This window comes from Achromobacter sp. F4_2707, assembly GCF_047501535.1.
Lineage (GTDB): Bacteria > Pseudomonadota > Gammaproteobacteria > Burkholderiales > Burkholderiaceae_B > Yanghanlia.
Genome location: NZ_JAZDRJ010000003.1, coordinates 146739 through 261685 on the forward strand (window position 1 = coordinate 146739; position 114947 = coordinate 261685).

A 114947-nucleotide genomic window follows, 5' to 3' on the forward strand; every position below is an offset into this window, starting at 1 on the left:
GCCGAAAACCTGGCGCGCGATTACGAAATCACCCGCGAGGAATCCGACCGCTTTGCCGCTCGCAGCCACCAGCGCGCAGCAGCAGCACAGGCAGCCGGCCTGTTCGACAATGAAATCGTGCCCGTCAGCGTACCGCAGCGCAGGGGCGACCCCGTCATCGTTACGCGCGATGAAGGCGTGCGTCCCGACACCACGGTTGAGCGTCTGGCGACCATGCGCACCATTATGAAAGACGGTGTGGTGACAGCAGGCAACGCATGCCAGCAGAACGATGCGGCAGCTGCGTGCCTGATTGTTGCTGAAGACAAGCTCGATGAACTGGGCCTTGAGCCCATCGGCTGGCTGACCGGTTGGGCTGCGGCAGGCTGCGACCCCGCACGCATGGGGATCGGCCCTGTGCCTGCCGTGCAGAAGCTGCTGGCTCGTACCGGCTTAACCTTCGATCAGATGGATCTCATCGAACTGAACGAAGCGTTCGCTTGCCAGGCGCTGGCCTGCGTCAAGGGTTGGGGCAGCTCCATGGAAGCGCTGGAAGACAAGCTCAACGTCAATGGTTCCGGCATTTCGCTGGGCCACCCCGTGGGCGCAACCGGCGTGCGTATCATGACCTCATTGCTGTACGAAATGCAGCGCCGTCAGGTCCGCTATGGTCTGGAGACCATGTGCGTTGGCGGTGGTCAGGGTATGGCCATGATTGTCGAGCGCGCATAAGCAGTCAGACTGTTGTTCTGATGTAAAAAAAAGGCGGCCAACTTGAACTGGCCGCCTTTTTTGCAATGCCAAGCAGGGCTTAACCCATAGAAGGGCTTAACCCATTTTTGGCGGGAACCAGCGGTACCACAAACCGTAGACCGAGCATGCCGCGCAAAACGACACGGCCCACTCAAGCGTGGTGAAAACCATCAGCACAATGCAGGGGACTTTCCAGAAGTCGCTCCCCATAGCGTAGGCGACCACGGATACCAGGCTGGCCAGGAACAAAATTTTGTTGGCGAACATCTTGGCGCCCGCATTCTCTTTTTTGCCACCCCAATTGCGTGATTCGAAAATAGCGGCCCACAGCCGGTGCGCCGGGCACTTGTAATGCCCCAGAAAACCCCGCACCAACCCCTGGACAACCAAAATGGCCATCAACCAGGGCGTAAACAACAGGCTGGCGCCACAGACGAGAAAATTCACAAATGCTTCCCAACGGGTCACATTTGACCAGACTGGTGGCAAATCAAAGCGCAGCATGGCGACTCCTTTTCGAAGATGCGTTATGAATGAGCCTGATTATATATTAGATAAGACTAAAGTAGAAATATCTTAATAATACTGTGATCGAGCGGCGATGCCAGGGGCTGATGAGCGGTGCTTGGTGAGCAGGTGCTTGGTGAGCAGGTGAGCAGGTGAGCAGGTGAGCAGGTGAGCAGGTGAGCAGGTGAGCAGGATGAGCAGGGAGAGCAGGGAGAGCAGGGAGAGCAGGAAGCTGGAGAAAGCAGCGCAGGTCGATCAACGGTTGACGGCTATAGGCGCTGCAGCATGATGCGAGAGAGCGTTCGGAGCCCTTATCTGGGTTTAGCGGGCGTCATCGGCGGGGGGCAGCCCTTGCACTTTAACACCCGGCTCCACACCATTTTGTTTAAACCAACCTTGCTCCATTTCCAGAGCATATTGGGTGGGCGCGGCTGCGCAATGCGGGTCGAGTGATAGCGGCTGCATGTCCGCCAAGTTGATAATCCGGCCCTTGGCATCGATAAAAGCAATGCTCAGTGGCAAAAGAGTGTTCTTCATCCAGAAGCAGACATTGCCCGCTTCTGGAAAGACGAACAGCATGCCCTGGTTGGGTGAGAGCGCCTGCCGGAACATCAGCCCTTGCGAGCGGCTGGCGTTATCAGCAGCTACCTCGGCGATCACGGGGAGGTCGCCCACTTGCAAGGGTACGCGCGGCAGCTCGGAGGCCTGGGGCGCGCCCATGCACAAGCCTATCGCCAACCCGATTGCGGCGGGTAGAAAGAAAAAATCAGGGCGTGAAAGCCCTGAAAATTTGCGGGTTCCGAACATAGGATAAGTGTATAAGCGCAGCTCGGCGCCCGGTAGGTTGAGCGTGAGAAGTCAGCCCGCGGTAATATTGAGTGCTTGCTTGCCTTTCGGTCCTTGGGCAATCTCGAATTCGACTTTCTGACCTTCTTTGAGCGTCTTGAAGCCGTTCATCTGGATGGAAGAAAAATGTGCAAAAAGGTCTTCGCCCCCGTTATCGGGAGTGATGAAGCCAAACCCTTTAGCGTCGTTGAACCATTTAACGGTTCCTGTCAGCTTTTGAACATCCCCGGGCGTGGAGGTGGCGATTGAATCAGACATGCGAACTGCCCTCAACTTTTGTGTATTGGATTGATACTTACTACATCGGGTAAGCTTCACCCGAGAATTCTGGCATGCAACATTTACAAAAGCACTCAGAATCAGCCAATGATGCGCACACGCGCAAATGACGTCAACTATCGGAAACACTAGTATTGTCATGGGGACTCAGGTCGCACCCAAACAGAATACGGCGGTGAAGCGCAAGCCGGCACGGTTGTCGCCGCCGCCCATGTATCAGGTCGTGCTGTTGAACGACGATTACACGCCGATGGATTTCGTGGTCGTGGTGGTTCAGCACGTATTTGGCAAGTCGCTTGAAGAAGCATCGCGCATTATGCTGCGCGTCCACCATGAAGGTAGAGGGGTCGTAGGGGTTTATACCCGGGACATTGCTGCCACGCGTGTTGACTCAGTCATGCAACTGGCGCGTATCAACCAACACCCCCTGCAATGCATCATGGAACCGGTGCCGCCGGCCGACTAATGGAAAGCAGTGGCCGCACAAGGCGGCAAAGTGCGGGTATAGTAAAGTCGTTATGTGGCGCAGGGAGTTGGCGCCACAGCGTTCAGACATTGGCGATACGCAAGCTCGATTTAGTCATAGAATAAGAACAGGGATTTGTCGAATTTGTTTGTCCCGCTCCGATATGATGGAGGTAGCGTGATCTCCGAAGAACTTGAAGTCAGCCTGCACATGGCTTTTGTCGAGGCCCGTACGGCCCGGCACGAATTTATTACCGTCGAGCACTTGCTCCTTTCCCTTCTGGACAATGCTGCGGCCAGCGAAGTGTTGCGCGCTTGTTCCGCCAACCTCGATGTTCTGCGTCAGGATCTTCGCAAGTTCATCGCTGAGAACACCCCGGTATTCCCTGGCGATGAAGATGTCGATACCCAGCCGACCCTGGGCTTTCAGCGTGTGATCCAGCGTGCCATCATGCATGTGTCCTCTGGGAATTCCCATAAAAACATGGTGACCGGCGCTAACGTTCTGGTAGCCATGTATGGCGAAAAGGATTCCCATGCGGTTTACTTTTTGCAGCAGCAAGGGGTCACTCGTCTTGATGTGGTGAACTATCTCTCGCATGGCATCACCAAAACGCCTGAAGAGCCCCCCGTCGAACAGCCGAAGGCACAACCCGTGGAAGAAGCCAAATCTGATCAGCAGAAGTCTCCCCTGGAGCTTTACGCCACAGATCTCAACGCTGAAGCCCGCCAGGGGCGGATCGATCCGCTGATTGGCCGCGAACACGAGGTCGAGCGTGTCATTCAGGTGCTATGCCGCCGCCGCAAGAACAACCCCTTGCTGGTGGGCGAGGCCGGTGTGGGTAAAACCGCCATCGCTGAAGGCTTGGCATGGCGCATTACGCGCAACGATGTGCCGGAAATTCTGGCCGACGCTCAGGTCTATGCGCTCGATATGGGCGCTTTGCTGGCAGGCACCAAATACCGGGGCGATTTCGAACAGCGCCTTAAAGCGGTGCTCAAATGCCTGAAAGACAACACCAATGCGGTGTTGTTCATCGACGAAATCCACACGTTGATTGGTGCGGGTTCGGCTTCGGGCGGCACGCTCGATGCCTCCAACCTGCTCAAGCCCGCCTTGTCCTCCGGGCAACTCAAATGCATGGGGGCCACCACCTATAACGAATATCGCGGCATCTTCGAAAAAGATCACGCGCTATCGCGCCGCTTCCAGAAAATCGATGTTCCCGAGCCCTCTGTGGAGCAGACCATCCAAATTCTGCGTGGCCTGAAAAGCCACTTCGAAGCGCACCATGGTGTGCGTTATTCGGCAGCGGCTATTACGGCGGCGGCAGAACTGGCTGCGCGCCACATTAACGATCGTTTCCTGCCCGATAAAGCCATTGATGTCATTGACGAGGCCGGCGCAGCACAGCGCCTGATGCCTGCCTCTCGCCGTAAAAAGTTAATTGGCAAGGCAGACATCCAGGCCACCGTGGCGAAAATCGCCCGTATCCCGCCGCAAAGCGTGTCTACCGACGACCGCAACAAGCTGGCTACGCTGGAACGCGACCTCAAAACCGTGGTGTTTGGCCAGGATTCCGCCATCGAAGCACTGGCGGCTTCCATCAAAATGGCGCGCTCCGGCCTGGGCCGCCCAGACAAACCCATTGGCTCATTCCTGTTTTCCGGGCCAACAGGGGTGGGTAAAACCGAAGTCGCCAAGCAGTTGGCGTTTGTGCTGGGTGTCGAGCTGCTGCGTTTCGATATGTCCGAATACATGGAACGCCATACGGTGTCGCGTCTTATCGGTGCGCCGCCCGGTTACGTGGGCTTCGATCAAGGCGGCTTGCTGACGGAAGCCGTCACCAAGCAGCCTCACAGTGTGTTGCTGCTCGATGAAATCGAAAAAGCCCACCCGGATGTCTTCAACATCCTGCTGCAGGTTATGGATCACGGCACGCTTACCGACAACAACGGGCGCAAGGCCGATTTCCGCAACGTCATTCTCGTGATGACAACCAACGCAGGGGCGCAAGAGCTCAACCGCAACACCATCGGTTTTGCGGCGCCCGCCACGGCAGGCGACGAAATGGCTGAAATCAAGCGCATGTTCACGCCTGAATTCCGCAACCGGCTCGACGCTATCATCGGCTTTACGCCGCTGTCGCGCGATGTCATCTTGCGGGTGGTCGATAAATTCCTGCTGCAGCTGGAAAACCAACTGCATGAAAAACGGGTTGAAGTCACGTTTACCGACGCCTTGCGCGACCACCTTGCCAAAGAAGGGTTCGATCCCACCATGGGCGCGCGTCCCATGCAGCGCCTTATCCAGGACACAATCCGCCGAGCGCTGGCCGACGAACTCCTGTTTGGCAGGTTGGTGGATGGCGGCCACGTCGAAGTCGGGCTGGACGACGCCGGTCAGGTGAAGCTGACCTTCCCAGACGACAAGGGCCAGGGCAACGACCACGACCCGGCTCCGTCTCGCCCGGAACCCGAACTGGTTGACTAATGTCCGCCATTCCGGGTGAAGCGCAGGCGACACGGCCCGGCCTGGTCGCCTGCCGACATTGCGATACCCTCCATGCCGCCGTGGCCGTCGAGCCCGGCGGCATGGCTGTTTGTAGCCGTTGTGGTTATATCTTGCTGCGGCAAAGCCGTTTCTCCCTGAGCTTTTGGTCCGGGCTGACCGCTGCCGCGCTGGTGATATTCATCATCGCCAACGGGTTTCCCATTGCCCATGTTTCCATGTTGGGTAAAACCGTGCATGCCAGTTTTGTGGGGGCATTGTGGCTGAGTTGGGAGAACGGCCACCATATTCTTGCCGTCATGACCGGGTTAGTGGGCTTCTGGCTGCCCCTCACACAATTGTGTTTTCTGTTCTGGGCGCTGGGTTGCCTGCGCAAGGGCGATTTACCGCCGGACTTCCGCGTGGCCATGCGCATTTACCACGCCGTGGGGCCGTGGAGCATGGTGCCGGTGCTGATGCTGGGCATCATCGTTGCTATTGTGAAATTCGCTGGCCTTGCCAGCTTGCAACCGGGGCCGGGCATTTGGGCCTTCGGGATTCTCACTTTTATGCTGACGGCGCTCAGCAGGCTGGATAGCGAACGCTTGTGGCGCTATGCCGAAGAGGCCGGGCTGGCGCCGCTCAGTCGCGATAACGGCTTGTCACCAGAAGCTATGGTGGCGTGTCCGGTTTGCGGCTATGTGCAAGAAAGGAAGGCGGTGGCGGAAACAGGATGCTGTGGGCGCTGCGGTAGCCGTGTTCACAAGCGTCGGCCCAATATGGAAGCGCGCGTATGGGCGTTTGTTGTTGCTGCAGCGGTGGTTTACATTCCGGCCAATGTACTGCCTATGATGGAGATCCGCAGTTTGATGGGAAGCAGTACGCATACGATTCTGGGCGGCGTGGTAGAGCTTTGGCGATTAGGCTCCTGGGATCTCGCCCTCATCGTCTTTGCCGCCAGCGTCGTTGTACCGATCACCAAACTGGTGGCACTGGTAACGCTGATGCTGGCCCGCCGCTGGAAGGGCGAACGCCAGCAACGCCAGCGTACGCGCTTGTATGAGCTGGTCGAATTTATCGGCCAGTGGTCCATGTTGGATGTCTTTGTCGTCATACTGATGGCTGCACTGGCCAATTTTCCAGGCATGTCGCAGGTGATTGCAGGCCCGGCAGCGGCCAGCTTCGGCATGGTGGTCGTTCTGACCATGTTGGCGGCCATGAGTTATGATCCGCGCAAAGGCTGGGATCAAGAATCGGCACCCGGCGGAAGCGACTGATGACAGACAGCAAAGAAAAAGATGCAAAAGCAGTAGAAGCAGCGCAACCCCCAGCAGCCATTGCGCGCCCGCGGCCTGAAGTGCGCTCGCGCAAAACGCAGCGGATTTCATGGATATGGCTGGTTCCGCTGTTGGCGGTTATTGTCGGTGCAGGCTTGCTGGCAAAAGACTGGATGGCCACCGGGCCCACCATCACGATATCGTTTGAGTCTGCTGAAGGTATAGAGGTAGGCCAGACCCGCGTACGTTACAAAGATGTGGCCATTGGCGTTGTGACGGATGTCAGGGTTGATCACGAAAATGGCCGCGTACTGGTAAAAGCCCAACTTAACCGCGATGGCGCCGACTACATCACTCAGCCCGAATCCCGTTTCTGGGTGGTCAGGCCGCGTCTTGCCATCAGTGGAGTATCCGGCTTGGGGACTTTGCTGTCTGGGGTATATATCGCGGTCGATACGCCTTCCTCGTCCGGAGCGCAGGATAAGGCGGTGTATAGCTTTAAAGGCTTAGAGTCCCCCCCGGAAATCAGCAGTGAGCGGCCTGGGTCACGCTATACGCTTAGGTCTGAAGACCTTGGTTGGCTGGATATCGGCTCGCCGGTTTACTATCGCCGCATTCAGGTGGGGCAGGTGATTGGCTACGACCTCGATGCGAACGGCGATGCCGTCAATGTGCATATTTTTGTCGATGCACCGCACGATAACTTTGTGACGACCGACGCCCGTTTCTGGAACGCCAGCGGTGTAAACGTCTCGCTTGATGCAGAAGGTTTCTCCGTGCAAACAGGTTCCATGGCCTCCATTCTGGCCGGCGGGGTGGCGTTTTCACCGGCAGACGAGTTCGATATCCAGGCGGCTGAGCCGAATTCCACTTTCTATCTGCATGCCTCACAAGATCAGGCCATGGCGGACCCAGACGGGGAGCCCATGTTGATCGATTTCCGTTTCTACCATACGGTGCGCGGCCTCAAGGTGGGAGCGCCTGTCGACTTCCGAGGCTTGGAACTGGGTAGTGTGGTGGATATCGACATGGAGTTCGACCGGGAACAGCGCCAGTTCTATGCTTTGGTGCGCGCCCGCATTTACCCCATGCGTTTCGGGCCCTTGTACGTGCACATGACAGAGGTCGAAAAAGACCCGCACATCGCGCGGGCTCGTCTACTGGAAAATATGGTGATGCGTGGCCTACGAGGGCAGATGCGCTCGGCTAATTTGCTGACCGGGCAGCAATATGTGGCGCTGGAATTCTTCCGTGATGCGGAAGCGGTGGCGTTCAATGGCACGGAATACCCGGTCGTGCTGCCCACGGTGACGGGTGATATGGACCGCTTACAACAGCAATTGGGCAGCATTGTCAGCAAGATTGATGCATTGCCGCTTGAAGAACTGGTGCAGGACGTGCGCGACACCTTGCAAAGTGCCACAGCGGTGTTGTCGGGCGTGGATGGCAAGGTGGCCCCGGAATTGGCGTCCACCTTGCAGGCCTTGCGTAAGACGCTGGCGGCAGTGGATGGGTTTGTAGAAGAGGGCACGGCCACTACCGGCGGGCTGGACGCAACCATGCGCGAATTGGCTGCTACGGCGCGGGCGCTACGCTTATTGGCTGATCAATTGCAGACACAGCCGAGTTCGTTGATAAGAGGGGCGCCTCGCGATCGGCTGGAGGTTTCACCATGAGATTCTTACTGTTGAGTGTGGCTGTTTTCTTGGCAGGCTGTGCGACACAAGCGCCGCACTATTATGCGTTGCAAGCGCCAGCGCTGGCGTTTTCAGGGCAAGTGTCGTCTGGCCAGGCGCCGGCAGGTCAGGAGTCGCCACGGCAGGCGCAACCCCTGAGGACGGATTACGTCATCAAAGTGCAGCCTGTGTTGATTCCAGAACAGCTGGCACGCCCGCAGATTGTGATTTCCACGGCGGAAAGCCCGGAAGTCATGCCCTTGAACGCCGCACTATGGGCGGGCCCATTGGAAGCGCAGATTCGCGAAACCTTGGGTGCGGCGCTGGCAAGCAGGCTGAATGTGCTGGATGTCAGCGCATCGGAGTTTTCTACTGAAGCGCCTGTTTGGCAGATCTATTTTGATTTCCAGCGGTTTGATTCCATTTATGGGCAAGCCATACGCCAGGATGCGGTGTGGCGCACGGCGCCGCTGGGCATGGCGTCGGGGGTGAAAGGGCAAGTGTGTTCCGCGCAGCTGACTCTGCCGGTGGGCGAGGGCATGGGGGCATTGGTGGCCGGTCATCGCCAAGCCTTAGAGCATCTGGCGGGCTTGGTCGCGCAGACTTTGCCTTGGCCGCAGCCGGCATCAGCGCCTGCTGCCAGCAACCTGCCACAAGGGCTGATATTCCGCGGCTGCGTAAGCTGAAACACCGTTTTCCTAGGGTTACAACTGATATAGGTCGGCCTGCAACATCTGTTGTAATGCTTACCTATGCTCGTGGGATCATCCACGGCACACAATATCCAGAAAACGGAGAAGACACACATGCGAATCAGCAACGGATTCAAGCTGTTGGCCGCAACGGCCGCTACCCTGGCCGTTTTCACCGCCGCACCGGTCGCTACCGCGGCTGAGCAGGTCGTGAAACTGGGTTTTGCAGCGCCGCTCACCGGCCCGCAATCTCACTATGGCGACGATATGCGCAACGGCTTGTTGCTTGCGCTCGAAGAAGCCAACGAACAAAAAATCGAGCTCAATGGGAAAACTGCCAAATTCGAGCTGGTCACCCGCGACGACCAGGCTGACCCCCGTACTGCCGTGCAGGTAGCGCAACAGATTGTGGACGAAGGCGTGCAAGGGGTGTTGGGCCACTTTAACTCCGGCACCACCATTCCGGCTTCCAGCGTTTATCACGACGAAGGCCTGCCGCAGATCGCCATGGCCACTTCGCCTGAATACACGGCCCAAGGCTTTAACACCACTTTCCGTATGATGACCAGCGACACGCAGCAGGGCGCGGCGGCAGGTGAATTCATTGTGAAAGATCTCGGCGGGAAAACCGTTGCGCTGATCGACGATCGCACTGCCTACGGTCAGGGCTTGGCCGACCAAGTCGCCAAAGCCGTGGAAGCCCATGGCGGCCAAATTGTGGCGCGTGAATACACAACCGACAAAGCCAACGATTTCACGGCCATCCTTACCAATATCAAGTCTAAAAACCCTGACGTCGTCTTCTTCGGCGGCCTGGATGCACAATCCGGCCCCATGCGGCGGCAAATGGTCACGCTTGGTATTGAGGCCCCTCTGATGTCCGGCGAAATGACGCGTAGCGAAACCTTCCTCAAGCTGGCCGGTGAAGCCGCTGAAGGCACTTACGCGTCTTTGGCCGGCGTGCCTTTGCAGCAAATGGCGGCCGGCACTAAGTTCGAAGAGGCCTATAAAGCCCGTTTTAACCAGAACCCGGGTGTGTATGCGCCTTACGCCTACGATGGCGCCTGGAACATGGTTACGGCCATGAAGGAAGCCGGCTCTTCCAAGCCTGCGGATTATCTGCCCAAGTTGGCTGCCTTGCAGCGTTCCGGGGCCACCAGTGACAGCATCGCCTACGACGAAAACGGCGATCTCAAGGAGATTTCCGTCACCATCTACCAAGTCAAGAACGGCGCTTGGGAAATGGTTAAAACCATGGTCAGCAAGGCCAATTAATGCGTTTATCACCATGGGGCGCGCTTGGCCGTGCCCCGTGGTGACAGCATGCATACGAACTGGCTTTACGCCAGCCTCGCCTCATTACCTGGTTCCAGGGCATGGAAATTCTGCTTCAGCAATTAATTAACGGCGTGACGGTCGGCAGCGTCTACGCTTTAGTCGCGTTGGGTTATACGATGGTGTACGGCATCATCGGCCTTATCAATTTCGCCCATGGCGACGTTGTCATGATTGGCGCCATGGTTGCCACCACGCTGGTGGTAGCGTTTGTGGGCGGCGACCCGGGCGGCGTTTCTGCCTGGGTGGCCGTTATGGGCGCACTATTTCTGGCCATGCCGGTTTGCATGGCCATTGGTTGGACTGCCGAACGCTTCGCCTATCGGCCGCTGCGCCGCGCACCACGCTTGGCCGCGCTGATTACGGCTATTGGTATTTCCATCATTATCCAGAACGTCGCGATGATGATTTGGGGGCGCAATTACCTGAGCTTTCCGCACATTATCGAACCCATGGTGTTCCATATCGGCGACGCTCGCATCAGCCTGCTGCAAATCATCATTATTGGAGCGGCGGCCGGCATGATGGCCGCCTTGCTGCTGCTGGTGCATCGTACTCGCCTAGGAACCGCCATGCGGGCCACGGCGCAGAACCGCGAAGTGGCAGGGCTGATGGGGGTCAACATCAATACGGTGATTTCCGCCGCGTTCGTCATTGGTTCGCTGTTGGCGGCGGTAGCGGGCGTGATGGTGGCTTCCTACTATGGCGTGGCGCAGTACACCATGGGCTTTATTCTCGGGCTGAAGGCGTTTACCGCCGCTGTACTGGGTGGCATTGGCAACCTGGCAGGCGCCATGTTGGGCGGGCTGCTGCTGGGCATTATTGAATCGCTGGGGGCGGGCTATATCGGCGACCTCACCGGCGGCTTCTTCGGCAGCAACTATCAGGATGTTTTCTCATTCATTGTGCTGATTCTGGTGTTGGTCTTCCGTCCATCCGGCTTGCTGGGTGAACGGGTGGGAGATCGCGCATGAGTTCACTGGTTTCCTCCAGCCGCCAGCCCATCTCGCCCAAAGTATGGCTCGGCATTGTGCTGTGCGGCGCCGTGCTGGCCGTACTACCGTTCTTGCTGGGTATGGCGGGGCAAAGCTGGATCCGCACACTGAACTTTGCCCTCATCTATGTCATGCTGGCTCTGGGCCTGAATATCGTGGTGGGCTTCGCCGGCTTGCTTGATTTGGGCTATATCGCCTTCTATGCCGTAGGGGCATATGTGTGGGCCATGCTGGCTTCTCCCCATTTTGGCTTGCACTTGCCATTTTGGGTGATACTGCCTGTTGGTTTTGTTATGGCCTCCATCGCCGGGGCGCTGCTGGGCGCGCCGACGCTTAAGTTGCGGGGCGATTACCTGGCCATTGTCACGCTGGGCTTTGGCGAGATTGTGCGCATCTTCCTCAATAATATGGATGCGCCGGTCAATATCACCAACGGGCCGCAAGGTATCAACCGCATCGACACTTTCAAAGTGGGCGATTTTCTCTTCGGGCGCAGCCAGGAGATCTTCGGGTTTCGCATTACCGGCCCGGAAAAATACTATTACTTGCTATTGGCGATCACGATTGTGATTGTCGTCATCTGTGTGCGTTTGCAGCATTCCCGCATTGGGCGTGCCTGGGAAGCCGTGCGCGAAGACGAAGTCGCGGCCAAGGCCATGGGCATTAATACCCGCAATATCAAACTGCTGGCCTTCGCCATGGGCGCGTCGTTTGGCGGTATTGCCGGCTGCCTGTTTGCCTCAATGCAAGGGTTTGTCAGCCCAGAAAGCTTCAGCCTGACTGAATCCATTATGGTGCTTTGCATGGTGGTTCTGGGGGGTATGGGGAATATCCCTGGGGTCATACTGGGGGCGTTACTGCTCTCGGTTTTCCCTGAACTATTGCGCGCCGTGGTCGTGCCCTTGCAGCAAACGCTGTTTGGCGAAGTCATTCTCGACCCTGAAGGCATACGCATGTTGTTGTTCGGCTTTGCGCTGGTTCTGGTCATGATTTTCCGGCCCGAAGGCTTATGGCCCTCGGCCTTACGCCGCCGAGAATTGCGCTCAGCCAAGGGGGCGGCATGAATCAGCCCATGGTCAACCGCGACAGAAGCTCCATGCCCGAGCTTTTGCTGGTCGTCAACAAACTCAGCAAACGCTTTGGCGGCTTGCAAGCGCTTTCTGACGTGAGCTTCAGCATTTGCAAGGGCGATATCTACGGGCTGATCGGGCCGAATGGTGCGGGCAAAACCACACTGTTCAATGTGCTCACCAGCCTGTACCAGCCCGAAATGGGCACAGCGAACTTCATGGGGCATCAGCTCACCAAGCTCAAGCCGCATGAAATCGCCCAAGTGGGCCTGGCCCGCACTTTTCAGAATATCCGTCTGTTCGCTAACGTCAGCGCCATTGAGAATGTGATGATCGGGCGCCATGTGCGCACCAAGGCCGGCGTGTTGGGCGCGGTGTTGCGTAATCGCGCCACGCTGGAAGAAGAGCGCGCCATCGAAGCGCGTGCCTACGAGTTATTGGAGTATGTAGGTATTGCCGAACGCGCGAATGATATCGCTCGCTCGCTTTCCTATGGTGACCAACGGCGGCTGGAGATTGCCCGCGCGCTGGCAACCGACCCAAAACTTCTGGCCTTGGATGAACCCGCTGCGGGGATGAACCCTTCAGAAACCGTGGTGCTGCGCAAGTTGATTGAAAAAATTCGCGACGACGGTGTAACGGTGCTGCTGATCGAACACGATATGAAGTTGGTGATGGGGCTGTGCAACCGGGTGCTCGTGCTGGAATACGGCCGCGTATTGGCCGAGGGCAAGCCGTCTGAGGTACAGCGTAACCCGCGTGTCATCGAGGCGTATCTGGGCAAGGGGGCTGCCGAACAAGGGGCTGCCGCCGTACCTCAGACCATGGCTGAAGCGCAGGAACAGAATGAGGAAGGGCAATGACGGGCGCAGTGACCCCCTTGCTTGAATTACGCGACCTGGATGTCGCATACGGTGGCATTAAGGCTGTGCGCGGCCTGAGCCTGGTCGTCAACCCGGGCGAGCTGGTGTGCTTGATTGGCGCGAATGGGGCGGGGAAAAGCACCACCTTGCGGGCGATTTGCGGCCTGGTGCCACATGCGGGGGGAGACATGCTCTACGATGGCCGCTCCATTGCCGGAGCGCCTTCTTACATGCTGGTTCGCCAGGGGCTGGTCATGGTGCCGGAAGGCCGGGGAATTTTCGGCCAGCTCACCATTGAAGAAAACCTCGCCATGGGGGCGTACAGCCGCCGCGATACGGAACAGATCGCCCGCGATACCGAACACGTGTTGGAGATTTTCCCGCGCCTGAAGGAAAGGCTGAAACAGTCTGCCGGAACCATGTCCGGCGGCGAACAGCAGATGCTGGCCATGGGCCGCGCCATGATTTCCCGGCCCCGGCTGCTACTGCTGGATGAACCTTCCATGGGCCTGGCCCCCATCATGGTGGAAAAAATCTTTGAGGTAGTCCGCACCATTGCCGACGAAGGCGTGACGATTCTGCTGATCGAACAGAACGCGCGGTTGGCGCTGGAAACCAGCCACCGGGGTTATGTGATGGAATCCGGCCGGATGATTCTGGAAGGGCCGTCAGCTCAGTTGCTGGACGACCCTAAAGTCCGGGCTTCTTATCTGGGTGAAGAAGAAATCGAATCAAGCTGAAAAGCGGCGCTGAACTAATGCGCAGCCGCTTGGTAGTGGATTTATCGGCCTGTCTCGGGAGACGCGCCGACCCAGGACATGTGAGCTGGCTGTCGGAGTACCAGCCGAATGTGGAAATGTCAGCCAGTCTGGGGAATTTCAGCCGGCCATCATGGGAAGATCCGTTAATTCCTGCCGGTGCTGCCAAAGCCGCCCGCACCCCGGCTGCTGTCTTCGAATTCATCAACGATGTCGAATTCCACCTGTTGAACGGGTACAACAACCAGTTGTGCCAAGCGCTCCATGGGTTCCAGCACAAAGGGCTCACTGCCACGGTTCCATGCCGACACCATGAGCGGGCCTTGGTAGTCGGAATCGATCAAACCCACCAAATTACCCAACACAATGCCGTGTTTATGGCCCAGCCCCGAGCGCGGCAGAATCATGGCGGCGTAGGCCGGGTCGGCGATATGAATGGATAAGCCCGTGGGGATGAGTTCCGTCGCACCCGGTTGCAGCGTCAGCGGGGCGTCGATGCAGGCGCGCAAATCTAACCCGGCCGACCCGCGTGTGGCATAGCTGGGCAAGTAATCGGTCATGCGCGGGTCAAGAATCTTCAGGGCGATGCGTCTCATGGGATGTTTACTTCCTTGGCAGGCGCTGGGCGATGGCACTGACCAGTGCGCGAGCAGCCTGTAGTTTAGGTTGAGGCGATAAGGCAGTTTGGCCGCGCTCTTCGAACAACACCATTTCAGTGAGTTCAGCGTCCATTACCTGTTGGGCCAGATTCCCCACCAGCAAGGGCACGCCTTTGCGGCGGCGCTTGGCTTCGGCATATTCGGCGAGGTTCTCGGTTTCGGCGGCAAAGCCTACGCACCAGGGGCCGTTTTCCATGGCAGCCACCTCGGCGAGGATGTCTGGGTTGGGGGCGAATTCCAGCTGCGGAGCGCCGCTACCCGAAGTCTTTTTAAGCTTCTGATCGCTGCTGTTCACCACATGCCAATCAGCGACGGCGGCTACGGAGATGAATACATCGCTGTTGGCGGCGTATTGCATGACGGCGGCGTGCATCTGCCGGGCGCTTTCCACATTGATGCGGGTGACCCCATAGGGGGTGGGCAAGGGCGTTGGGCCGCTGACCAATATCACTTCCGCGCCCGCTTCGTACGCGGCGCGTGCAATGGCATAGCCGGTTTTTCCAGAACTGCGGTTGGTGATGACCCGCACCGGGTCGATGCGTTCAGAGGTGGGACCGGCGGTAATCAGGACGCGCTGCCCGGCCAGTGTATTGGGCTGGAAGAAGGCAATGAGTTCGGCCAGTATTTGGTCGGGTTCCAGCATGCGCCCGCCACCCGTTTCGCCACACGCTTGTTCGCCTTCGGCGGGGCCGAGCAAGCGCACGCCGTCGCGTCGCAATTGCTCGGCATTTCGCTGAGTGGCGGGGTTCAACCACATTTCGCGATTCATGGCAGGCGCCACCAGCAAGGGGCAGTTGCCACGCGCCACGCACAGCGTGGAGAGTAGGTCGTCGGCCAAGCCATGCGCCAATTTGGCCATGAAGTCGGTGCTGGCCGGTGCGATGAGAATGGCGTCGGCCCCGCGTGTCAGGTTGATGTGCGCCATATTATTGGGCACGCGGGCATCCCATGGGTCCAGGTAGACCGGGCGCCCCGACAGCGCTTGCATGGTGACGGGGGTAATGAAGTGCGTGGCCGCCTCAGTCATGACCACATCAATGACGGCGCCTTGATCAATGGCGCGGCGGACAAATTCGGCGACCTTATAGCAGGCGATGCCGCCCGTCAGACCGAGCACAATGCGTTTATTGGCAAGTTCCAGCATGGTGACGACTCAAAGTTGAGCGCGTTGCCGCTTTTCGCGACGCCAGCGCAGGATTTCGTCCAAAACCAGCAGGATGGCGCCAAGCGTGATGGCGACATCCGCGACGTTGAACGCGGGGAAATACCTATCCTGCCAGTAGAACAGCAGAAAATCCACCACATGGCCATATAGTACGCGGTCGATGGCGTTGCCCAGTGCTCCTCCCAGAATGCAGGCCAGCGCGCCGCAAAACAGCTTTTGCTGCGGATACTTCCATAGCAAGCGGGCGATGATGACGGTGGCAGCCAGCGCGATTAGCGTGAAAAGCCAGCGTTGCCAGCCTTGGCCGTCGGCCAGGAAACTAAAGGCCGCCCCCGTGTTGTACAGCAGGGTGAAGTCAAAAAACGGCAGAATGTGCCAGCGTTCCCCATACTGCAACGCCGTATCAAACCAGACTTTGGTGGCTTGGTCCAAGCCGATAATGACGGCCGCCAACAGCCCCCAAGCCAGCACGGGGCGGCGGCTGGGGGCTACTTGCGTGACATCTGGTTGATCTTGGGCAGGGTGTTGTTCAGGCATGTTGACGCGGCTCGCCGTCGCCAAAGAGGTTGTCCGAACAGCGGCCACACAGCGTGGGGTGGTCGGCGTTTGAACCGACGTCGGCACGGTGGTGCCAGCAGCGCTCACATTTCTGCTCAGGGCTGGGTTGGACATCAATGCGGAGTGTGGCGTCGCTGCCCGCATGGACGGTGGCACGCGAAACAATCAGCACAAAGCGCAGATCGTCGCCCAGCGATTGCAGCCATTCAAGGTCGCGGCCTTGGGCATAGATGTCGATTTCCGCCGCCAGCGATGAGCCGACTTTGCCTGTTGCGCGAACATCTTCGATGCGGCGCATGACTTCGGCACGGATATCGCGCAGGCGCGCCCATTTTTCCTTCAAAGCCTGGGCATCGCCCTGTTCGGGGTAGGCGTGATAGGTTTCCGTGAAAATGGTGAGCGGCTGCGTATCGGCATGCAGGCACTTCCAGGCTTCTTCTGTAGTGAAGGACAGAATCGGCGCCATCAGCTTGAGCAGGCCATTGGTGATATGCCACAGGGCGGTCTGTGCCGAGCGCCTTGCCAGGCTGTCTGCTGCGGTGGTGTACAGGCGGTCTTTCAGGATGTCGAGATAGAAAGCGCCCAGGTCTTCGGAGCAGAACACCTGCAGACGCGCCACAGCCGGGTGGAATTCATACCTTTCGTACCACGCCTGCACGTCTTTTTGCATGGCGGCTGTCATGGCCAGCGCATAGCGGTCGATTTCGAACATCTCTTCCGGGGACACAGCCTGGGTGTTGATGTCGAAGTCGCTGACGTTGCCCAACAGGAACTTCAGCGTGTTGCGGATGCGGCGATAGCTTTCCACCACTCGGTCAAGAATGGTTTGGGAAATGGATAGTTCGCCGGAATAGTCGGTAGCGGCCGTCCAGAGGCGCAGAATTTCCGCGCCAAGTGAGTCGGAGACCTTTTGCGGAGCCACTACGTTGCCAACCGATTTACTCATTTTGCGGCCCTCGCCATCGACCACGAAACCGTGGGTCAGCAAGGCTTTGTAGGGCGGGCGGCCATAGAGCATGCAGCCAGTGAGCAGCGAGGAATGGAACCAGCCACGATGCTGGTCGGAGCCTTCCAGATAGAGGTCGGCGGGCCAGGTGAGTTCTTCGGCGTGCGAACCTTTAACGACCTGACCGCGGCCGCCCAGCACAGTGGCGTGGGTGGTGCCGGAGTCAAACCAGACATCCAGGGTGTCGCGGTTTTTTTCGTAGTGTTTGGCGTCTTCGCCCAGCAATTCAGCGGGGTCGAGCGACTGCCAGGCTTCAATGCCGTGCTGTTCAATACGTTGCGCCACCGCTTCCATCAGCTCAGGCGTGCGGGGGTGCAGCTCACCCGTTTCCTTGTGAACAAAGAACGCCATGGGCACGCCCCACTGGCGCTGACGCGACAGAGTCCAGTCCGGGCGGTTGGCGATCATGGCGTGCAGTCGCGCCTTACCCCAAGCGGGGTAGAAGGCGGTGTCCTCTACGCCTTGCAAGGCCATTTCGCGCAGGCTGGGGCCTTCGGAAGGCTTGCGGTCCATCCCCGCAAACCACTGGCTGGTGGCGCGGTAGATGACAGGAGTCTTGTGGCGCCAGCAGTGCATGTAGCTGTGGGACATCATTTCCACTTTCAGCAACGTGCCTGCCAGTTTCAGCGCTTCAACAATCAGCGGGTTGGCTTTCCAGATGGTGTGGCCGCCAAACAAGGGCAGGCTGTCGGCGTAGTGGCCGTCGCCTTTGACCGGGTTGATGATGTCGTCATCAGCCAGGCCATGTGCTTTGCAGGATACGAAGTCTTCCACCCCATAGGCGGGGGCGGAGTGCACCACGCCGGTGCCGGAATCCAGTGTCACGTAGTCGCCGCAGTAAATCGGCGATACACGGCGATAGCCTTCATGCGCCTCGTAAAGAGGGTGGCGGAACTCGACGTGGGAGAGCTTTTCGCCCATGGCCGTCGCGATGACTTCGCCTTTCAGGCCCCATTCTTCCAGGCAGGCTTCGACACGGTCTTTGGCCAGCAGCAACAGAGCGCCGGTTTCGCGAGGGGTTTCAAGGCGGACCAGCGCGTATTCGAATTCAGGGTGGACATTCAGCGCCTGGTTGGCGGGAATGGTCCAGGGCGTGGTGGTCCAGATTACTGCCGCGCCCGCTTCAACGTCGCTCACACCAAACGCTGCGGCGACTTTGGCGGGGTCGTTAAATGGGAAGGCGACATAGATGGAAGGGTCTTTGCGGTCGGCATATTCGACTTCGGCCTCGGCCAGGGCCGAGCCGCAATCGAAACACCAGTTCACGGGCTTAAGGCCACGGAATACAAAGCCTTTTTGCATAATGCGCGAAAGCGCGCGTAGCTCGTCGGCTTCATTGCTGTAGTTCATGGTGAGATAGGGGTTTTCCCAGTCTCCCAGAACGCCCAGGCGCTTGAATTCAGTGCGCTGATTGTCGATTTGTTCGTAAGCGTAGGCACGCGCCTTGGCCTGTACCTCGGCCACAGGCAGATTCTTGCCGTATTTCTTTTCAATCTGAATTTCGATGGGCATGCCGTGGCAGTCCCAGCCCGGCACATAAACCGCATCAAAGCCAGCCATATTGCGGCTCTTGACGATGATGTCTTTCAGAATCTTGTTAACGGCGTGGCCGATGTGAATGTTGCCGTTGGCATAGGGCGGGCCATCGTGCAGCACGAATTTAGGCCTTCCCTTACTGGCCTGCCTGATGGCTGCGTAAACTTTGTTTTCTTCCCACTCGGCGACCCAGCCGGGCTCGCGCTTGGCAAGGTTGCCGCGCATGGGAAATGGGGATTCAGGCAGGTTGAGGCTTTTTCTATAGTCCATGGAAGGCGAAGTATTCTCGGGCGCGCCGCGCGTCGTCATCAATGGCGGCGATCAGTGTGGGAAGATCTGGAAATTTTTCTTCATCGCGCAGGAAGCGGATGAATTCAACAGAGCTGAGTTTACCGTAAGCGTCAATATCGCAATCCAGCAAGTGGGTTTCCAGCACGCGGCGGCCTTGTTCAGTGACGGTGGGGCGCACGCCTAGGCTGGCCACACCCGGTAAGGGGGCAGGCCCCAGGCCGTGCACCCGCACAATGTAAACACCGTTACGTAAGGCGCTGTTTTCCGCTATGCGATGGTTGAGGGTGCGGTAACCGATGCTGCGGCCGATTTTCTGCCCGTGGCCCACATGGCCGCTCACGCAATAGCGATAACCAAGCAGGCTATGGGCGCGTTCCAAGTCGCCTTCGGCCAGCGCATGGCGCAACTCGGAACTCGATATGCGGCGGCCGCTATCGTCCGGGATATCGGCAATGGTTTCCACCGTGAAACCAAGCTGGCGGCCCATGCGCCGCAGCAGGTCAATGTCGCCGCTGCGCTTGTGGCCGTAGCGGAAGTCCTCGCCGACCAGCAGCCAGCGCGTGTTCAGCCCTTCAATCAGCAAGCGCTGGATGAAGTCTTCCGGCTTCATGCTAGACAGCTGGGTATCGAAGCGAGCCAAAACGATCTGCTGCATGCCAAACTGGTGCAACAGCTGGATTTTGTCGCGCAGTGAGCTGATCTGGGTTGGGGCGAGCTCGGGCTTGCCCGCACGCGCAGCGAAGAACGCGCGCGGGTGCGGGGCGAACGTCATGACAGTGGGCGCCATGCCATAGCCATCCGCATGCGCGCGAACGCGCTCCAGGATGGCTTGGTGGCCCAGATGTACGCCGTCAAAATTGCCAATCGTCACGGCGCTGGGGCGCTGTGTGTCGTGGCGAGGCAGGCGTCGATAGAGGTGGCAACTCGTTTTCACAGGCGGGAGTTTACAATTTTGCGACGCTTAACTCAGGAATTATCGTGGCCAACCTCGAAAATAGCCCTTGTCGCTTCGTCGTATTGATCTCAGGACGGGGCTCAAACATGCAAACCATCGTCAACACTATCGAGCAGCATAAGCTGCCCGCCCAAGTGTGTGCCGTTGTGTCCAACAGCGCGGATGCTGCGGGTTTGGCGTGGGCCGCCGAACGCGGCATCGCCACCCATGCCGTCCCGCATCGCGACTATGCAACACGTCAGGAATTTGACCAGGCGCTGGCGCAAGTGATTGATGCTTACAAGCCACACTATGTGTTGCTGGCCGGTTTCATGCGGGTGCTTACACCTGCTTTTGTGCAGCGCTATGAAGGGCGTTTATTGAATATACACCCCTCGCTGCTGCCTGCGTTCCCAGGGCTGCATACTCACCAGCAAGCTTTGAACATGGGCGTGCAGTGGCACGGCTGCACCGTGCATTTCGTGACAGCTGAGCTGGATCACGGCCCGATTGTTGCCCAGGGCATAGTGCCTGTGTTGGCGGATGACGACGCGGATGTGTTGGCTTCCCGCCTCTTGGCCGTTGAACACAAGCTGTACGCTGAAGTCGTGTGCTGGTTGGCTCAGGGGCGTGTATCCTTGGACCCAAATCAAATTGTGCGTGTGGCAGGGGTTGCCAGTCGCGCATTTCTGCCGGACGGCGCGCTGTTCAGTGAGCCTGGCAAGGAGCATTCATGACCACCCAAGTACCGCGCCCGCCGAAACGGGCGTCTTCAACGACGGCTGCCGCAGAGCGTCGGCGTGAAAAACCGGCACACCCGCAGCGTTCGGCGAAAAAGCCAGGGGCCGGCACTGCGCCAAGCCGGGGAGGCCGTGAGAGTCGCGCAGGCGCCGACCGGACTTACGTTCCCGCGATTGCGCGTATTGAGCAAGTGCGCAGCGTACTGGGTGAGATTTTGCAATGGCAACACCCCGCCGATCAGGTGCTGTCGCGCTGGATGCGCAGTCATTCCAAAATGGGCGTGCGAGACCGCGCTGAAGTGACCGAAGCCGTATTCAATGTGTTGCGCCACTTGCGGCTTTACCGCAATCTTGCAGAAAGCGGTAGCGGCGCGGCGGCGCGGCGTCTTGCGATTCTAGGCCTTGACGCCACACTGCCCGACGACTTCCTCAAGCCTGGTTTGGAAGCGCAGGAGCACGCTTGGTTGGAGCACATTCGCCGCATTGATCGGCAGGCTATGCCGCGGGCGATACGCGAAAGCCTGCCTGACTGGCTGGACGAAAAACTGGCGGCATTGCCAGACAGCGATAGTTTGGTTGCGGCTTTAAACCAGCCCGCGCCGCTGGATATCCGCGTCAACCCGCTGAAGGTTACCCGCGAAGAGGTAATGGCCGGCTTTCTCAGTGGCCCGGCAGCGCGCTTTGAGCCGCAAGCCACCCCCTACAGCCCCTGGGGCATCCGCTTCAAAGGCCGGCCTTCGGTGTCGCGTTGGCCGCAGTTCGAGAAGGGCGAAATCGAGGTTCAGGATGAAGGCAGCCAGATTCTGGTGTCGCTGATGGCGCCCAAACGCGGCGAGATGATTATCGACTTCTGCGCCGGGGCAGGGGGTAAGACTTTGTTGTTGGGTGCGCTGATGCGATCCACCGGCAGGCTGTATGCCTTTGATATTTCCCAGGCGCGCCTGGCACGGGCCAAACCGCGTTTTGCGCGTAGCGGCTTGTCGAATATTGTGCCAGTGGTGATCGAACCTTCTACGGACCAACGAGTCAAACGGCTCAGGGGCAAGGCACAGCGCGTGCTGGTAGATGCACCATGTTCAGGTTTGGGTACCTTGCGTCGTAACCCTGACTTGAAATGGCGTCAGCACCCGGAAGCGTTGAACGAGTTTCAGCAGTTGCAGCAACGTATTCTGCGCGAGGCTTCCGCATGTGTGGCGCCGGGCGGGCGGCTGGTGTACGCAACGTGTTCTTTGTTACCGGAAGAAAACGAGCGGCAGGTGGAAGCCTTCTTACAAGCCAATGCCGACTTCGAGCTGCTGGATGCCCCAGCCATTGCCCGGGACCGCTGCCCAGGCTTGGATATGCAAGGGCCTTATCTGCAGTTGCGGCCTGACTTGCATGGCACCGATGGTTTCTTCGCTGCCGTGATGCAACGGCGTAAGTCGTAATAGGCTGTCACAGTTGAGTGGCATAGAGTGGTAATACCACTGTCCCTGGACGTCCATCCAGGGTAAAATTTTTAGGATTCTTACAAAACGGGGAACCGTACTTACCCAATATGGACCAAGTCTTTCATTATCTGGCTGGTGGCCTTCTTCAATTGTCATGGTGGCAAGTCGCCCTCATTACTTTGGGGTTGACGCACATCACCATCGTTTCGGTGACTGTCTTTCTGCATCGCAGCCAGGCCCACCGTGGGGTTGATCTTCACCCCGCCGCCATGCATTTTTTCCGCTTCTGGTTGTGGCTCACAACCGGGATGGTCACCAAGGAATGGGTCTCCATCCACCGCAAGCACCACGCGTATGTCGAACGTGAAGGCGATCCTCACTCACCGTTAGTCTACGGTATTGGCAAAGTGTTCTTCCGTGGCGCCGAACTCTATCGCGATGAAGCCGCCAATGCCGAAACACTCAAGCGCTTTGGGCACGGCACGCCCGACGACTGGCTCGAACGCAACCTGTATTCGCGCCACAGCGCCCTGGGTATTCTCATCATGCTGGGCATCGATCTCGCCCTGTTTGGCGCTTTGGGCCTCACTGTCTGGGCCATCCAGATGGCATGGATCCCATTCTGGGCCGCCGGCGTGGTAAATGGCCTGGGCCATTACATCGGCTATCGCAACTATGCCAGCCCCGACACCAGCACCAACGTGTTCCCCTTGGGCATCATCATTGGTGGCGAAGAACTGCATAACAACCACCACGCGCATGGCACGTCCTGCCGTTTCTCCGCGAAATGGTGGGAATTCGACATCGGCTGGCTGTACATTCGCATACTGGCGTTTTTCAAGCTGGCCACGATTCGCCGGGTCGCTCCGCGTCTCAAAGTCGAAGACGCCAAAAGCTCAGTTGATCTCGCTACTTTGCAGGCGGTCATTACTCACCGTTACGAGATTCTTGCCAAGTACACCCGCATGGTGCGTAAGGCTGCGGCCGCAGAGCTTCAATCTCTTAAGGCGTCCGCCAACGACACAGCAAATATTGCTTTGCTGAAGCGCGCCCAGAAGCTGCTTGCCCGCGACGACGACAAACTCGCCCCGGCGCAGTTGGCTGAAATTGAATCTGTACTAGCTCAGCACGAATCGCTTTCCACCATGGTAAAAATGCGCGCCGAACTGGCCCGCCTTTGGGAAAGCTCCAGTGCCAGCAGCGAACAACTCTTGGCCGATCTTCAGGAATGGTGCGCGCGCGCTCAGCAAAGCGGCATCGATAGCCTGGAGCAATTCGCCTTGCGTCTGCGCCGCTACGCGGCATGATAGAAGGGCTGAATCCACAACAGCAGGAAGCGGTTCAGCTTCCTGCTGAACATGCTTTGGTATTGGCAGGCGCGGGCAGCGGTAAAACCCGTGTACTCACCACGCGCATCGCCTGGCTGGTTCAAACCGGTCAAGTCAGCCCCGCGGGTATTCTGGCCGTAACGTTTACCAATAAGTCAGCTCGAGAGCTCCTCACCCGGCTTACCAGCCTGTTGCCGATCAACACCCGCGGCATGTGGGTGGGCACGTTTCACGGCCTGTGCAACCGCTTATTGCGGGCCCACCACCGTGACGCCGGGTTGCCCCAAACCTTCCAGATTCTCGATAGCCAGGATCAGCTCGCCGCCATCAAGCGCTTGCTAAAGGCCAGCAATATCGACGATGAAAAATTCCCACCCCGCGATGTACAGCGCTTCATCAATGGGGCCAAGGAAGAGGGCTTGCGGCCGCATGCGGTGGAGGCTCACGACGCCTTCCGGCGCCGCATGGTGGAAATTTACGAGCTATACCAGGCGCAGTGCGAACGAGAAGGCGTGGTGGATTTCCCTGAACTTCTCCTTCGTGCTTACGAACTGCTGAAGAATAACGCGCCGGTTCGTGAACACTATCAGCGCCGGTTCCGCCACATTCTCATCGACGAGTTTCAGGACACCAACACCCTTCAATACAAGTGGGTCACCCTGCTGGCGGGCGGTGGTGCAGCGGTGTTCGCTGTGGGCGACGACGACCAATCCATTTACGCGTTTCGGGGCGCGAACGTGGGCAATATGGCTGATTTCGAGCGCGATTATGCCCATGGCAATGTCATTCGCCTCGAGCAGAATTATCGTTCTTACGGCCATATTCTTGATGCCGCCAACGCCCTGATCGAAAACAACTCCGGGCGCTTGGGTAAAAACCTCTGGACGGAACAAGGCCACGGTGAACCGATTCGTGTCACCGAGCAGCCGTCCGATATTCTAGAAGCCCAGTGGGTGCTGGAAGAAATTCGCGCCTTGCTGAATGAAGGGCGCAGTCGCAGTGAAATTGCGCTGCTGTATCGCAGCAATGCGCAATCGCGGGTGCTGGAACACGCCTTGTTCTCGGCGCGAATTCCTTACCGCGTTTATGGCGGCCTGCGCTTTTTTGAACGCCAGGAAATCAAACACGCTCTGGCTTACCTGCGTCTGCTCGACAACCCGCACGACGACACCTCTTGGCTGCGGGTGGTGAACTTCCCCACCCGGGGCATCGGTGCGCGCAGTGTTGAACAGTTAACCGATATTGCTCGCGAGCAAGGTACCAGCCTGTACCGGGCATCGCCGTTGGTGCCGGGCAGGGCGGGTGCAGCCGTCGCTCGCTTCGCGGCGCTGATTCAAAGCCTGGCGCACGACGCTCAGGTGCTGACCTTGCCTGAACTCATCGAACAAGTGGTGCGAGAAAGCAGCTTGGCCGCGCACTATGAAGCGGATCGCGAAGGCCAGGATCGCCTGGAGAACCTGCAAGAACTCGTGAATGCCGCCACAGTCTTTAGTAGCGAAGAAGGCTACGACGGCTTGCCCGCAGGCCGAGCGATAGAGGTTCCCGCCGAAGAAGGGGGCGCCTTCTCGGGAGCAACCACGGCCATGTCGCCGCTGGCTGCTTTCTTGTCTCATGCTTCACTGGAAGCGGGTGAAAACCAAGCTTCTGCCTCAGAAGAGGCTGTGCAGCTCATGACCGTGCATGCGGCCAAGGGGCTGGAATTCGACGTCGTGTTTATCACCGGGCTGGAAGAAGGGCTATTTCCACATGAAAACAGCCTGCTGGAAGCAGCCGGCCTCGAAGAAGAGCGGCGCCTGATGTACGTGGCAATCACCCGTGCTCGCGAGCGTCTGTACCTTACACTGGCGCAAAGCCGCATGCTGCATGGGCAAACGCGCTATGCCTTGCGTTCCCGCTTTCTTGACGAAATTCCTGAAGAGCACTTGAAGTGGCTGTCACCCCGCGAAACCTCCCATATTGCAGCGGCAGGCACCGCCGCCTGGGGGGGCGCTTTCCGCCGTGGCAGGGGCTTTAGTGCCGGCGCCTCCAGCGTCGCGCCCATGCCAGCCCGGTCAGTCACCACTGGCGTCACCGTTGGCAATCAACAATTCCGTATCGGCACTGGCGTGCGGCATGCCCGTTTCGGTGAAGGAACCGTCATCTCACTAAGCGGTGCCGGCACCGACGCCCAGGCACAGGTCCAGTTCCGCGACGTCGGCCTCAAAACCCTCGCCCTAGGCGTCGCCCGCCTCGAAATCATCACCTAAAAGGGGTCTGTCCCGGTTTAAGCTTCCCGTAAGCTTTGGTCGATGGTTTCGAGGGCTTCTTGCAGGGTGAGCCATTCTTCTTCGAGTTCGCCGTGGCGGCGGGTGAGTTCGCCGTGTTCGCTAAGCACTTGCAGGCGCTCGTCGCGGCGGGCGTCGCTGTAGAGGTCGGGGTCGGCGATTAGCGTGTCGAGTTCGGCCATGCGTGTGGCGGCGCGCTCCATTTCTGCTTCGACTTTCGCAAGATTTTTTTCCAGGGGCTTGCGCTTGGCGGCGCGTTGCTGGCGGGCTTCGGCTTCCAAGCGGCGCTGGGCGCGGCGGTCGACAACGGCTGTGCCTTGTTGTTCCGCTTGGGCGGCACGAATGTCGCGCTCCTGGGCGCGTTGCTGGCTGCCGCGTTCGGCCAGCCATTGGCGGTAGTCTTCCAGGTCGCCGTCGAATTCGCTCACCTTACTGTCGGCAACAATCCAGAAACTGTCCACGGTGGTGCGTAGCAGGTGGCGATCGTGAGAAACCAGCAGCATGCTGCCGCCGAATTCAGCCAATGCGGCTGCCAGAGCTTCGCGGGTTTCAACATCCAGGTGGTTGCTGGGTTCGTCCAGCAGCAGCAGGTTGGGCTTGCGCCGCACAATCAGTGCCAGGGCCAGACGTGCCTTCTCTCCCCCGGACATCGGCCCGACCGGGTCGTTGACGGTATCGCCGCTAAAACCAAAGCTTCCCAGGTAACTGCGCAACTCGACTTCTCGCGTTTGCGGCTCAATACGCAGCAGGTGTTGCAACGGTGTAGATGCAGCATCCAGCATATCGAGCTGGTGTTGGGCGAAATAGCCGATTTCCAGCCCGCGCGAGGCATTGCGGCTGCCTGCCAGCACCGGTAGTTCCTCGCATAACGTCTTGATTAAGGTACTTTTACCTGCGCCGTTCACACCCAAAATGCCGATGCGGCTGCCACCTCGCACCATGAGGGTGACATCTTTTAGCACTTCTCGAACTGTACCGTCCGCGAGCTTGTACCCCGTACTGACGCCATCAAGCACCAATAAAGGGTCTGGCATGGATTCGGGTTCGGGAATGCGGATATCAATCCCCGATTCTGCATGAATGGGGGCGAGCTTTTCCATGCGGGCCAGTGCTTTCACCCGGCTTTGCGCCTGTTTGGCTTTGGTCGCCTTAGCTTTGAACCGATCAATAAACCCTTGCAGGCGGGCCGTTTCCTTTTGCTGGCGCTCCCAGGCCAGGTGATTCTGGCGCAAGCGCTCGCTGCGCTGTTCCAGAAAATCCTCATAGCCGCCGCGATAACGTTGCAACTTGCCCTGGTCGAAATGCAGAATCGCGCGCGCCACGGCGTCCAGAAACTCTGTGTCGTGTGAAATCAGCATGACTGTGCCCGGGTAAGCCGCCAACCAGCGCTCCAGCCACAACATGGCATCAAGATCCAAGTGGTTGGTGGGCTCGTCCAGCAGCAGCAGGTCGGAAGGCGCCATCAAGGCGCGCGCCAGCGCGAGACGCATGCGCCAACCGCCGGAAAAACTCCCCACTGGGCTCATCCATTGATTGGGGGTAAAGCCCAGCCCGGCCAGCAATTGTTCAGCGCGCGAAGGAGCCGTCCAGGCGTCGGCGTCGATCAGCGCTTGCTCCAGTTCGGCAATTCGCTGTCCGTCGTCAGGGCTGACTTCTTCACGTTCAGCCTGCAAACGGCGTAGCCGCCGGTCGCCGTCGATGACGAACTCGCGTGCGGGGCGATCCACCTCGCGAATTTCCTGCTCCACACTCACAATCTGCCAAGAAGCGGGAATTTCCAGCGAACCAGCGTCCGCGTCTAAGCTGCCTTCCAGCAAGGCGAACAGTGTGGATTTTCCCGCGCCATTCTTGCCGACGATGCCGACCCGTTCGCCGGGGTTGACGACAAAATCAGCGCCGTCGAGCAAAACCTTAGTGCCACGGCGCAGCACGATTCCAGAAGCGCGTATCACGACTCAAGCTGCTCCTTGGTCAACAATAGAATGTTCATTTCGGTAGTGGCTGTGTCGAGCCAAATGGGTTCCAAATGGGGGAAGGCGGCCGTGAAGTGTTCATACTCGTGACCGATTTCCAGAACCAGGAGTGCGCCCGCCGCCATGCGCGAAGGCGCATCACGCAGAATACGGCGGACAAGATCCATACCGTCAGCGCCCCCCGCCAGCGCCATGTCGGGCTCGTGCAGGTATTCCCGGGGCAGGGCATCCATTGAGTTCTGGTTGACGTATGGCGGGTTGCAAATGATGAGGTCGTATTGCTCTTTGGCCGGTAGGGCGTCGAACAGGTCGCTTTGCAAAGCGTGTACGTGATCTTCCATGCCGTGCAGAGCAATATTGCTGCGGGCGACGTCCAGCGCGTCGGCAGACAAGTCCACTGCATCGACTTGTGCATCCGGGAAGGCGTAAGCTGTCAGAATAGCCAGGCACCCCGAGCCAGTGCAAAGATCCAGCGCTCGCATCACCGGGCCTTCCACCCAGGGTTGGAGCGATTCTTCCAGCAGCTCAGAAATAGGGGAGCGAGGCACGATGACGCGCTCATCCACCAGAAAACGGTGGCCCTGCAGCCAGGCTTCTCCGGTTAAATAGGCGGCCGGCAGGCGTTCCACGCAACGCCGTTCCACGATGTACAGAAAGCGCTCACGCTCTTCTGGTAGAACACGAGCGTCCAGAAATGGCTCGAGGGTGTCCAGCGGCAGCCCCAAGGTGTGTAGTAGCAGGTAAACCGCTTCGTCCCAGGCATTGTCGCTGCCGTGCCCGAAACTGAGGTTGGCACTATGGAAGCGGCTGATTGCGTAGCGCAGCAGGTCGCGCAAAGTGTATAGTTCCGCCAACGAGGCGGAGTTCTGAGAGGGCATGGCGGGTGAATCCTTGACAGGCGTTTCGCTGCGGCAGCGTACCAAATTGGCCGGAATCCTATTCCTTGGCCAGGCCGCTGCCGATAAATGAGTAAAGCCGTGATTTTACGATGTGTGGGTGCTAACAGGCGCGGCTGTCGTCCTGGTGAGGGCAACTGCGCTATAGCGGGCGGGCGTCAGGCGGTTTGTTCCTGCGCTAGCAGCTCATTCCAATCGCTGAAGACAAAATGCGCAGGTTGCCCCTGCAGGGCAGGGTCTGCATAACCCGCTTGGTGTAACACGAAGCGTACACCGGCTGACGCCGCGCACTGCGCGTCTACGGACGTATCTCCAAAATAGAGACACTGGTCTGGTGTTATGCCCAGCATGCGTATGGTTTCCAACAAGGGAACGGGTGAAGGCTTGGCGTGTGACCAAGTATCGCAACCGGTGATGAAGTCGAAAAAGTCATGAATGCCGAATTTCCGGGTAGCGGTTATCGCACCGGCATAGCTTTTATTCGTGCAGATCCCCATCGGCAAGCCGGCCTCGCGGCAGGCCTGCAATACCTCAAGCGCGCCTTCATAAACTCGGGTGCGCTGTAAATCAAGTTTGGCAGCATTGGCCAGATAGCCTTCATTCAAAGGGGTGAAGTCTGCAGGCGCATTCCAGCCCATGTCGCCAACTATTGTGCGCAGGATGCCTTCAACCGTGCCGTGCATATTGTCGGGGAAGTAATCGTCCGGCAATTTACCAAGCCCAGCTTGCTCAAGCGTCATACGCATGCCTTGCAGAATATCGCCTGCGCTGTCGATCAGCGTGCCGTCGAGGTCAAAAACCACGCCGCGGACATCGTTTTCAGTGAACAGAGGGTGCAGGAAGATATCTTTTTTCATGGACGAAGACTTCAAGTTGAATCGGCGCCAAACAAAGGCGGTCGCAGGGCCGCTTAGAGCCGACGGACTGCTGACTAATGATGATCATTGTAGGGGAGACGTGCGCGAAGCGTGATGAACGCGGTTCCCCCTAAGGGGTGCACGCCTGTTAGCGAAGGCGTCCACGCAAAAGTGGAGATGCTCTCATGTTGAGTGTATGACTTTAGTAATTTTGAAAATTACCGCTTGCGGGTTTTGGCCCAATGCGGTTGGAACCGTGTGATTAACCGTGTTTTGAGGAAGAGCCAACCCTTCACGGCGATGCTCAACGACATACTTTCCACGCATCGTCTTTCAGTGGCCGGGCAGGCGCATAAAAATCTGTGCGCGATAGCCGTTTTTGGTTTTTGTAATACTAGCCATGCTGGGAGCAGATGTGGGGGCAATATGGGTGCATTGATGTGTAATATTTGATATTACACGCTCAAATCACCCCAAGACACCAGCATAAACCATTGATTTTTATAGTTATTGAAGTCTGTAATCAATGGATTTCAATCCATGGTGCGAACGGAGAGACTCGAACTCTCACACCTTGCGGCGCTGGAACCTAAATCCAGTGCGTCTACCAATTCCGCCACGTTCGCTAAAAACCAGCTGCTTTCCTTGCAGAAAGACAGCCCATTAGTGTAGCGTAATGATGTCGTGTCCTGCAAGTGACCTAATGGGCGGGGGAGCTTCTGTCGGGTTTTTCCTGTGCCAAGCGCTTCGGCTTTGGCTAGGCTGTGGCATCATGCTGAAGAGGCATGTGAAAGCTGCGCCGAATGCGCTCTGCGGCTGATGCGGTGTCCGGTCTCAGTTTCCGGTAAAATAACCGGTTCAATCTTTTATTTACCATCAAATTAAATAGGTCCCGAATGCAGCCCGTGGTTGAAAAATTGTCCGGCCTTGAGCGCCGTGTTGATCTGGTCGTTTCGCTTGAGGACGTCGAAAAGGAAGTGCAGGCCCAGCTAAAACGCGTCGCACGCAACGCCAAGGTGCAAGGCTTTCGCCCAGGTAAGGCTCCGTTGTCTATTATCGAGCGTAGCCATGGGCCTGGCATTCGCTACGATGTAATCAACGAAGAAGTGGGTCGTAGCCTTGAGAAAGTGCTGAGTGAAACCGAGCTGCGCGTCGCCGGGACACCCACTCTCGAGCCCAAAACAGAAGGTGTGGAAGAAGGCACGTTGGCTTTCTCGGCCACATTCGAGGTGTATCCCGATGTCGAGGTGCCCGATCTCTCCGCTCTGGCCATCACACGCAGTGCGTGCGAAGTCTCCGACGCCGACATCCAGCGCACGATCGACATTCTGCGCAAGCAGCGTGCCGTGTACGAAGCCCGCGAAGGCCGTGAAGCCAGCGCTGACGACCGTGTAACGCTCGATTTCGTCGGCCGTATCGACGGCGTGGAATTCGAAGGCGGCAAGGCAGAGAACTTCCCGTTCGTACTGGGGCAGGGCCGCATGTTGCCCGAATTTGAAACTGCCGTTACCGGCATGAAAGCCGGCGAGGAAAAAACTTTCCCGCTGACTTTCCCTGAAGAATACGGCAGCGAGGAAGTGGCCGGTAAAACCGCCGAGTTCACGATTACCGTACGTGAAGTGGCTGAAGGCATTCTTCCTGAAGTTGATGCCGAGTTCGCCAAGCAACTGGGCCAGCCCGAAGGCGATGTCGAAAAACTGCTGGCTGATGTCCGCACCAACATCGAGCGTGAAGTGAAAGCCCGCGTGCAGGCTCGCAACAAAGGTAGCGTCATGGACGCTCTGGTGGCAGCTTGCTCCTTCGATGTGCCCAAGTCGCTGGTTAAGAACGATGCTGAAGGCCGCGTAGCCGCAGCTCGTGAAGACCTCAAACAGCGCGGTGTGCCTAATGCCGATAGCATGCCGATTCCGGTTGAGGCTTTCGAAGCCGAATCCGAGCGTCGCGTGCGTTTGGGCCTGCTGGTTTCCGAGCTGGTCAACAGCGCCGATCTCCAAGCCAAGCCTGAGCAAGTTCGCGAGCGCATCGAAGAGTTCGCTCAGAACTACGAGCAGCCTGCGCAAGTTGTGGCGTACTATCTGTCCGATCGTCAGCGCCGTGCTGAGATTGAAGCCATCGTGCTGGAAGACAACGTTGTTGAATACGTGTTGTCCAAAGCCCAAGTTACAGACGAAAACGTCGCATTCGACGAACTCATGGGGACAAACTAATGTCGCGTTTTACCGATTTTTACGCCTCGATGTACGGGGGGAATTCGGTAGTGCCAACGGGGTTGGGCTATGTGCCCATCGTGGTTGAACAGTCGGGGCGCGGCGAGCGCTCCTACGACATCTACTCGCGCTTGCTGCGCGAGCGGGTGATCTTCTTCGTTGGTCCGGTTACCGATCATTCCGCCAACCTCGTGGTGGCGCAACTGCTGTTTCTTGAGTCGGAAAACCCCGATAAAGATATTTCCCTTTACATCAATTCGCCGGGCGGGTCGGTATACGCAGGCATGGCTATTTACGACACCATGCAGTTCGTCAAGCCGGATGTTTCCACACTGTGCACGGGTATTGCCGCCAGTATGGGGGCATTCCTGCTTGCAGCGGGCGCCAAGGGTAAGCGCTATACCTTGCCCAACTCCCGCATCATGATCCACCAACCCTCGGGCGGTGCCCAAGGCCAGGCTTCCGATATTCAGATCCAGGCCAAGGAAATCCTCAGTCTGCGTGAGCGGCTGAACGAAATTCTTGCTGCCAACACGGGGCAGCCCGTGGATCGCATCGCGGTTGATACAGAGCGTGACAATTTCATGTCTGCTGAAGATGCGCTATCTTATGGGCTGGTGGATAAGGTTCTGGTCTCTCGTACCGATCAGGCTTGACACCGGACGCCAAGGCTGAGGCCACAATCCAGGCAGGCGTTTCTCACCGACCGGCAATCGCTATGGGCGAGGCCGGTCGCCACTTTCGCGGCGTCGCCATGACGTCGCCTTGATTGATCCGAAATTCCTATGCCCGAAAAAAAAGGTTCGAGCGACGATAAAACTTTGCATTGTTCCTTCTGCGGCAAAAGCCAGCATGAAGTGCGCAAGCTTATCGCCGGGCCGTCGGTGTTCATTTGCGATGAATGCATCGACCTCTGCAACGACATCATTCTGGAAGAGTCCCAGGAAGCAGCGCGTGATACGGTGCGCAATGAGCTGCCGTCGCCTGCTGAAATCAAAGAATTCCTCGATGGCTACGTTATTGGGCAAGAAAAGCCCAAGCGCACGCTTGCCGTGGCCGTCTATAACCATTACAAGCGCATTCGCTATGGCGAAGTCAAGGGCGACGACGTCGAGCTTAGCAAGAGCAATATTCTGCTGATCGGCCCGACCGGCTCCGGTAAAACGTTGCTTGCCCAAACGCTGGCCCGCATGCTTGACGTGCCTTTCGTCATGGCCGATGCCACCACGCTGACCGAAGCCGGTTACGTGGGCGAAGACGTTGAAAACATCGTCCAGAAGCTGCTGCAAAGCTGCAACTACGATGTGGAAAAGGCGCAGCGCGCCATTATCTACATTGACGAAATCGACAAGATTTCGCGTAAGGCCGACAACCCCTCCATCACCCGCGATGTGTCCGGTGAAGGCGTGCAGCAGGCTTTGCTCAAGCTGATCGAAGGCACAGTTGCCTCCGTACCGCCGCAAGGGGGCCGCAAGCATCCTAACCAGGATTTTGTCCAGGTCGATACCACCAACATTCTGTTCATCGTGGGCGGTGCCTTCGATGGTCTGGAAAAGGTCATTCGCGACCGCAGCGAACGTTCCGGCATTGGTTTCTCTGCTTCCGTGCGCACCAAGACCGAAAAAGGCGTGGGCGAACTGTTCAGTGAAGTCGAGCCCGAAGATCTCATCAAGTTCGGTCTGATTCCCGAGCTCGTGGGGCGTTTGCCGGTATTGGCGACTTTGCAGGAACTGGATGAAGACGCATTGGTCCGTATTCTTACGGAGCCCAAAAACTCGCTCATCAAGCAGTTCCAGAAACTTTTTGCGATGGAAGATGTCGAACTTGAAGTGCACCCCGCTGCGCTGAAGGCAATCGCCAAGAGCGCCATCAAGCGTCGTACCGGTGCGCGCGGCCTGCGTTCTATTGTGGAACAGGCCTTGCTCGACACCATGTACGAACTGCCATCCCAGAAGAACGTGAAACGGGTCGTGCTGGATGAAAACGCCGTAACGGGTCAGGGTGTGCCCATGCTGGTTTATGAAGATGGCACGGAAAGCACAGCCTGGGAAAGCCCCAAGGCGGAAGCTTCCGGCAAACTTCAAGGGGCAGCCTGATCACAATCATTTCGGCCGCGCGGCTTGAAATTCCTGAAGCTGTCGCCATCTAGTCTGCAAGGAAAACGCTGATAAGGGAAGCCAGGGGGCTTTAAGGAGGGAATGAATTGCTTGCCTGCCAACAGGCAGAGTCATTGTTCAGGCCTTCCCCATACAAATCGCCAGGCGATTTGTTCAGATGCCCCCAAGCTTCCCTTTCGCTTCTACAGCCGAAATTTTAAGGAAAGTAACTATGTCTGCGAGCCAGATTCTTACTTCGGAACCCATGGATCTACCCCTTCTGCCATTGCGCGATGTGGTGGTATTTCCGCATATGGTGATTCCCCTGTTCGTTGGTCGCCCACGTTCCATCAAGGCGCTGGAACTGGCCATGGAGGCAGGCAATCACATTATGCTGGTTGCGCAAAAGTCGGCCGGCAAGGACGACCCCAGCCCCGAGGATCTCTACGAGATCGGCTGCGTGGCCAGTATTCTTCAAATGCTCAAATTGCCCGACGGCACCGTGAAAGTGCTGGTGGAAGGGCTGCAGCGCGCGCGCATCGAAAGCGTGACAGACGCCGAAACCCATTTCAGTGCCGTGGCTGTGCCGCTGGCACCTGAAACCGGCGATAGCGCCGAGGTCGAAGCGCTACGCCGCGCCGTCATGGCCCAGTTCGAGCAATACGTCAAACTCAACAAGAAGATTCCCCAGGAAATTCTCACTTCGCTGACGGGGATCGACGATCCGGCTCGCCTGGCCGACACCATTGCCGCACATCTGCCGCTCAAGCTCGATCAGAAGCAACGCATGCTTGAGGTCGTGGGCACGGCCGATCGCCTGGAAGGTTTACTCAGCCAGCTCGAAGAAGAAATTGATATTCTCCAGGTTGAGAAGCGCATTCGTGGCCGCGTCAAAAAACAGATGGAAAAAAGCCAGCGCGACTATTATCTGAATGAGCAGGTCAAAGCCATTCAGAAGGAGCTGGGCGAGGGCGAAGAGGGCGCTGATATCGAGGAACTGGAAAAGAAAATCCAGTCCGCTCAAATGCCCAAGGAGGCACGCAAGAAGGCCGATGCCGAGCTCAAGAAACTCAAGCTCATGTCGCCCATGTCTGCCGAAGCTACGGTGGTGCGTAACTATATTGATACCTTGATCAGCCTGCCATGGCGCAAGAAGAGTCGCATCAATAATTCCATCTCCAATGCCCAGGAAGTTCTGGATGCCGACCACTACGGCCTGGAAAAGGTGAAAGAGCGCATTATCGAGTACCTCGCTGTGCAACAGCGGGTGGATAAGCTCAAAGCACCGATTCTGTGTCTGGTCGGGCCGCCCGGGGTGGGTAAAACATCGCTGGGGCAATCCATCGCCCGCGCGACCAACCGCAAGTTTGTCCGCATGGCGTTGGGCGGCGTGCGCGACGAAGCCGAGATCCGCGGCCACCGTCGCACCTATATTGGCTCCATGCCGGGCAAGATTCTGCAGAATATGTCCAAGGTGGCCGTGCGCAACCCGCTTTTCCTGCTCGATGAAATCGACAAAATGGGTGCGGACTTCCGTGGCGATCCGTCTTCAGCTTTGCTGGAAGTGCTCGACCCCGAGCAAAACCACACCTTCCAGGATCACTACATTGAGGTCGACTTCGACTTGTCCGACGTCATGTTTGTGGCAACCAGCAACACGCTGAACATTCCGCCTGCATTGCTGGACCGCATGGAAGTGATTCGTCTGTCGGGCTACACCGAAGACGAGAAAGTGCATATTGCTTTCGACCACCTGTTGCCCAAGCTGATGAAGAATAACGGCGTGCGGGACGGTGAGCTCGTCGTCGAAGAAGACGCTGTACGCGACATTGTGCGCTACTACACCCGTGAAGCCGGTGTGCGTGCTTTGGAGCGCGAAATCAGCAAGATCTGCCGTAAGGTGGTGAAGAAGCTGCTTCTTCAGGTGGCCGAGGCCTCTTCGGCAGCCAAGCAAGCCAGTGCACAAAGCGCCAAGGGCAAGGTACCTGTGGTTGAAGTCGAAGCCATTCGCGTCACCTCTGAAAATCTCTCCGATTTCCTGGGTGTGCGCCGCTATACCTTTGGCATGGCCGAGACAGAAAACAAGGTGGGTCAGGTAACCGGCCTGGCTTGGACGGAAGTTGGCGGCGACCTTCTTACCATTGAAGTGGCTGACATGCCGGGTAAGGGCGTGGTGCTGCGCACCGGCTCAATCGGCGACGTCATGAAGGAATCGGTTGAAGCTGCACGTACGGTGGTGCGGGCGCGTGCTCAGAAATGGGGTATCGCCAGTACAGCCTTCGAAAAACGTGACCTGCACGTCCACTTCCCAGAAGGCGCTACACCCAAAGACGGCCCCTCTGCCGGTATTGCCATTACCACGGCCATGGTGTCGGCGCTTACGGGCATCCCCGTGCGTGCTGATGTCGCCATGACGGGCGAGATCACGCTGCGTGGCGAAGTCTTGGCCATTGGCGGCCTGAAAGAAAAACTTCTGGCCGCGCATCGGGGCGGTATCAAGACGGTGCTGATTCCTGAAGAGAACGTGAAAGATCTCGCCGAAATCCCGGATAACGTCAAAAATCATCTGGAAATCATTCCAGTGCGTTGGATTGACCGAGTTCTGGAAGTGGCGCTGCAAGATCTTCCCACGCCGCTGTCGGATGAAGAAGAAGCGCGTCTTGCTGCGGAAGCGCTGGCAACGTCCAAGAAAGTGGATGATGTTGCTGGCGGCGATGTAGTCAAGCATTGAGGTTGCAAGCCGGTCGAGTGCGTTGTTTCTTTGAACAGCGCGCCCGATTAACCCGACCACAATAGCAGTGCAGTACTCAGCCAAACGGCCTCTCCGGGTTTACAACACCCGGCGGGGCCGTTTGGCATTTATCCCACCCATCTGTTTCAGCCCCGTCGCGCGGGCAAGATTCAACTCCCACACCGTAATCACGGCGTTTGAACGCCTGACTTGTGTTGCGAAAAAGCTTTGCTTGATAGCGCCAGGGGGCGCAACTGGGTTGTATGTTGACATTCAACTGTGTATGATTACCATACACTTATGAATGGTTGATGTCATATCATGTTGTTTCCTCGCAATGACTCCACAAACGGCTGGAGTCGCATCATTGCACCGCGCACCCCTAATAAACCTCTGAAAGCATCCATAAAGGCCGACTGGATCGTGGTTGGTGGCGGTCTTGCTGGTCTGGCTGCAGCACGTCGTCTGGCGGAGAATCGCCCGGATGACAGTATCGTCTTGTTGGAAGCGGATCGCGTAGGAGAGGGCGCGCAAGGGCGCAATTCGGGGTTCGCCATTGATGCACCGCATAACGTAGGCAGCTCCATGAGCGAAATGGCTGCAGCAGAAAGCCATCTGCGGCTGGCGCGAGCGGCGATTGCGTATCTCAAAGAACAAGTCGTTAAGTACGACATCCAATGTGATTGGCAGGTGGCCGGCAAGTTCCACGCAGCCGTTTCTCAGAACGGAATCAATACGGTGCTCAAGCCCACGTTAAAAACGCTGGAAGCTCTGGGTGAACCGCACGAGTGGCTGGAAGGCAAGGCCCTGCATGACAAATTGGGGTTTGACCATTTCGCAGCGGGCATTTACACCCCCGGAACGGTGCTGTTGAACCCGGCTGCCTTGTGTCATGGTCTGGCTGATTCCCTGCCGGAAAATGTCACGCTTTATGAGCAGACGCCGGTTAGTAGCATCGCCCACCAAGACGGCGTTCAAGTGTGCACGCCTAATGGCACAGTCACCGGCAAGAAGCTGATTCTGACCGTGAACGGCTGGGCGACCCAGTTTAGTTATTTCAAGAATCGCATCATTCCACTGGCCGCCCATGCCAGCCTCACCCGGCAAATGACGCCTGAAGAGCAGGCCCGGCTGGGCGGGCTCGAATCATGGGGGCTGACGCCGGCCAATGCCTTCGTGGGCATCACCATGCGCCGCACGCCGGATCAACGCATTCTGATTCGCCAGAAAATGGCTTATGCCCCCACACTGGCGATGAGCGACGAGTCGCGCGCCGAGGCGCGGCGTGAACATCAAGCGCTGTTTGATGAACGCTTCCCCATGCTTAAAGGCGTCACCATGGAGCACACCTGGACGGGCATTATTTGCGTGTCACGCAATGGCGCTCCCGGCTTTGGGAAAGTGGCGGAAAACGTCTACTCGGCCGTCATTCACAACGGGGTGGGCCTGACCAAGGCAACGGCGGGCGGCATGCTGATCGCGGACGAAGCATGTGGTGTGGACAACCACTTGCTGAACGACGTTCGCTTGCAAGGGGTGCCTCAGGCGTTGCCGCCCAGCCCATTGTTTGATGTGGGCCTGCGCGCCCGCTTCCAGTGGGAACTCTGGCGTCATCGCGCTGAAGCCTGATCTGAAAAAATTATATTGAAACCAAAGGAATCCTGATGTTGAAACTCCGTCATTTACTGCTTTCCGCTGCGTTAATCATGAGCGCGGGGCACGTTAGCGCAAAGACATTGCGCATCGCGACTGACTCTGGCGCCAAAGGCTCGCCCAGCGGCGACGCCATTGAAAAATGGGCCTCGCTTATCGAAGAGGGCGCGGACGGCATCAAAACACGTGTGTTTTACCAGAACCAGCTCGGCGGCCAGGAAGAGGTGTTCGATCAGCACATCGCAGGGGATGTCCAGTTGATGCTGAACTGGCCCATGACGTCTTATGACAAACGTATCGCCGTTATCTATACACCTTACATGTTCACATCCTGGGAAGAGGCGATGGAGGCCTACAAGCCCGGTGGCTGGTTGAACGCCGCGCTGGATGGCATTTATACAGAAAACGGCCTGAAATTTTTTGGCGCCTGGCCTGAAGGCTTTAATGGGGTAGCGACCAAAGGCAAGTACGCGCTAACCGTTGAGGAAGCTCGCGCACTCAAAGTTCGCGTTCCGCCGGTGTTCCCGTTTGGTGAAACCTTGAGCGCCATGGGCTATCAGACCGCAGCCATTGACTGGGGTGAGGTGTTTACATCGATCCAGACCGGCGTGGTCGATGGAGACGCCGCTAACGTCATTTTCTATGATTATGAGTACTTCCGCGACACGCTGGACAACTACGTTCGCTCACGCCAGCAGTTCATCACCGGCGTCTTGTCCATGAACTTGGAAGTCTGGGAATCTCTCGACGCTAAAACCCAGAACGTTATTCAAGAGGCTGCCCTGGAAGTGATGACTGAGCAGTTCGAGAAGGCGCGGCAGGCAGACCAGGATATCGTGGATAAATGGGAAGCGCTGGGCAAGACTTATGTCGTGCTGGAAGGTGACAAACTGGGCGAAATGGCCCGCCTCGTGCGCGAGACGGTCTGGCCGCAGATGCGCAATGAAGTCGGCGAAGACGTATTCGCAATTATCGAAGCGAATGCCAGCGCGTTCTGACGCGGTTTTATATGAATGACTTCGTGCATTTCTGGGGTCGTCAGGCACTCAAAGCGATTGAGTGGCTGGCGGTACTGACCAGTGTGGCGGTCGCCGTGCTGCTGGTGTACCTGGTGGCTGTGCGCTACCACTTTAACAACCTGCCTGCGGGCGGCGTCCACGCCATGTCGCTGGTGGGGGCCATGTGGTTGTATATGACGGGTGCGCTCATAGCGAGCCAGTCGCGCCAGCATCTGGTGGTCGATATCGTGGCCTCACGCATTGTTTCCCCCCGCGTGCAGGCTTGGCATCGCTTGCTTGTGTCATGCATCACGTTTGTGATTATTTGCATTTTCGCGTATTGGGTCTACCGCATGTTTTTGTGGGGTTCGCGGTTTTCCACGACGCTGCCCGGGGTTGATCTGCCGCTTTGGGTTCCTCAGGCCGCTATTGGGTTGAACGCAGTGGGTTGCGTCTGCTACGGCTTGCGGGATGTCGGTCAGGCTGTATCGAACCTGCGCAATGTGTCCATGAGCGCCTGACCACGTATTTGTGCGCACGCCTTGTCGTGGGTGAACAAGGCGGGTAAGACCGGAGTATTTCACTGTGTACGCCCTTTATTCAATTGTTCTGCTGTTGTTCCTGTTAGGGCTGGGTGTACCTGTTGCCTGGTCGTTCGCGGGCATGCTGGCCATGCTCACCTACCTCTACGATGTCAATCTCAACACCTTGATGCTGCAGGGGTTTCGGTCCCTGAACTCAGTCGTATTGCTGGCTCTGCCGCTTTTCATTATGGCGGGCTATCTCATGCAATCCGGCGGTGTGGCGCAGCGGTTAATTGAGTTCATTGAAACCCTGGTGCGCGGCCGCCGTGGCGGGTTGGGGGCTTCACTGGTGCTGGCATCGGGGCTTTTCGGCGCCATTGCCGGTACGGCCTCGGCAGCGGTGGCTTCGATTGGGACCATCATGGTGGATCCCATGGCCCAACGAGGCTATCCCCGTGCATATTCGTCGGCTTTACTCGGGCAATCGTCGTTGTTGGGGATTTTGATCCCGCCGTCCATCACCATGATTCTGCTGGCTGTCGTCACTCAGCAATCGGTGGTGGCTTTTTTTGCTGCCACTATCGGGCCGGCTATCTTGCTGATGCTGGGCCTGATTTTGGTTAACTATCTGTTTTCAGGCGGTTGGTTATTTACCGAAACACCGCCCGATGCCTCGGAGCCCGCCGCGAAGACGTCACGCTTACGCTCTGGTGCGCGGGCCTTTCCTGCCTTGTGCATGCCGATCTTGATTCTTGGTGGGATCTACGGGGGCATCTTCACGCCCACGGAGGCGGCCGCCATTGCTGTGCTGCTAGTCGTGTTTATCGGCTTTTTCATTTACCGTGACCTGACTTTGGCGCGCTTGCGCGAGGGCTTGGTGCGCTCGGCCGAGACCACAGGCATTATTGTGCTGATTCTGCTGTTCTCGTTCTTAATCGGCCGCATTCTGGTTGCTGAAGGCGTTCCACAAGATCTGACCGAGTTTGTGACGGGGCTGGTGGATAGCCCAATCGCCATTCTGTTGATCGTCAATCTGTTCCTGATTGTGGTGGGCATGTTGATTGATGATGTTTCACTAACCGTGGTGATCGCGCCCTTGCTTCTGCCTCTGGTCGGCGTGGCCGATATTCACCCCGTTCAGTTCGCTGCGATTGTGGCGTGTGCGGTCGTCGTGAGCGCCAACAGCCCGCCCATGGCGCCTATTTTGTATTTGTCCTGCCGGGTGGGCAAAGTTGTGGTGCACCAATCGTTCCGCCCCGCCATATTGCTGATTGTGCTGGTAGCGATTCCCATCCAGTTACTCACTACTTTTATACCTGCGATTTCTCTATTCTTTCCCCGTTTACTCGGGTTGATATAGCGCATAGGGCCGTTATGAAAAGTAGAGATCTTATCGAGCAAGTTGCCCAAGAAGGCGAAGCCGCTCGTGTTGCGCAGCTTTCGCGTGCTGACTGGTTAGCCGTTGCGCTTGAGCTTTTTAAAACCGAAGGTATTGAAGCGGTGCGTGTCACGCGCATGGCGGAAGCGCTTGGCGTTACACGAGGCAGCTTTTATTGGCATTTCAAACATCGCGAAGACCTCCAGAATGCACTGATTGTTTTCTGGCAAAAGAAGAATGTGCAGTCTGTGCTGCAGGCGCTGGACGAGAACCACGCGCTGGATGACGGCATTCTGTCCTTGTTTTCAGCCTGGCTAAACCCCGATCGTTTCGAGCCAGGCTTGGACTTGGCCATGCGCGATTGGGCCCGGCGTTCGCCCAAGGCCAATGATGCGGTTAACGAAGCGGATACGCTGTGCATGGATGCCATCGCGGCTTTCTATGAGCGTCACGGCTTCGAGCCGGTGGAAGCCAGGGCACGGGCACGCACCATTTACGCCTGCCAGATTGGGTATTACGTCGTGACAGGCCTGCATGAGCCTATGGCGATTCGCTTGCGGTATCTGGAATCAATTTATGCCATCATGACGGGCCAGGCCCTGGCCCCTGAAAAAGCTGAGCGCTTCAGGGCCGCGCATATCCCCGCTTAACGGCATAGAACCCAGCCTTGGCGCGGCCCGCATGCGAGACGCTGCGGGCCTGCGTAGTTTTAATGCAAAGGCGCGGCGCGGATCAGGCCCACGGCCAGCCCCTCGATGGCGAAATCGTCGCTTGGGTGAACGATAATGGGGGAAAAGTCGGGGTTTTCGGGCAGGAGCTGCAGGGAACCACCGCTGCGCTGCAAGCGCTTGACGGTGACTTCGTCGCCCAGACGGGCCACGACAATTTGCCCATTGCGGGCTTCAGGGGTTTTTTTCACTGCAAGCAGGTCGCCCTCGAGGATGCCTGCGTCGCGCATGCTGAGGCCCCGCACTCTCAGAAGGTAATCGGGAACAGGGTTGAACAGCGAAGGCTCGACGCCGATTTCGCGTTCGATGTGTTCGGCTGCAAGAATGGGGCTGCCGGCAGCCACCCGACCGACAATAGGCAGCAACAGGGATAGCGGGCGGGCGGGTTCTGAGGGCGCCGCCGGAGGCTCGGCCAAACGGATTCCCCTAGAGGCGCCGGCAGTAAGCGTGATGGCTCCCTTGCGGGCCAGCGCCTTAAGGTGGTCTTCAGCGGCATTGGGCGAGCGGAAACCCAGCGCGTGTGCGATTTCTGCACGAGTAGGCGGAAAGCCGGTGCGCTGGATTTCGGAACGGATGAGATCCAGGATTTCCTGTTGACGAGCTGTGAGTTTGACGGCCATGGTAAGCGCTGTTTTTTTATACAGTCCTGATTTTGACCTGTTTGTACAGGAAGATCAAGCGGAAGATGCTGTGGCTGTAGCGCGCAGCCGTTATAGGCATGTGCTCGACTTGTATCAGGGTGGTTCACCGGCAGACAGCAGGGGCGCGCGGATGTACTATGAAATGTATGCGCCATGACCACCCGCCCATGCGTCAGCCCCGCTCTTCAAGGCGCGGTCGAACGCCGTTGCGCGACACGCAGGCGGCCTTGCCGGGTATTCTCACCGGGCGTTTGGCAGATGTTCCGCCGCCGGTGCTGCGCATCCCACCTTCCCGGTTGGCACTGTTTCTGGATGTCGACGGTACGCTAGCCCCGATTGCTGCAAAGCCACAGGGGGCATCGGTGCCGTTGCGTACAAGGCGTCTTTTACAGCTATTACAGCGTCAGGGCGTGGCATTGGCAGCGCTTAGCGGGCGCCCGTTGTCGCAGGTACGGCGTTTGCTCTATCCGCTCGACATTCCTTTGGCCGGTTCACATGGCGCACAGGTCAGCCTGTCAGGCCGCGGCAGCATTCGCAGTTCAGGGCCGGTACCGCAGCGCATAGCAGCCATTCTGGAGTACGGCGTACAACGTCTTCCCGGGGTCTGGCTGGAACGCAAACCGGCTGCGATGGCCTTGCATTGGCGGCAAGCGCCACAGCATCGTGCGGAGGTATCCGTACTGGCTCAGCAGGTTTTGGCTCATGCGCCGGGTTGGCAGGTGTTGGAAGGGCATTGCGTGCATGAAGTCAGGCGGCAAGGCAGCGACAAGGGGAAAGCGCTGGGGCATTTGATGCGTCAGCCAGAGTTTGCAGGGCGTTGGCCGCTCGCTGTGGGCGACGACCGTACCGATGAAGACGCATTTAAGGTGGCGCTTACCCTGAAGGGGGGAGCGATTCGTATCGGGGTCGGCCCGAATACAGCGGCGCCATGGCGACTCCGAGACACGGATGAGCTGGTGGTCTGGCTTGGCATGTTGCTGCGCTCGTTGCGAGTTTGAGTGCCATACTGGCGGGGGCGTGAAATCCCCATAGGGCAGGGCCAACACAACAGGGAAGGGGTATGAGCGAACAGGAGCGGTTGGTGATTGTGGCAAACCGGACGCCCGCCGTGAAATCGGCGGGGGGGCTGGCTTCGGGTTTGCTGGATGCACTCAAGGCGAAGCCCAGCCTGTGGTTCGGCTGGAGCGGCGAGTTGCGGGATGATGACGCAAATTGCGTGCAATTATTCAGCTTAGGCCGCCTGATCGTGGCATCAATACCGCTTACGACCGAGGCGCATAATCGCTACTACAACGGTTTTGCCAACGGGGTGTTGTGGCCTGCCTTTCATCATCGGCTGGATCTCATGAGCTTTAGCGAAGATGATTACGCAGGCTATCAGGAAGTCAATCAACATATGGCGGCCCAGTTGCGACCGCTGCTGAAACCAGACGACCTGGTGTGGGTGCACGATTATCACCTGCTGCTGTTTGCGCAAATGTGTCGTGCACAAGGTATCAGTCAGCGCCTGGGTTTCTTCCTGCATATCCCTTTTCCCGTGCCCAGCGTCGCCCAGGCTATTCCCCGCATCGATGAGTTGCTTGATGCCATGTGCGATTACGACTTGCTGGGTTTCCAGACAGAAGACGACAGACAGGCTTTCGTTAATACATGTCGTGCACGTCGACCCGGTAAACCGGTTCCGCTGACCGGCGTGTATCCCATTGGTGTGGACCCCCATGCTTTACAACGGGAAGCGCAGGTGAAGCCCTTGGTGCGGTTGTGGCCGGAAGATAGCCATCTTCAGGGGATTCTCAGCGTTGACCGCCTCGATTACACCAAGGGACTGCCTGAGCGTTTCAAAGCCTATGCCTTGTTGCTGGAGGCTCACCCCGAGCTGCACGGGGAGGTTCAACTCGTGCAAATTGCGCCGACGTCGCGCACGGATGTGCCGGCTTATATAGAGCTGCGCCACGAGCTGACTGCCTTGACTGGAGAAATTCTTGGCGCCTACGGCAAACTGGATTGGCAGCCCTTAGTCTATGTCGAGCATCAATATGATCGCGCGGTTCTGATGCCCTTATACCGCCAAGCCAGAGTCGGGCTGGTGACCCCTTTGCGCGACGGGATGAATCTCGTGGCCAAAGAGTTCGTGGCTGCACAGAACCCGGCTGATCCCGGTGTGTTGGTGTTGTCCCGCTTTGCCGGTGCAGCCAGCCAGCTCGATGGCGCTTTGCTGGTCAACCCGCACGATCCAGGAGAAATGGCCGAAGCCATGCGCCAGGCTCTTCTGATGCCGCTTGAAGAACGCCGCGCTCGCTATGCGCGCATGTGGGATGTGTTGTGCGAATCTGATATCGAAGGGTGGCGCACGCGCTACCTGACTGATCTGAGAGCCGTGCAAGTTGCAAACGTGGAGGTGGAACCCGGCCTTGCCTCCCAACCCAGGACAGTGTAGAACGGTTATCGCCTTGGCTACGCTAACCAGAAGCCAAAAGGCCGCCTAACTGGCGGCCCTTTGGCGGATGAAAATACGCTTACTGGCTTAAAACAGCGGCAATGGCCTGCGCGACGTAGTCGATATTGTGGCTGTTGAGTGCCGCGACGCAAATGCGGCCAGTAGATACAGCGTAGATGCTGTGCTTCTCGCGCAGGATGTCGACCTGCTCTTTGCTGAGCCCGGAATACGAAAACATGCCGCGCTGCTGCAGCACAAAGCTGAAGTCTTGCTCAACGCCTTGGGCCTTGAGTTTTTCTACCAGTTGGCTGCGCATGTCGCGAATGCGTTCGCGCATGGTGGCGAGCTCTTCTTCCCACAGTCGGCGCAGTTCAGGCGTATTCAAGACGGTGGCCACAATGGTGCCGCCGTGGGTCGGCGGGTTGGAGTAGTTAGTGCGGATAACGCGCTTGAGCTGGCTGAGAACGCGTTCGCTTTCTTCGGAAGAAGAGCAGATCAGGGTGAGGGCGCCGACGCGCTCACCATAGAGTGAGAACGACTTGGAGAAGGAGGAGCTCACCAGCATGGTGATGTCTTGGTCAGCGAACAGCCGTACCACCGCGGCGTCTTCTTCTATGCCTTCGCCAAAGCCCTGATAGGCGATATCAAGGAAAGGGATGAGGCCTTGCCGCTTGATCAGGCCGGCAATTTCCTTCCATTGCTCAAAGGTAGGGTCGACGCCGGTGGGGTTGTGACAACAGGCGTGAAGCACAACAATCGTGCCCTCTGGCAGCGCACTCAGGGCGCCAACCATGCCTTGGTAGTCGAGCCCGCGGGTTGCGGCATCGTAATAAGGGTAGGTTTCTACCAGAAAGCCTGCGCGTTCAAACAGAGCGCGGTGGTTTTCCCAGCTTGGGTCGCTGATGACGACTTTGGCGTTGGGCTTGAGCCATTTGAGGAAATCGGCGCCGATTTTAAGGGCGCCTGTACCGCCCAACGCTTGTGCTGTCAGAACGCGGCCGGAAGCCAGAAAAGGGCTGCTGTTGCCCAATAACAGCTGTTGAACGCCCTGGTTGTAACTCGCAATGCCTTCGATGGGCAGGTAGCCACGTGGTGCGGCAGCTTCGACACGCGCGACTTCTGCTTGATGCACGGCTTTCAGCAGAGGCAGGCGGCCTTCGTCATCGTAATACACGCCCACGCCCAAGTTCACCTTGTTCTCCCGAGTATCGGCATTGAATTGTTCATTCAGGCCCAGGATAGGGTCACGGGGAGCAAGTTCGACGGATTCGAATAAGGAGTTCATGATAGGGGAGAAGGCGGAAAATGATGGGGGCTGGTTCAAAGACCAGTAAGAATGTGATAATAAGGGGTTTCCCTTAAGTGTGTCCAGTATGGTCAAAGCGGCAGGTTTCGTCGAGTTTCCCGGTAGCCCTTTTCAGCTGTATCAACCGTATCCGCCCGCCGGCGATCAGCCGGCAGCTATTGATGCGCTGGTGGCGGGCCTGAATGACGGCCTTATGTACCAGACCTTGCTGGGCGTGACCGGCTCGGGGAAAACCTACACCATGGCCAACGTAATTGCCCGCACGGGCAGGCCTGCGTTGGTGCTGGCGCACAATAAAACCTTGGCGGCCCAGCTGTATGCGGAAATGCGGGAATTCTTCCCCCGCAACGCGGTGGAGTATTTCGTGTCTTACTACGATTACTACCAGCCCGAAGCCTATGTGCCGTCACGCGATCTCTTTATCGAGAAAGACTCCTCCATCAACGAGCACATCGAGCAGATGCGGCTGTCGGCGACCAAAAGCCTGCTGGAACGGCGCGACACCATTATTGTGGGCACGGTTTCGTGTATTTACGGTATTGGCAACCCAGGCGACTACCACGCCATGGTGCTGACCTTGCGCTCGGGCGACCGTATTCCTCGCCAGGAACTGCTGGCGCGTCTGGTGGCTATGCAGTACGACCGCAACGACGTGGAATTTTCGCGGGGGTGCTTTCGGGCGCGGGGCGAAACCATTGATGTGTTTCCTGCCGAACATGCAGAGCTGGCCCTGCGCATCACTTTGTTCGACGACGAAGTGGAAACGCTGGAAATGTTCGACCCGCTCACCGGCAAAGTGCAGCAGAAAGTGCCGCGTTTTACGGTGTTTCCCAGTTCTCACTATGTCACTCCGCGTGAAACCGTGCTGCGCGCCATCGAAACGATTAAGGTCGAGCTGCGCGAGCGGCTCGCGGAGCTTGTGGCAGAGGGCAAGCTGGTAGAAGCCCAGCGTTTGGAGCAACGCACCCGCTTCGACCTCGAAATGCTGCAGGAACTGGGCTTTTGCAAAGGGATCGAAAATTATTCACGGCACCTGTCTGGCGCCGCGCCGGGCGAGCCGCCGCCCACGCTGATTGATTACCTGCCATCCGAAGCGCTGATGTTCATCGATGAAAGTCACGTCACCATGGGCCAGTTGGGCGGCATGTATCTGGGAGACAGGTCGCGTAAATCTACCTTGGTGCAGTTCGGTTTTCGTTTGCCGTCAGCCTTGGATAACCGGCCGCTCAAACTAGAAGAGTTTGAACAGCGCATGCGCCAGACCATTTTTGTTTCCGCCACCCCGGGGGCGTACGAGGCGGAGCATTCCGATGAGATCGTTGAGCAGGTAGTGCGGCCTACCGGCCTGGTGGACCCCCTGGTGGAAGTGCGCCCGGCGGCCACTCAAGTCGATGACTTGTTGGGCGAAGTGCACCGCACGATTGCGCAGGGTGATCGCGTACTGGTGACCACGCTGACCAAGCGAATGGCCGAGGACCTCACCGACTACCTGATTGAGAACGGCTTGAAGGTACGCTACTTGCACTCGGATATCGACACCGTTGAGCGAGTGGAGATTATTCGCGATTTGCGGCTGGGCGTATTCGATGTTTTGGTAGGCATTAACTTGCTCCGGGAAGGGCTGGACCTTCCTGAAGTGTCGCTTGTCGCGATTCTGGATGCGGATAAAGAAGGGTTTCTGCGCTCGGAGCGCAGCTTGATTCAGACCATTGGCCGAGCGGCTCGCAACCTGAATGGCCGGGCTATTTTGTACGCTGACCGGATTACGGATTCCATGCGCCGCGCCATTGATGAAACAGAAAGGCGTCGGGCGCGGCAGTTGGAGTTCAACGCCAAGCACAATATCACGGCGCGGGGCGTAAACAAGGCAGTGCGCGAAATGATAGATGGCGTGCTTCACACCGCCGCTGACACCGCGGCGCCGGCAGAGCTGGAAGTGGCCCCAGAATTGCTACGAGACGACAAGGCTCTGGCGCGGGAAATTCGCCGATTGGAAAAACAGATGATGGATCACGCCCGCAATCTTGAGTTCGAGCAAGCCGCCGCAGCACGTGATGCCCTGAACCGCCTCAAGGAACAGGCGTTATTGAATTTATAAGTGGGATCGCTGTTTTTGTTGGTTTTTAACTACATTTAAAGCAGCGGTTTCATCTGGATGCAATCTCTTTATGGCTTTATGCATGAGTAACTATTGCTCATATTTGGCCTAGGGTTTACCATTAAATATTCCTTCTCGGTGCGGTGCAGCATTTGCTAGGCGCGGCCTTACGAGAAAGCCGACTCACCACTTTCCTGCCCAAAAGATGACCAAGGTACTGTTTGTTTGCACGGGTAATATTTGCCGCTCTCCCAGCGCTGAAGGCGTGTTCCGCCACATCGTGGAGGAGGCTGGCCTTGATGGCGTAATCAGCGTCGACTCTGCTGGCACGCATGCCTATCACGTGGGCGAGGCGCCTGATGTACGTTCGCAGGCTGCGGCTCGCAAGCGTGGTTACGAGCTGTCCCACTATGTGGCCCGTCAGGTTAAGGCGGATGATTTCCGCGAGTTCGATCTCATCTTGGCTATGGATTGGGAAAACCTTGCCGCGTTGCAGCAAATGTGCCCCAAGGTCTATCAGCATAAGCTCATGCTTCTGATGCGTTTTTCGAACGAGTACGAAGAAGCTACGGTGCCTGATCCCTACTATGGCGGCCCTGAAGGTTTTGCTAAGGTGCTCGATTACCTTGAAGACGCCTGTGAAGGGGTTATGGAGCTCGTACGCAAGCGCGCCTTGCAGTATCAGGCAGCATAAAGCCTGGCTCTAACGTTCCCCGATAGAGGATTGAGAAAAAACCGCGTCCCGAACGCGGTTTTTGCGTCTGAGCAACCAGTATTTGGCCGAGTACCCTATTAAATTACTCGGGTTTTGTTATAATTTATGCATCGACGTGGCCGTGCGGATAACCGTCTGGCGGCCATGCTTTCCAGCCTTTACAGGGGAAGGAGTCCGTCATGCGTTTGACAACAAAAGGGCGGTTCGCTGTTACAGCCATGATCGACTTGGCATTGCGACAACAGCGCGGGCCAGTCACGCTGGCCACAATCAGCGAACGCCAAAACATTTCCCTATCCTATCTTGAACAGCTTTTCGGCAAGCTGCGCCGCCACGAATTAGTAGACAGCGTGCGGGGGCCGGGCGGGGGGTATTCCCTGGCCAGGCTGGCGCGAAATATCACGGTGGCCGACATCATTTTCGCTGTGGATGAGCCCCTAGATGCTACCAATTGCGGTGGCAGGGGGAATTGCAAAGTGGGGCGTTCGCCTGGCGCAACGACCTGTATGACGCACGACCTCTGGATGACGCTTAACCGCAAAATGATTGACTACCTGGATTCTGTCTCGCTGCAAGACCTGGTTGACCAACAACGCATGCGTCAGCTTGAAGAAGCGACCAAAGCACAGTTGGCCGCCAAAGGCGAAGCCCTGATGAGCCGTCATCCTGCCTAGAAGGTCTGAATCATGGCAATGGAGCCTTTGAAGCACCCGCACCCCATTTACCTCGATTATGCTGCAACCACGCCTGTCGACCCGCGCGTGGTTGAGGCCATGCTGCCTTGGCTGGCGGAACACTTTGGCAACCCGGCCTCCAATACACACATATATGGTTGGGACGCCGAAGACGCAGTCGAGAACGCTCGCGAAGAGGTCGCCCGGCTCATTGGCGCCGACCCGCGTGAAATCGTCTGGACGTCCGGCGCCACGGAATCTAACAATTTGGCCCTTAAAGGCGCCGCCCAGTTTTATGCGGAGCGCGGCAAGCATATTGTCACGGTCTGCACGGAACATAAGGCGGTGCTTGATACCTGCCAAGAACTCGAACGGCAGGGGTTTGAAGTCACGTATCTGCCTGTCGCCGAGTCTGGCTTGGTTGATCCAGCCGCGTTTGCTGCGGCATTGCGTCCCGACACCATGCTGGCGTCGGTAATGGCTGTCAACAACGAGATCGGCGTCGTTCAAGACATTCCCGCCCTGGCTGCAATCTGCCAAGAGCGCGGTGTGCTGTTTCATGTTGATGCAGCCCAGGCGACGGGCAAGGTGGCCATCGATCTTTCAGAATGGCCGGTTGATCTGTTGTCCATGTCCGCCCACAAGACCTATGGGCCCAAGGGGGTAGGCGCTCTGTACGTAAGGCGTAAGCCACGTGTGCGTTTGCAGGCGCAAATCCATGGCGGTGGCCATGAAAAAGGTTATCGCTCCGGCACACTGGCTACCCATCAGATTGTCGGCATGGGAGAAGCCTTCCGTCTGGCGCGCCTTGAAATGGCCGAGGAATTGCTGCGTATCCAGGCATTGCGTGATCGTTTATGGGCCGGGCTGTCCACTTTGGAGCAAGTGTGGCTTAACGGCGATCCGCTGCGGCGAGTCCCTCATAACCTGAATGTCAGTTTTGCGCATGTGGAAGGCGAATCGCTGTTGGCCGGCCTCAAGGGCATTGCCGTTTCTAGCGGCTCCGCCTGTACCTCAGCGAGTCAAGAGCCTTCGTATGTCATGAAAGCCTTGGGCCGCAGCGATGAACTCGCGCGCAGCGCCATCCGTTTCAGCCTGGGGCGTCAGACCACTGAAGCCGATGTCGATGCGGCCATACTGGAAGTGCGTACCTTGGTCGAACGGCTGAGGAATCTGTCACCCCTCTGGGAAGTGGAAAGCTGAGAGGTGCCGCATGCGTATGGTATATAGTGAATTATTGACCGATCATTTCGAGCAGCCCCGCCATGTGGGGCGGTTTGAAGCTGATGCGACAGATGTCGGAACGGGCGTTGCGGGCACGCGTGAAACAGGCGGGGTCTTACGCTTGCAGATCCGCGTCACCAACAGCCTGATTTCCGACACGCGTTTCCAAGCTTACGGGCCGCCCGCGCTGATTGCTGCGGGCTCGTGGTTGGCTGAAGGGCTGGTTGGCACTTCCCTTGATCAAGCTCAGGCCCTGACTTACCAACCCATTGCCGAGGCTCTTGTACTGCCAACGGCGCGGCTGCATTTTGCATTACTGGCGGAAGACGCCATTCGCGCCGCCATTCAAGACTACAAAGACAAGCAAAAGGTGTATGCATGAACAACATCACAATCAGCGAACGGGCCGCTGAGCACATTGCCCGCTATCTCGATAAACGCGGCAAAGGCATTGGGCTGCGTCTTGGCATCAAGACAACCGGGTGTTCAGGCCTGGCCTACAAAATGGAATATGTAGACGAGCCACGCGCAGAAGATCTGCTCGTCGAGCAGCACGGGGTCAAACTATTTATCGATCCAGATAGCCTGCAATACATTGATGGCACTCAGGTCGATTTCGTGCGCGAAGGCTTGAACGAGGGTTTCAAATTCCTCAACCCCAACGAAAAAGCCAATTGCGGTTGCGGCGAATCGTTTACCGTTTGAATTGGCGCCAACCCGCCCACATCAAATAAAAACTGGAGGAGCACCGGGATGACGTTGTCCATCGATCTGAATTGCGACATGGGAGAAAGCTTTGGGCCTTGGGTCATGGGTAATGACGCTGAAGTCCTGCCGCTGGTAACTTCCGCCAATATCGCTTGTGGTTTTCATGCAGGCGACCCTGGCACCATGCGCAAAACAGTCGCAGCAGCGCTTGGCGAGGGCGTGGCCATTGGTGCGCATCCCGGCTTGCCTGACCTTTCCGGTTTTGGGCGTCGCAATATGGATATCACGCCGCAACAGGCTTACGACCTAGTTGTCGTACAAGTTGGCGCGCTGGCCGCCACTGCAGCCAGCCAAGGTGCGCGCCTGCACCATGTCAAGGCGCATGGCGCCTTGTACAACATGGCTGTGCGCGATATGTCTTTGGCCCGGGCGCTGGCGCAGGCGGTGCACGATATTGATCCTGCGCTGGTTTTTTACGCCTTGGCTTCCAGTGACATGGCGCGAGTGGCAGAAGATGTCGGCTTGGTTGTGGCGCACGAAGTGTTCGCCGATCGCAGCTACCAACCCGATGGCAGCCTCACCCCGCGCAGTCGGCCCGATGCCATGATTGAGGACCCGCAGCAGTCTATCCGGCAAGTATTACGTATGGTGCAGGAAGGGCGGGTTACTGCCGTCGATGGCACAGATGTAGAAGTCCGGGCCGACACGTTGTGCATACACGGCGACCAGCCCGGTGCCGTCGTTTTTGCCAGGGAAATACGCGCTGCGCTGCAAGAAGCGGGAATAGAAGTTAAAGCTGTTGCGCAGAAGGCATAAGCTGCCTGAAGCGTATTGGCCTTACACGCGCCGGGGGCTCAAGCCATGAACCAACATGCCAAGTAACAACCCCCAGAAAGCGCTGCCGATACCAAATAGGGCCAGCCCGGAGGCTGTCCCTAAAAAAGTCACAATGGCCGCATCGCGGCCTTTTTCTTCTTGTAGCGCCCCAGCCAAGCTACCTGCAATGGTTCCCAATAATGCCAGCCCGGCAATTGCGGCGACCAATTCGATGGGAAAAGCGGCGAAAAGGCTGACCACGGTGGCGCCGAAAATTCCCGTGAACAAATAGAACACGCCTGCCCACACTGCGGCCATATAGCGGCGCTGAGGCTCCGGGTCGGCGTCGCGGCTCATGCAGATAGCTGCTGTGATGGCTGCCAGATTGAATGAAAAGCCCCCAAAAGGGGCCAGTACGACGCCGGCGAGCCCGGTCCAGCTGATAAGGGGGCTGGCCGGTGTGGTGTAGCCGTTAGCGCGCAAGACTGCCAGCCCTGGCACGTTCTGCGATGTCATGCTGACAATGAACAAAGGCAGAGCCACGCCCACGAAAGCCGACCAGGAAAATTCAGGCAGCATAAGTACCGGCCGGGCGGGTGTCCAATCCAGGGTGTCGAGTCGCAACAAGCCCATCAGCCCTGCGCATACGATGCCCGCGGCCAAAGCGAGCGGAACGGTGTAGCGGGGGGTAATCAGGCGGGCGGCCAGCCAGGTTGCAAACATGGCGGCGACAAGCAACGGCTGTGACTGCATGGATGAGAAGGTGTCCATGCCAAAGCGCACGAGAATGCCTGCCAGCATAGCGGCGGCCAAATGGCGAGGCACCCATTCCATTAAGCGCTGAAAGGTACCGCTGGCGCCCGCCAGGGTGATTAGTACCGACGTAGATAAAAACACGCCAATAGCCTGATGCATGTTCAGGCCTTCCAGACCGGTGACCAGCAAGGCAGCACCAGGAGTGGACCAGGCAGTAAGAATAGGAGTGCGAAAGTATAAGGACAAGCCGATGCAGGTGGCGCCCATGCCGATGCCCAAGGCCCACATCCATGAGGACAACTCAGCCGGCGTGGCCCCGGCGGCCATGGCCGCCTGGAAAATAATCGCCACCGAACTGGTGTAGCCGACCAGCACTGCGACAAAACCTGCCGCCACATGCGAGACGGCAAATGGCATGCGTGAAGGGGGAGTTGTCGCGGCGGGGGCGCTCATCGTGCACTGTTCAGTTTAGTTTCGGTTGCGCTGCTCATAGCGCCACTGCCAGGGTGCTTGCGGGTTGCGCCGCCCCCACAGGCCGCTTCTGCTGGCTTTGGCCTGATCTTGTAAACGATACAGGCTGCGGTCTTTGACATAACGGTTGTACACCCAGGCCGAGCCCGAGGCTACCATTTCCTCATTGACGTTTTTGCCGTCGCAGAACACATCGCCCAGTATGCGATCGTACTGATCATGGCCATCGGTGAGGATGAGCGCCGTGGAGCCCGGGCGGCACAGCTTACGCAGATAATCGCGGGAACGCAGGCCGTGCGCCTGTTCGAGTTCGGGAGCGTCGATCTGTTGCATGCGTACGCGCAAGGTGCCGCGTTCGCCGGGGCAGAGCACTCTCATGCTGTCGCCATCGTGGACGGCGTTAACGGTGCATTCCAGCTGTTTTTGCGCATGAACCGGCGCTGACAGTAGCCAGCAGGCTGAAGCAAATAAAAGGGCAGGCAGCAATTGACGCATGGTAGATGTCCTCGAGCGTTGTGATGAGGATTCAGGCTTTATGACGAACATACTTGAACGTGCCGGACGCCGAGGCGACCAAGTGTTCGCCGTCCATCCAGACTTCTGATCGAGCGAAAAAAACGGTGCGTCCGATCTTTTCCGGGCGGCCCGATGCGATCAGCCATTTACCCTCACCACTATCAAGAAACTGGGTGGTGAGCGATAGTGTAACGGAATGGACGGCCGGCTCGCCTTCGGGGCGGTAGCAGCCGCTATATCCGGCTACCGAATCGAGCAAAGTACACAAGACTCCGCCATGGACGCGAGCTGTGCGGTTGGTCACATTCTTCACGATGGGTAAATGCATTTCTGCGTAGTCTTCCCGCCATACGGCGAGTTGTACGCCAAGCCAGTCCAAATAAGGGTTTTGTGTAGAAAGTGTTTGTCGTGCCGCCGTTTCCGGCGACAGAATGGAAGAGTTCTGCATTGTTTCTGAGAAAAAAGTGCTATCAGCGTTGGGCGCGCAGCTTTTCGGCCAGCGCTTCGGCCGTCATGGGACGACCGCTATAGTAGCCCTGAATCTGATCACAGCCACGGGCGCTCAGGTGCCGGTATTCTTCGGGGGTTTCCACCCCCTCGGCCACGACCATCAGCCCAAGAGTATGGGCGAGTGAAATAATGGCCTGAACAATGCCGATATTGCCGCGATCTTGCGTGATATTACTGATAAAAGAGCGGTCGATCTTGAGGGTATCGACCGCAAATCGCTTCAGGTGGGCGAGACTGGAATACCCGGTTCCGAAGTCGTCAATGGCGCTGCGCACACCCAACTCGCGCAGGCGTTGCAGTGTATGGATGGACTGGTTGACGTCGCTCATCAAGGCGCTTTCGGTGATTTCCACCTCAAGGTAATGCGGCGTCAGGCCGGTTTCTTCCAAGACCTGTACTACTTTATCGACTAAGTCGTCTCGTTCAAGCTGAATGGCTGAAATGTTGACGGCTATGGGTATGGGGCGATAACCAGCATTCTGCCAGCTGCGGTTCATACGGCAAGCTTCGCGCAGCACCCATTCCCCAATAGGGACAATCAGCCCGACTTCCTCGGCTAGAGGGATGAAGTCCGCCGGCGATATCATGCTGCCATCGGCGACGCGCCAGCGCAGCAGTGCTTCCGCCCCCACAATACGCCCGCTCAGGACTTCGATTTTGGGCTGATAATGCAGCAAGAATTCATCGTTGGCCAGCGCATTACGGAGCTTGTTAATCCATTCCAGGCGGTCAAAGGCCTTATTGCCCAGATTAGCGGTAAAGTGCCGATAATTATTCCGCCCCAGGGCTTTAGCACGGAACATGGCCGCATCGGCCTGACGCAGCATGGTGTCAGCGTCCGTGGCGTCGGAGGGCGCGATACTGATGCCGATACTACACGTGGCATGAATGTCGTACCCATTGACGCGCCATGGCTGAGCAATGCTGGTCAGGATAGCCTGTGCGGTGTGTGTGACGGCTTCGGGTGAAGGCAGGTTGTTGAGCAGCACAATGAATTCGTCGCCGCCCTGGCGTGCTACTGCGTCCGTGCTGCTCAGGCAGGCAGACAGCCGGCTGGCGACGATGCGCAGAAACTGGTCGCCTATCTGGTGGCCCAGGCTGTCATTCACATATTTAAACTGGTCGAGATCCACATACAGAATCGCCACGTACTTGCCAGGCGCTCGCTGTGCCAAGGCATCGGCTAGGCGTGTTGCCAGCGCATTGCGATTTAGCAGGCCGGTGAGCGTGTCGTGGGTGGCTTGGTAGTGGGCGACCGTTTCTTGTAGTTTACGTTCGCTGATGTCTTCGACTGTGCCTTCAAAAAACAGCAGCTTGCCGTTGTTATCTTTTACGATTCGAACGTTTTCAGATATCCAGATGATGGAACGGTCGCGCCGATAAACCTGCGATTCGAAATCCTTGACAACCCCTTCCTGAAAAATGAGATTCAGAAAATCTTTGCGCCGATTGGGGTCAACATAAAACTGGTTGTGAATGTTATCGATGCTGTGCAGCATGTTTTCGGGCGTGTCGTACCCAAGCATGCGGGCCATGGACGGGTTGGCGGTGATGAAACGGCCCGTCTCGGTCGATTGGTAGATGCCTTCAACCGTGTTCTCAAAAATGCTGCGATAGCGCCGTTCGGCTTCCCGATAGGCCTCTTCGGTTTCTTTCTTTGTGGTCGCATCTTGTATGTGACCGGCAATGAGCAACAAGCTGTTATTGCTGACTTCGCTGCGGTAGAGCGAGCCGTTTTCAGACACCCAGCGGTACTCGCCATTGCGATGGCGGATACGATATTCGATTGCATACCGTCGCCCCTGCCGGAGCGCTTCCAGAACCTGGTTGCGAACAATGGCTTGGTCGTTGGGATGTATAAGAACCCCAAAGGAAACAACATTGTTGTGGAGGAGTTCTTCAGGGTGGTAGCCCGTGAGATCCAGGCACCCAGCGCTGATAAACTCAAGTGTCCAGTGCTCATCCACGCGGGCACAGTAGACCACACCAGGCAGCGTCTGGATCAGGCTCTCAGGTGAGCAGATAAGTTCGGTCGGGCCCGTGTCGTTCATCATATGAGTGTGCGGCTCGGTGATTGGCGGTTATTGTAGGCTTGTGCCGCACCCCTGAGTGTACCCGCCGCTGATGGCTCCTGCATTTCAGGTGCTTGCCAGTTCGAAGTGGTACTAATTATATGTAATTGAAACTATATGTGGGGGGGCGCGCGCCTACGCGCAAGTCTACCGTGGAGGGCGGGGCAAGCGCAGCCGGTTCGCAGCGGACACGCTGAGGTCGATACCACGAGAGTGCTTCATTGCTTTCAGCAAGTAGGGTCAGCCCCTTGTCAGACCGTATTTGGCGGCCAAGAGGCTGGCTGGGTTTTTACTGAACAATGAACCTTAACTGCTTGATAAATATAAATTAATTTGTAATGTTTGCGGGTTTTACAGATGGTTGTTCACAGAAATTGGGGATAATCTCCAAGATGTGCTCACCTATGTGCGTATACGACGTGTGCAAAGGTAAATTTCGTCATTTTTTAATGATTTGGCTTTAGATTGATCAGGGCGATATAGAGCGTTGTTATTTCAAAGGATTTTTCAATTCTCAAAGGGTTTTCCCTTAAGTTGTGCACAGTTTATGGGGGTAATCCCCATGTATTGATAGGCTTTGGTTACATGGCGAAATATTGGTTCAGCGGTTCTGCATGACAATGACTCACACTTGCGCTTAACGCAGCGTTCCTATCGACAACCATTATTGGAGAAAGTGATATGGCATCACCTAGCGACAAGGCAAAAGAAGTGATTGAGGACGTAGCTGAGCACGCCGATAACGCGATTTCTAGTTCCGCCAGCAAAGCGTCAAACGCCACACGGCGCGCAAAAACGACGGCTCAGGACTTCGTTGACGACAGTACTGACGTGCTCGAAGGCGCGCTGATATGCGCAAAAGATATGGTGCGCGCCAACCCGATTGCCAGCGTTGCTATCGTGGCGGCATTGGCTTACTTATGTGGGCGCATGAAATAGCGCGATTTTTAAATAGAGGGGCCGGGTGCTTGACAAGCCCTTGTAAAACACGCTATAGTCATTCTTTCACTTGCAGAACAACGCAAGCAAGCACATGGTAATACATGTGTGTGAAACCAGTCAGACGCGGGGTGGAGCAGTCTGGCAGCTCGTCGGGCTCATAACCCGAAGGTCGTAGGTTCAAATCCTGCCCCCGCAACCAGCATTGCAAAAAGGCCGCTACATTATTTTGTAGCGGCCTTTTTGTATGGCGGCTCAGAATGAGTGTGTCTTCGCACTTATGTGGATACTTCCCGTGTTCGGTAAGGCTTATTCACCCGCCGCCTTTATGGCCCTTTTATGATCAGCGGATAAAAAACCAATAAATATCAATGGTTTGTGGGCGATGTTCTTTGGTTTTCCACAAGCCTATTCACGGTTTGTGTTGATAAGTAGCGGGGTCGCGGGCGGGCTGCTTAAGCCAAACTTTTCTCAATCTCCTCGCGGCTTAGAGCATAGTCCACATAGCCCTCCAAATGGTTCACGTATTGCCCGATGCGGTAGTAGAAGGTTTTGAGGCTGTCTTGCGTCGCATAACGCTCGCGAAGGCGTTCTTCGTGCTGCTGCAGCTGTGTTTCCAGCGGTATGGCGTGAGCTTCTGCGGGGCCATCCGATGATTTTCGAGGCAGCAACGTGTCGAAGTGGTTTCTTGCCCTGATCGCTTCCAGGTCAGTTTGTATTCTCTCTTCCCGAGCTGTGTCGCTCAATACTTCAGCCTCCCGGCCAAACAGCATCAAAGCCCAGAGCGTACCCACGACGGGCGAAGGTTTTGCATCAAGTTTGTCGATGGCCAGAGAAAAGTTCTCAAGCAACGCTGCTGCCCTGGAATGCGTTGCCTCATCTTGTGGCGCCAAGCTGATGAACTCGGCGCGCAGCATGGCCGAAATCTGCTCTAAGGTGAGATCGGTTGAGTTCTGCACCTGCTGCAGCGCATAGGGGGCGGCTTGATAGAGGCGTACAAAATCGACATCGGTCGGGCGGCGGTATAGGGGGATCAGAGTGGTCAGCTCGCTAAAACCCAGCGATTCAAAATCGTCGGCGGTCTTGGCAAGAAACGACGGCACATTAGTTTTTTCTAGCTTCGGGGCCGAGAGGGCTGGCTGCTCGCCTTCTTGATTTTCCGCCACGGGCGGGGTCTCGGTGTGATGCTCAACAGGCGGCGTTGCGGGTTCGGAGAGGGGTGAGCGCGCTGCGCTGCGGGGGCGATTTGTGAATTCGGCAAGCCCGGGCTGTGGGGTTGATTGCGGGTGGGTGGCTATCAGGTCTTCTCGAAGCAAAGCGAAGAAATCGCTTGATTCCTGCATGTTCTGATAGGCGTCCTGCAACGATTTGGTGTCCAGGGCGGTAATGGCTATCAGGGTTTGGTGGGCGCTTTCCAGCAGGCGGTCACGGGCTTTTGGACTCGATACGCTTTTTTCCTTAAGCAGTTCACTCTCACTGCACATGGCCGAAAAATTTCTTTCCAATGCCAGGAAGGCGTCGTAGATATTGTTTTGGCCTGAGTCACCCGGCTTGCTCTTTTGCTGCACTTTGAGCGCATACATACATGCCAGGGTTTCACGATCGTAGGAGAGCAGGGCTTCTCGCTGAGCGTGGAAATATTCCCGGAACTCGGCCGGCGGCAGCGTTTTATTATTGGTTTGCAGTTCGTACAGCTTGTCGTACAGCACGCGAACCTGAGTGGCGATCGCCATGAGAGAACGCTTTTGGTCTTCGACCAATGCAAAGTTGCCGTCGTCCCCGCGAGCGATCAAATAAATGCCCGCTGCCGCCAAGACCACGGCGATTGCTGCAGCGACCGACTGTGAAAAATCGGAGTCAATGAACGCGATGAAAACAACCAGGACGACGAAGCCAACGGAGCCGACCAGGCCATATCGCTCCATCTGTTTTCTGACGATGAGCATCTGATTACCCCGCAGTTTGCTCTCGTAGAATTCCTTGCATTTTTTCTGTAGCTCAGTAAGGGTCATAAGCGTGAGTCCTGATTGAGATAGCAGCGTACCCGATTTTTTTAAGTAAGGCGGGTTCTATTGCGGCCTTGCTCCTTCGCGGTATAGAGCGCTTTGTCCGCTTGTAGCAACATGGGCTCCAGAAGGGGCGGGGCGGGATCGCACAGGGTTGCGCCGATGCTTACTGTGATTGTCAGAGGTTGTTGTGTGTGTGGCAGCAGGACTTCATGACGGATGGCTGCGTGAATCCGTTGGGTGATATCTTTGAGAAAATAGGGTGTACATTCTGGAATGAGCACCAGAAACTCTTCACCGCCAATTCGACCGCATAAGTCCTCGCGGCGCAGCACTGCGCGCAAGCGTTGGGCTGTTTCACGAAGCGCTTCGTCGCCGGCCGCATGCCCGTAGGTGTCGTTGATATTTTTGAAATGATCAATGTCGATCATCAAAACAGCGACAGGTTTCCCTTTTTCATGCAGCTGGGCCAATGTATCCCCGGCGCGCTGGCGGAAGGTCCGTCGGTTGAGCAGACCTGTCAGGGCATCATGTTCGGCCATGTAGCGTAGTGCTTTCAGGCTGTTCTCTTGTGCGGCAGTCACATACGCCACAACGATTGGCGCGAGCGCAATGGAGGCCACGCCAAAACGTATAGAAAGTAAAGCATAGATATCGCCAGTGGTGGCAATGTGCAAGATATTGCCGGACGACGTCACGATTAAAGTCCAGAGGCTGGCGACCAGAGTGAGCAATGAGGTTGCGAATATGCCATATGACAAAGCGCAGGCGAGTAGGGCGAGCAGCGGGAATGCCAAAGCGCCAGGGCCGCCAATGATGACTGCAGCCAAGAGAGCCACGATAAACATGACGAGCGGCGCATACTTGCGCTGGCTGATGCGACGTTCACGTATACGCCACGCGCTTGGCCGAGGCATACTGAGAATACAGGGCAGGAAGATGGTGTAGCACAGGAGTTCAGAAACCACCCACCCTGCGGCAGTAAACCAAATGGGTTGGCCCTGTAAGAGCCATAACACTATGCCTCCCGCCATTCCCGAAGCCAGGGAGGCGGCCACAATAGACAGGAATAGCGTCGTTAAATTAAACGGCCCGTTCAAGCTCTTTTCAACAACATGGCCCAGACGATTGCTCACAGCCAGGGCAACGCCAACGCCGACGAAGTTGGTCGAATTCAAGAGCAGGGTTGTTAACAGATCGTTACCTGTTAAAAGGTCGGCCAAAACATAAGCGGTCGCGGCACTGCACCAACCAAGGGGAGAGGCTAGGTGTGGACTGTGCAGGAATATGCCCAGCATTAGGGCGTTGGCAGGCCACAATGTTGACAGTGCGCCCATAGGGCGCGAAGAGATGCCCAACAGGCAAAAAAGAAAAATGCCTAGCGCTATCCACAAGTATTGCTTGGCACTCGTACCTTCTGGCACAAGCTTAGCCATGATGGCCGTATAGGCTGCTTTTTTAACAGTCATCAAAGAAATTGGATAGGGAAATATTTGAGTTTGCTAAATAATTGTAGCGGCAAGGAGTAGCAAGCAGCGGGGAGGGAACGTTAATTCTCGTGAAGTAAGAACAAGCTCAAAACGGCTTGAAGGGACTCTTGGCTGTTTTGTGAGCGTTAGCTATTAGTCGCTTATATATCAATGAGTTATGGTTGTTGTTCGCGTGATATCCACAAGCCTTTCAACGGGTTTTGTTGATAAATCCCCTGATTTTCTCAACTCGTAAATTTGCGACAAGTGTATCAAATGAGCTGTCAGTTGGAATAAGTGTTGCGTAGGTGCAATTGTGGAAATAGGGTCTGTCCCGGTTTAAGATTGTTGTCAGCTTGAATGTGAAGATTCGTATGTGACTTTTTTGTGACCAGGCGACGGGAAGGCTTTGTGGATCAAGGGGTTGCGGCAATTGTTCCTGTATTGTCCACAGGGGTATTCACGGTTTGTGTTGATAAGTGAATGGAAAGGGGTCTGACCCCCATTTAGCGAGGGCACAAAATAACAAGGGCTTACAGCAATTAAGCTGTAAGCCCTTGAGGGTATTGGTCGGGACGGCGGGATTCGAACTCGCGACCCCTTGCACCCCATGCAAGTGCGCTACCAGGCTGCGCTACGCCCCGTATCTATCCGTTTTTTGCTGGCAGGGTATGCCTGCAATCGCGGTTAGCATTTCACTGTTTCCGCTCAAAAAGCTGGTGTGCGTGATGAGCGAAGAACATGAATATAACATAGAAAAAATATTTGTGTAAAGTCGCTAGTCCTTGAATATGGGCGAGCTGACATTCAGCCGACTTGGAATTCCATTTCAGGATAACGCACGCGACTGGCACGGCGGTTACGGATAGCCAAGCTGTAAACCAGGGTAAGAGGGCCGACCCGGCCCATAAACATGAGAAGCAGCAGCACGCAATGGCTGGCGCGAGACAGTTCCGGTGTCAGGGCTTGTGACAGACCTGTGGTGCTTAGTGCGCCAACGACTTCCAGCATTAGGCTAGACAGCGGATGGTCTTCAAAAATGGTGAGAAGCAGCAAGGAAAATACCGCAGCCAGTAGGGTGACGACGACGACGGCCAGCGTTTTGTGTATGGTTTCCGGCGCGATGCTGCGCTGCATTAGCACCACTTCCTTGCGCTGCATGAGGTAGGCAAAGACGGTTGCCATGATGACAATAAATGTACCTAGCTTAATGCCGCCCGCCGTACTCATTGAGCCGCCGCCGATGAACATGAGTACGGCAGCCAGCAGCGTAGTGCTGTCGTCCATGGCGTCCATCTGGAAGGAGCTGAAACCCGCAGTGCGCAGGGCGACGCTTTGCATCCAGGCGGCGCGCGCTTGGTCTGTCCATTCCAAGGCGCCCAGCGTGGCGGGGTTGCGGGCCTCCAGCAACCAGATCCCGATAAACCCTAAAAGGTTAAGTAGCGCCGTGGTCAGCAGAATAAGACGCACATAGGGTTGTAGGGTGGCCCAGCGTTTCTTGCGCAGCACTTCCACAATAATGGGGAAACCGATGCCGCCCAGAATAATTGTTGTGGACAGGATGGCGATGGTGATGCCGTCGTCGTTAAACGATGCCAAGCTGTCGTTGAACAAGGAGTAGCCGGAGTTATTGAACGCAGCAATGGCGTGAAAAACGGCATAACGCAGGGCGGGCAGAGCATCCAGTGAGCCTTTGAGCCACCACCATAGAAAGAGCAGGACGGCCATGCCGGCTTCTATAGTGACCGTTATCTTAAGTACAGATAGCGCTGTTTGCGTGAGGCGCGCGGTGCTGGTTTGGTTGAATGCTTCAAGCGCCAGAGATTGCTGGCGCAGGCTCATGCGGTGGCCCAGGGTGATGGCCGACACCACGGCAATGGTGACAAAGCCCAAACCACCAATTTGCACCAGGATGATGCTGACCCATTGGCCGAACAGGCTGAGTTCCTGAGGCGAGACAATAGATAAGCCGGTTACCGTGACAGAGGCGGTCGCGGTGAAGAGCGCTTCAAACAGTGAAAGTGGGTGATCTTTGCCCGCGAATGGCAGCGCAAGCAACATGGTGCCTAATAAGATAAGGCCGAGAAACCCGCCTGCCAGCACACTGGGAGGGCTGGCGCCCAACCGGCCTTCTCGGCGGATACGCCTGATGCGGTGCAGGCCGCGTTGGGGAGAGAAACGTGGCATAGCAGCTTAAGCGAGTCGTGGAGCCAAGGCCCGCAGGGATTCCAGTGTGCCAAACAAGACCAGGAGATCTTTGGCGTAAACCACGTGATCAGCAGGCGGATGTGTGATGGCTTCGCTGCGGTGCTTAATCAATAGCACTTCCGGCATATCGCGGCCGCCATTCAGGAAGCTGGACAGCGGTTTACCATCAAGCCGATCGCTGACGCGGATTTCCACCACAAACTCCCCATTTCCTATTGGGATGTAGTCATTCACCATGGGGTAGCTCAAGGCTTGAGCGACACGTACACCCATTTCTTCTTCAGGGTGAATGACACGCGATACGCCTAGTTTGCTAAGAATGAGGTGTTGAGCGTGAGATGACGCCTTCACCCAAACATTTTGAATGCCGAGCGTTTTGAGGTGCACGACACACAAGAGGCTGGCCTGGATGTTTTCGCCAATGGCAACCAGCACGACATCGTAGTGGTCGAGCCCCAGTTCTTCTATGGTTGCGCCGTCGGAGGCATCGGCAATGGCAGTGCGACTGAGCTTGTCTGCGTATTTTTCAATGATCTTTGAGTCGGCATCTACACCCAGAACCAGATGGCCCATTCGGATGAGTTCAAGGGAAGCAGCGGCCCCAAACCGGCCTAATCCAATGACGGCAAACTGTGCCATTTTATGTGTAAATCCTTGAGTTTTGATGGAAACAACAAGTAAGACCAAGATGCAGCGTGGCTCAAATTCTGGTAAAAACCCTTATATATGATTCTGAAAAATCAAATGCTGGCCTCACATATGACAAGCTTGTTTGACCCTATTCAAATGGGGGCAGTCTTTTTGCGCAACCGTGTCGTGATGGCTCCAATGACGCGCGCCCGTGTCGGCGACGGGCGAGTTCCAAATGACCTCATGCGGCTATATTACAGCCAACGTGCCAGTGCTGGGCTGATTCTAAGTGAAGCGACTTCCGTGTCGCCGCAAGGAGTGGGTTACGAAAACACGCCAGGAATCTGGTCGTCTGCACAGGTGGATGGCTGGCGCAAAATCACCAGTGCCGTCCACGATAAGGGCGGCAAAATATTTGTACAGCTGTGGCATGTAGGCAGAGTCTCCGACCCGGAACACCTGAACGGTGAAATCCCAGTTGCGCCTAGCGCCATCGCTTGCGAGGGCGATGGCAGTTTGCTGGCGCCCGAGCGTAACTATGTCACGCCGCGCGCTTTGCACACGGAAGAGATCCCCAGCATTGTGCAAGATTTCGCCGATGCGGCAGGCCACGCGCGCGACGCGGGGTTTGATGGGGTGGAAATCCATGCTGCAAATGGATATTTGATCGACCAATTCCTGCAGGATAGCACAAATAAGCGTCAGGATGATTACGGCGGCAGTGTTGAAAACCGGGCCCGTTTCCTTATGGAAATCGTTGATGCTTGCACTGGTGTTTGGGGGGCAGGGCGCATCGGCGTACATCTGTCACCTTATGGCAATTTGCACGATATTCATGATTCCGACCCTGAATCCTTGTTTGGCCACGTGGCGCAAGAGCTCGGCCAACGCGGGGTCGGTTTTTTGTTTGTGCGTGAAGCGGCAGGCCGTGAGTATTTGACGGCTGAGCTACGGCGCAAGTTTGGTGGGTTTGTGATTGCCAACCAGGAATACACCTTGGAACGCGCTGAGCAGGCCATCAACGAAAGCCGGGCCGATGCGGTGGCATTTGGGCGGCTGTTCATTTCTAACCCCGATCTGGTGCGGCGTTTGAAAGACGGCATTGAGCTGCGCGATTGGGATACTTCTACTTTCTACGGCAACGGTTCTGCGGGGTATGTGGATTATTCCTGCAGCGCTTGCAATGATGCACCCGCACTGAACGAAGTCGGATAATTTGGAGTTATTGGCATGCAAGCCATGAAAAACGGCAGGGAGCGCCAAGTTGAGCCGCTTCCTGCCGTTTTTCATTGGTGCGCCTAAAAGCGCATAGCTTTACAAGAGGCGGGCCTTCACCTGGGCGGAGACAGCGGCCATGTCGGCGCGCCCTGCCAAGCGGGTTTTAAGCAAGCCCATCACTTTGCCCATGGCGGCCGGGCCTGTCACACCTTGAGCATGAACTTCTTCCAGTGCGGCTGTGATGGCGGCATCGACTTCAGCAGGCTCTGCGGCTTTAGGCAGGAATTCCTGTAATACGGCGATTTCGGCTTTTTCTTGTTCAGCGGTTTCCGTGCGACCGGCCTGTTCGTAGGCTGCAATGGATTCACGGCGCTGCTTGACCTGCTTTTCAAGAATGGCGGTGATGTCGGCGTCGGAGAGTTCCTGACGATCGTCGACTTCCTTTTGCTTGATTGCGGCCTGAATCAGGCGCAGGGTGCCAAGGCGGGCGCTATCGCGAGCGCGCATGGCATCTTTAACGGCGTCGGAGAGTCGGGTCTTGAGCGTACTGCCCATGGTGGTCTTCCTGTTTGGCTTCCAAAACATTGATTTTAATGGAAGTCTCGGCTGGAGGTGCGTAAGGCGCCAAGCAGGTGTGAGAGGTCTACCAAGCGGCGGGCGACCAAATGGCAGACGGATTGCTGCCGTTGCCAGACCCCATACACGCCCAATAGCTGCGCACCTACCAACTCGGCATGCTGCTTCTCGGCCAGATCGGGGCGCACAATTACGTTGATATGACCACTTTCGTCTTCGAGTGTGACAAACACCACGCCTTTGGCCGTGCCTGGGCGCTGGCGTGTCGTCACCAGACCGCAGGCGCGGGCCAGACGCCGGTCGGGCCAGTCTGCAAGCAATGTGTCGGCGGGAACAAATTGTTGACGATGCAAGCGGGCGCGCAGCAAAGCCAGGGGGTGGCGCCTAAGAGTGAGGCCGGTTTTCTGGTAATCGCTGACAATATGTTCGCCTTCCGACATGGGAGGAAGAAGCGGGTGTTGCGCTTCATGGATAGGCGCTCCACGCAGCAGCCCCTTTGGCGCTTTCAGGGCAGATTGCCACTGTGCTTGCCGTCTGTCGCCGCTGAGGGCCTGAAGGGCGTTGGCGGCGGCCAAGGCATTCATTTCATGCCTGTCCAGGCTCGCTCGGGTGGCGAGATCTTGGGCCGAGGAGAAGGGCGAGCCTTGCCGGGCGTGTTCAATACGCCTGCTTGCCTGTTCAGATAACCCCGTGATTTGATTCAGGCCTAGCCGCACAGCGGGGGAAGGCGGGCGAGTCGACAATGCACTGGAGGGGTTGCCAGGGCGATCGGGCAGGGCGGGGTGAGCTCCGTAAGCAGCGGCTTCCAAGGTGGTTTCCCACCGGCTATGTTGAACATCCACGGCGCGTACTTCAACGCCTTGACGCCGGGCCGCCTGAACCAACTGGCTGGGGGCGTAAAAGCCCATGGGTTGGGAATTCAGCAAGGCAGCCAGAAAGGCGGCAGGCTCATGGCATTTGAACCAGGCGCTGTAATAGGCCAGCTTGGCAAAGCTGGCGGCATGGCTTTCAGGGAAGCCATATTCCCCAAAGCCTTCCAATTGTTTGAAAATCTGTTCAGCAAAGTCTTTCTTGTAGCCGTTTTTCTTCATGCCTTGAAGCAAACGTTGGCGGAAACGCTCGACACTGCCCCGGCGCCGCCAAGCGGCCATGGCGCGGCGCAACTCATCGGCTTCGTCTGCGCTGAAATCCGCAGCCACCATGGCGATTTGCATGGCTTGCTCTTGGAAAATAGGAACGCCTAACGTGCGTTCCAGCACCTTCTGCAGTTTGGGGTAAGGCGGGCCGATGTCTTCCAGCCCTTGGCGACGACGCAGATACGGGTGAACCATGCCGCCTTGAATCGGGCCGGGCCGGACAATGGCCACTTGGACGACAAGGTCGTAGAACTTGCGAGGTTGCAAGCGGGGCAGCATGCTCATCTGAGCGCGAGATTCGATCTGGAAAACGCCAATGGTGTCGGCCCGGCGAATCATCTCGAACGTGGCTGCATCGTCATTGGGAATGTCTTGCAAGGCGAAAGGGCGGCCCCGCTGTTGACTGGCTAATTGCAGACAGCGCTGTAAAACGCTGAGCATGCCCAACCCCAGGACATCGACCTTGAGCAGGCCCATGGCGTCGAGGTCGTCCTTATCCCACTGCACAATGCTGCGGTCGGGCATAGCGGCGTTTTCAATCGGCACCAGCCGGGAAAGCTTGCCGTGGGAGATGACAAACCCTCCGGGATGCTGAGAAAGGTGGCGCGGGAAACCTTTCAGCGTTTCGGTCAGGCTGGCCCACAGGCGGGTCTGGCGCTCCGGAAGAGGCAGGCCCTGGCTCTGGATTTTTTCAAAGATATCTTTCTTGCCACTCCAGTAATGAAAAGACCGGGCGGTTTGATCGACGTGATCGGGGGGCACGCCCAACGCCTTGCCGACATCCCGCAATGCGCTGCGGTGCCGATAACTGATGGCGACTGCGGTTAGAGCGGAACGATCGCGCCCATAGCGCTGGTAAATGTATTGAATGACTTCTTCGCGGCGCTGGTGTTCAAAATCAACGTCGATATCTGGAGGCTCGTTGCGTGCGCGGCTGATGAAACGCGCAAACAGGCTGTTGCCGCTGCTGGGGTCCACTTCGGTAATGCCCAGGCAGTAACACACGGCAGAGTTGGCGGCAGAACCGCGCCCCTGGCAGAGAATGCCGCGTTGACGCGCGAATTTAACGATGTCGTATACGGTGAGGAAGTAGGATTCGTAGGCGAGTTCGGCAATGATGGAAAGCTCGGTTTCCACTTGTTTGATTACCGCAGCGGGCACGCCTTCAGGGTAGCGGCGTTTGGCGCCGGCCAGGGCTTCGCGTCGCAGGTATTGGCGGGGAGTCAAGCCGGCAGGCACGATTTCTTTCGGGTATTGGTATTGAACGCGGATTTCGTCCAGGGAAAATTGGCAGAGCTGGCTGATTCTTAGGGTTTCTTGCAGCCATGGGCCAGGATACAAATTCGCTAACCGTAGGCGGCTGCGCAGGTGGCGCTCGGCATTGGGGTGCAGGTGCTCAATGATGCCGGTCACAGGCTGGTTGCGGCGAATCGCTGCCAGGGTGTCATGCAAGGGCTGGCGCGAACGGCGATGCATTTCCACGCCGCCCAGGGCAACCAGGGGCAAACCATGGCGCGCGCCCGCAGCGTGCAAAGTGGCTTGGTGGCGTGCGTCGGCTGACCCGTAATGCAGGGCGGCACCTAGCCACAGGCGCTGAGGAAACACGCCGGAAAGGGCGTGGAGGTGGGTGTCCAGGATTGTGGTGGGTGGGTCGTATTCCGGCTTGAAAATCACCAGGCAGTCGGACAGGCCGCGCAGATGGGAAAACCCCACAGGCGGTTCGGCGATATCCGCCAGGCTCAGGCGGTATTCCCCTTTTGGGCTGCGCTGGCGCGCCAGGGTGATGATTTCAGACAAATTCCCATAGCCGTTCAGGTTGCAGGCGAGCACGATGATCTGCATCCCTTCTTCCAACTGAAAACGGCTGCCGGTAATGAAATGCAGCGCGTGCCGTTGGGCCTCTTGGTGAGCCCGTACCACGCCCGCCAATGAGCATTCGTCGGCCAGCGCCAGCGCCTGGTAGCCCAGGCCGGCCGCACGTTGAATAAGCTCTTCAGGGTGGGAGGCGCCAGTCAGGAAGCTGAAGTTGGAAATGCAGTCCAGTTCGGCATAGGCGCTGAGAAAAGAAGGGAGCAGTTTCATGATTGAAAGGGGCGCGCAGACAAAACCTCAGGCAAACAAGCCGTGCAGAAACCAGCGTTCGCCGGTTTCGCGTTCACGGTAAAGCCAGTAGCGGGCGCCGTCAGGGTCTTCGGCGATGAAGTAATCGCGCCGCTGATGCGGGCCGGTATACCAGCCGGTTTCAATGCGCTCTGGGCCTTGTACCAAGCGCAGCGGGCGGCCCTGATAGACGGGGCGTTCTTGGTGGACCTCTAAAAACCGAGGTTGAGGCAGCAACCAGAAAGGGCGCGGGTGTTCACCCACACTGGAAGGCAGGGCTTGAGACGCAGGCGGGGCCAGTTCTGCCGCCCAGGTGTTGGCCAGTTCAGGCAGGTGGTGGGCCAGGGGCCGTGGGCGACGTATGCCGTGGCGGCCCAGGCGTGCGACCAGCAGGTCGAGCAGGCGCTGTTCTTCCTGAGTGTGCCGGCCGGGGTCGGGGAACAGGGTGTCGCTGACAGGGGCGCGAGGGTGAGACGGCCCGGCGATCAGTTCCAGACGAATGGCGGGGCGCGGCAAGGCGCTATGCTGCAAGCGTTCCTTCAGCACCCGGTTGAAATCTTCCAAGCGCCAGGTGGCAGCAGAAAAGCGTAGATCAAGCTGTGTGGGCGGGCAGGCAAGCCGCCCTTTTTCGTGATGGAAGATTAGCCGGAAGTCGTGCAAAGCTTCTTGGCGGTGTTGCAGCCAACCGCACAAGGCCCGTAGCAAAGGCTGGCTGGCGGCCAGAAGCGCCGCGGATTGGTGAAGATGGAAGCTCGGCTCAAGCGACTGACGAAAGCGCTCGGGCGGCGCAAACCAAGAAAGCGTTTCAGGTTCTTGGGCGTAGGCGGTATCGAGCGCATGGACTAAGGCCGGGCTGCTGCGCTGCCGCAGCCCCTGACGGGGGAGTTGGCGAAGATCGCCCAAAGTTCGGCAAGCGATGCTTTCCAGCCATTGACGGTGCGGCAAGGCTTCCGGAAGACTGTGCACAGGTAAAAGGTTCAGCCTGCGGGCCAGGCTGCTGGGGCGCACCACCCGTTTATGGGTGAGGCGTGGCGCGCCCGCCAGCAGCCAGGCGCCGCTTGCAGAAGGCGCCATGCCAAGCTGAAGCGCCTGCGACACGTGTTGTGCAGCGCCTTGGATACGGCGGCATAATTGCCGCACGCCGCCAAACAGCGAAAGGCTGGCGGAGACTTCCACCACAATAGAATTGGAGCGGAAGAAGGCAACCCGGGGGCTGTAACGCAGCATGGCATAGGCTAAGCGCTGCAAAGCTTGCCCCGTGTTTTCAGCTTGCGAGGCTTCAGGCCATTTCAGGCAGATCCACAACAGCATGTTGGTAGGCCCCCTTCCGATGAGAGGCGTACAGTTGAAGTGTAAGAGGGGCCGGACAGGCCGCACCCTGACGTTTGAGGATATGTAATTGCAAGCCCTGGCGAACCGGTTGGATGGCCAAGCGCAGCACTGCCGTGCTGCTATGCCCGATAACGGTGGCCGGGCGCAGGAGAATGCATAAGGTTTCGCTTTGCCGGGCCAGTAATTGCAAGCGGCGCAAGCTGGCGCTGCGAAGAGGGTGTGCCCAGCAGAACACAGCGGCGCAACAGTTATGCCTGAGAATTTGTTCGGTGGCCCACAAGGCATCGGCGGTGTTGGACGGCTGCAGCCAGAGCAGGCGTTCGGGCGCCAACTGCCAATAGGCCCAGGCCTGAGTGCAGGGCGGGTGGGGCGGTTGCACTAAAGCAATACTGCGCTCAGGGGCTTGGCGGGCAAGCGCTGGGCGAAATAACTGTAGTTCACCACAGCCTGGCTGGTTCGGCATGACTTCAATGAGTTGCCCTACGGGCCAGCCCCGGCCTGGCAGGGCGTTATCGAGCAGAGGATAACCAGTAGGCACGGTGGGGCCTGCCGGGCGGGCGACCTGGGTGGCGCGCCATAAGGCAGGGTGAATATGTTCAGGGTGCCGAAGCAGAAAGTCGGAATGTGCCATGTCAATACAATCATTAAGTATTACTGTATAAATATACAGTAATTATATTTAGGCGGACAAATTGCCGGCCCAAAGTAAAATGGACGTTGCGATTTCTACTTTTCCTCCCCATGCCTGATATTGATTTTTCCGAGACGCTGGCGCTGATTCCCAAGGAAGACAAGCCCAACCTGTTGTTTGTGTTGTTGCATGGCGAGTCCGCCGGGCCTGAGCAGCTTTACCCTTTGGTGGAAGCGCTTAAGAAAGCGTTTCCCCTGGCGTTGATCATTCTGCCGCCTGCGGAGGATGAATCGCGTCTGGACGAACTGGCTGCATTCGTGCGTAAAGTTCAAGGGCATTACAAAGTGTCAGGCGAACAGACTGCGCTGGCGGGGTTTTCACAAGGGGCGCGCATGGCACTGGAAACCAGCCGTCTGCACGCCGACCTTGCCGGGCGGGTGCTGGCTTTTTCAGGGCTGTATCAAGAAACACCGAGCGCGCTGCCCGAAACCACCATGATTCACTTCTTTCATGGGGCTGACGACCTTCTTCTGCCTTTGCGAGAAGTCGAAACCTTGTTGCAACACTTGGGGGAAATCCAGGCTGATGTCACCGTAGATGTGGCTTCGCAAGTTGGGCACGAACTGCATCCGGCCTTGATTGAACAGGCCGTTATCCGCTTACAAACCTGCGTGCCATTGCGTAGCTGGAAAGAAGCCTATGGCCAACTGGTTGAAAGCCCCCGCGAGGAAGAGGGCGGTGGCTCAGAGCCGCCCACACTGCATTAAACGTTATTACGCTGGCAGGACTGGCCAGTCGTGACGCTCCACCGGCGTGCCGGTGGTGTCGTAAGTGGTTTCGCTGAAGATGCCTTTGCCATCGGCGTCCAGGGCAATGATGGTGGAGCACCGCGTGCCGTAGGCTGGGCTGACAATGAAAATACTGCTCAACAGCCTTTCCATCTCCAGAGAAAGGCCGGTGCTGGGTAGCGCGTGGTCTTCAGGCTGCACGCCGTCGCGCAGCGTTTCGTAAATAGGTTCCAGCTCAAGTTCTCTGCCCGCCGGTGTCAGCGCATCGAGACGGCTGCGCAGGCGTTCCACTTTTGGCCACGGAGTGTCCAGCGCATGATTCGATAAAGCATAACGGCCCGCTGCCAAAGCGACGGGCCCCGTGCTGGCGGCATGGTTCCCCACATACCAGGCATGCGCGCCCTGGCCCACAATCAGATTGAATCCGTTGTAGTGGTTCGCCCTTGAATGTATATATTTTGTATATTCTTCTGGGGAGGCGTCGTTCTGCAGAAAATGGCTGACCAAATGCCCCCGGCTTTCCAAGCCGTCGCGTTGTGCGCCGGGGTCGCGGAAGTTAGTCAGCAACGCCCAACGCTGCTGACTGCGGCTTAACCCCAACCAGGTGCCACCGGCAGTGAGATCGCGCCCGGCAATCACCTCGGGGGCTTCCGGCCAAGGGCGTGCAGTCAGAGCCGCTCTTTCATGAAACTCGTCGCGATTCGCGGCGATGAAAACTGGCCAGTGGGGGTGCGCCCCAAGGCTGAGATAAGCAATACACATAAAAAAATCAGGAACCGCTTGAGGCCATAGCCAGCGTGCGGTTGCTTGCTTTAACCAGTTGGCGCAAACGGTTGGCGTCGCCCACGCGGGCAGAGCGTGCATCCGCGTTGAGCAGCACAATCGCCAAGTCGCGGTTGTCGATGCGGGTCAGCATCACCAGGCACTGGCCAGCTTCGTTGATAAAGCCGGTTTTAGATACCCGGATATCCCAATCGTCGCGCTTCACCAAACGGTTTGTGTTGTTGTAAGTCAGTTGCCGACCCCGGTTCAGCGTGAAGACCTCGGTGTCGTCGGTGGCATAGTGGCGAATCAGCGGGTGTTTATCGGTGGCGCGCAGCAGTTTCACCAAGTCGTGAGAGGTGGCGACGTTATCGCTAGACAGGCCGGTGGGTTCCACAAACCGGGTGTGACGCATGCCCAAGGCGCGTGCTTTGTCGTTCATGGCGCGCACAAAGGCAGGCAAGCCGCCCGGGTAATGGCGCCCCAGCGCATTGGCAGCCCGGTTTTCAGAAGACATGAGCGACAAATGCAGCATTTCGCCGCGCGTCAGGCGGGTGCCCACCGCCAGGCGCGAACGCGAATAACGCATGCGGTCCACATCGGCATCGGCAATGGTCAGCACTTCGTCCATAGGCTGGCCTGATTCCAGCACCACTAGCGCTGTCATGAGCTTAGTGATTGATGCAATGGGGCGAAGCTCGTTGCTGTTTTTTTCGTAGATGCGGTTGCCATTTTCCAAGTCGTACACAAGAGCGACTTCTGCTCGCAAGGCAGCGTCCAAGGCATCTGAACCCGACTGGGCCTGAAGAAGGGGTGAGAAGGAAAACACGCCAACGGCACCCAAGCACAGCGCTGAGCGGCGGATAAATCGCGAGAAAAGGGCGGGAATGGTGGGCATGGCGGCATCGCGACAGCAGTAATTCAAGCGATATTATCAGAAAAAACATGAAGAATTAATGGCTTACGCCAATTTCTTCAAATATTTTTTAAGTGGTGCTGCGATACCGCCCATTTTTCGGGTTCAGCAGCCGGGCACGCTAAGCTGATAGCCGATGGTTACTGTGGTGACCTGTGTGCCGCATGGCCCGTAGGAATACAGCAGGTGAGAGGCGCTTTGATACTGGTGCGACACAGCGTGTCGCTTGTATGTAGTCTGATGAGGGTGCTTGGGCCGCATTTTGCTCAAATATTCATTTGTTTTTATCTTTGAGTGACGTAACATCCAATGCGAACAATGTTTCTGAGTAGTGACGAGATGAAGGTCGGTTCCAACAGAGAAAAATCCGGGCTTCCTCGTTTTTTACTAATGTCCTTACTCGTAAAAATCGACTGCCATTGACTTCGGAAACCCTCACTGAGGCGTGGCGGCGATAGCATACCAACGCCAGCATACTGTCTATTCCCGTATTGACGCCTATGAGTTTTTGTGCCCCAATATAGGGGAACAAATTAGGAGGTTTACTATGCAGACATTCACTATACGTGAATTGCGCGAACGCTCCGGTGATCTGAGCCGTGAAGCCGAGGAAGGCCGCTTGTCGCTTGTCACCCGCCATGGTCAGCCGCTGTTTGTGAGTGTGCCATTTACCGATGAGTTGCTCCGGGCGGGCGTGCATACCGCGCTGGCTGTCAGCTTGTTCAAGGCCGGGGAGATGACCTCGGCCCGCGCAGCTAAACTTGCCCGGATGAGCCTGCCACAGTTCTTGGAACATCTGAGTGACCAGGGTATTCCTGTGGTGGATTACAACCCCACGGAACTGGAACAGGAACTCAGCTCCTTTGATACTGGGAAATGATGCGGCCCGTTGTTGTATCGGACGCGGGTCCGTTGATCGCGCTGGCGGGCTGTGGGCAACTGGAATTGTTGGTTGCCGTATTCGGTGACATTCACATTCCGCAAGCGGTGCTCGATGAAACGACTGCAGACCAGTCTCGTCGTGGCGCAGCCGATATCGCTGCTTTCGGGCGACGACACGCCACCGTTCACGCCAATCGCAGTGATGCCATCTACAAAGCTGCGGTCAGTCATCTTGATGAGGGTGAGGCGCAGGCATTGAGCCTGGCTCATGCGCTCGGGTGTGGACTGTTGATGGATGAACGACGTGGGCGGCAAGAGGCACAACGCCAGGGGCTACCGCTATTTGGCGTGCTCGGTGTCTTGTTGCAGGCAAAGCGTTTGGGAAAAGTTTCGGCCGTCGCGCCGTTGCTGGCTAAGATGCAGCAGAATGGTTATCGCATCAGCACTGATCTGATTTCTGCTGTGCTGGCTATAGCGGGCGAGAGCAGGACTTGAGGCTCCCTTAATCAAAGTGCTCGCGAATCACGGACTCTAGCCGCCGGTACTCCTTGTTGATCAAATCTGACAGCACCGTAATGCTCCGTAGATTGCTAGAAACTTCTCAGAATCATTTATGGGGTAGAAAGACTTCAGAACAGGGATGCCGGGGCGACCTTCTGATAGTTCTTGGCGGTGGGAGGTCATCAAAGTCGGGCAGGGGAATGTCAATGGCAACACGGGACTTGCTGCGCTCTTGCGGTAAGTACCAGACCTTTTCTTCCAGATCGAATTCGCTCCACCGCGCTTCGGTCAGCTCGCCTTTCCTGACTCCTAGCAAGACCAAAAGCGCACAAGCCAAGTAGTTGTCTCGGGTGAAGCCATCGGATTCTTCCCTGAATTTTTTGAAGATGAAGGCAAGCTCGTCGGTTGTGAGGGCTCTATGCCTGCTTTTTTCTATGCCGCCAGCATCATTCACCGAGAAAGCGAAAGCAGGGTTGTAAGAGATGATATCCAGCTTGATGCCATGGTTAAACAGCTGCTTGCAGTACATCAAAGCATCGTTGGCAACCGCTGGCCTATTGCTGTCTGCAATGTTCCGCAAGACCTGCCTGATGTCGCGCCCGGTAACCGCCGCCCGCTTCATTTGCCCAATCACGGGGGCGATTTCTTTGGTGTAAACGCGCAAGGGAATGTGGTGGTGTTTCAGGCGTTTGACATTGCCTTCATGCCAGTCGTTGAAACGGTCATGCACGCAGGCGATTGAGCTGTTCTCGGCTCTTCTCTTGGCAACAAGGGGGTCCAGACCTTCGCGCAGCTGCTTCATCTGCAAAGCAGCTTTGATGCGAGCGTCTGCGAGCGATAGGTCCTCTACCTTGCCCAGAGTCATTTCTTTGCGCTTGGTATTGGATGTGTAACGCAACATCCAATGCGCACGACCTCTTTTAGGTACGACGAGGTAAAGGCCGTTGCCATCGGCGAAGCGTCCAGGCTCCCCCCGGATTTTTGCACTGACGGCCTTACTTGTAAGTTCTGCCGTAACGGACTCCAAATGTACCCACCACCAGCCTTGGCGAGATTAGCGATGTACCCACCGAGTTTTTGTTGATCGTGGTGGGTATCAGTTGAGTTGCATGGAGTTCGTTTCTTCTAGAACTATTGATTTTAATGAGGAAATTTACTTCAGTTGGCCTCGATAAACATCACTCAATATTCTGCGCCTGCTCCCGCATCTGCTCAATCAGCAACTTCAGATCAATAGCTGCGCGAGTCATGCTTAGGGCGCCTGCTTTGGAGCCCAGGGTGTTGGCTTCGCGGTTCATTTCCTGGAAGAGGAAGTCGAGTCGTTTGCCTGCGCCGCCGGCTTTGCGGGTCGGGGCGGGGGAGGTTTTTGCGGCGGCGGTGCCGCTCAGGATATGCCCAAGCTCTTCAATGTGGGAACGCAGGCGGGCGAGTTCTTCGGCGACGTCGATGCGCAGTGAAAACAGCGAGGTTTCTTGGGCAATGCGGGCCGATAGTTCTTCGCCTGTAATGAGGGCGAAGCCGTCGGGGTTGGCGTGCAGCAGGGCGTCTCTTAGGCGTTGCGCCAGCTTTTGCTGGTGCTCTTCCAGTATGACGGGCAGGGAGGCTTCGACTTCGTCGGTGATGCGGGTCATGCTTTCCGCGCACTCTTGCATGATGTCGGCGAGGCGGCGGCCTTCACGTTGGCGCGCTGCTTGAAGGTCGGCAAGCGCTCGGGTGCCGGCATCCAGGGCCATGGCGGTCCAGGCTTCGGCATCCAGGGTTTCGGTGCCGTTGGAAGCCGCCAGCAGTTCGCTCAGGCGCGGCGCCGGGACATCGGGAATGATCTTCCGGGTGGCGGCCAGCAGGTCGGCCAGGCGCTGCAGCGAGGCGGTGTCCAGCGAGGCTGCATCTGCCGTCAGGGCGCGCGCATAGTTGGCGCGGATTTCCACTTTTCCACGAGAAATTTCCCGTGAGAGCAGGTCGCGCAATGGGGCTTCCACCATGCGCAGGTCTTCGGGAAGGCGGAAGTTCAAATCAAGAAAGCGGCTGTTAACGCTTCGAATTTCAATGGTAAGTGTGCCGTGCTCGGTTTCGGCTTTGGCCGTTCCGAAAGCGGTCATGCTGCGTATCATGCTGTGGTGTCCTGAAGAGGGCCGGAGCCTCCGGCCGCGGGAATACGACATTGTACGAGCCGTCGTGAGAGAATGCTTCCATCCCAATGTTTTTCAGGAGACTTTGTGTCCACATCTGTTTCGCAATCTTCGCAAGCTGCTGTCGTCCGTGAATCTGGCCGGGCGGTGGCGCAGCTCAGGCCAGTCAGTATTCAGACTGGTTTTACTCCTTACGCTGAAGGGTCGGTGCTGATTTCCATGGGCGGCACTCGGGTTCTGTGCAATGCCAGTGTGCTCGAAAAAGTGCCGCCTTTTCTGAAAGGGCAGGGCAAGGGCTGGGTGACTGCTGAATACGGTATGTTGCCGCGCTCCACACATACGCGTTCCGACCGTGAAGCCGCGCGTGGCAAGCAGAGTGGCCGAACCCAAGAGATTCAGCGCCTGATTGGCCGCAGCCTGCGGGCCGTGTTTGATCTTGAAGCGTTGGGTGAGCGCACCTTGCACCTGGACTGCGACGTGATTCAGGCTGATGGTGGCACGCGTTGCGCGAGCATCACTGGGGCCTGGGTGGCAGCCGCATTGGCGGTGCGGCACCTGGAGAAAGCGGGTGCGCTGCCCGGTAAGCCGCTGCTGGATCACGTGGCGGCTGTTTCGGTGGGGTTGGTGGGAAATGCCTGCTTGCTCGACTTGGACTATGTCGAGGATTCTGGTTGCGACGCTGATGTAAACATCGTTATGACGGGGGCAGGCAGCTTGGTGGAAGTCCAGGGTACGGCAGAAGGCCAGACCTTTGATCGAACGACGCTCAACAGTCTGCTGGATCTCGCAGAAACCGGCATTGCCGCGTTGATTGCCGAGCAAAAGCGGGCGTTGGAAGCCGCTTGAGGGCAGGCTCTGATTAGAAAAAAACCCATCAGCCGCAAGATGCGAGCTGATGGGCGGTCAGGAAGGCAAATTTTTGTTTTTTTAACGATCAGGCGGCGGTCCGATCAGGCTGCAGTCACGAACGGGCCGACTTGTTCGCATTCAGCCAGGGCCCAGACTTTGTCGATCACCTTGCGAACGGTGGCTTTATCCGCGGCGTTGCGATAGGTGCCAAGGCGCAGCGCCTTGTCTTCGATTTCGGGGCGGCTTAGGGTGTTGCCTGGGTCGCCCTTGGGCTCATCCACTCGTGCTTCCAGGCGGCGGCCGTCGCGTGTGTGGACGGTGACTTTACCGATCCAGCGCAAGGGGTAGGCGCCATCGACTTCGGGGTCGAGTTCCATGGTGACGCGATCGCGGAAGTCAGCGACTTCGGCCACGCCGGGGGCGGCATCGAACTCCGCCAAACCGGCACGCCCGTGCAGAGCAATCATGGCCAGCACGGTGCCCATCGAGAATTTCGACTGGTGTACAGTTGTGGGGTTGACCACGGGGCCGAGTACGTCGATGGCACCCTGGTGCACATGGGTTTCAACGCGCTCGATGTCCTCAGCCTTGAGGTTGTTTTCTTGCATGGCCTTCTGCAAGGCATCGGCAGCCGGGTGGGTGTGGCGGCAGGAGGCGTGGAACTTGAAGGAAGTTTCCAGTACAGTCCAGCGGCTGCCCAGCCCATCGGTAAGCTTGGCGGGGTCGGCATCGGTGGACATGCCTGCGGCCATGCCTTGTGAGCCTTCCAGAATGCGGCTGGCACCGGTAAAGCCGTCGCGTGCCAACCAAGCGGCCATCAGGCCGTTTACGGCGGCGCGGGCGGTGTGCAATTGCTTGGAGTCAGCGGCGTCTTTAAGGAATTCCCACAGCCCGGCGGATTGCGTGCCGGCGGAACCCAGGGCGTGCAGCATTTGCTCACTGTCCAGGCGCAACAGGTTGCCCACTGCCGCAGCGGATGCCAGGGCGCCTACAGTGCCGGTGGTGTGGAAGATTTTGTAGTGCGAACGACCCAGGAATTCGCCGATACGGATGCCGACTTCATAACCTGCCACACAGGCGGTTAGTAGTTCGGGGCCGGAACGGCCCAGCGCTTGGGCGACGGCGATGGCAGGTGGGAAAACCACTGCAGCGGGGTGGAACACGGAACCGTTGTGCACGTCGTCCTGTTCTACCATGTGGGCGGCGGCGGCGTTGACCATGGCGGCGAACACGGGCGATGTACTGCGGCCTGTGACCAGGTTTTCGCTGGGGCCGCTGGTGGGGCCCATAGCGTCGGCGTAATCGGCGATGGTGCGCACAGCGCGCGCGCTGGAGCCAGCCAGGATGGAGCCCAGGGTGTCCAGCATGAGGTCTTCGGTGCGCCGAAGTACGGCGTCTGGAATGGCATCGTAGCGCAGCGAAGCGGCAAAATCAGCCAGCACGGCACTGGGATGGTTTGGCGTGGTCATGATGCTATGGTCCGGTTCATTACAATAGGGGATTAGATTCTGAATACTTTGCCTGATGTACCGGGTTCTGCCAATTCTTGCTTTCGGAAGCGAGCCTTTGGGGTTTTCAAAGAGATTGTCCAATGACCATGCATTTTGACTTCACTGACTTGCAGCTTGTGGTGAACGTAGCTGCGGCCCAAAGCATGACTAAAGGCGCTGAGCGCAGCTTCCTTTCGCTGCCCGCTGCCAGCGGCCGGGTGAAGAATCTGGAGCAGCGGCTGGGTACCACGATTTTCTTTCGTAGCAGCCAGGGCGTAACTCTGACGCCTGCAGGGGATGCGTTTCTGCGCCATGCGCGTATTGTTATGCGCCAGCTTGAACACCTGCGCGGCGATATGCAGGAGTTCGCCGACGGCATCAAGGGTTTGGTGAAAGTCTGTGCGAACACCACGGCCATGAATGAGTTCATGCCGGACATCCTGGCTAGTTACCTGGCGGCGCACCCTGATGTCAATATTGAGTTGCGCGAACGCTTGAGCCACCAGGTGGTTAAAGCGGTGCTAGATGGCTCGGCGGATATCGGCATCACAGCGGCGCCGGCGCAAGATCGTGGCCTGGAGTTTCTGCCTTATCGCAGCGACAGACTGGTGCTGGTGACACGGGAAGATCACCCTCTGGCTGCATCGGAATCGGTCGATTTTGAAGATACGCTGGACGACGACTACGTGTGTTTGGCAGAAAGCAGCGCCATCCACGCCTTTTTGTTGCAGGCCGCCGAGGAACTGGGCCGTGCCTTGCGCTTCCGGGTGGAAGTAAGCAGCTTCGAAGCCGTCTGCCGCATGATTTCCGCCGGAGTAGGCCTGGGAGTCATTCCGCATACGGCGGCTTTACGCTATGTGCAAGATCTCCCCATTAAAATCATCGACCTGAAAAACCCTTGGGCGGTGCGGCGCCTGCATATTTGCGTCAGGGAGCTCGACCGCCTGCCCATATTTGCGCAAGAACTGGTGAAACTGATGCAAGAAGACGCCAGCGAGGCGGCTTTCGAAGGTAGCGACTGAACGCGCCCCCCTTTTTTCCATCGTTTCCAACCCGGAGAAAACTTATGACTGAACAGGCGTGGCGCGAAGTGGTACTTGCGTCCGGCAATGCGGGCAAGCTGCGCGAGTTTTCCGCCATTCTGAAGGCGGCAGGCATCCGCATGATTGCTCAAAGCGAGCTGAATGTTCCCGAAGCGGAAGAGCCTTATCTTACGTTTCTGGAAAATGCGCTCGCCAAGGCGCGCCATGCCAGTCAGCATACGGGGCTACCCGCTCTGGCGGATGATTCGGGGCTGTGTGTGCCTGCACTGGGTGGGGCTCCCGGTGTCTATTCCGCCCGTTATGCCAGCATGAGCGGGGGGGAGAAATCCGACCTGGCCAATAATATGCGGCTGGTCAGCCATTTGCAGGGCGTTGAGAATCATAGTGCGTTCTATGTGGCCGTATTGGTTTACGTGGAAAGCCCGGAAGATCCATGCCCGCTGGTGGCCGAAGGGCGCTGGCACGGCAAGATTGTGGCGACGCCACGCGGTGAGAACGGTTTCGGCTACGACCCGCATTTCTGGCTGCCGGAATACGACTGTACCGTGGCCGAGCTTGACCCGGCTGAAAAGAACCGCGTCAGCCATCGGGGTCGGGCATTGGCCGAGTTGTTTGAAAAATTACGCGGTAATCGGGCAGCACTATGACAGCAGATGCGAAAGCGGGGCCGCTGGGGCGTCGCGCCAAGGCGGCGGGCATGGATGGCCTGGATGCCGAGCCGGTGAATCGTCCCAGGGTGCGACCTGCAGCGGGCCACGGGCTGGGCCATCGGCCTTTGCCGCCGCTCTCGCTCTATGTGCATGTGCCATGGTGTGTGCGCAAATGCCCGTATTGCGACTTCAATTCACACCAAGCCGATGGAGAGTTGCCTGAACAAGCGTATCTGGCGGCTTTACAGGCGGATCTCGAACATGCGTTGCCGCTTATTTGGGGCCGGCAAGTCATCTCGATTTTTATCGGCGGAGGCACGCCCAGCCTGCTGTCGGCCCAAGCCATCGATACCATGCTGGCATCCTTTCGCGCCTGTCTGAATGTATTACCTGATGCAGAAATTACGCTGGAAGCCAACCCAGGTACTGCGGAAGCGGGGCGCTTCTTGGATTACGCAGCAAGTGGCGTGAACCGCATATCTCTGGGAATCCAGAGCTTCAACGATGAGGCTTTGCGCGCGCTGGGGCGCATTCACGATTCACGCCAGGCGCGGGCGGCCATAGAGATGGCGCAAAAAGCGGTGGAGCGGGTCAACCTTGATGTGATGTACGCGTTGCCGGGGCAATCGCTTCAAGCGTGTCAGGAAGACTTACAAGCCGCCATGGCGTTTCAGACGGGCCATTTGTCGCTTTACCATCTCACCCTCGAACCCAACACGGTTTTTGCCAAATTTCCGCCCCCTCTGCCGGATGACGACCTTGCGGCCGCCATGCATGAGCACATCATCGAGGCCACGACGGCTGCCGGCTGGGAACAGTATGAAGTTTCCGCCTATGCGCGGCCCGGTCAACGCAGCCTGCATAATCAGAACTATTGGACGTTTGGCGACTACCTTGGCCTGGGCCCTGGCGCACATGGCAAGCTGTCTTTTCACGACCGCATTATTCGCCAAGCCCGCCATCGTATGCCTGAAAGCTGGATGTCGCGCTGTATGCAGCGCGACGGCAGCCAGATTGTCGAGGAACGCGCCCTGGCGCCGCAAGAATTACCTTTTGAGTTCATGCTCAATGCATTGCGGCTGAAAGAAGGGGTGGAAGCGGGATTGTTCTCCGCCCACACAGGCCTGCCGGTGACCGCCATCTTCCCAACACTTAAACGCTTGGAAGAGCGGAATCTGCTTAGCCTGACAGGGGGGCGTTTGCGTACCACCGAGCTGGGTTGGCGATACCTCAACGATGTACTGGAAGATTTCCTTCAATAAGCCGGCGGTGCACTAAAATAGACACTGCAGTGGCGCACAAGCTGTCGCCACCGAAGGCGGCAGCACTGCAATAACCCTTTGTCCCATCAGAAAATTTGGTCAGGAGCCTCTATGTCCGCCCCCGAAGACGTCCTCAAGATGATTGCCGACGGTGAAGTCGCTTTCGTCGATTTTCGTTTCACCGACACACTAGGCAAGGAGCATCACCTTACCGTTCCTGCTCATACGGTGGACGAAGAAAGAATGGAAGAGGGCGTGATGTTCGATGGCTCCTCCATGCCGGGTTGGAAAGGTGTTGAAGCGTCCGATATGGTGCTGGTGCCGGACGCCTCCACGGCGCGCCTGGACCCTTTCCGCGAAGAAACCACCTTAATTCTGACCTGCGATGTGCTCGACCCGGCAGATCTGAAAGGCTATGACCGCGACCCGCGATCCATTGCCAAGCGGGCAGAAAATTATCTGAAAGCCAGCGGTCTGGGCGACACTGCCTATTTTGGCCCCGAACCCGAGTTCTTCGTTTTTGATGGCGTCAGTTGGGACGACGACGCATCGGGCTGCTTTGTGAAAGTGCATTCCGACGAAGGCGGTTGGTCTCGCGGTCTGGATATGAATGGCTCCAACCTGGGTCACCGCCCTGGTCACAAAGGCGGCTATGTGCCCGTATCGCCGGTCGACAGCTTCGCCGACATGCGTTCCGAAATGTGTTTGCTACTGGAGCAGCAAGGGGTGCCGGTAGAAATTCACCACCATGAAGTGGCCGGGCCGGGCCAGTTGGAAATTGGCACGCGCTTCAGCACCCTGGTGCAACGCGCCGATTGGAACCAGATTCTTAAATACACTGTCCACAACGTGGCGCATGTCTATGGGAAAACGGCGACCTTCATGCCCAAGCCCATTGTCGGCGACAACGGTTCGGGCATGCATGTGCACCAATCTATCTGGAAAGATGGCCAGAACCTGTTTGCGGGCAATGGCTATGCGGGCTTGTCGGAATTCGCCTTGTATTACATTGGCGGCATTATTAAACATGCCCGCGCATTGAACGCGCTCACTAACCCGTCTACTAATTCCTACAAGCGTCTGGTGCCCCATTTCGAGGCGCCCGTGAAGCTGGCTTATTCGGCGCGCAACCGTTCAGCCTCGATTCGTATTCCCTATGTGGGCAGCCCCAAGGCGCGCCGGGTGGAAGCGCGTTTCCCCGACCCCATGGCCAACCCCTACCTGTCTTTCGCCGCGCTTATGATGGCAGGGTTGGATGGCGTGCAGAATAAAATTCACCCCGGCGACCCGGCAGATAAAAACCTTTACGATCTGCCGCCCGAAGAGGATGCAAAAATCCCCACGGTCTGCGCATCGCTTGAGCAGGCGCTTGAGGCGCTGGATGCCGACCGCGAATTCCTGACGCGAGGCGGGGTGTTCAGCAACGACATGCTGGATGCCTACATTGAATTGAAATGGGCAGAAGTCACGCGGCTGCGCATGACCACCCACCCGGTTGAATTCGATATGTACTACAGCCTCTAAACAGGCCTATGCCGGGGTGTCTGTCAGCAGCGCCCCGGTTGTTCCCATGCCGCGATTCTGGGCTTGGGCGCGTTGCGCCATCAGCACTTCACGCTTCACAAAATCGGCGACAAACGGCGAGGCGGGTTCGTTATGCAGGGCGTAGGGGGTGTCCCATTGCTCAATGGCGCCTTGGTGCATGATGCCGATGCGGTCGGCAATCGCAAAGGCTTCTGCTTGGTTATGCGTAACAAGCAGGGCGGTGTGGCCGGTTTTCTTAAGAATATCGCGCACTTCGAACGCCAAGCGTTCACGAGTATCGACATCAAGGTTGGAAAACGGTTCATCCAGCAATAGCAACTCGGGTTCGGGAGCGAGTGCGCGCGCCAAGGCGACGCGTTGTTGCTGCCCCCCCGAGAGTTCATGCGGGTAGCGATGACGCGCGTCGCTTAAGCCGACCAACTCCAGCAGTTCTTTGACTCTTTCCTGGCGCTTTGATTTTGGCCAGCGTCGCAGGCCGAAGCCCACATTGCCTTCTACATCCAAATGGGGAAATAGCGCGTAATCCTGAAACATCATGCCCACATGGCGGTCTTGCGGCTCTATGGCTTGGTTGGGAGTGCTTAATACCCGTTCGCCCAGCCGTATACTGCCTTGGCGCAGTGGCTCGAAACCGGCAATCGCCCGCAAAATGGTGGTCTTGCCGCAGCCGGAGGAACCCAGCAGACAGCCTATGTGGCCACGCTCCAGGCTCAGGCTCAGGTCGTTGACGACCGGTACGATGCCTTCCGGGGAATCGTAAGCCAGAGAAATGTGGTCCAGTTCAAGCAGATCGGGCATATCAATAAGCAGGTTTAAGCTGGCTGCGCGCCAGCAGCACAACGGGCAGCAGGCCCGCCAGCACAATGGCCAGGGCGGCGACTGCACCTTCCTCGTAAGTGCCGCGTGAAGCTTCCGCATACAGCCAGGTGGCCAGGGTCTCAAAACCTGCCGGGCGCAGCAGCAGGGTGGCGGGCAGTTCTTTCATTGCGTCGACAAACACCAACAGCCCGGCCGCGCCAATAGCGGGCCGCAGCAGCGGCAGATGCACGCGACGCAACGTGCCGGTGGGGGATTCGCCCAGCAAGCGGGCGGCTTGTTCCAAGGAAGGAGGAATGCGGGCCAGGCCGCTTTCCATCCCGCCCACGGAAATGGCCAGAAAACGGATGACGTAGGCGCACACCAGAGCGCCGACAGATCCCATTAGCCACAGCCCCGGTGTCGCACCGGAGAGGTGGCCCCACACCGTGGACAGCAGACTATCAAAAGCCAGTAGCGGCGTGAGCATGCCGATGGCCAGCACGGTACCCGGAATGGCGTAGCCGGTGGTAGCGATACGCGCACAGGCGCGAGCCAACGGAGGTTGATGGGAATTGCGCACGGCGCGGGCGGCCCAGGCGACAATGAGCCCGCCCAACAAGGTGAAGAAGGTGGCCAGCAAGGCAACCTTAAGTGTGTTCCACGCGCTCAGCAGAAGTTGATCGGAAATCGAGCCGGTTATGGCCAGGTGCTTGAAGGTTTCGCTGCCCAGATAAATGGCAGGCGCCACAAAGCCGATAATCACGGGCGCCCAGCCTAAGGCTGATGCGATAAGCGCCTGTACACCGCGTAATTGCCGGGGCTGCAATGGCCGCGCACGCAGATTGGAAGCAAACCGCTGCCGCTTGCGGCCGCGCCGTTCGAGCAGCACCAGCAGTGCAACCATGACCAGCATGGCCAGAGCAATTTGTGCGGCGCCAGCGAGATCGTTGCGCGTGACCCAGGTGGTGTAGACGGATACTGTCAGCGTCTGTACGCCGAGGAATTCTGAGGCACCGATGTCGTTCAAGGCTTCCAGCAGCGCCAAGCTGACACCGATGGCGATGGCGGGGCGGGCCATGGGAAGCGCCACACGGAAGAACACGCCTCGGCTGGTTTCACCCAGCACGCGGGCGGCCTCCATCAGGCTGGCTGCCTGGGTGGCGAACATGATGCGGGTGCTCAGATACACATAGGGGTAAAGCACAAAGCCCAGCAGCACAATGGCGCCGGGCAGGGAACGCAGGTCGGGCAGACGAAACTGCCGTGGGCTGGTATAGCCCAGCAATTCGCGGATCCAGGTCTGGACCGGCCCAATTGGGTGGAGGATATCCAGATACGCAAAGGCGACGATGTAGGTGGGCACTGCCAACGGCAGCAGCAGAGCCCATGAAAGAAAGGTGCGGCCGGGAAACTGGTAGGCGGTGATCAGCCAGGCTGCCCCCACGCCAAGGGCGGTTACGAGAACCGCTACCCCTGCCAGCAGCAGGCTGGTGTTCAGCAGGGCGCGTGGCAGTACATGATCAAGCAGGTGTTGCCAGTGTTCGAACGAGCCGCTGCTGGCGTACCAGATCAGGGTGGCGACCGGCGCAAGAACGCCCAGCGCGATCAGCACGGCTGCAACTAGCCAAGGGGTGCCGGCTTCCGTTGATGAAAACCGTTTGAGCCTGCCGATACTTGTGCCGGGCTTAGGAGCCGACGCCGCTATGGAAGCGGCGTTCAGAGGAGGGATATCAGTTGTTGAAGCCAACCCTGTCCACCAATTCGCTCGCCTCGCGGCGATGTTTGGCGATTTCTGTCAGGGGCAGTGGGTCGATGACCAGTTCGCCAAAACTGGCTACGACAGGGTCAAGTTCCACGCCCGCTTTCACCGGATACTCATAGTTGGCCTTGGCGTACATGCTTTGGGCCTTGTCGGACACCAAGTATTCCAACAGTTGGACGGCTTGCTCACGGTTAGGCGCATGCTTGGCCACCGCTGCGCCGGAAATATTTACGTGTGTGCCACGGCTGTCTTCGTTCGCAAACGTGGGGCGCACAACTTTGATGGCTTCGCCCCATTTATGGGCATCGGAGCCGGGTTCGGCATTTTTCATGCGCCCGACATAGTAAGCATTGGCGATACCGATATCGCAAATGCCGCCCAGAATGTCGCGCGCCACATCGCGGTCGCCGCCAGCCGCTTTGCGGCCCAGGTTGTTCTTAACATTGCGCAGCCAGTCTTCAGTGGCTTCCAGCCCGTTGTGGGCAATCATGGCTGCGATCAGGGCCGTGTTATAGGGGTGCTGACCAGAGCGGATGCAGACTTTGCCCTTCCAGCGCGGGTCGGCAAAGGCTTCATAAGTAATGGCGCCGACATCGAGTTCGGTTGCGACGTAGGCGACGCGGTCGCGCAGCGACAAGGTGTACCAGTGATTGTCGGCGTCTCGCAGATTCTCGGGGATGGCTTCGCGCAGTACGCTAGAATCAACCGCCTGGGTGACGCCTGCCTCGACGAGATCCAGCAGGTTGCCGATATCGACGGTCATCAGTACATCAGCCGGGGATTTATCGCCTTCGGCTTTTACACGCTCAATCAGGCCGTCTTTAACGAAAACGGTGGTGACCTGAACGCCGGTGTCTTTGGTGAACTCGTCGAGCAAGGGCTGAATCAGCCGGGGCTCCCGAGTGGTGTAGAGGCTGACTTCCTGAGCGGATGCGTTAAAAGACAAACCGGATAACAATACGGCGCCCGCAAATAAGGCAGTTTGGAACAATGGACGTCGTCCTGGCTGATGGGGCATGGATGTCTCCGTATTTGAAAGATGCGACGGCCTTGCCAGCCGCATTGCAGAGGATCAGAAGCTAAATTATAGAATAATAATGATTCTCAAGTAGAATTTGGAGTGCTTATACTTCAGTGCAATGCGGTTTTCCGCAATTTCTTTGATTCTTCTTAAGAAACCGCGTGGTCAGGCTCCCAATCAGGGGGGCTGTGGCTTATCATTTCACGACACGGTCCATCTTTTACCGATACAGGCTTCATGGCAGCGTTCAATACTGAAAAAGTTCTCAGCGTGCATCATTGGAATGACACGCTTTTCTCCTTCACGACCACGCGCGATTCTTCGCTGCGCTTTACCAACGGCCATTTCGTCATGCTGGGCCTGCAGGTTGAAGGCAAACCGCTGATGCGCGCTTACAGCATTGCCAGCGCTAACTACGAAGAGAAGCTGGAATTCCTCAGCATCAAGGTGCCGGACGGCCCATTGACATCCCGGCTGCAACACTTGGAAGTCGGCGACGATGTTCTGATCAGCCGCAAGCCGGTGGGCACCCTCATCGTTGACGACTTGCTGCCAGGCAAAAATCTTTATCTGTTTGCCACGGGCACGGGTTTGGCTCCGTTCATGAGCATTATCAAAGACCCGGACGTCTACGAACGCTTTGAGAAGGTCGTTCTGCTGCACGGTGTGCGCTACAAGAGCGAACTGGCTTATCACGATTACATCACCAACGACCTGCCCAATAATGAATATTTCGGCGAATTCGTGCGTGACAAGCTCATCTATTACCCCACCGTCACGCGCGAACCGTTCCGTAACGAAGGGCGTATCACTCAGTTGGTGGAAACCGGCAAGCTGTTTGAAGATATTGGCCTGCCGCCGCTCGACCCCAAAAACGATCGTGCCATGATCTGCGGCAGCCCAGCCATGCTGGCCGATATTTCCGGCATGCTCGATAAGCGCGGGTTCAAGGTCTCTGCCGGGGTGGGGCAGCCGGGCGACTACGTGATCGAGCGCGCCTTCGTCGAAAAATAAGCGGCCTACTTGTTGACTTTGGCTATTGCCGCGTACACTCCGATAGTAGTCATTAACAACACGGAGAGTACCGATCATGGCAAAGGAAATCATTCACACCGACGCGGCGCCTGCAGCAGTAGGCCCTTATTCGCAGGCCGTCGCAGCGGGTCCTGGGCGCACTATCTACCTGTCGGGCCAGATCGGCTTTGAGCCGGCTACCGGCGAGTTGGTATCCGAGAACTTTGAAGGGCAGGTGCGCCAGGCCTTTGCCAATATGCAAGCTGTGATCGAGGCAGCGGGCGGTACGCTCGACAGCATTGTCAAACTTAATTTGTTCCTGACAGACCTGAGCAAGTTCGCCAGCGTCAACGCCATCATGGCCGACATCATTCCCGAACCGTATCCGGCTCGTTCCACGATTGGTGTGGCCAGCTTGCCGAAAGGGGCGCAGTTCGAGGTGGAAGCCGTCATCGTCGTTTAATTTAGCGACCCGGCTTTTTCCTTATGTCTCGTCCGGCTCCTGCAGCCCGACCCGCAAAAAAGGTATCCGCAGCCAGTCAGGTTGAACGCAAGCTTGAGCGCCTGGGCTTGGTCGAACCCTCTGATTTTGTGGTTCACCTGCCTATTCGCTACGAGGACGAAACCCGTATATCGAATATTGGCGCCGTTATGTCCGGCCGCCATGCGCAGGTTGAAGGGGAAGTTCTTTACAGCGAGGTGCAGTTACGCCCACGCCGTCAACTGGTGGCGGCGATTTCCGATGGAACGGGCCGCCTCTATCTGCGCTGGCTGCATTTTTATCCGAGTCAACAGCGCCTGGTGGAAACCGGGCGCCGGATTCGGGTGCGCGGTGAAGTCAGGCAGGGTTTTAACGGGCTGGAGATAGTCCACCCAAAAGTCAGCAAGGTGGACGAACCCCTGCCCGATGCGCTGACGCCCGTTTACCCTACAACCGACGGCCTTTCTCAGCCTGTCTTGCGTCGCCGTATTCAGCTTGCGCTGGAACAAGCGGATTTATCCGAATCCCTGCCGCCGGCACTGTGCGAATCACTAGCGCTGCCTTCATTCTCTGAAGCGATTCGTACCCTGCATGCGCCGGCGGCGGGCTTGTCGGTACACGATCTCGTAGAACGCGGCCACCCGGCTTGGCGCCGCATTAAGTTCGACGAGCTGCTGGCTCAGCAACTGTCGCTTGCGCTGGCCCGCAAGCGGCGCCGCGCACAACGTGCCCAGCCGCTGGCAGCCAGCGATGCGCAGCTATTGAGTCGCCTGCGCGAAAGCCTTCCCTTTGCGTTAACGGCTGCGCAGGAGCGTGTCGTTGAAGAGATCTCGGCCGACCTGGCTCGCGGCTACCCCATGCATCGCTTGTTGCAGGGCGATGTGGGCAGTGGCAAGACGGTTGTCGCCGCCTTTGCGGCGGCCCAAGCCATTGCCAGCGGTTCTCAAGTTGCGTTGATGGCGCCCACGGAAATTCTTGCCGAACAGCATTTCAGCAAGCTGGCCGGTTGGCTTGACCCGCTTGGGGTAAAGGTGGAATGGCTGACTGGCAGCCTGACACAAAAGCAGCGCCGCCTGGCGTTGGAAGCCATTGCGGCGGGTGAGGCCGACTTAGTAATCGGCACCCAGGCCCTGATTCAAGACAAAGTCCAGTTCCCCCGTTTGGGGTTGGTCATTCTCGACGAGCAGCATCGCTTTGGGGTGGCGCAGCGCCTGGAACTGAACCGCAAGGGCGACGAAAACCAGGGCGGCGGCCAACCGCGCATGCCGCATCAACTCAATATGAGTGCCACACCGATTCCGCGCACGTTGGCCATGACCTTCTTTGCGGATCTCGACGTTTCGATGATTGATGAATTACCGCCGGGGCGCAGTCCGGTCATCACCAAACTGGTGTCTGATGCGCGGCGCGAAGAAGTGCTCGCCTTGGTGCACCGTGAAGTCCAAGAAGGCCGGCAGGCGTATTGGGTGTGCCCGTTGGTTGAGGAAAGTGAAGCTCTGCAACTGCAAACGGCGGCCGATACCCATGAATGGTTGAGCGGCGCGTTTCCCGATATGGCCGTGGGCCTGATGCACGGGCGCATGCCACCCGCTGAGAAGCAGCAGGTGATGGAGGCCTTTCGTAACGGTGATGTTCAGTTATTGGTCGCAACGACGGTCATTGAGGTGGGGGTGGACGTACCCAACGCCTGCCTGATGATTATCGAGCATGCCGAACGCTTCGGGCTGGCTCAACTGCACCAGCTCAGGGGCCGGGTAGGGCGTGGCACCGGGCAGTCGGTGTGCGTGCTGCTTTATCAGGGGCCGTTGAGTATGGTGGCGCGCGAGCGCTTGAAAGCCATGTACGAAACCACCGACGGCTTTGAGATCGCCCGCCGCGACCTTGAACAACGCGGGCCTGGCGAGTTTCTTGGAATGCGTCAATCGGGGCAGGAATTGCTGCGTTACGCAGATCTGCAATCGGATTCCGCCATTGTCGAGCAGGCGCGCGACGCAGCCGCCATGCTGATGCGTGAGCATCCAGAGCATGTCCGTAAACATCTGCAGCGCTGGATGCGTGGCCGCGAAGATCTACTCAGGAGCTAATGAATGGAATGGCTCAGTAGGAAACACTATGACTTTGACTGAACTGAAGTACATTGTTGCGGTGGCACGGGAACGCCATTTCGGTCGTGCCGCCGACGCCTGTTTCGTGAGTCAGCCCACGCTTTCGGTTGCTATCCGTAAACTGGAAGATGAGTTGGGCGTGGTGCTGTTTGAGCGCGGCGGCAGTGAAATCGGCATCACCGATGTGGGGCTGCGTGTTATCGCGCAAGCCCAGAAGGTGCTTGAAGAAGCCGCCATGGTGAAGGAGATCGCCCGTCAAGGCGAAGACCCGCTGGCAGGCCCTTTGCGTGTTGGCATCATTTATACGATTGCGCCTTACCTGCTACCCCGGCTGGTGCCTACGCAGGTGGAGCAGACACCGCAGATGCCGCTGGTGCTACAGGAAAACTACACTACCCGATTGCTGGAGCTCTTGCGGCAAGGGGAACTGGATTGCGCCATCGCCGCGCTGCCGGTTCCTGACACTGGCCTGACCATCGAACCGCTTTACGATGAGCCATTTGTGGTGGCCGTTCCCGCTCGACATCCCTGGGCGTCACGCGAGCGGATCAATTCGGATGAGCTGAAGAACGAAACCATGTTGTTGCTGGGCAGCGGTCATTGTTTTCGTGATCAAGTGCTGGAGGTCTGCCCCGAGTTCGCGCGCTACTCGGCCTCCAGTGAAGGCATACAACGCAGCTTTGAAGGTTCCTCTCTCGAGACCATTCGACATATGGTGGCGGCGGGCCTTGGCGTAACCGTGATGCCGGCCAGTTCGCTTAATATTGCAGGCGCTGCCGACGACCCGGAAGGGCTGCTATTGCGTTACATCCCTTTTGAAGAGCCGGTGCCTGACAGGCGAGTCGTGTTGATCTGGCGGAAGAGCTTTCCGCGCCCGGCAGCCATGCATGCATTGGCCACCAGTATTCGCGATTGCGGGTTACCCGGCGTGCACTATTTGGCTGCCGAAGATTTGGCGTAAGCGCCTAGGGTTTACCCGAGACCCGGCCGCTTGCCGCGTTGTGCGGGGCACGGGCGGTGTATGCTTAACCGCAAACTTTCTGGAGGATTTATGAAAGCAAAATTCACACCCATTGCCGCTGCTCTGGGTCTTGCTGCAGGCATGTTGATGTCTGCCGGTGCTCACGCCGACACCATCAAAATTGCCATTGCCGGGCCCTTTACCGGAGCGGTCACCCAATACGGCGCCATGGTGAAAGAAGGCGTTGATACCGCAGTTGAGATGATTAACGCCTCAGGCGGCGTGTTGGGTAAGCAGCTTGAAACCGTTCTCATGGACGACAGCTGCGAGCCCAAGCAAGGTCCTGTGGTGGCTAACCGCGTGGTGAACGACGGCATTCATTATGTTGTCGGCCATGTCTGCTCAGGCGCCACCATCGCTGCCACCAATATTTACGACAGCGAAGGTGTACTCATGATCTCTCCTTCAGCCACGGCTCCCGCTGTGACAGACGGCAAAGATTATGAAATGATTTTCCGCACCATTGGGCGCGACGATCAGCAAGGCCCGGCCGCTGCCCAGTTCATTATTGAAACCATCAAGCCGCAGGCTGTCGCTGTTCTGCACGACAAACAGTCGTACGGTCAGGGCATTGCCGCCGCTGTGCGCGACACGCTTGAGAAAGCCGATGTCAAAGTGGCGATGTTTGAAGGTATCAACGCGGGCGACAGCGATTACTCCGCCGTCATCACGAAAATCCGTAGCAGCGGAGCAGATTTCGTCTACTACGGTGGCTATCACCCCGAAATGGGTCTGTTGCTGCGCCAAGGCGCCGAGCAGGGCCTGAACGTTAAGTTCATGGGCCCTGAGGGCGTGGGTAACCCGGATATCAACGCCATTGCCGGTGCTTCGGTTGACGGCATGCTGGTAACGTTGCCCGCCGACTTCACCCAAGACCCCGCCAACGCCGACATCGTCAAAGCGTTTAAGGATAAAAACCGTAACCCGGGCGGCGCTTTCCAGCTAACCGCATTCTCGGCAACTACGGCTATCGCTGAAGGCATTAAGGCTGTGGGCGAGGACGATCCAGTCAAGGTCGCTGAGTGGCTGCACAAGAACAGCGTGAAAACCCCCATCGGCGAATTGTCTTGGAACGACCAAGGCGACTTGGAAGAGTTCCGCTTTGATATCTTCACCTGGAAGCAGGACGGCAGCAAAGAAGTCTATAAATAAGCTTCTAATGTCTTGCGTAGCAGAGGCGGCTTGAGTAGGGCGCCTCTGCACAAGACATCAATCGCAGGCAGTAGCGATTTGCCTGATCTCACCCCATGTGGCTGGCTTGTCCAGTCCTTGGGGTTTTTTTCATAGATATAGGCTGGTGCCAATGGCCGTCAATTTTAAGGGTTGTGCTTAAGCGGCCTTTTTTTAATGCGCTTGCTCTTCAATGCGCTTACCGGTTTTTCCGTCAAACCAGTGCAAGGGGTGAACGCCGTCGTCGCCGACCTCAATGGTTTCGCCGATTTCCAGTGGGGCTTTAGCTGTTTCATTGGCTGAGCAACGCAGCACAATCGGCGTGTCGCCGTGGCGGCCATGAACGAGCTGTTCAGACCCCAGGATTTCTATCATTTCAATTTCCATGGGGGTGCCAGGGGCGTGCAGGCGCATGTGTTCCGGGCGCATACCCAGAAAACATTCCCGGTCTTCCACATATGCTGGCACTAGGCGCCCGGGTATATTGAGGCCCACGCCGTTCTCGTCTCGCACACGACGCAAGGTGTCTACGCGCACAGGGATCAGGTTCATGGGGGGCGAGCCGATGAAAGAGGCCACAAAAGTCGATGCAGGTTTCTCAAAGACCTGAGAGGGTGTACCCACTTGTTCGGCCACGCCGCCGTTCATCACCACCATGCGCTGTGCCAGCGTCATGGCTTCGACTTGGTCGTGGGTGACATACAGGCTGGTGGTGTTAAGGCGCCGGTGCAGCTTCTGGATTTCCAGCCGCATTTGTACACGGAGCTTGGCATCCAGATTGGAAAGCGGTTCGTCGAACAAAAAAACCTTGGGTTCTCGCACAATGGCGCGCCCCATAGCGACGCGCTGGCGTTGCCCACCAGAAAGCTGGCGAGGTTTGCGATCAAGAAGGTGGTTTAGCTCAAGAATGCCAGCCGCGTCGGTGACGCGCTGACGGATTTCATCCTTGGATAAGCCTCGTATCTTCAAGCCATATGCCATATTGTCGAACACCGACATATGGGGGTAGAGCGCGTAGTTCTGGAACACCATGGCAATATCGCGCTTGGCCGGTTCCAGTTGGTTCACGACCACATCGTCGATCAAAATTTCACCGTCGGTAATGCTTTCCAGGCCGGCTACCATGCGCATCAGGGTGGATTTTCCACAGCCTGAAGGCCCGACTATGACGATGAATTCGCCGTCAGCCACCTCCAGATTCAGGCCATGTATGACGGCGACATCACCCGGGTAGGTTTTCTTGACTTCTTTGATGCTCAGGGTTGCCATAGTATTGATTCCCGACAGCGGGTTCTATTTTTCGGAGTCGATCAAGCCTTTGACGAACCATTTTTGCATCAACAGTACGACCAAGGCGGGCGGCAGCATGGCCAGCAGGGCAGTAGCCATCACCAGATTCCATTCGGTCACCGCATCGCCGCCGGCAATCATGCGCTTAATGCCGACCACAATGGGGTACATATCTTCGCTGGTGGTCATGATGAGCGGCCACAGATATTGGTTCCAGCCATAGATAAACTGGATGACAAAAAGCGCGGCGATGCTGGTCTTGGAAAGCGGCAGCAAGATATCCTTGAAAAAGCGTATCGGCCCTGCGCCGTCAATGCGGGCCGCCTCAACCAGTTCATCCGGAATGGTCAGGAAAAACTGTCGGAACAGAAAGGTCGCGGTGGCAGAAGCGATCAAGGGAAGTGTCAGGCCCGCATAGCTGTTGAGCATGCCCAGGCCCGCCACGACTTCATACGTGGGCGTGATGCGGACTTCCACAGGCAGCATCAAGGTGATGAAAATCATCCAGAAAAAGAACATGCGCAACCGAAAGCGGAAATACACCACGGCAAAGGCCGACAGCATGGAAATCACAATCTTTCCGACGGCGATCACCAGGGCCATAACGGAACTGACCCACATCATACGGGCGACATCGGGCGCGCCGCCGCTGCCGGTTAGCACGGCTTTATAGTTGTCCAGAAAATGGCTGCCCGGCCATAGGGACATCGGAGCGCGCGCCACTTCCTGAGCTGTCTGTGTAGAAGCGATGAACGCCACGTACAGAGGGAAGGCGATGACGGCCACCCCTAGAAGCAGAACCAGATGGGTGAAGAAATCGAGATAAGGCCGACGTTCAACCATGCGACAACTGTACGCCCCCTTTCAATAATTGACCTTGCGGTCGATATAACGGAACTGCACCACGGTCAGTGCAATGACAATCAACATCAAAATGACCGATTGTGCTGCCGACGAGCCGATATCCAGCCCTTTGAAGCCCGTAGTGTAGACCTTGTAAACCAGAATGGAGGTGGACGTGCCGGGGCCGCCCTGCGTCATGATGTCGATAATGGCGAAGGTGTCGAAAAAGGCGTAGATCACATTCACCACCAGCAAAAAGAAAGTGGTGGGCGATAACAGCGGGAACACAATGCTCCAGAAGCGCCTGAAGGGGCCCGCGCCGTCGATGGCAGCCGCTTCAAGTAAGGAGCGGGGAATGGCCTGTAACCCGGCTAGGAAGAAAATGAAGTTATACGAGATTTGCTTCCAGACCGCCGCCAGCACGACCAGGGTCATGGCATCGGTGGAGTTCAGGCGCGGGTTCCACGCCAGGCCGGCTTCCATCATGTACACGGCCAGTATCCCGACCGACGGTGAGAACAGGAACAACCACAGCACACCGGCCACCGCCGTCGCTACGGCATAGGGCCAGATCAGCAGATTGCGGTAGAAGACTGCAGCATGCACGACTCGGTTAGCCAAAACGGCCAGCAATAAAGAAACGCTCAGCCCCAATACCGCCACCAGCGCGGAAAAAACCGCTGTGACCTTGAAAGCGTTCAGATACTCCGGGTCGCGCAGCAAGTCACGGAAGTTGTCCAGACCGACAAACATGGATGACAGCCCGAACGGATCTTCCAGGTGAAAGGCTTGCCACAGCGCCTGACCTGCCGGCAGGAAAAAAAAGATGAGGGTGATCGCCAGTTGTGGCGCCACCAGCAGGTAGGGCAAGGTTTTGTGGTTGAAAACGACGCGTTTTTCCATGGCAAGTCACAAAAACAACAGGGAAGCCCCTGAGCATTTCCAGTTAATAGACTGGCTGATGCCGGGCTTCCCTGGAAGTCCGAATGCGGCGGATTTTAGTTCATGAGCGCCTGGCCGCTGAACCGGCAGCCAGGCGTGTATTTACTTGACGCTGGATTCGAAGCGTTTCAGTAGTTCGTTGCCGCGTTGGACGATGCGCTTCATCCCTTCTTCGGCACTGACTTCGCCGGCGAAGATGCGTTCCATCTCGCCATCAGCGATTTCGCGGATCTGCGGCAAATAGCCCAGCCGCACGCCACGGGAATGCTCTGTGGTGTCGGCGTCCAGCTGGCGCACAGCGATATCGGTACCGGGGTTTTCGGTGTAGAAGCCGGAATCCTTGGTGACTTCGTAACCGGCTTTTGTTACCGGCACATAGCCGGTCTGCTGATGCCACTTGGCCGCCAGTTCAGGGCTGGAAATGTACTTGAAGAACTGGGTTACGCCTTTATAAGTTTCCGGAGATTTATTGGCGAACACCCATAATGAAGCACCGCCGATAATGGTGTTTTGCGGTGCGCCTTCAATATCGTCGTGGTAGGGCAGGGTGGTGGTGCCAAACGCGAAGTCGCCATTGCGAATGATGTTGGCACGCGAACCGCTCGAACCTGTGAACATGCCGCACTTTCCTGAGGTAAACAGTGCGTTGGGTGCGTCGCCGCGGCCACCATAGGTAAAGGTGCCGTCTTTGGCCATCTGAGCCAGGAAGTCAAAGTGCTTAACAAAGGCAGGGGCGTCCATATTCAGGCGCGCATCCAGGCCGTCAAAGCCATTGTTCTGGGTAGCGTAAGGCACGTTATGCCATGCCGCGAATGTTTCCAGTTGAATCCAGGAAGGCCAGCCGGTGGTGTAGCCGCATTCCAGGCCCGATTCACGCAGCTTTTTGCCCGCTTCCGCAACATCCTGCCAGGTTTTTGGCGGGTTTTCTGGGTCAAGGCCGGCTTTTTCAAAGGCGTCCTTGTTGTAGTAGAGAACCGGCGTCGAGCTATTGAAAGGCATGGAAATCAGCTTGCCTTCCGATGATGAGTAGTAGCTTGCCACTGCACCGAGAAAGTCAGCCGGGTTGATGGGGTCGCCCACTTCCTCAGACATTTCTTGTATGGGTTTGACTGCGCCTTTGGCGTACATCATGGTCGCCGTTCCGACCTCGAATACTTGCAGAATATCGGGCGCGTTGCTGGCTCTGAAGGCCGCAATGCCGGCATTCATGGATTCGCCGTAAGCGCCCTTGTAGATGGCGTTCACGGTGTAGTCGCTCTGGCTTTCGTTAAAGCCTGTCACCAGTTCGTTAACCCGATCGCCCAATGCGCCTTCCATTGAGTGCCAGAAAGTGATTTCCGTTGCGGCGTAGGCGCTTCCCAGAGCGGCGATCAGGCCGCTGAAGGAAAGGGCGAGGAACTTGACTTTCATAGGGAGCTCTCCTGAAAAAACATCATGACCATTCAAAGTAAAACTGCGTCGATTGAAGTGGGTGCAGTCTATGGAATGTTCTTGACAAGGACGTGACCAGACGCGGTAAATGCGCTACAGGCGCCCCAATGTAGCCACATTCGTGAAAATGCGTCAATGAAAACCGCGTCAATGAATAGGCGGCGGATCAATCTAAAACGATGCGCTGGAAGTTTCCAAACCGTACAATGGCGCCATGAACCAAGAAATCACCATTGCATTCATTGGCGGAGGCAATATGGCTTCTGCCCTGGGCGCCGGGCTTATCGGTAAACGTTGTGGCGCGCACGATGTTCATGTCATCGACATCAATCCGGAGGCCTTGCAAAGTTGGGCACAGCAGGGATGTTCTACCGCAACCGGGCCTGACGATACATTGGCCAGCCAGCGCATCTGGGTGCTGGCTGTTAAGCCGCAATTCATGAAAGAAACGGTGGCGGGCCTGCGGCCCTACCTGCAACCCGATACGCTGGTTGTCAGCATAGCGGCCGGTATTTCAGCGCAAGCGCTGGGGGCCTGGTTGGGCTGCCCTGAACAACCTTGGACACGGCTGGTTCGCAGCATGCCCAACACCCCCGCACTGATTGCCGCCGGCGCAACCGGCCTGATGGCGGGCAGTGGGGTGAGCGAAGCGGAGCGCGCTCAAGTGCAGATGCTTTTCAAAGCCGTAGGCGAAGTGGTGTGGGTGGACGACGACCACGCGATTGATGTGGTGACGTCGCTGTCCGGCAGTGGGCCGGCCTATGTGTTTCTGTTCCTCGAAGCGATGATTTCCGCCGCGGTGGAACAAGGCATGGATGCCGCCCAGGCTCGCCGGCTGGCATTGGCCACGGTCAGCGGTGCCACTCAGTTGGCCGGGCTTTCGCACGAAGATCTTGCCACGTTGCGCGAACGGGTGACGTCCAAGGGCGGCACTACCGCAGCGGCGCTGGATGTGTTGAATCAGAACGATTTTTCCGGCACGGTGCGCAACGCCATGTTGGCCGCCGCGAAGCGTGCGGAAGAGCTATCGCGCGATTTTTCTTGAGAGCTAAAGCACACTCCTAGGGCATACCCGTAGTGACAGCTTACCTGTGCTGCCCGGAGAATATGCGGGCGGCAACGATCACAAATGCGTTGCAGTAACCATTTTAATCAGAACGTGACAAGTCGCTTTGGCGATCAATTGGAGACCCGCAGGTATGAAGTCTTTTATCAGAGTGAAACCCCTTGCCCTCGCCCTTGGCGCCTTAGCATTCTCGGGCAGTGTCTATGCTGAAACCATCAAAATCGGCATTCCACAGCCTATGACAGGCCCCGCTACCCAATACGGTGACCAGATTCAAGCGGGCGCACTGACCGCTATCGACACTTTTAACGCTGCAGGCGGCGTGAATGGAAAAAAGCTTGAGCCCCTGCTGATCGACGACGGCTGCGAGCCGAAGCAGGCCGTGCCTGCCGCCAACCGCGTTGTGAACTCCGGTGCGAAGTTCGCCGTCGCCCATGCCTGCTCAGGCACAACCGTACCTGCCGTTAACGTCTACGAGAACGAAGGTATTGTGGCCATTACACCGGGAGCGACCTCGCCGCTGGTGACCGACACCATTAAGCCGCATTACTTCTTCCGCACCATCGGGCGGGACGACCAGCAAGGCCCGTTTGCGGCACGCTATATCGCTTCCACCCTCAAGCCCAAGAACGTCGCCATTTTGCACGACAAGCAGACCTACGGCAGCGGCCTGGCCAGCCAGGTGCGTGACAGCCTTGGCAAAGAAGGCATTGAAGTGATCATGTACGAAGGCATTAACGTGGGCGACAGCGATTATTCCGCAGTCATCACCAAGCTGAAGTCCATGGACCCAGGCCTGATCTATTTCGGCGGCTACCATGCCGAACTTGGCCTGCTGTTGCGTCAGGCACGCGAGCAAGGCTTGAACACCCAGTTCATGGGCCCTGAAGGTGTGGCTAACGCTGACCTCATCGCTATTGCCGGCCCTGCTTCAGAAGGCCTGCTGGTGACGCTGCCTGCCGACTTCACCAAGCTCGAAGGTAACGAGAAGATTCTCGAGAACTTCAAGACTTATAATCGCAGCCCTAACGGTGCCTTTACTATGCCGGCCTACGCTGCGGTACAGATTCTGGTCGACAGCATCAATGCAGTGGGCGAAGACCCAGACAAGGTCGCCGATCACATGCATAAAGCCAGTTTCAACACTGCCATCGGCAAGGTCGAATACGATGAAAAGGGCGACCTCAAAGAGTTTGAGTTTGCCGTTTACAAAGTGGACGACAAAGGCAACATGAACCAGCTGGAAAACTAAACTGTTGTAAATAAAGCTCCAGCCGGCGACCCGGCTGGGGCCTTTCTTTTTCCTGGTCGGCCGCACACCGGCGGGCCGACGTAGTAGGAATCCTGTTTTATGTCCGAATTCATACCCCAACTATTGCAGCAGCTCTTTAACGGGCTGTCGCTTGGCGCCATTTATGCGCTGATCGCCATTGGCTACACAATGGTCTATGGCATCATTGGCATGATCAACTTCGCGCATGGCGAGATCTACATGATCGGCGCTTATGTGGGGCTGGTGACGTTGTCCGTCATCGGCGTGGGCAGTGGGCTGCCAATCGCCGTCATCATCCTCATCATGTTGATTGTGGCCGTTCTGGTCACTGCCGTTTATGGTTATACGGTAGAAAAAGTGGCTTATTCGCCCTTGCGTGGCAGTCCACGCCTGGTGCCTCTGATTTCCGCCATCGGTATGTCCATCTTTTTGCAGAACTGGGTGGCTGTCGGCCAAGGCGCGCGCGACCAAGCCGTGCCTGCGCTGGTCACCGGGGCTTTGCAGGTCAATATCGGCGACTACACCATTACCGCACCCTATTCGCGCATCATGATTATCCTGGTCACCGTGGTGCTGATGATTATGCTGCATTTGTATATCAAGCATTCTCGTCTGGGCCGCGCATCCCGTGCCTGCTCACAAGATTTGCGGATGGCGAATCTTCTGGGTATCGACACCAATAAAATCATCTCCTTCACCTTTGTCATCGGCGCCATGCTGGCGGCTGTGGGCGGGGTGTTGATTGCGCTGGCCATTGGCAAGCTCAACCCCTTTATTGGTTTTCTGGCAGGGATCAAAGCGTTTACCGCAGCGGTGCTGGGAGGGATCGGCAGCATACCGGGCGCCATGCTTGGCGGGGTGTTGCTGGGGCTGGCTGAAACTTTCGCCGCCGCCTATATCTCCTCGCAATACAAGGACATCGTAGCCTTCAGCTTGTTGGTCTTCATCCTGCTGTTCCGTCCAACGGGGCTTCTCGGTAAACCAGAAGTGGAAAAAGTGTAATGGTTAGCAATATCAAGAATGCCTTTATCGCGGCCTTGATGGCCGGGGTCATTATTACCCCGGTGTATGGGCTGCAGATTGTGCGCAGCGGTATGCAGAGTCATATCGAGCCGCAGTGGGACCTCGTGCTGATCGGCATGGGTATCGTATTTCTGTTTCAGGCCTTTGTTCGCCCCACCTTTGCGAAGTTGCTTGGCTCGCGCACCAGTAAAGTGCGCATGCCGGTGCTTAACGACAAGGCGCGACGCGGCTCCATCATGCTGCTCATCGCTATCGCTTTGATCTGGCCCTTTTTCATGGGTCGGGCGGAAGTCGATATCGCCACCCTGGTGCTTATCTATGTGATGCTGGGCCTGGGCCTGAATATCGTGGTGGGCTTTGCGGGCCTGCTCGACCTTGGCTTCGTAGGTTTTTACGCCGTGGGTGCCTATACCTATGCGTTGCTGTATCACTGGGCCGATTGGGGCTTCTGGAGCTCATTGCCCATGGCCGGCATCATGGCCGGCATTTTTGGTTACCTGTTGGGTTTTCCCGTTCTGCGGCTGCGGGGCGACTACCTGGCCATCGTGACGCTCGGTTTCGGCGAAATTATCCGGCTGTTGCTGATCAACCTGTATGAATTCACCGGTGGCCCGGACGGCATATCGGGTATTCCCAAGCCCACCGTGTTTGGCATGCCCATGACGCGGCGCGCCGCCGAAGGCGAGACCACCTTCCACGATTTCATGGGGTGGCAGTTCGATAACATGGATGTGATCATCTATTTGTATCTCATGGCCTTGGTGCTTGCCTTGATCACCCTGTTTGTATCTAACCGGGTAATTCGCATGCCAATCGGCCGCGCCTGGGAGGCCTTGCGTGAAGATGAAATCGCCTGCCGTTCTTTGGGGTTGAATCCAACCAATATCAAATTGTCGGCCTTTACCATGGGGGCGGTTTTCGCCGGGTTTGGCGGGGCATTCTTTGCCGCACGCCAGGGGCTGGTTAACCCAGAATCTTTCACCTTCTTGGAGTCTGCGCTGATTCTCGCCATTGTGGTGTTGGGCGGCATGGGCTCACAGGTGGGGGTGATTCTTGCGGCCATTATTCTCACCGTTCTGCCGGAGGTGGCGCGAGAATTTGCTGAATACCGGATGATGATTTTTGGCCTGGTAATGGTGTTGATGATGATGTGGCGTCCGCAAGGCCTTCTGCCCATGAAACGTCCCCAGGTGGAGCTGAAGAAATGAGCAAGGTTCTGCTGCAAGTATCTGATCTCAACATGCGCTTTGGCGGCCTGCTGGCGGTTGACGGCGTGGCATTCGATGTGAAAAGCGATGAGGTTTTCGCCATCATTGGCCCTAACGGTGCAGGTAAAACCACGGTGTTCAACTGCGTGGGCGGGTTTTACAAACCCACCAGCGGCGTCATCATCATGGATGGCAAGCCGATTCATGGCATGCCCAGCCACAAGGTGGCACGCGAGGGCTTGGTGCGCACCTTCCAAAACGTGAGGCTATTCAAAAGCCTGACTGTTCTGGAAAACTTGTTGGTTGCCCAGCACCAGCACATCAATACCAACTTGTTTTCGGGTCTGCTCAAGACGCCGGGCTTCCGTCATTCAGAAGAAGAGGCACTGGAGAACGCCGCCAAATGGCTCGACTTCATGGATATACGTGAATACGCGAATCGTGAAGCGGGCAACTTGGCTTACGGCCACCAGCGGCGCCTGGAAATTGCCCGCTGCATGATTACCAAGCCGCGCCTGCTCATGTTGGATGAGCCCGCTGCGGGCCTGAACCCTCAGGAAAAACGTGATCTGCAGTTACTTATCGACCAATTGCGGCGGGAGTTCGGGGTGGCTGTGCTTTTAATTGAGCACGATATGAGCCTGGTGATGGGGGTTTCGGATCGCATCATGGTCATGGAACACGGTAAACCCATCACGACAGGCATTCCTGAAGAAGTCCAGTCCGATCCTCGTGTCATTAAGGCATACCTGGGGGAAGAGTAGTGCTCAAGCTGCAAAATGTGAATACCTTTTACGGTGCCATCCAGGCGCTTAACGATGTGTCGGTGGAGGTCAACCAAGGGGAAATCGTCACGTTGATCGGTGCCAACGGTGCAGGCAAGACCACCATGCTTATGACAGTCTGCGGGTCGCCGCGGGCGCGTAGTGGCACGGTTACCTTCCAGGGTGAAGACATTACTCATGCCTCTACCCATCTCATCATGCAGAAGGGCATAGCCATTTCTCCTGAGGGACGGCGGGTGTTTCCGGATCTCACCGTCACTGAAAATCTCAAGATGGGCGGTTTTTTCCTGAAGAAAACCGAAATCGAGGAGGGGCTGGACCGCGTCTATGACCTGTTCCCACGCCTGAGAGAGCGGGCGTCGCAGCGTTCCGGCACCATGTCCGGCGGCGAACAGCAGATGCTGGCCATTGGCCGGGCGCTGATGAGCCGGCCTACTTTGCTGCTTCTGGATGAACCCACGCTGGGTCTGGCGCCGCTCATCATTGCCCAGATTTTTGAAATTATCCAGACCATTCGCGAACAAGGCGTCACGGTTTTCCTGGTTGAGCAAAACGCCCACAAGGCGTTGCAGGTGGCCGACCGGGGTTATGTTCTGGAAACCGGCAAAGTGGTGTTGGCCGATACAGGCCCCAATCTGCTGATTAACGACGAGGTTCGTAAGGCCTATCTGGGCGCTTGAGTCCACAATGAATCTGCCCGAAGCGCTGGCTCTTCTTCCGTAAGTTCCTCCACCTTTGGGTAGCTTGGGGTCTAAATGAAACAGGCTTGAAACTGTGCCGAGGCACGGTTTCAAGCCTGAGTTAGCGAAGAGCGGCGAGGGCATACTGGAGGAGATAAGCTTTAGCTGTTGCACCTCGCCGGTTCTTCACTGAGCAAGGGTTTGGCTTATTGCAGCCCTTCCGCAGCAACGGCTGCTTGCACCCCGGCGTCGACATTCATGCGGTTGAAAAAGGCCATCAGGTTGCTGAAGCCTGACAGATCCATTTTTACGGCGAGCGCCCAGCGCATGACAGTATAGAGATAGGGGTCGACGATGGAACGCGTTCCGGTGACCCACTCTTTGCCTTCAAGTTGCTTATCGACAATGCCAAACAGTCGCATGGCTTGGGCCTTACCGCCGGCCACAAGTTGTTCTTGGCAAGCTGCATCGCTGGTATAAGCAGCCTTACCAAAAACCAGGCTGAACGATTTATGCAGGTCAGCATTCACAAAAGCCAGCCAGCGGCGGGTGTCTGCGCGCCCTTTGATGTCCTGCGGCATCAGACCCGCTTCCGGGTATTTTTCGGCCACATATTCCAAAATGGCGGAGCTTTGCGTTAAGACCAAGTCGCCGTCTGTCAGGACAGGTACGGAACCCACCGGGTTTAGCGCCAGAAATTCGGGCTCCTTAAGTTTGTCGCGGGATACAGCCTGGGCTTCATAGGGCTGGCCGACCCATTCCAGAACAATGTGGGTGGCCAGTGGGCAGGCGCCCGCCATGTAATAAAGCTTCATAGTAATGCTCCTTTTTCACTTTATTTATTCGACACTTGCCAGATGCTGGCTGAGAAACGCTTCCATATGTTCATAAAACTCGAACTTGTTCTCGTCGTTATGAAAACCATGGCCTTCGTTATCTTTGACCATATATTCCACCTCGACTCCGCGTGAGCGCAAGGCCGCCACCATTTGGTCGCTTTCGTCTTTGTTAACACGCGGGTCGTTGGCGCCTTGGGCGATAAATAGCGGGGTACGGATATTCCCGGCATTAAGCGCTGGTGAAGTGGCTTCCAGGCGTTCTCGGTCTTTTTCCGGGTGGCCGACCATGCTGTACATTTTTTCCAGCAAGGGCTTCCAATAGGGGGGAATCGTATTCAGGAAAGTCAGGAGGTTGGACACGCCGACGAAATCCACCGCCGCCGCGTAGAGTTCCGGTGTGCGAGTGATGCCCGACAAAACGGCGTAGCCACCATAGCTGCCGCCATAGATGGCAATGCGGTTGCGGTCGGCAATCCCTTGTTCAATCAGCCATTGCACGCCGTCGGTGATGTCGTCCTGCATGGCCAAACCCCATTGGCCGAAGCTGGCTTCCCAAAATTTGCGCCCGTAGCCGGTGGAGCCGCGAAAGTTCATCTGCAACACGCAATACCCACGGTTGGCCAGAAACTGAGCTTCGGGGTTAAACCCCCAACTATCACGCGCCCAGGGGCCGCCGTGCGGGTTAACGACGCATGGCAGGTTGCGAGGCTCACGGCCTTTGGGAAGGGTGAGGTAGCCATGAATGACCAGCCCGTCGCGCGCGGTGTACTGAATAGGCTTGACCTCTGCCATGTCGCTTTCGGGTAAGGCTGGGTTGATGTCGGCTAGTTTGGTCAGGCTGCCTGTATCTTCATCGTATATATATCGGCTGCCGGGTGTGCGGTCGTTATAGGCCGCCACAATGTATTTGCGTTCGTCGCGTGTGCTGCTTTGCAGGGCGATTTCATAGCCGGGCAAGCTTTCCGAAACACGCAAGTGGCGCTCGGCGGCTTGTTGGTCAAAAAAGTGATACTTGACGCGGTCGGTCTGGTAGACGGCTGCGGTAAGCACATGCCGCAGGCGGGAATAGCCGACGCCGTCCAGGTCCACTCCGTCTGCTTCGAAAATCACCTGCTCTTCGTCTGGTTTGTCCGGGGCGATGATGACCAGCGCCAGGCAATCGCGGCCTCGGTTGCTCAGGGCATACAGGCAGCGGTTATCGAAGGTGAAAAGCTCGGGGCTGACGGAACTACGGAAATCTGTGGTGATGAGTGCGCGAAAATCTTCGCTTTCAGACTCACGGTAGAGCAGGGTGGTTTCCAGGCCATCACTGGCTGTGGCGGCGCGTAATAAGCCATGGTGGTCAGTGTGCCAGGCAATGATGTTGCCCGGGTTTTCAGCGACCAGAGTTTCTTCACCGGTACGCACATTTACCCGATACACGTCAAAGGATTGCGGTTCGCGGTGGTTGTGGGCGATCAAGATATGGTCGGGGTCATCGTAGAGCTCGTCCGCAATCCCAGCACGCGTTTCAGGGTAAGGGGTGAGGTCGGACACTTTCCCGTCGTTCAGGTCTACCGCCACCACATGGAAGTTTTCATCGCCCTGGAAATCTTTGGCATACAACAGAATATCTGAGCCCTTCCAGTAGTACTCGGCGATGTCCCTTTCTGTTTCGCGGGTGAGGCAGCGTGCTTCTCCTATGGGGGTGCTTCCATCCAGTTCTTGAACGAAGATGTTCATACGGGCGGGGCCGTCATCAAAAGAAACCGGCTCCATGAATGCTAGCCAGCGGCCATCGTCGGAGAGACGGAAAAAACCACGGTCAGGGTTGCGGAAAAAGTCAGTCAAGGGGTAGACGGGAGGCAGGCTTTCTCGGCTCATCAATAAGATTTCCATAGGCTGGAGGAAAGGCAGCCGCCCATATGGCAAGACACATATGAGCAAGCAGCGAAAGTCATTACTATATAGGATTGCCCGGGCTGCAACGGTATACGTCAGGCATTCTCGCCAATGAGGGGCTGCTCGAAACCCGCAGACGCCCGCTATTACACGATAAAAAAAGAGGAAGACATGGCATCAACCCCCCTGAAAGTGGTGTTTCTGGATCGTGAAACGATTTCACCTCAGACAGTCTTGCGAGCGCCGGCGTTTCCGCATGTGCTTGAACTGCATGGCCGTACCCGACCTGAGCAGGTGAAGGAACGCATCGCGGACGCCGACATTGTGCTGGTGAACAAGGTCAGGCTTGGTGCAGAAGAAATTGCCGCCGCGCCTCGGCTGCGCATGATTGCTCTGGCGGCAACAGGAAGCGACAACATTGATCTTGTCACATGCCGTGAACGGGGTATCGTGGTTTCTAATATTCGTGGGTATGCGGTGAAGACTGTCCCCGAACACGTGTTTGCCTTGATTTTCGCCTTGCGACGCAGCATTGTGGCGTATCACCAATCCGTGAAAAGTGGCCGCTGGCAAGAGGCCAACCAGTTCTGCTACTTTGATTACCCCATACGCGATCTGGCCGGTTCCACTTTAGGGGTGATCGGTGCGGGCTCATTGGGGCAGGCGGTCGCGCAGATAGGCCGCGCTCTGGGCATGCGGGTGTTATTCGCCGCCCATAAAGGCCGTACGGATATGGGAGCCCTTTATACGCCTTTCGAAACCGTACTGGCTGAAAGCGATGTGATCAGCCTGCATTGCCCGCTGAACGAACAGACTCATCATTTGTTAAGTCATGCTGAATTTTCGGCCATGGCGCGTAAGCCCATGCTGATCAATACGTCGCGAGGGGCACTGATTGACGACCATGCGCTGGCCGAGGCCTTGCGTAGTGGCCAGTTAAGTGGGGCAGGTCTAGATGTCACAGTGCCCGAGCCTCCGGCAGCCGACCATCCCCTTATGCAGTTATTGGATCTGCCTAATTTCATCCTTACCCCGCATGTGGCTTGGGCCAGCCAAGAAGCCATTCAAGCGGTGGCCGATCAACTTATCGACAACGTTGAAGCGTTTGTTAAAGGCGAGCCGCGCAACGCCTTGGTCGGCAGCGGGGGGCTTAGTGCGAAGGTGAGTGGGGAGTCGCGTTGATGCAAGCAGGCAATCGGCAGTTGCGTGTTGTTGTTGCCCCGGATTCCTACAAGGAAAGCCTGTCGGCAGTTGAAGTGGCCGAGGCCATGGCGCAAGGCGTGCGCATGGCCGCCCCGCAGGCCGAGGTGCTTTGCGTGCCGATGGCTGATGGCGGAGAAGGCTCGCTGGATGCGGTGCTGGCAGCCACCGGCGGTCAAAGGCGTCATGCCCTAGTGCAAGATGCGAATGGTTCGCCTTGCGAGGCCGCTTGGGGTTGGCTGGGTGGAGCAACCGCCTTCATTGAAATGGCTGAAGCAGCGGGGCTGGAGCGTATACCGCTTGCGCAGCGGCAACCTTTATCGGCCACGACATATGGCGTAGGCCAATTGGTACGCGAAGCACTAGACGCCGGAGCCCGGCGCATTGTGCTGGGGCTGGGAGGCAGCGCCACCACGGATGGCGGAGCGGGGCTGTTTCAGGCGCTGGGCGGACAACTGCAGGACAGCCAAGGCACAGAGCTTGGCCGGGGCGGCGCCGCCTTGCAGCACCTTGCGCGGATCGATGTGTCTCAGCTCGACCCACGGCTTGCTGATACTCAGTTCGAGATTGCCGTCGATGTGGACAACCCCCTTTGTGGCGAGCGGGGCGCGGCGGCCATCTTTGGGCCGCAGAAAGGGGCTTCGGCAGCCGATGTCGTGCTTCTCGATACGGCATTGGCGCATTTCGCGTCAGTCTGTCATGCGTTGACCGGCCACGATGTCTCTCATCTGCCTGGCACGGGTTCGGCCGGCGGGTTGGGGTTTGTCATTAAGAGCTTCTTCCAGGCGGAGTTTCGTCCGGGAGTCGAGTTGATTGCGGGGCTGGCGGGCCTCGACCAAGCCTTGCAAGGAGCGGATCTCGTATTCACCGGAGAAGGGCGGATGGATCGCCAAACTCTGCTGGGGAAAACACCGGCTGGAGTGGCACGTTATGCTAAACGGCATGGTGCTGCGGTGATAGCTTTAGCCGGCTCGCTGGGTGCAGGGTACGAAGCCTTGTATGAGGTTGGTGTGACGGCGGCATTCAGCGTAGTGTCAGGGCCAATGACACTAGAGCAGGCTTGCGGCAATGCTGCTGAACTGGTGTGCGAACGCGCACGCGACAGTATGTTGTTGTGGCTGTCGGGGCGGGCGCACGCTTAAGAGGAGGGCGGCAGGCCCAATGAACCGGCCTGCTTGTCTTCTTCAAAGCCAATGGCTTCGGCCACAACCCTTTCCTTATGAGCCAGCATAGCGGTTTGAATCGCCGTCGCCCGCGCATCGAAGCGGGCATCTGGAAGGGTGACTTCAAAGGCGTACACCCCCATATTGGTATTCACCACCGTCGCCATTGAGCTCATACCCTGAATAAACTCGTTGCGAGACACCGCAAACCCGCGTTCACGCGTTGCCGCTAACTCGTCTTGGAGCGCCTGACGAGTGCGCAAGGTGGAGTCGGTATACGGTTCAAGTTCAGGCTGGAACAGGCGTTCAATGAGGTCTGCACTATAGGCAGACAGTAAGGCTTTGCCGCCCGCTGATGTATACAGCGGCGACTGGCTTCCCTGGCAAAGCACCACCCGCAACGGGTGCTCGGCTGTCATGGTTTCCAGCACCATGCTTTTGGCATTTACCGCTGTAATGATGCTGCAAGTTTCATTGACGGCATCCAGCAGCATCTTCAGCTGATGTCGCCCGAACACCACCATGTCTGCATGGGCGGTGGCCACCAAAGAGGACACGGCCGGGCCCAGGCGAGTGCCTCCATTAGGCCCTTTTGCATCGACCAACCCTTCAACTTCGAGGGCGGTGACCAGGCGCTGTACCGTGGAGCGGGGCAAATCTACTTCATTGGCTATGGCTGTCAGGCTTAAGCCCCCGGGGTGAGCACTCAGGGCACGCATGATGGCGGCGGTGCGCGAAACAACCTGTACGCCCCCGCGCTGATCCGCATGAATCGTTTCGTCTTTTTCCAACTTAACTCCCTCCGTGTGTGCTCATCATACTTCCATAACCTCAACACATTAAGTGTACCGTTTAGTGGTTAATTAAACCGCTAAATGGTATAGTGTCGTCTTTTCCGGTACAGGTGTCCACTCTACGGTACATTCCGTAACCTTGCGTTCGCAAGGTCTACCGGCTCCAGAATCCAAATAACGAGGTAAACGTGAAGAACAACGTCCAACGCAAGGGCACGCTGTCGCGTCGGAATGTGCTGGCCGCCGCCACAGCGATGCTGGCTCTGACCGCCTGCGGGCAGAAATCTGAAATGCCACCGCCACAGGCGGCTACGCCTCAAGTCATTGTTCAGGAGATGCAGGCGACATCCGTCAGTGTTGTGGATGAGCTGCCTGGTCGCACGACCGCGTTTCGTGTGGCCGAAGTCCGGCCTCAGGTGAACGGCATTGTTGAAAAACGCTTATTCAAGGAAGGCTCCGAGGTCGAAGCGGGTGAACAGCTCTATCAGATTGATGATGCCTCTTATCAGGCGGCCTATAAAAAGGCTACGGCAAATTTGAGCACGGCCCAATTGCAGGCCAAGCGTTATTCAGAACTTGCGAAGGTGAACGCTGTCAGCCGGCAGGCGCACGATGATGCGCAGGCGGCTTATCAGCAAGCGCAGGCGGATGTCGAGATTGCGCGCATCAACCTTGAATACACCAAAGTGTTGTCGCCTATTTCTGGCCGAATTGGCCGCTCGGCGGTATCGGAAGGGGCCCTAGTCATTAACGGCCAGCCCAATGCCATGGCAACTGTGCAGCAGCTCGACCCGATTTATGTCGACATGACACAGTCTTCGGTTGAAATGATGCGCCTGCGTCGTGCCTTAGAGGAAGGGCGTATTCAAAGCAATGCCGAGGGCAATGCGCCGGTGAAATTGCGTCTGGAAGACGGCTCCATCTACGAGCACGAAGGGGCTTTACAGTTTTCTGAAGTCGAGGTGTCTCCCAGTACAGGCAGCGTAACGCTGCGCGCCCAGCTCCCTAACCCTGATCGCAAGCTGCTGCCGGGCATGTTTGTCCATGCAGAAGTGGAAAGCGGCACCTTGGACGGTGTGTATCTCTTGCCAAACCAGGCGCTGATGCTGGGTAATGAAAAGTCGACGGTCTACGTGGTGGATGCAGACAACCATATCGAAGCGCGGCGCGTGGTGAATACGCGCATGGTTGGCGATAAGTGGGTTATTACCGAGGGCTTGCAGGACGGCGACCGCGTGGTGGTGGAAGGCCGCCAGAAAGTACGCCCCGGGGCCAAGGTGGAAGTCGCCCCGCAACAATCATCCGCTGATGAAACTGTGGCCGACGCGGCTCAGAACCCATAAATCAGGGGATAGCGAACCATGTCAAACTTCTTTATCAATAGGCCAATTTTCGCTTGGGTTCTGGCTATTGCCACCATGCTGGCCGGAACGCTGGCGCTTTTCTCTTTACCGGTCAGCCAATACCCTAACGTTTCGCCACCCGCTGTAGCCATTATTGCCGCCTATCCGGGCGCTTCTGCAGAAACTGTGCAAGATACAGTTGCTCAGGTGATTGAGCAGCAGATGAACGGCCTGGACGGCATGCGGTATATCCAGACGCAAAGTAATGCCGACGGCAGCATGGTGATGGTGATCACCTTCGAGCAGGGGACAGACCCTGATATTGCGCAGGTTCAGGTGCAGAACAAGCTGCAATTGGCCACCCCTTTGTTGCCACAGGAAGTTCAAGCTCAAGGGATGCGCGTGGCGAAGTACCAAATCAACTTTATGTTGATTGGCGCTCTGGTGTCGGAAGACGGCAGCATGAGCAGCTATGCGTTGGGCGACTATCTGGTATCTAACTTGCAGGATACGATTGTTCGCACGCCTGGAGTGGGCGATTTTCTGGCCTTTGGCTCGCAAAATGCGATGCGGATCTGGCTGGACCCTGCCAAGCTGAATAATTATGCGCTGACGCCAAGCGACGTAATTGCTGCGATTCAGGAACAGAACGTCCAAGTATCTGCTGGCCAGTTGGGCGGCAGGCCTTCCGTGGAAGGTGCTGTTCTTTCTGCCACCGTGAACGGGAAAACCCGTTATCAAACGGTGGAGGAGTTCGAGAATATCCTGCTCAAGGTGAACCGTGATGGTTCACAGGTGCGCATTCATCACGTAGCGGATGTTGCTCTGGATGCTGAGAATTTTGCGATTTCCGGCAAGTACAACAATATGCCTGCTGCGGGCTTGGCGCTGCGCCTGGCTACCGGCGCCAATGTGCTCGATACCGTGGAGCGGGTGAAAGAAGTATTGAAGGAACAGGAGCCCTTCTTGCCGGACGGCGTAAGCGTTGTCTACCCCTATGACACCTCGCCCGTCGTGAGTGCGTCCATGGAAAGCGTGGCCATGACCTTGATCGAAGCCATTATCCTGGTGACGCTGGTCATGTATCTGTTCCTGCAGAATATCCGGGCAACGCTGATTCCCGCACTGGCCGTGCCGGTCGTGGTGTTGGGCACCTTCGGCGTGATGGCATGGGCAGGCTTTAACTTGAACATTCTTACGATGTTCGGCTTGGTGCTGGCCATTGGCATGCTGGTGGATGACGCCATCGTGGTGGTGGAGAACGTTGAGCGCGTCATGGTGGAAGAGGGCCTGGGGCCCAAGGAAGCGACCATTAAATCGATGGGGCAATTGCAAGGCGCTTTGGTGGGTATCGGGCTGGTGTTGTCGGCCGTGTTTGTACCCATGGCCTTCTTTGGCGGTTCGGCTGGTGTCATTTATCGCCAGTTCTCCATCACGATTGTGGTTGCCATGACACTGTCCGTGTTTGTGGCACTGATCTTTACGCCGGCGCTTTGCGCGACCATGCTCAAGCCTGTCTCTAAAGGGCATCAGGCTAAACGCGGCTTCTTCGGCTGGTTTAATCGTCGATTCGATTCTGGTACGCGTAAGTTCGAGCGTGGTGTCAGCCAGGTGCTGAAACGCAAGGGCGCCTTTATGCTGGTCTATCTGCTGATCGTGGCGGCGGCGGGCTGGATGTTCCAGAAAATCCCAACCTCCTTTCTGCCAGATGAAGATCAAGGGAGCTTTGTGGTTCAGGTCCAGATGCCGGAAAACTCGAGCAGCCAGCAGACCGAAGTGGTGCTTGAGCGCATTACCGAACATCTGCTGACCGTGGAAGGCGACAGCGTCGAAGGCATGATGTCGGTAAACGGCTTTAACTTTGCCGGTCGCGGCCAGAGCTCAGGTGCGCTGTTTATCCAGATGAAGCCCTGGGAAGAGCGCACAGGGGAAGGGCAGGACGTTTTCTCTGTAGTGGCCCGTGCCAATGCTGCGTTCTCGCAATATCGCGATGCGATTGTGATTGCTTTCGCGCCACCGGCCATTATGGAGCTGGGTAACGCCACAGGCTTTGACTTCTACTTGCAAGACCGGGGCGGTCTGGGCCATGAAGCCTTGATGGACGCGCGCAACCAGTTCCTCTACGAAGCCTCGCAGCATCCGGCATTGATAGCGGTGCGGCCTAACGGCATGAATGATGAACCCCAATACCAGATTCTCATCGACGATGAGCGGGTGCGTGCCATGGGGCTGTCTTTGGCGGATGTGAATGCCACCATGTCGGCAGCCTGGGGGTCGGCCTATGTTAATGACTTCCTGGATGGCAACCGGGTCAAGAAGGTGTATGTGCAGGGCGAAGCTGCATCGCGTGTCACACCGGAAGACTTTAATCGCTGGTATGTACGCAACGCAGACGGTGAAATGGTGCCTTTCTCCGCCTTTGCGACCGGTACCTGGGTAGTGGGTTCGCCTCGCCTGGATCGCTTCAATGGTTTACCCGCAGTGCAGATTCTGGGTGAACCGGCTCCCGGATATAGCTCGGGTGATGCCATGGCTGCCGTGGAGGAAATTGCTACCAGGCTGCCGCAAGGCTTTGCGGTAGAGTGGGCCGGCCTTTCGTATGAAGAACGGGCCACCGGCAACCAGGCGCCCATGCTGTATCTGCTTTCGGTTATCGTGATTTTCCTGTGTCTGGCGGCACTGTATGAAAGCTGGTCGATCCCGGCCTCGGTCATGCTGGTGATTCCGCTTGGCGTTTTGGGAGCGACGGCGGCTGTGCTGATGCGGGGGTTGGGCAACGATGTGTTCTTTCAGATCGGATTGCTGGCCACGGCGGGTCTGGCGGCCAAGAACGCTATTCTGATTGTCGAATTTGCCCGCGACCTGAACCAGAAAGAGGGTATGAACCTGGTAGAGGCTGCTATTCACGCCGCCCGCCTGAGGTTCCGCCCCATCATCATGACCTCTTTGGCTTTTATTCTTGGCGTGGTGCCGCTGGCGATTGCGACGGGCGCAAGCTCTGGCAGCAGTCAGGCCGTTGGTACCGGAGTGATCGGCGGCATGATTGCCGCAACCGTGCTGGCTGTGTATTTCGTGCCACTGTTCTACGTGGTGGTCAGCAGCCTATTCAAACGTAAGAATCCGGCTGATAAAGTCGGGAAACAGGAAACGGAGGCCGTGTCCCCATGAAGGTTGCAATCCAATCAGGTCTGACGGGCCGCTTTAGCGCAACGCCTTTTAAAGCCCGGCCACTCATGCTGGCCTGCATGCTGGCCGTCTTAGCAGGCTGCTCTTTGACGCCCAAATACGAGCAGCCCGTTATGCCCGTGCCCGAACAGGTAGGGGCGCCGGCGGGAGAGTCGCTCGCGACAGGTGTGCAAGCACCGACGCTGCAGGGCTGGAGGGACGTGTTTATTGACCCTCAGTTGCAGGGCCTGATCAGCCTTGCACTGGAAGAAAACCGCGACTTGCGTGAGGCCGTGTTGAATGTGGAGGCGGCGCGTTCACAATATCGCATTCAGCGTTCGGCGCTGTTGCCTTCGGTTGGCGCCTACGGTGAGGGTGCGCGCCAACGCATGCCAGCCGATCTCTCGCCCACGGGAAGCACGACAACGGCAGGGCAGTATGCCGCTGGGGCGATGGCGTCCTACGAAGTGGACTTTTTTGGCCGTTTGCGTGGCTTGAGCGCTGAAGCTTTGGAAAATTACCTAGCGACGGAAGAGGCGCGGCGCAGCGCCCACATCAGCCTGGTGGCGGAAGTGGCCAGCGCTTATCTGGGCTGGGTTGTGGACAGCCAATTGCTGGAACTGGCACGCAACACTCAGGCGACACGCGAACGCACGGTCGAGTTGGTGGAGCGCCAGTATGAGGTGGGAGTGGCTACTCAACTGG

Annotated in this window: 99 protein-coding genes and 3 tRNA genes (2 of these 102 cut by a window edge); 60 read left to right on the plus strand and 42 right to left on the minus strand. The window is 57.3% G+C overall.

Annotation, left to right across the window (positions count from 1 at the left end; genetic code table 11):
• Positions 1-711, plus strand: the 3' portion of a protein-coding gene (locus tag VRY85_RS04345) for an acetyl-CoA C-acetyltransferase (protein ID WP_414597378.1). Its footprint begins 495 nt before the window's first position; the window shows 711 of its 1206 coding nt (coding positions 496-1206); its start codon lies beyond the left edge, outside the window; the stop codon is at positions 709-711.
• Between the two features lie 96 nt (positions 712-807).
• Here the strand turns inward: VRY85_RS04345 and VRY85_RS04350 are convergent, their stop codons facing one another.
• The 3 genes from VRY85_RS04350 to VRY85_RS04360 all read right to left on the minus strand — a co-directional run bounded on the left by VRY85_RS04350 (position 808) and on the right by VRY85_RS04360 (position 2343).
• Positions 808-1236 carry a DUF4395 family protein gene (locus tag VRY85_RS04350; RefSeq protein ID WP_414597379.1) on the minus strand — a complete coding sequence of 143 codons (429 nt, stop codon included), beginning with the start codon at positions 1234-1236 and terminating at the stop codon, positions 808-810.
• A gap of 324 nt (positions 1237-1560) precedes the next feature.
• Positions 1561-1959 (minus strand): DUF192 domain-containing protein, encoded by a 399-nt coding sequence (locus tag VRY85_RS04355; protein ID WP_414597380.1) that lies wholly within the window; start codon positions 1957-1959, stop codon positions 1561-1563.
• Positions 1960-2097: 138 nt separating this feature from the next.
• The gene (locus tag VRY85_RS04360) at positions 2098-2343 is read right to left on the minus strand and encodes a cold-shock protein (RefSeq protein WP_414597381.1); all 246 of its coding nucleotides are present in this window, start codon (positions 2341-2343) and stop codon (positions 2098-2100) included.
• 160 nt (positions 2344-2503) lie between these two features.
• On the opposite strand from VRY85_RS04360, the gene clpS reads away from it, so the two are divergent.
• The 10 genes from clpS (at position 2504) to VRY85_RS04410 (ending at position 13968) form a co-directional block, all read left to right on the plus strand.
• Positions 2504-2830: an ATP-dependent Clp protease adapter ClpS gene (gene clpS, locus VRY85_RS04365; RefSeq protein WP_414597382.1), complete on the plus strand. Its 327-nt coding sequence runs from the start codon at positions 2504-2506 to the stop codon at positions 2828-2830.
• A gap of 210 nt (positions 2831-3040) precedes the next feature.
• Positions 3041-5323, plus strand: a complete 2283-nt coding sequence (clpA, locus tag VRY85_RS04370; RefSeq protein WP_414597496.1) for an ATP-dependent Clp protease ATP-binding subunit ClpA — start codon at positions 3041-3043, stop codon at positions 5321-5323.
• Entirely contained in the window at positions 5323-6597 is a 1275-nt protein-coding gene (locus tag VRY85_RS04375) for a paraquat-inducible protein A (protein ID WP_414597383.1), read from the plus strand. Before clpA ends, VRY85_RS04375 begins: the two co-directional genes overlap by 1 nt.
• A complete protein-coding gene (locus tag VRY85_RS04380) occupies positions 6597-8273 on the plus strand; it encodes an intermembrane transport protein PqiB (protein WP_414597384.1) in 1677 nt (558 codons plus the stop codon). Before VRY85_RS04375 ends, VRY85_RS04380 begins: the two co-directional genes overlap by 1 nt.
• Positions 8270-8959: a membrane integrity-associated transporter subunit PqiC gene (locus VRY85_RS04385; RefSeq protein ID WP_414597385.1), complete on the plus strand. Its 690-nt coding sequence runs from the start codon at positions 8270-8272 to the stop codon at positions 8957-8959. The genes VRY85_RS04380 and VRY85_RS04385 overlap by 4 nt, the downstream gene beginning before the upstream one ends.
• 120 nt (positions 8960-9079) lie before the next feature.
• Positions 9080-10240 (plus strand): branched-chain amino acid ABC transporter substrate-binding protein, encoded by a 1161-nt coding sequence (locus VRY85_RS04390; RefSeq protein ID WP_414597386.1) that lies wholly within the window; start codon positions 9080-9082, stop codon positions 10238-10240.
• Between the two features lie 101 nt (positions 10241-10341).
• Entirely contained in the window at positions 10342-11274 is a 933-nt protein-coding gene (locus tag VRY85_RS04395; protein WP_414597387.1) for a branched-chain amino acid ABC transporter permease, read from the plus strand.
• Complete coding sequence (locus VRY85_RS04400; protein ID WP_414597388.1) at positions 11271-12359, plus strand: ABC transporter permease subunit; 1089 nt, start codon at positions 11271-11273, stop codon at positions 12357-12359. The genes VRY85_RS04395 and VRY85_RS04400 overlap by 4 nt, the downstream gene beginning before the upstream one ends.
• Before the next feature lie 32 nt (positions 12360-12391).
• Complete coding sequence (locus VRY85_RS04405) at positions 12392-13228, plus strand: ABC transporter ATP-binding protein (protein ID WP_414597497.1); 837 nt, start codon at positions 12392-12394, stop codon at positions 13226-13228.
• Positions 13225-13968, plus strand: a complete 744-nt coding sequence (locus VRY85_RS04410) for an ABC transporter ATP-binding protein (protein WP_414597389.1) — start codon at positions 13225-13227, stop codon at positions 13966-13968. Before VRY85_RS04405 ends, VRY85_RS04410 begins: the two co-directional genes overlap by 4 nt.
• A 164-nt stretch (positions 13969-14132) precedes the next feature.
• Here VRY85_RS04410 and dut read toward each other — a convergent pair whose 3' ends face one another.
• Genes dut through VRY85_RS04435 form a run of 5 tightly spaced genes read right to left on the minus strand, consistent with a single transcriptional unit; the run spans position 14133 to position 20135 of the window.
• Positions 14133-14582 (minus strand): dUTP diphosphatase, encoded by a 450-nt coding sequence (dut, locus tag VRY85_RS04415; protein WP_414597390.1) that lies wholly within the window; start codon positions 14580-14582, stop codon positions 14133-14135.
• A 7-nt stretch (positions 14583-14589) separates the two neighbouring features.
• On the minus strand, positions 14590-15789 hold the full coding sequence (gene coaBC / locus VRY85_RS04420; protein WP_414597391.1) for a bifunctional phosphopantothenoylcysteine decarboxylase/phosphopantothenate--cysteine ligase CoaBC: 1200 nt from the start codon (positions 15787-15789) through the stop codon (positions 14590-14592).
• A 9-nt stretch (positions 15790-15798) separates the two neighbouring features.
• Complete coding sequence (gene lspA, locus VRY85_RS04425) at positions 15799-16347, minus strand: signal peptidase II (RefSeq protein ID WP_414597392.1); 549 nt, start codon at positions 16345-16347, stop codon at positions 15799-15801.
• Positions 16340-19180: an isoleucine--tRNA ligase gene (ileS, locus tag VRY85_RS04430; RefSeq protein WP_414597393.1), complete on the minus strand. Its 2841-nt coding sequence runs from the start codon at positions 19178-19180 to the stop codon at positions 16340-16342. The genes lspA and ileS overlap by 8 nt, the downstream gene beginning before the upstream one ends.
• Entirely contained in the window at positions 19170-20135 is a 966-nt protein-coding gene (locus VRY85_RS04435) for a bifunctional riboflavin kinase/FAD synthetase (protein ID WP_414597394.1), read from the minus strand. Before VRY85_RS04435 ends, ileS begins: the two co-directional genes overlap by 11 nt.
• A gap of 44 nt (positions 20136-20179) precedes the next feature.
• On the opposite strand from VRY85_RS04435, the gene purN reads away from it, so the two are divergent.
• From purN to VRY85_RS04455, 4 genes are all read left to right on the plus strand, one after another.
• The gene (gene purN / locus VRY85_RS04440; protein WP_414597395.1) at positions 20180-20872 is read left to right on the plus strand and encodes a phosphoribosylglycinamide formyltransferase; all 693 of its coding nucleotides are present in this window, start codon (positions 20180-20182) and stop codon (positions 20870-20872) included.
• Positions 20873-21132: 260 nt separating this feature from the next.
• Positions 21133-22302: an RsmB/NOP family class I SAM-dependent RNA methyltransferase gene (locus tag VRY85_RS04445; RefSeq protein WP_414597498.1), complete on the plus strand. Its 1170-nt coding sequence runs from the start codon at positions 21133-21135 to the stop codon at positions 22300-22302.
• 110 nt (positions 22303-22412) lie between these two features.
• Positions 22413-23612: a fatty acid desaturase gene (locus VRY85_RS04450; RefSeq protein WP_414597396.1), complete on the plus strand. Its 1200-nt coding sequence runs from the start codon at positions 22413-22415 to the stop codon at positions 23610-23612.
• A complete protein-coding gene (locus VRY85_RS04455) occupies positions 23609-25879 on the plus strand; it encodes a UvrD-helicase domain-containing protein (protein ID WP_414597397.1) in 2271 nt (756 codons plus the stop codon). Before VRY85_RS04450 ends, VRY85_RS04455 begins: the two co-directional genes overlap by 4 nt.
• 17 nt (positions 25880-25896) lie before the next feature.
• Here VRY85_RS04455 and VRY85_RS04460 read toward each other — a convergent pair whose 3' ends face one another.
• The 4 genes from VRY85_RS04460 to VRY85_RS04475 form a co-directional block, all read right to left on the minus strand.
• A complete protein-coding gene (locus VRY85_RS04460) occupies positions 25897-27849 on the minus strand; it encodes an ATP-binding cassette domain-containing protein (RefSeq protein ID WP_414597398.1) in 1953 nt (650 codons plus the stop codon).
• Complete coding sequence (gene prmB / locus VRY85_RS04465; protein WP_414597399.1) at positions 27846-28748, minus strand: 50S ribosomal protein L3 N(5)-glutamine methyltransferase; 903 nt, start codon at positions 28746-28748, stop codon at positions 27846-27848. Before prmB ends, VRY85_RS04460 begins: the two co-directional genes overlap by 4 nt.
• 176 nt (positions 28749-28924) lie before the next feature.
• Positions 28925-29623 carry an HAD family hydrolase gene (locus VRY85_RS04470; RefSeq protein ID WP_414597400.1) on the minus strand — a complete coding sequence of 233 codons (699 nt, stop codon included), beginning with the start codon at positions 29621-29623 and terminating at the stop codon, positions 28925-28927.
• 541 nt (positions 29624-30164) lie between these two features.
• Positions 30165-30249, minus strand: a tRNA-Leu gene (locus tag VRY85_RS04475).
• A gap of 270 nt (positions 30250-30519) precedes the next feature.
• On the opposite strand from VRY85_RS04475, the gene tig reads away from it, so the two are divergent.
• The 9 genes from tig (at position 30520) to VRY85_RS04520 (ending at position 41860) form a co-directional block, all read left to right on the plus strand.
• Complete coding sequence (gene tig, locus VRY85_RS04480; protein WP_414597401.1) at positions 30520-31830, plus strand: trigger factor; 1311 nt, start codon at positions 30520-30522, stop codon at positions 31828-31830.
• On the plus strand, positions 31830-32486 hold the full coding sequence (clpP, locus tag VRY85_RS04485; RefSeq protein WP_414597402.1) for an ATP-dependent Clp endopeptidase proteolytic subunit ClpP: 657 nt from the start codon (positions 31830-31832) through the stop codon (positions 32484-32486). The genes tig and clpP overlap by 1 nt, the downstream gene beginning before the upstream one ends.
• A 129-nt stretch (positions 32487-32615) precedes the next feature.
• Positions 32616-33926, plus strand: a complete 1311-nt coding sequence (clpX, locus tag VRY85_RS04490) for an ATP-dependent Clp protease ATP-binding subunit ClpX (protein WP_414597403.1) — start codon at positions 32616-32618, stop codon at positions 33924-33926.
• Positions 33927-34158: 232 nt separating this feature from the next.
• A complete protein-coding gene (lon, locus tag VRY85_RS04495; RefSeq protein WP_414597404.1) occupies positions 34159-36657 on the plus strand; it encodes an endopeptidase La in 2499 nt (832 codons plus the stop codon).
• A 321-nt stretch (positions 36658-36978) separates the two neighbouring features.
• Complete coding sequence (locus tag VRY85_RS04500; protein WP_414597405.1) at positions 36979-38286, plus strand: NAD(P)/FAD-dependent oxidoreductase; 1308 nt, start codon at positions 36979-36981, stop codon at positions 38284-38286.
• Between the two features lie 35 nt (positions 38287-38321).
• Positions 38322-39308: a TRAP transporter substrate-binding protein DctP gene (gene dctP / locus VRY85_RS04505; RefSeq protein WP_414597406.1), complete on the plus strand. Its 987-nt coding sequence runs from the start codon at positions 38322-38324 to the stop codon at positions 39306-39308.
• Positions 39309-39319: 11 nt separating this feature from the next.
• Complete coding sequence (locus VRY85_RS04510; RefSeq protein WP_414597407.1) at positions 39320-39829, plus strand: TRAP transporter small permease; 510 nt, start codon at positions 39320-39322, stop codon at positions 39827-39829.
• A 64-nt stretch (positions 39830-39893) separates the two neighbouring features.
• Positions 39894-41192 (plus strand): TRAP transporter large permease, encoded by a 1299-nt coding sequence (locus tag VRY85_RS04515; protein ID WP_414597408.1) that lies wholly within the window; start codon positions 39894-39896, stop codon positions 41190-41192.
• A gap of 14 nt (positions 41193-41206) precedes the next feature.
• Complete coding sequence (locus VRY85_RS04520) at positions 41207-41860, plus strand: TetR/AcrR family transcriptional regulator (RefSeq protein WP_414597409.1); 654 nt, start codon at positions 41207-41209, stop codon at positions 41858-41860.
• A gap of 59 nt (positions 41861-41919) precedes the next feature.
• Here VRY85_RS04520 and lexA read toward each other — a convergent pair whose 3' ends face one another.
• A complete protein-coding gene (lexA, locus tag VRY85_RS04525) occupies positions 41920-42558 on the minus strand; it encodes a transcriptional repressor LexA (RefSeq protein ID WP_414597410.1) in 639 nt (212 codons plus the stop codon).
• Between the two features lie 188 nt (positions 42559-42746).
• Here lexA and otsB point away from each other — a divergent pair, with 188 nt between their 5' ends.
• Together otsB and VRY85_RS04535 are read left to right on the plus strand one after the other, a co-directional pair.
• Positions 42747-43577: a trehalose-phosphatase gene (otsB, locus tag VRY85_RS04530; RefSeq protein WP_414597411.1), complete on the plus strand. Its 831-nt coding sequence runs from the start codon at positions 42747-42749 to the stop codon at positions 43575-43577.
• A gap of 62 nt (positions 43578-43639) precedes the next feature.
• Positions 43640-45016: an alpha,alpha-trehalose-phosphate synthase (UDP-forming) gene (locus tag VRY85_RS04535; RefSeq protein ID WP_414597412.1), complete on the plus strand. Its 1377-nt coding sequence runs from the start codon at positions 43640-43642 to the stop codon at positions 45014-45016.
• 79 nt (positions 45017-45095) lie between these two features.
• On the opposite strand, the gene VRY85_RS04540 is transcribed toward VRY85_RS04535, so the two are convergent.
• Positions 45096-46301, minus strand: coding sequence for an aromatic amino acid transaminase (locus tag VRY85_RS04540; RefSeq protein ID WP_414597413.1), 1206 nt, complete (start codon positions 46299-46301; stop codon positions 45096-45098).
• 88 nt (positions 46302-46389) lie between these two features.
• Between VRY85_RS04540 and uvrB the strand changes: the two genes are divergently transcribed.
• The 7 genes from uvrB to VRY85_RS04575 all read left to right on the plus strand — a co-directional run bounded on the left by uvrB (position 46390) and on the right by VRY85_RS04575 (position 52557).
• Positions 46390-48420 carry an excinuclease ABC subunit UvrB gene (uvrB, locus tag VRY85_RS04545; protein WP_414597499.1) on the plus strand — a complete coding sequence of 677 codons (2031 nt, stop codon included), beginning with the start codon at positions 46390-46392 and terminating at the stop codon, positions 48418-48420.
• 205 nt (positions 48421-48625) lie between these two features.
• Positions 48626-49114 carry a low molecular weight protein-tyrosine-phosphatase gene (locus tag VRY85_RS04550; RefSeq protein ID WP_414597414.1) on the plus strand — a complete coding sequence of 163 codons (489 nt, stop codon included), beginning with the start codon at positions 48626-48628 and terminating at the stop codon, positions 49112-49114.
• A gap of 200 nt (positions 49115-49314) precedes the next feature.
• On the plus strand, positions 49315-49809 hold the full coding sequence (gene iscR, locus VRY85_RS04555) for a Fe-S cluster assembly transcriptional regulator IscR (protein ID WP_414597415.1): 495 nt from the start codon (positions 49315-49317) through the stop codon (positions 49807-49809).
• A gap of 18 nt (positions 49810-49827) precedes the next feature.
• Complete coding sequence (locus tag VRY85_RS04560) at positions 49828-51012, plus strand: IscS subfamily cysteine desulfurase (RefSeq protein WP_414597500.1); 1185 nt, start codon at positions 49828-49830, stop codon at positions 51010-51012.
• A gap of 10 nt (positions 51013-51022) precedes the next feature.
• Entirely contained in the window at positions 51023-51415 is a 393-nt protein-coding gene (locus VRY85_RS04565) for an iron-sulfur cluster assembly scaffold protein (RefSeq protein WP_414597416.1), read from the plus strand.
• Positions 51412-51738 (plus strand): iron-sulfur cluster assembly protein IscA, encoded by a 327-nt coding sequence (gene iscA, locus VRY85_RS04570; RefSeq protein WP_414597417.1) that lies wholly within the window; start codon positions 51412-51414, stop codon positions 51736-51738. Before VRY85_RS04565 ends, iscA begins: the two co-directional genes overlap by 4 nt.
• Positions 51739-51786: 48 nt before the next feature.
• Entirely contained in the window at positions 51787-52557 is a 771-nt protein-coding gene (locus VRY85_RS04575; protein WP_414597418.1) for a LamB/YcsF family protein, read from the plus strand.
• 21 nt (positions 52558-52578) lie between these two features.
• Here VRY85_RS04575 and VRY85_RS04580 read toward each other — a convergent pair whose 3' ends face one another.
• The 4 genes from VRY85_RS04580 to VRY85_RS04595 are packed head-to-tail and all read right to left on the minus strand — an operon-like array spanning position 52579 to position 56864.
• On the minus strand, positions 52579-53766 hold the full coding sequence (locus tag VRY85_RS04580) for a benzoate/H(+) symporter BenE family transporter (RefSeq protein ID WP_414597419.1): 1188 nt from the start codon (positions 53764-53766) through the stop codon (positions 52579-52581).
• A gap of 15 nt (positions 53767-53781) precedes the next feature.
• Complete coding sequence (locus VRY85_RS04585; RefSeq protein WP_414597420.1) at positions 53782-54279, minus strand: thermonuclease family protein; 498 nt, start codon at positions 54277-54279, stop codon at positions 53782-53784.
• Positions 54280-54310: 31 nt separating this feature from the next.
• Positions 54311-54748, minus strand: a complete 438-nt coding sequence (locus VRY85_RS04590; protein ID WP_414597421.1) for a PaaI family thioesterase — start codon at positions 54746-54748, stop codon at positions 54311-54313.
• A 22-nt stretch (positions 54749-54770) separates the two neighbouring features.
• Positions 54771-56864 (minus strand): putative bifunctional diguanylate cyclase/phosphodiesterase, encoded by a 2094-nt coding sequence (locus VRY85_RS04595; protein ID WP_414597422.1) that lies wholly within the window; start codon positions 56862-56864, stop codon positions 54771-54773.
• 699 nt (positions 56865-57563) lie between these two features.
• Between VRY85_RS04595 and VRY85_RS04600 the strand changes: the two genes are divergently transcribed.
• Both VRY85_RS04600 and VRY85_RS04605 read left to right on the plus strand, forming a co-directional pair.
• Entirely contained in the window at positions 57564-57821 is a 258-nt protein-coding gene (locus VRY85_RS04600; RefSeq protein ID WP_414597423.1) for a hypothetical protein, read from the plus strand.
• A 125-nt stretch (positions 57822-57946) separates the two neighbouring features.
• Positions 57947-58023 (plus strand) — tRNA-Met (locus VRY85_RS04605).
• Between the two features lie 253 nt (positions 58024-58276).
• Here the strand turns inward: VRY85_RS04605 and VRY85_RS04610 are convergent.
• The 5 genes from VRY85_RS04610 to VRY85_RS04630 form a co-directional block, all read right to left on the minus strand.
• The gene (locus tag VRY85_RS04610) at positions 58277-59833 is read right to left on the minus strand and encodes a hypothetical protein (protein WP_414597424.1); all 1557 of its coding nucleotides are present in this window, start codon (positions 59831-59833) and stop codon (positions 58277-58279) included.
• A 41-nt stretch (positions 59834-59874) separates the two neighbouring features.
• Positions 59875-61296: a diguanylate cyclase gene (locus VRY85_RS04615; protein ID WP_414597425.1), complete on the minus strand. Its 1422-nt coding sequence runs from the start codon at positions 61294-61296 to the stop codon at positions 59875-59877.
• A 567-nt stretch (positions 61297-61863) separates the two neighbouring features.
• A tRNA-Pro gene (locus VRY85_RS04620) sits at positions 61864-61940 on the minus strand.
• 163 nt (positions 61941-62103) lie between these two features.
• Positions 62104-63483 carry a TrkH family potassium uptake protein gene (locus tag VRY85_RS04625; RefSeq protein ID WP_414597426.1) on the minus strand — a complete coding sequence of 460 codons (1380 nt, stop codon included), beginning with the start codon at positions 63481-63483 and terminating at the stop codon, positions 62104-62106.
• A 6-nt stretch (positions 63484-63489) separates the two neighbouring features.
• Positions 63490-64143 (minus strand): potassium channel family protein, encoded by a 654-nt coding sequence (locus VRY85_RS04630; protein WP_414597427.1) that lies wholly within the window; start codon positions 64141-64143, stop codon positions 63490-63492.
• Positions 64144-64263: 120 nt separating this feature from the next.
• Here VRY85_RS04630 and VRY85_RS04635 point away from each other — a divergent pair, with 120 nt between their 5' ends.
• Entirely contained in the window at positions 64264-65349 is a 1086-nt protein-coding gene (locus VRY85_RS04635) for an alkene reductase (protein ID WP_414597428.1), read from the plus strand.
• A gap of 99 nt (positions 65350-65448) precedes the next feature.
• Here the strand turns inward: VRY85_RS04635 and VRY85_RS04640 are convergent, their stop codons facing one another.
• From VRY85_RS04640 to imuA, 4 genes are read right to left on the minus strand one after another with little or no spacing between them, the layout of a single operon-like run.
• Positions 65449-65907, minus strand: a complete 459-nt coding sequence (locus VRY85_RS04640) for a GatB/YqeY domain-containing protein (protein WP_414597429.1) — start codon at positions 65905-65907, stop codon at positions 65449-65451.
• Positions 65908-65942: 35 nt separating this feature from the next.
• Positions 65943-69146 carry an error-prone DNA polymerase gene (locus VRY85_RS04645; protein WP_414597430.1) on the minus strand — a complete coding sequence of 1068 codons (3204 nt, stop codon included), beginning with the start codon at positions 69144-69146 and terminating at the stop codon, positions 65943-65945.
• Positions 69147-69173: 27 nt separating this feature from the next.
• Positions 69174-70475 (minus strand): Y-family DNA polymerase, encoded by a 1302-nt coding sequence (locus VRY85_RS04650; protein WP_414597431.1) that lies wholly within the window; start codon positions 70473-70475, stop codon positions 69174-69176.
• Complete coding sequence (gene imuA / locus VRY85_RS04655; RefSeq protein WP_414597432.1) at positions 70444-71127, minus strand: translesion DNA synthesis-associated protein ImuA; 684 nt, start codon at positions 71125-71127, stop codon at positions 70444-70446. The genes VRY85_RS04650 and imuA overlap by 32 nt, the downstream gene beginning before the upstream one ends.
• Before the next feature lie 86 nt (positions 71128-71213).
• Here imuA and VRY85_RS04660 point away from each other — a divergent pair, with 86 nt between their 5' ends.
• Entirely contained in the window at positions 71214-71894 is a 681-nt protein-coding gene (locus VRY85_RS04660; protein WP_414597433.1) for a dienelactone hydrolase family protein, read from the plus strand.
• Positions 71895-71900: 6 nt separating this feature from the next.
• Here the strand turns inward: VRY85_RS04660 and VRY85_RS04665 are convergent, their stop codons facing one another.
• Positions 71901-72677: an NRDE family protein gene (locus tag VRY85_RS04665; RefSeq protein WP_414597434.1), complete on the minus strand. Its 777-nt coding sequence runs from the start codon at positions 72675-72677 to the stop codon at positions 71901-71903.
• Positions 72678-72684: 7 nt separating this feature from the next.
• On the minus strand, positions 72685-73602 hold the full coding sequence (gene pbpG, locus VRY85_RS04670) for a D-alanyl-D-alanine endopeptidase (protein ID WP_414597435.1): 918 nt from the start codon (positions 73600-73602) through the stop codon (positions 72685-72687).
• A gap of 538 nt (positions 73603-74140) precedes the next feature.
• On the opposite strand from pbpG, the gene VRY85_RS04675 reads away from it, so the two are divergent.
• Both VRY85_RS04675 and VRY85_RS04680 read left to right on the plus strand, forming a co-directional pair.
• Positions 74141-74473 (plus strand): UPF0175 family protein, encoded by a 333-nt coding sequence (locus VRY85_RS04675; protein WP_414597436.1) that lies wholly within the window; start codon positions 74141-74143, stop codon positions 74471-74473.
• The gene (locus VRY85_RS04680; protein WP_414597437.1) at positions 74470-74970 is read left to right on the plus strand and encodes a DUF3368 domain-containing protein; all 501 of its coding nucleotides are present in this window, start codon (positions 74470-74472) and stop codon (positions 74968-74970) included. Before VRY85_RS04675 ends, VRY85_RS04680 begins: the two co-directional genes overlap by 4 nt.
• A 112-nt stretch (positions 74971-75082) precedes the next feature.
• Here the strand turns inward: VRY85_RS04680 and VRY85_RS04685 are convergent, their stop codons facing one another.
• Both VRY85_RS04685 and VRY85_RS04690 read right to left on the minus strand, forming a co-directional pair.
• Positions 75083-76003: a tyrosine-type recombinase/integrase gene (locus tag VRY85_RS04685; RefSeq protein WP_414597438.1), complete on the minus strand. Its 921-nt coding sequence runs from the start codon at positions 76001-76003 to the stop codon at positions 75083-75085.
• Positions 76004-76154: 151 nt separating this feature from the next.
• The gene (locus VRY85_RS04690) at positions 76155-77087 is read right to left on the minus strand and encodes a YicC/YloC family endoribonuclease (RefSeq protein ID WP_414597439.1); all 933 of its coding nucleotides are present in this window, start codon (positions 77085-77087) and stop codon (positions 76155-76157) included.
• A 105-nt stretch (positions 77088-77192) separates the two neighbouring features.
• On the opposite strand from VRY85_RS04690, the gene rph reads away from it, so the two are divergent.
• A complete protein-coding gene (gene rph / locus VRY85_RS04695) occupies positions 77193-77951 on the plus strand; it encodes a ribonuclease PH (RefSeq protein WP_414597440.1) in 759 nt (252 codons plus the stop codon).
• Positions 77952-78055: 104 nt separating this feature from the next.
• On the opposite strand, the gene VRY85_RS04700 is transcribed toward rph, so the two are convergent.
• Positions 78056-79423: an MmgE/PrpD family protein gene (locus VRY85_RS04700; RefSeq protein WP_414597441.1), complete on the minus strand. Its 1368-nt coding sequence runs from the start codon at positions 79421-79423 to the stop codon at positions 78056-78058.
• Positions 79424-79545: 122 nt separating this feature from the next.
• Here VRY85_RS04700 and VRY85_RS04705 point away from each other — a divergent pair, with 122 nt between their 5' ends.
• From VRY85_RS04705 to glnA, 4 genes are all read left to right on the plus strand, one after another.
• Positions 79546-80466, plus strand: coding sequence for a LysR substrate-binding domain-containing protein (locus VRY85_RS04705; RefSeq protein WP_414597442.1), 921 nt, complete (start codon positions 79546-79548; stop codon positions 80464-80466).
• Between the two features lie 44 nt (positions 80467-80510).
• Positions 80511-81134 carry an RdgB/HAM1 family non-canonical purine NTP pyrophosphatase gene (gene rdgB, locus VRY85_RS04710; RefSeq protein ID WP_414597443.1) on the plus strand — a complete coding sequence of 208 codons (624 nt, stop codon included), beginning with the start codon at positions 80511-80513 and terminating at the stop codon, positions 81132-81134.
• A 50-nt stretch (positions 81135-81184) separates the two neighbouring features.
• A complete protein-coding gene (gene hemW / locus VRY85_RS04715; protein ID WP_414597501.1) occupies positions 81185-82399 on the plus strand; it encodes a radical SAM family heme chaperone HemW in 1215 nt (404 codons plus the stop codon).
• 111 nt (positions 82400-82510) lie between these two features.
• Complete coding sequence (glnA, locus tag VRY85_RS04720; RefSeq protein ID WP_414597444.1) at positions 82511-83923, plus strand: type I glutamate--ammonia ligase; 1413 nt, start codon at positions 82511-82513, stop codon at positions 83921-83923.
• 6 nt (positions 83924-83929) lie between these two features.
• Here the strand turns inward: glnA and VRY85_RS04725 are convergent, their stop codons facing one another.
• From VRY85_RS04725 to VRY85_RS04735, 3 genes are read right to left on the minus strand one after another with little or no spacing between them, the layout of a single operon-like run.
• A complete protein-coding gene (locus VRY85_RS04725; protein ID WP_414597445.1) occupies positions 83930-84742 on the minus strand; it encodes an ABC transporter ATP-binding protein in 813 nt (270 codons plus the stop codon).
• Position 84743: 1 nt separating this feature from the next.
• Positions 84744-86414, minus strand: coding sequence for an ABC transporter permease (locus VRY85_RS04730; RefSeq protein ID WP_414597502.1), 1671 nt, complete (start codon positions 86412-86414; stop codon positions 84744-84746).
• Between the two features lie 58 nt (positions 86415-86472).
• On the minus strand, positions 86473-87522 hold the full coding sequence (locus tag VRY85_RS04735; protein WP_414597446.1) for a Fe(3+) ABC transporter substrate-binding protein: 1050 nt from the start codon (positions 87520-87522) through the stop codon (positions 86473-86475).
• A 240-nt stretch (positions 87523-87762) separates the two neighbouring features.
• On the opposite strand from VRY85_RS04735, the gene VRY85_RS04740 reads away from it, so the two are divergent.
• From VRY85_RS04740 to VRY85_RS04760, 5 genes are all read left to right on the plus strand, one after another.
• Positions 87763-88539, plus strand: coding sequence for a ferredoxin--NADP reductase (locus VRY85_RS04740; protein WP_414597447.1), 777 nt, complete (start codon positions 87763-87765; stop codon positions 88537-88539).
• 76 nt (positions 88540-88615) lie between these two features.
• Positions 88616-89002 carry a Rid family detoxifying hydrolase gene (locus VRY85_RS04745; RefSeq protein ID WP_414597448.1) on the plus strand — a complete coding sequence of 129 codons (387 nt, stop codon included), beginning with the start codon at positions 88616-88618 and terminating at the stop codon, positions 89000-89002.
• A 107-nt stretch (positions 89003-89109) separates the two neighbouring features.
• Positions 89110-91104: an ATP-dependent DNA helicase RecG gene (recG, locus tag VRY85_RS04750; RefSeq protein ID WP_414597503.1), complete on the plus strand. Its 1995-nt coding sequence runs from the start codon at positions 89110-89112 to the stop codon at positions 91102-91104.
• A 28-nt stretch (positions 91105-91132) separates the two neighbouring features.
• Entirely contained in the window at positions 91133-92086 is a 954-nt protein-coding gene (locus VRY85_RS04755) for a LysR substrate-binding domain-containing protein (protein ID WP_414597449.1), read from the plus strand.
• A gap of 90 nt (positions 92087-92176) precedes the next feature.
• Positions 92177-93298 (plus strand): high-affinity branched-chain amino acid ABC transporter substrate-binding protein, encoded by a 1122-nt coding sequence (locus VRY85_RS04760; RefSeq protein WP_414597450.1) that lies wholly within the window; start codon positions 92177-92179, stop codon positions 93296-93298.
• Between the two features lie 192 nt (positions 93299-93490).
• Here the strand turns inward: VRY85_RS04760 and VRY85_RS04765 are convergent, their stop codons facing one another.
• From VRY85_RS04765 to ugpB, 4 genes are all read right to left on the minus strand, one after another.
• Positions 93491-94585, minus strand: a complete 1095-nt coding sequence (locus tag VRY85_RS04765) for a sn-glycerol-3-phosphate import ATP-binding protein UgpC (RefSeq protein ID WP_414597451.1) — start codon at positions 94583-94585, stop codon at positions 93491-93493.
• Positions 94586-94609: 24 nt separating this feature from the next.
• Positions 94610-95449 carry a sn-glycerol-3-phosphate ABC transporter permease UgpE gene (gene ugpE, locus VRY85_RS04770; RefSeq protein WP_414597452.1) on the minus strand — a complete coding sequence of 280 codons (840 nt, stop codon included), beginning with the start codon at positions 95447-95449 and terminating at the stop codon, positions 94610-94612.
• 21 nt (positions 95450-95470) lie between these two features.
• Entirely contained in the window at positions 95471-96352 is an 882-nt protein-coding gene (gene ugpA, locus VRY85_RS04775) for a sn-glycerol-3-phosphate ABC transporter permease UgpA (RefSeq protein WP_414597453.1), read from the minus strand.
• A gap of 141 nt (positions 96353-96493) precedes the next feature.
• A complete protein-coding gene (ugpB, locus tag VRY85_RS04780) occupies positions 96494-97801 on the minus strand; it encodes a sn-glycerol-3-phosphate ABC transporter substrate-binding protein UgpB (protein ID WP_414597454.1) in 1308 nt (435 codons plus the stop codon).
• Between the two features lie 235 nt (positions 97802-98036).
• On the opposite strand from ugpB, the gene proC reads away from it, so the two are divergent.
• From proC to VRY85_RS04810, 6 genes are all read left to right on the plus strand, one after another.
• The gene (gene proC / locus VRY85_RS04785) at positions 98037-98867 is read left to right on the plus strand and encodes a pyrroline-5-carboxylate reductase (RefSeq protein ID WP_414597455.1); all 831 of its coding nucleotides are present in this window, start codon (positions 98037-98039) and stop codon (positions 98865-98867) included.
• Between the two features lie 154 nt (positions 98868-99021).
• Complete coding sequence (locus VRY85_RS04790; RefSeq protein WP_414597456.1) at positions 99022-100140, plus strand: high-affinity branched-chain amino acid ABC transporter substrate-binding protein; 1119 nt, start codon at positions 99022-99024, stop codon at positions 100138-100140.
• A 99-nt stretch (positions 100141-100239) separates the two neighbouring features.
• Positions 100240-101163 carry an ABC transporter permease subunit gene (locus VRY85_RS04795; protein ID WP_414597457.1) on the plus strand — a complete coding sequence of 308 codons (924 nt, stop codon included), beginning with the start codon at positions 100240-100242 and terminating at the stop codon, positions 101161-101163.
• On the plus strand, positions 101163-102392 hold the full coding sequence (locus tag VRY85_RS04800) for a high-affinity branched-chain amino acid ABC transporter permease LivM (RefSeq protein ID WP_414597458.1): 1230 nt from the start codon (positions 101163-101165) through the stop codon (positions 102390-102392). The genes VRY85_RS04795 and VRY85_RS04800 overlap by 1 nt, the downstream gene beginning before the upstream one ends.
• The gene (gene livG, locus VRY85_RS04805; RefSeq protein WP_414597459.1) at positions 102389-103156 is read left to right on the plus strand and encodes a high-affinity branched-chain amino acid ABC transporter ATP-binding protein LivG; all 768 of its coding nucleotides are present in this window, start codon (positions 102389-102391) and stop codon (positions 103154-103156) included. The genes VRY85_RS04800 and livG overlap by 4 nt, the downstream gene beginning before the upstream one ends.
• Positions 103156-103857 carry an ABC transporter ATP-binding protein gene (locus VRY85_RS04810; RefSeq protein WP_414597460.1) on the plus strand — a complete coding sequence of 234 codons (702 nt, stop codon included), beginning with the start codon at positions 103156-103158 and terminating at the stop codon, positions 103855-103857. The genes livG and VRY85_RS04810 overlap by 1 nt, the downstream gene beginning before the upstream one ends.
• A 206-nt stretch (positions 103858-104063) precedes the next feature.
• Here the strand turns inward: VRY85_RS04810 and VRY85_RS04815 are convergent, their stop codons facing one another.
• Together VRY85_RS04815 and VRY85_RS04820 are read right to left on the minus strand one after the other, a co-directional pair.
• Positions 104064-104672 (minus strand): glutathione S-transferase family protein, encoded by a 609-nt coding sequence (locus VRY85_RS04815; RefSeq protein WP_414597461.1) that lies wholly within the window; start codon positions 104670-104672, stop codon positions 104064-104066.
• A 24-nt stretch (positions 104673-104696) separates the two neighbouring features.
• Positions 104697-106559 carry a prolyl oligopeptidase family serine peptidase gene (locus VRY85_RS04820; protein WP_414597462.1) on the minus strand — a complete coding sequence of 621 codons (1863 nt, stop codon included), beginning with the start codon at positions 106557-106559 and terminating at the stop codon, positions 104697-104699.
• A gap of 189 nt (positions 106560-106748) precedes the next feature.
• On the opposite strand from VRY85_RS04820, the gene VRY85_RS04825 reads away from it, so the two are divergent.
• Together VRY85_RS04825 and VRY85_RS04830 are read left to right on the plus strand one after the other, a co-directional pair.
• Complete coding sequence (locus tag VRY85_RS04825) at positions 106749-107759, plus strand: D-2-hydroxyacid dehydrogenase (RefSeq protein ID WP_414597463.1); 1011 nt, start codon at positions 106749-106751, stop codon at positions 107757-107759.
• Positions 107760-107779: 20 nt separating this feature from the next.
• The gene (locus VRY85_RS04830) at positions 107780-108919 is read left to right on the plus strand and encodes a glycerate kinase (protein ID WP_414597504.1); all 1140 of its coding nucleotides are present in this window, start codon (positions 107780-107782) and stop codon (positions 108917-108919) included.
• Here VRY85_RS04830 and VRY85_RS04835 read toward each other — a convergent pair.
• Positions 108916-109731: an IclR family transcriptional regulator gene (locus VRY85_RS04835; RefSeq protein ID WP_414597464.1), complete on the minus strand. Its 816-nt coding sequence runs from the start codon at positions 109729-109731 to the stop codon at positions 108916-108918. The genes VRY85_RS04830 and VRY85_RS04835 overlap by 4 nt on opposite strands.
• Before the next feature lie 257 nt (positions 109732-109988).
• Here VRY85_RS04835 and VRY85_RS04840 point away from each other — a divergent pair, with 257 nt between their 5' ends.
• The 3 genes in view from VRY85_RS04840 to VRY85_RS04850 are tightly spaced (at most 18 nt apart) and all read left to right on the plus strand, a layout consistent with a single transcriptional unit that may run on beyond the window.
• A complete protein-coding gene (locus VRY85_RS04840; RefSeq protein ID WP_414597505.1) occupies positions 109989-111077 on the plus strand; it encodes an efflux RND transporter periplasmic adaptor subunit in 1089 nt (362 codons plus the stop codon).
• A gap of 18 nt (positions 111078-111095) precedes the next feature.
• Complete coding sequence (locus VRY85_RS04845) at positions 111096-114245, plus strand: efflux RND transporter permease subunit (protein WP_414597465.1); 3150 nt, start codon at positions 111096-111098, stop codon at positions 114243-114245.
• Positions 114242-114947 carry the 5' portion of an efflux transporter outer membrane subunit gene (locus VRY85_RS04850; RefSeq protein ID WP_414597466.1) on the plus strand. It continues 773 nt past the right edge of the window, so 706 of the gene's 1479 nt are visible here — the first part of the coding sequence; it begins with the start codon at positions 114242-114244; its stop codon lies off the right edge, out of view. The genes VRY85_RS04845 and VRY85_RS04850 overlap by 4 nt, the downstream gene beginning before the upstream one ends.

Coding starts and splice junctions, on each gene's coding strand:
- VRY85_RS04350 (WP_414597379.1), bottom strand. CDS start 1,236: ATGCTGCGCTTTGATTTGCCACCAGTCTGGTCAAATGTGACCCGTTGG.
- VRY85_RS04355 (WP_414597380.1), bottom strand. CDS start 1,959: ATGGGCGCGCCCCAGGCCTCCGAGCTGCCGCGCGTACCCTTGCAAGTG.
- VRY85_RS04360 (WP_414597381.1), bottom strand. CDS start 2,343: ATGTCTGATTCAATCGCCACCTCCACGCCCGGGGATGTTCAAAAGCTG.
- clpS (WP_414597382.1), top strand. CDS start 2,504: ATGGGGACTCAGGTCGCACCCAAACAGAATACGGCGGTGAAGCGCAAG.
- clpA (WP_414597496.1), top strand. CDS start 3,041: ATGGCTTTTGTCGAGGCCCGTACGGCCCGGCACGAATTTATTACCGTC.
- VRY85_RS04375 (WP_414597383.1), top strand. CDS start 5,323: ATGTCCGCCATTCCGGGTGAAGCGCAGGCGACACGGCCCGGCCTGGTC.
- VRY85_RS04380 (WP_414597384.1), top strand. CDS start 6,597: ATGACAGACAGCAAAGAAAAAGATGCAAAAGCAGTAGAAGCAGCGCAA.
- VRY85_RS04385 (WP_414597385.1), top strand. CDS start 8,270: ATGAGATTCTTACTGTTGAGTGTGGCTGTTTTCTTGGCAGGCTGTGCG.
- VRY85_RS04390 (WP_414597386.1), top strand. CDS start 9,080: ATGCGAATCAGCAACGGATTCAAGCTGTTGGCCGCAACGGCCGCTACC.
- VRY85_RS04395 (WP_414597387.1), top strand. CDS start 10,342: ATGGAAATTCTGCTTCAGCAATTAATTAACGGCGTGACGGTCGGCAGC.
- VRY85_RS04400 (WP_414597388.1), top strand. CDS start 11,271: ATGAGTTCACTGGTTTCCTCCAGCCGCCAGCCCATCTCGCCCAAAGTA.
- VRY85_RS04405 (WP_414597497.1), top strand. CDS start 12,392: ATGCCCGAGCTTTTGCTGGTCGTCAACAAACTCAGCAAACGCTTTGGC.
- VRY85_RS04410 (WP_414597389.1), top strand. CDS start 13,225: ATGACGGGCGCAGTGACCCCCTTGCTTGAATTACGCGACCTGGATGTC.
- dut (WP_414597390.1), bottom strand. CDS start 14,582: ATGAGACGCATCGCCCTGAAGATTCTTGACCCGCGCATGACCGATTAC.
- coaBC (WP_414597391.1), bottom strand. CDS start 15,789: ATGCTGGAACTTGCCAATAAACGCATTGTGCTCGGTCTGACGGGCGGC.
- lspA (WP_414597392.1), bottom strand. CDS start 16,347: ATGCCTGAACAACACCCTGCCCAAGATCAACCAGATGTCACGCAAGTA.
- ileS (WP_414597393.1), bottom strand. CDS start 19,180: ATGGACTATAGAAAAAGCCTCAACCTGCCTGAATCCCCATTTCCCATG.
- VRY85_RS04445 (WP_414597498.1), top strand. CDS start 21,133: ATGCGCAGTCATTCCAAAATGGGCGTGCGAGACCGCGCTGAAGTGACC.
- VRY85_RS04450 (WP_414597396.1), top strand. CDS start 22,413: ATGGACCAAGTCTTTCATTATCTGGCTGGTGGCCTTCTTCAATTGTCA.
- VRY85_RS04455 (WP_414597397.1), top strand. CDS start 23,609: ATGATAGAAGGGCTGAATCCACAACAGCAGGAAGCGGTTCAGCTTCCT.
- prmB (WP_414597399.1), bottom strand. CDS start 28,748: ATGCCCTCTCAGAACTCCGCCTCGTTGGCGGAACTATACACTTTGCGC.
- VRY85_RS04470 (WP_414597400.1), bottom strand. CDS start 29,623: ATGAAAAAAGATATCTTCCTGCACCCTCTGTTCACTGAAAACGATGTC.
- tig (WP_414597401.1), top strand. CDS start 30,520: ATGCAGCCCGTGGTTGAAAAATTGTCCGGCCTTGAGCGCCGTGTTGAT.
- clpP (WP_414597402.1), top strand. CDS start 31,830: ATGTCGCGTTTTACCGATTTTTACGCCTCGATGTACGGGGGGAATTCG.
- clpX (WP_414597403.1), top strand. CDS start 32,616: ATGCCCGAAAAAAAAGGTTCGAGCGACGATAAAACTTTGCATTGTTCC.
- lon (WP_414597404.1), top strand. CDS start 34,159: ATGTCTGCGAGCCAGATTCTTACTTCGGAACCCATGGATCTACCCCTT.
- VRY85_RS04500 (WP_414597405.1), top strand. CDS start 36,979: ATGTTGTTTCCTCGCAATGACTCCACAAACGGCTGGAGTCGCATCATT.
- dctP (WP_414597406.1), top strand. CDS start 38,322: ATGTTGAAACTCCGTCATTTACTGCTTTCCGCTGCGTTAATCATGAGC.
- VRY85_RS04510 (WP_414597407.1), top strand. CDS start 39,320: ATGAATGACTTCGTGCATTTCTGGGGTCGTCAGGCACTCAAAGCGATT.
- VRY85_RS04520 (WP_414597409.1), top strand. CDS start 41,207: ATGAAAAGTAGAGATCTTATCGAGCAAGTTGCCCAAGAAGGCGAAGCC.
- lexA (WP_414597410.1), bottom strand. CDS start 42,558: ATGGCCGTCAAACTCACAGCTCGTCAACAGGAAATCCTGGATCTCATC.
- otsB (WP_414597411.1), top strand. CDS start 42,747: ATGCGTCAGCCCCGCTCTTCAAGGCGCGGTCGAACGCCGTTGCGCGAC.
- VRY85_RS04535 (WP_414597412.1), top strand. CDS start 43,640: ATGAGCGAACAGGAGCGGTTGGTGATTGTGGCAAACCGGACGCCCGCC.
- VRY85_RS04540 (WP_414597413.1), bottom strand. CDS start 46,301: ATGAACTCCTTATTCGAATCCGTCGAACTTGCTCCCCGTGACCCTATC.
- uvrB (WP_414597499.1), top strand. CDS start 46,390: ATGGTCAAAGCGGCAGGTTTCGTCGAGTTTCCCGGTAGCCCTTTTCAG.
- VRY85_RS04550 (WP_414597414.1), top strand. CDS start 48,626: ATGACCAAGGTACTGTTTGTTTGCACGGGTAATATTTGCCGCTCTCCC.
- iscR (WP_414597415.1), top strand. CDS start 49,315: ATGCGTTTGACAACAAAAGGGCGGTTCGCTGTTACAGCCATGATCGAC.
- VRY85_RS04560 (WP_414597500.1), top strand. CDS start 49,828: ATGGAGCCTTTGAAGCACCCGCACCCCATTTACCTCGATTATGCTGCA.
- VRY85_RS04565 (WP_414597416.1), top strand. CDS start 51,023: ATGCGTATGGTATATAGTGAATTATTGACCGATCATTTCGAGCAGCCC.
- iscA (WP_414597417.1), top strand. CDS start 51,412: ATGAACAACATCACAATCAGCGAACGGGCCGCTGAGCACATTGCCCGC.
- VRY85_RS04575 (WP_414597418.1), top strand. CDS start 51,787: ATGACGTTGTCCATCGATCTGAATTGCGACATGGGAGAAAGCTTTGGG.
- VRY85_RS04580 (WP_414597419.1), bottom strand. CDS start 53,766: ATGAGCGCCCCCGCCGCGACAACTCCCCCTTCACGCATGCCATTTGCC.
- VRY85_RS04585 (WP_414597420.1), bottom strand. CDS start 54,279: ATGCGTCAATTGCTGCCTGCCCTTTTATTTGCTTCAGCCTGCTGGCTA.
- VRY85_RS04590 (WP_414597421.1), bottom strand. CDS start 54,748: ATGCAGAACTCTTCCATTCTGTCGCCGGAAACGGCGGCACGACAAACA.
- VRY85_RS04595 (WP_414597422.1), bottom strand. CDS start 56,864: ATGATGAACGACACGGGCCCGACCGAACTTATCTGCTCACCTGAGAGC.
- VRY85_RS04600 (WP_414597423.1), top strand. CDS start 57,564: ATGGCATCACCTAGCGACAAGGCAAAAGAAGTGATTGAGGACGTAGCT.
- VRY85_RS04610 (WP_414597424.1), bottom strand. CDS start 59,833: ATGACCCTTACTGAGCTACAGAAAAAATGCAAGGAATTCTACGAGAGC.
- VRY85_RS04615 (WP_414597425.1), bottom strand. CDS start 61,296: ATGACTGTTAAAAAAGCAGCCTATACGGCCATCATGGCTAAGCTTGTG.
- VRY85_RS04625 (WP_414597426.1), bottom strand. CDS start 63,483: ATGCCACGTTTCTCTCCCCAACGCGGCCTGCACCGCATCAGGCGTATC.
- VRY85_RS04630 (WP_414597427.1), bottom strand. CDS start 64,143: ATGGCACAGTTTGCCGTCATTGGATTAGGCCGGTTTGGGGCCGCTGCT.
- VRY85_RS04635 (WP_414597428.1), top strand. CDS start 64,264: ATGACAAGCTTGTTTGACCCTATTCAAATGGGGGCAGTCTTTTTGCGC.
- VRY85_RS04640 (WP_414597429.1), bottom strand. CDS start 65,907: ATGGGCAGTACGCTCAAGACCCGACTCTCCGACGCCGTTAAAGATGCC.
- VRY85_RS04645 (WP_414597430.1), bottom strand. CDS start 69,146: ATGAAACTGCTCCCTTCTTTTCTCAGCGCCTATGCCGAACTGGACTGC.
- VRY85_RS04650 (WP_414597431.1), bottom strand. CDS start 70,475: ATGCTGTTGTGGATCTGCCTGAAATGGCCTGAAGCCTCGCAAGCTGAA.
- imuA (WP_414597432.1), bottom strand. CDS start 71,127: ATGGCACATTCCGACTTTCTGCTTCGGCACCCTGAACATATTCACCCT.
- VRY85_RS04665 (WP_414597434.1), bottom strand. CDS start 72,677: ATGTGTATTGCTTATCTCAGCCTTGGGGCGCACCCCCACTGGCCAGTT.
- VRY85_RS04675 (WP_414597436.1), top strand. CDS start 74,141: ATGCAGACATTCACTATACGTGAATTGCGCGAACGCTCCGGTGATCTG.
- VRY85_RS04680 (WP_414597437.1), top strand. CDS start 74,470: ATGATGCGGCCCGTTGTTGTATCGGACGCGGGTCCGTTGATCGCGCTG.
- VRY85_RS04690 (WP_414597439.1), bottom strand. CDS start 77,087: ATGATACGCAGCATGACCGCTTTCGGAACGGCCAAAGCCGAAACCGAG.
- VRY85_RS04700 (WP_414597441.1), bottom strand. CDS start 79,423: ATGACCACGCCAAACCATCCCAGTGCCGTGCTGGCTGATTTTGCCGCT.
- VRY85_RS04705 (WP_414597442.1), top strand. CDS start 79,546: ATGACCATGCATTTTGACTTCACTGACTTGCAGCTTGTGGTGAACGTA.
- rdgB (WP_414597443.1), top strand. CDS start 80,511: ATGACTGAACAGGCGTGGCGCGAAGTGGTACTTGCGTCCGGCAATGCG.
- hemW (WP_414597501.1), top strand. CDS start 81,185: ATGGATGGCCTGGATGCCGAGCCGGTGAATCGTCCCAGGGTGCGACCT.
- glnA (WP_414597444.1), top strand. CDS start 82,511: ATGTCCGCCCCCGAAGACGTCCTCAAGATGATTGCCGACGGTGAAGTC.
- VRY85_RS04725 (WP_414597445.1), bottom strand. CDS start 84,742: ATGCCCGATCTGCTTGAACTGGACCACATTTCTCTGGCTTACGATTCC.
- VRY85_RS04735 (WP_414597446.1), bottom strand. CDS start 87,522: ATGCCCCATCAGCCAGGACGACGTCCATTGTTCCAAACTGCCTTATTT.
- VRY85_RS04740 (WP_414597447.1), top strand. CDS start 87,763: ATGGCAGCGTTCAATACTGAAAAAGTTCTCAGCGTGCATCATTGGAAT.
- VRY85_RS04745 (WP_414597448.1), top strand. CDS start 88,616: ATGGCAAAGGAAATCATTCACACCGACGCGGCGCCTGCAGCAGTAGGC.
- VRY85_RS04755 (WP_414597449.1), top strand. CDS start 91,133: ATGACTTTGACTGAACTGAAGTACATTGTTGCGGTGGCACGGGAACGC.
- VRY85_RS04760 (WP_414597450.1), top strand. CDS start 92,177: ATGAAAGCAAAATTCACACCCATTGCCGCTGCTCTGGGTCTTGCTGCA.
- VRY85_RS04765 (WP_414597451.1), bottom strand. CDS start 94,585: ATGGCAACCCTGAGCATCAAAGAAGTCAAGAAAACCTACCCGGGTGAT.
- ugpE (WP_414597452.1), bottom strand. CDS start 95,449: ATGGTTGAACGTCGGCCTTATCTCGATTTCTTCACCCATCTGGTTCTG.
- ugpA (WP_414597453.1), bottom strand. CDS start 96,352: ATGGAAAAACGCGTCGTTTTCAACCACAAAACCTTGCCCTACCTGCTG.
- ugpB (WP_414597454.1), bottom strand. CDS start 97,801: ATGAAAGTCAAGTTCCTCGCCCTTTCCTTCAGCGGCCTGATCGCCGCT.
- proC (WP_414597455.1), top strand. CDS start 98,037: ATGAACCAAGAAATCACCATTGCATTCATTGGCGGAGGCAATATGGCT.
- VRY85_RS04790 (WP_414597456.1), top strand. CDS start 99,022: ATGAAGTCTTTTATCAGAGTGAAACCCCTTGCCCTCGCCCTTGGCGCC.
- VRY85_RS04795 (WP_414597457.1), top strand. CDS start 100,240: ATGTCCGAATTCATACCCCAACTATTGCAGCAGCTCTTTAACGGGCTG.
- VRY85_RS04800 (WP_414597458.1), top strand. CDS start 101,163: ATGGTTAGCAATATCAAGAATGCCTTTATCGCGGCCTTGATGGCCGGG.
- livG (WP_414597459.1), top strand. CDS start 102,389: ATGAGCAAGGTTCTGCTGCAAGTATCTGATCTCAACATGCGCTTTGGC.
- VRY85_RS04815 (WP_414597461.1), bottom strand. CDS start 104,672: ATGAAGCTTTATTACATGGCGGGCGCCTGCCCACTGGCCACCCACATT.
- VRY85_RS04820 (WP_414597462.1), bottom strand. CDS start 106,559: ATGAGCCGAGAAAGCCTGCCTCCCGTCTACCCCTTGACTGACTTTTTC.
- VRY85_RS04825 (WP_414597463.1), top strand. CDS start 106,749: ATGGCATCAACCCCCCTGAAAGTGGTGTTTCTGGATCGTGAAACGATT.
- VRY85_RS04840 (WP_414597505.1), top strand. CDS start 109,989: ATGCTGGCTCTGACCGCCTGCGGGCAGAAATCTGAAATGCCACCGCCA.
- VRY85_RS04845 (WP_414597465.1), top strand. CDS start 111,096: ATGTCAAACTTCTTTATCAATAGGCCAATTTTCGCTTGGGTTCTGGCT.